The sequence below is a fragment of the Microbacterium sp. SORGH_AS_0505 genome, assembly GCF_030818715.1.
Lineage (GTDB): Bacteria > Actinomycetota > Actinomycetes > Actinomycetales > Microbacteriaceae > Microbacterium.
In genome coordinates this window covers 507,555-620,821 of sequence record NZ_JAUTAT010000001.1, presented here as the reverse complement: position 1 = coordinate 620,821, position 113,267 = coordinate 507,555, and the positions used below count along the sequence as shown (strand labels likewise).

At 68.4% G+C, this 113,267-nt stretch carries 110 protein-coding genes and 4 pseudogenes (2 of these 114 cut by a window edge); 80 read left to right on the top strand and 34 right to left on the bottom strand.

What is annotated here, in order from left to right; genetic code table 11:
* Both QE428_RS03080 and QE428_RS03075 read right to left on the bottom strand, forming a co-directional pair.
* Positions 1-151, bottom strand: the beginning of a protein-coding gene (locus tag QE428_RS03080) for an ABC transporter permease (protein ID WP_091359750.1). The gene continues 791 nt to the left of window position 1, outside the view; the window shows 151 of its 942 coding nt (coding positions 1-151); its start codon is at positions 149-151; the stop codon falls past the left edge of the window.
* 60 nt (positions 152-211) lie between these two features.
* Positions 212-1,741 carry an ABC transporter substrate-binding protein gene (locus QE428_RS03075; RefSeq protein ID WP_133399392.1) on the bottom strand — a complete coding sequence of 510 codons (1,530 nt, stop codon included), beginning with the start codon at positions 1,739-1,741 and terminating at the stop codon, positions 212-214.
* A gap of 184 nt (positions 1,742-1,925) precedes the next feature.
* Between QE428_RS03075 and QE428_RS03070 the strand changes: the two genes are divergently transcribed.
* A complete protein-coding gene (locus QE428_RS03070; RefSeq protein ID WP_240741300.1) occupies positions 1,926-2,594 on the top strand; it encodes a TetR/AcrR family transcriptional regulator in 669 nt (222 codons plus the stop codon).
* Positions 2,591-5,002, top strand: a complete 2,412-nt coding sequence (locus QE428_RS03065) for a glycoside hydrolase family 2 TIM barrel-domain containing protein (RefSeq protein ID WP_307462895.1) — start codon at positions 2,591-2,593, stop codon at positions 5,000-5,002. Before QE428_RS03070 ends, QE428_RS03065 begins: the two co-directional genes overlap by 4 nt.
* 184 nt (positions 5,003-5,186) lie before the next feature.
* On the opposite strand, the gene QE428_RS03060 is transcribed toward QE428_RS03065, so the two are convergent.
* Together QE428_RS03060 and QE428_RS03055 are read right to left on the bottom strand one after the other, a co-directional pair.
* On the bottom strand, positions 5,187-6,551 hold the full coding sequence (locus QE428_RS03060) for an MFS transporter (protein WP_307462893.1): 1,365 nt from the start codon (positions 6,549-6,551) through the stop codon (positions 5,187-5,189).
* Positions 6,548-6,994 (bottom strand): MarR family winged helix-turn-helix transcriptional regulator, encoded by a 447-nt coding sequence (locus tag QE428_RS03055; RefSeq protein ID WP_133399231.1) that lies wholly within the window; start codon positions 6,992-6,994, stop codon positions 6,548-6,550. The genes QE428_RS03060 and QE428_RS03055 overlap by 4 nt, the downstream gene beginning before the upstream one ends.
* A gap of 83 nt (positions 6,995-7,077) precedes the next feature.
* Between QE428_RS03055 and QE428_RS03050 the strand changes: the two genes are divergently transcribed.
* From QE428_RS03050 to QE428_RS03040, 3 genes and pseudogenes are all read left to right on the top strand, one after another.
* Positions 7,078-7,980 carry an alpha/beta fold hydrolase gene (locus QE428_RS03050; RefSeq protein ID WP_307462888.1) on the top strand — a complete coding sequence of 301 codons (903 nt, stop codon included), beginning with the start codon at positions 7,078-7,080 and terminating at the stop codon, positions 7,978-7,980.
* A 4-nt stretch (positions 7,981-7,984) separates the two neighbouring features.
* Positions 7,985-9,035, top strand: a pseudogene (locus tag QE428_RS03045) (biotin/lipoate A/B protein ligase family protein).
* Positions 9,032-9,979 carry a site-specific DNA-methyltransferase gene (locus QE428_RS03040; RefSeq protein ID WP_307462885.1) on the top strand — a complete coding sequence of 316 codons (948 nt, stop codon included), beginning with the start codon at positions 9,032-9,034 and terminating at the stop codon, positions 9,977-9,979. The pseudogene QE428_RS03045 and the gene QE428_RS03040 overlap by 4 nt, the downstream one beginning before the upstream one ends.
* A 24-nt stretch (positions 9,980-10,003) precedes the next feature.
* Here the strand turns inward: QE428_RS03040 and QE428_RS03035 are convergent, their stop codons facing one another.
* Complete coding sequence (locus QE428_RS03035) at positions 10,004-10,840, bottom strand: alpha/beta fold hydrolase (RefSeq protein ID WP_091356807.1); 837 nt, start codon at positions 10,838-10,840, stop codon at positions 10,004-10,006.
* A 130-nt stretch (positions 10,841-10,970) separates the two neighbouring features.
* Between QE428_RS03035 and QE428_RS03030 the strand changes: the two genes are divergently transcribed.
* The 6 genes from QE428_RS03030 to QE428_RS03005 all read left to right on the top strand — a co-directional run bounded on the left by QE428_RS03030 (position 10,971) and on the right by QE428_RS03005 (position 22,339).
* A complete protein-coding gene (locus QE428_RS03030; protein WP_133399235.1) occupies positions 10,971-11,726 on the top strand; it encodes a LamB/YcsF family protein in 756 nt (251 codons plus the stop codon).
* Positions 11,720-13,264: a 5-oxoprolinase/urea amidolyase family protein gene (locus QE428_RS03025; RefSeq protein ID WP_307462872.1), complete on the top strand. Its 1,545-nt coding sequence runs from the start codon at positions 11,720-11,722 to the stop codon at positions 13,262-13,264. The genes QE428_RS03030 and QE428_RS03025 overlap by 7 nt, the downstream gene beginning before the upstream one ends.
* Positions 13,265-13,290: 26 nt before the next feature.
* A complete protein-coding gene (locus tag QE428_RS03020; protein ID WP_307462869.1) occupies positions 13,291-13,878 on the top strand; it encodes a hypothetical protein in 588 nt (195 codons plus the stop codon).
* Positions 13,879-14,131: 253 nt separating this feature from the next.
* Entirely contained in the window at positions 14,132-17,629 is a 3,498-nt protein-coding gene (locus QE428_RS03015; protein ID WP_091356797.1) for a DNA-directed RNA polymerase subunit beta, read from the top strand.
* Between the two features lie 41 nt (positions 17,630-17,670).
* A complete protein-coding gene (gene rpoC / locus QE428_RS03010) occupies positions 17,671-21,546 on the top strand; it encodes a DNA-directed RNA polymerase subunit beta' (RefSeq protein WP_091356793.1) in 3,876 nt (1,291 codons plus the stop codon).
* 184 nt (positions 21,547-21,730) lie between these two features.
* Entirely contained in the window at positions 21,731-22,339 is a 609-nt protein-coding gene (locus tag QE428_RS03005) for a hypothetical protein (protein WP_307462865.1), read from the top strand.
* A 4-nt stretch (positions 22,340-22,343) separates the two neighbouring features.
* Here QE428_RS03005 and QE428_RS03000 read toward each other — a convergent pair whose 3' ends face one another.
* Positions 22,344-22,949, bottom strand: a complete 606-nt coding sequence (locus QE428_RS03000; RefSeq protein ID WP_307462862.1) for a hypothetical protein — start codon at positions 22,947-22,949, stop codon at positions 22,344-22,346.
* A 131-nt stretch (positions 22,950-23,080) separates the two neighbouring features.
* Here QE428_RS03000 and QE428_RS02995 point away from each other — a divergent pair, with 131 nt between their 5' ends.
* The 33 genes and pseudogenes from QE428_RS02995 (at position 23,081) to QE428_RS02835 (ending at position 45,226) form a co-directional block, all read left to right on the top strand.
* Positions 23,081-24,139: an ABC transporter gene (locus QE428_RS02995; protein WP_133399240.1), complete on the top strand. Its 1,059-nt coding sequence runs from the start codon at positions 23,081-23,083 to the stop codon at positions 24,137-24,139.
* Positions 24,140-24,155: 16 nt separating this feature from the next.
* The gene (locus tag QE428_RS02990) at positions 24,156-24,623 is read left to right on the top strand and encodes a DUF6121 family protein (RefSeq protein WP_307462852.1); all 468 of its coding nucleotides are present in this window, start codon (positions 24,156-24,158) and stop codon (positions 24,621-24,623) included.
* A 66-nt stretch (positions 24,624-24,689) separates the two neighbouring features.
* Entirely contained in the window at positions 24,690-25,349 is a 660-nt protein-coding gene (locus QE428_RS02985; RefSeq protein WP_307462850.1) for a spermidine/putrescine ABC transporter substrate-binding protein, read from the top strand.
* A 42-nt stretch (positions 25,350-25,391) separates the two neighbouring features.
* Entirely contained in the window at positions 25,392-26,690 is a 1,299-nt protein-coding gene (locus QE428_RS02980; protein WP_307462847.1) for a DUF5684 domain-containing protein, read from the top strand.
* Positions 26,691-26,995: 305 nt separating this feature from the next.
* Positions 26,996-27,364: a 30S ribosomal protein S12 gene (gene rpsL / locus QE428_RS02975; protein ID WP_018171438.1), complete on the top strand. Its 369-nt coding sequence runs from the start codon at positions 26,996-26,998 to the stop codon at positions 27,362-27,364.
* A gap of 5 nt (positions 27,365-27,369) precedes the next feature.
* The gene (rpsG, locus tag QE428_RS02970) at positions 27,370-27,840 is read left to right on the top strand and encodes a 30S ribosomal protein S7 (protein ID WP_018187368.1); all 471 of its coding nucleotides are present in this window, start codon (positions 27,370-27,372) and stop codon (positions 27,838-27,840) included.
* A gap of 77 nt (positions 27,841-27,917) precedes the next feature.
* Positions 27,918-30,032 carry an elongation factor G gene (gene fusA / locus QE428_RS02965; protein WP_065570950.1) on the top strand — a complete coding sequence of 705 codons (2,115 nt, stop codon included), beginning with the start codon at positions 27,918-27,920 and terminating at the stop codon, positions 30,030-30,032.
* Between the two features lie 148 nt (positions 30,033-30,180).
* On the top strand, positions 30,181-31,371 hold the full coding sequence (gene tuf, locus QE428_RS02960; protein WP_091356773.1) for an elongation factor Tu: 1,191 nt from the start codon (positions 30,181-30,183) through the stop codon (positions 31,369-31,371).
* 143 nt (positions 31,372-31,514) lie between these two features.
* Complete coding sequence (locus tag QE428_RS02955; RefSeq protein ID WP_091356769.1) at positions 31,515-31,730, top strand: Rv0909 family putative TA system antitoxin; 216 nt, start codon at positions 31,515-31,517, stop codon at positions 31,728-31,730.
* A gap of 411 nt (positions 31,731-32,141) precedes the next feature.
* Positions 32,142-32,450, top strand: coding sequence for a 30S ribosomal protein S10 (gene rpsJ / locus QE428_RS02950; protein WP_018171443.1), 309 nt, complete (start codon positions 32,142-32,144; stop codon positions 32,448-32,450).
* An 11-nt stretch (positions 32,451-32,461) separates the two neighbouring features.
* The gene (rplC, locus tag QE428_RS02945) at positions 32,462-33,121 is read left to right on the top strand and encodes a 50S ribosomal protein L3 (RefSeq protein ID WP_091356766.1); all 660 of its coding nucleotides are present in this window, start codon (positions 32,462-32,464) and stop codon (positions 33,119-33,121) included.
* Between the two features lie 2 nt (positions 33,122-33,123).
* A complete protein-coding gene (rplD, locus tag QE428_RS02940; protein ID WP_018187351.1) occupies positions 33,124-33,786 on the top strand; it encodes a 50S ribosomal protein L4 in 663 nt (220 codons plus the stop codon).
* A complete protein-coding gene (gene rplW / locus QE428_RS02935; RefSeq protein WP_091356764.1) occupies positions 33,783-34,082 on the top strand; it encodes a 50S ribosomal protein L23 in 300 nt (99 codons plus the stop codon). Before rplD ends, rplW begins: the two co-directional genes overlap by 4 nt.
* Positions 34,083-34,106: 24 nt before the next feature.
* Positions 34,107-34,946: a 50S ribosomal protein L2 gene (gene rplB, locus QE428_RS02930; protein WP_036309862.1), complete on the top strand. Its 840-nt coding sequence runs from the start codon at positions 34,107-34,109 to the stop codon at positions 34,944-34,946.
* A gap of 12 nt (positions 34,947-34,958) precedes the next feature.
* Positions 34,959-35,240, top strand: coding sequence for a 30S ribosomal protein S19 (gene rpsS, locus QE428_RS02925; protein ID WP_018187348.1), 282 nt, complete (start codon positions 34,959-34,961; stop codon positions 35,238-35,240).
* Between the two features lie 40 nt (positions 35,241-35,280).
* Positions 35,281-35,677 (top strand): annotated as a pseudogene (gene rplV, locus QE428_RS02920) (50S ribosomal protein L22).
* Complete coding sequence (gene rpsC / locus QE428_RS02915) at positions 35,677-36,432, top strand: 30S ribosomal protein S3 (RefSeq protein ID WP_018187346.1); 756 nt, start codon at positions 35,677-35,679, stop codon at positions 36,430-36,432. Before rplV ends, rpsC begins: the two are co-directional and overlap by 1 nt.
* Positions 36,432-36,851, top strand: coding sequence for a 50S ribosomal protein L16 (gene rplP, locus QE428_RS02910; protein ID WP_065570945.1), 420 nt, complete (start codon positions 36,432-36,434; stop codon positions 36,849-36,851). The genes rpsC and rplP overlap by 1 nt, the downstream gene beginning before the upstream one ends.
* On the top strand, positions 36,851-37,165 hold the full coding sequence (rpmC, locus tag QE428_RS02905) for a 50S ribosomal protein L29 (protein WP_018187344.1): 315 nt from the start codon (positions 36,851-36,853) through the stop codon (positions 37,163-37,165). The genes rplP and rpmC overlap by 1 nt, the downstream gene beginning before the upstream one ends.
* Positions 37,165-37,494 carry a 30S ribosomal protein S17 gene (gene rpsQ, locus QE428_RS02900; protein ID WP_091356761.1) on the top strand — a complete coding sequence of 110 codons (330 nt, stop codon included), beginning with the start codon at positions 37,165-37,167 and terminating at the stop codon, positions 37,492-37,494. The genes rpmC and rpsQ overlap by 1 nt, the downstream gene beginning before the upstream one ends.
* A gap of 3 nt (positions 37,495-37,497) precedes the next feature.
* The gene (gene rplN, locus QE428_RS02895) at positions 37,498-37,866 is read left to right on the top strand and encodes a 50S ribosomal protein L14 (protein WP_091356758.1); all 369 of its coding nucleotides are present in this window, start codon (positions 37,498-37,500) and stop codon (positions 37,864-37,866) included.
* A gap of 2 nt (positions 37,867-37,868) precedes the next feature.
* Complete coding sequence (gene rplX, locus QE428_RS02890; protein ID WP_091356756.1) at positions 37,869-38,228, top strand: 50S ribosomal protein L24; 360 nt, start codon at positions 37,869-37,871, stop codon at positions 38,226-38,228.
* A 2-nt stretch (positions 38,229-38,230) separates the two neighbouring features.
* The gene (gene rplE / locus QE428_RS02885; protein WP_091356753.1) at positions 38,231-38,821 is read left to right on the top strand and encodes a 50S ribosomal protein L5; all 591 of its coding nucleotides are present in this window, start codon (positions 38,231-38,233) and stop codon (positions 38,819-38,821) included.
* 134 nt (positions 38,822-38,955) lie between these two features.
* Positions 38,956-39,354, top strand: coding sequence for a 30S ribosomal protein S8 (gene rpsH, locus QE428_RS02880; RefSeq protein ID WP_018187339.1), 399 nt, complete (start codon positions 38,956-38,958; stop codon positions 39,352-39,354).
* A 6-nt stretch (positions 39,355-39,360) separates the two neighbouring features.
* A complete protein-coding gene (gene rplF / locus QE428_RS02875) occupies positions 39,361-39,897 on the top strand; it encodes a 50S ribosomal protein L6 (protein ID WP_065570943.1) in 537 nt (178 codons plus the stop codon).
* Between the two features lie 2 nt (positions 39,898-39,899).
* Complete coding sequence (gene rplR, locus QE428_RS02870; protein WP_065570942.1) at positions 39,900-40,259, top strand: 50S ribosomal protein L18; 360 nt, start codon at positions 39,900-39,902, stop codon at positions 40,257-40,259.
* Positions 40,256-40,942, top strand: coding sequence for a 30S ribosomal protein S5 (gene rpsE / locus QE428_RS02865; RefSeq protein ID WP_091356750.1), 687 nt, complete (start codon positions 40,256-40,258; stop codon positions 40,940-40,942). Before rplR ends, rpsE begins: the two co-directional genes overlap by 4 nt.
* On the top strand, positions 40,942-41,127 hold the full coding sequence (rpmD, locus tag QE428_RS02860) for a 50S ribosomal protein L30 (protein WP_020098644.1): 186 nt from the start codon (positions 40,942-40,944) through the stop codon (positions 41,125-41,127). Before rpsE ends, rpmD begins: the two co-directional genes overlap by 1 nt.
* A complete protein-coding gene (gene rplO, locus QE428_RS02855) occupies positions 41,127-41,687 on the top strand; it encodes a 50S ribosomal protein L15 (RefSeq protein WP_133399243.1) in 561 nt (186 codons plus the stop codon). The genes rpmD and rplO overlap by 1 nt, the downstream gene beginning before the upstream one ends.
* Positions 41,688-41,787: 100 nt before the next feature.
* Positions 41,788-43,113, top strand: a complete 1,326-nt coding sequence (secY, locus tag QE428_RS02850; RefSeq protein ID WP_091356744.1) for a preprotein translocase subunit SecY — start codon at positions 41,788-41,790, stop codon at positions 43,111-43,113.
* A complete protein-coding gene (locus QE428_RS02845) occupies positions 43,110-43,703 on the top strand; it encodes an adenylate kinase (RefSeq protein WP_307462768.1) in 594 nt (197 codons plus the stop codon). The genes secY and QE428_RS02845 overlap by 4 nt, the downstream gene beginning before the upstream one ends.
* Complete coding sequence (map, locus tag QE428_RS02840; protein WP_133399245.1) at positions 43,703-44,536, top strand: type I methionyl aminopeptidase; 834 nt, start codon at positions 43,703-43,705, stop codon at positions 44,534-44,536. The genes QE428_RS02845 and map overlap by 1 nt, the downstream gene beginning before the upstream one ends.
* Positions 44,537-44,548: 12 nt before the next feature.
* Entirely contained in the window at positions 44,549-45,226 is a 678-nt protein-coding gene (locus tag QE428_RS02835) for a thioredoxin domain-containing protein (RefSeq protein WP_307462764.1), read from the top strand.
* Positions 45,227-45,634: 408 nt separating this feature from the next.
* Here QE428_RS02835 and QE428_RS02830 read toward each other — a convergent pair whose 3' ends face one another.
* Complete coding sequence (locus tag QE428_RS02830) at positions 45,635-46,624, bottom strand: hypothetical protein (RefSeq protein WP_307462762.1); 990 nt, start codon at positions 46,622-46,624, stop codon at positions 45,635-45,637.
* Between the two features lie 373 nt (positions 46,625-46,997).
* Here QE428_RS02830 and infA point away from each other — a divergent pair, with 373 nt between their 5' ends.
* The 6 genes from infA to rplQ all read left to right on the top strand — a co-directional run bounded on the left by infA (position 46,998) and on the right by rplQ (position 50,090).
* Positions 46,998-47,219, top strand: a complete 222-nt coding sequence (infA, locus tag QE428_RS02825; RefSeq protein WP_017201569.1) for a translation initiation factor IF-1 — start codon at positions 46,998-47,000, stop codon at positions 47,217-47,219.
* Positions 47,220-47,282: 63 nt separating this feature from the next.
* Positions 47,283-47,399 (top strand): 50S ribosomal protein L36, encoded by a 117-nt coding sequence (gene rpmJ, locus QE428_RS02820; protein WP_005050492.1) that lies wholly within the window; start codon positions 47,283-47,285, stop codon positions 47,397-47,399.
* 146 nt (positions 47,400-47,545) lie between these two features.
* A complete protein-coding gene (rpsM, locus tag QE428_RS02815) occupies positions 47,546-47,920 on the top strand; it encodes a 30S ribosomal protein S13 (RefSeq protein WP_036309878.1) in 375 nt (124 codons plus the stop codon).
* Between the two features lie 34 nt (positions 47,921-47,954).
* Positions 47,955-48,353: a 30S ribosomal protein S11 gene (gene rpsK, locus QE428_RS02810; RefSeq protein ID WP_018171470.1), complete on the top strand. Its 399-nt coding sequence runs from the start codon at positions 47,955-47,957 to the stop codon at positions 48,351-48,353.
* Between the two features lie 117 nt (positions 48,354-48,470).
* Entirely contained in the window at positions 48,471-49,460 is a 990-nt protein-coding gene (locus QE428_RS02805; RefSeq protein WP_091356724.1) for a DNA-directed RNA polymerase subunit alpha, read from the top strand.
* A 57-nt stretch (positions 49,461-49,517) separates the two neighbouring features.
* Positions 49,518-50,090, top strand: coding sequence for a 50S ribosomal protein L17 (rplQ, locus tag QE428_RS02800; protein ID WP_091356721.1), 573 nt, complete (start codon positions 49,518-49,520; stop codon positions 50,088-50,090).
* Positions 50,091-50,214: 124 nt separating this feature from the next.
* Here the strand turns inward: rplQ and QE428_RS02795 are convergent, their stop codons facing one another.
* Positions 50,215-52,155 (bottom strand): acyltransferase family protein, encoded by a 1,941-nt coding sequence (locus tag QE428_RS02795; RefSeq protein ID WP_307462756.1) that lies wholly within the window; start codon positions 52,153-52,155, stop codon positions 50,215-50,217.
* A 197-nt stretch (positions 52,156-52,352) separates the two neighbouring features.
* Here QE428_RS02795 and QE428_RS02790 point away from each other — a divergent pair, with 197 nt between their 5' ends.
* Genes QE428_RS02790 through truA form a run of 3 tightly spaced genes read left to right on the top strand, consistent with a single transcriptional unit; the run spans position 52,353 to position 55,008 of the window.
* The gene (locus QE428_RS02790) at positions 52,353-53,195 is read left to right on the top strand and encodes a universal stress protein (RefSeq protein ID WP_307462754.1); all 843 of its coding nucleotides are present in this window, start codon (positions 52,353-52,355) and stop codon (positions 53,193-53,195) included.
* 42 nt (positions 53,196-53,237) lie between these two features.
* Positions 53,238-54,143, top strand: coding sequence for a PfkB family carbohydrate kinase (locus QE428_RS02785; protein WP_307462752.1), 906 nt, complete (start codon positions 53,238-53,240; stop codon positions 54,141-54,143).
* A 22-nt stretch (positions 54,144-54,165) separates the two neighbouring features.
* Positions 54,166-55,008, top strand: a complete 843-nt coding sequence (truA, locus tag QE428_RS02780) for a tRNA pseudouridine(38-40) synthase TruA (RefSeq protein ID WP_091356706.1) — start codon at positions 54,166-54,168, stop codon at positions 55,006-55,008.
* A 101-nt stretch (positions 55,009-55,109) separates the two neighbouring features.
* Here truA and QE428_RS02775 read toward each other — a convergent pair whose 3' ends face one another.
* Positions 55,110-55,667, bottom strand: coding sequence for a hypothetical protein (locus tag QE428_RS02775; RefSeq protein ID WP_091356703.1), 558 nt, complete (start codon positions 55,665-55,667; stop codon positions 55,110-55,112).
* Between the two features lie 230 nt (positions 55,668-55,897).
* On the opposite strand from QE428_RS02775, the gene QE428_RS02770 reads away from it, so the two are divergent.
* The 3 genes from QE428_RS02770 (at position 55,898) to QE428_RS02760 (ending at position 59,291) form a co-directional block, all read left to right on the top strand.
* A complete protein-coding gene (locus tag QE428_RS02770; RefSeq protein ID WP_231916476.1) occupies positions 55,898-56,521 on the top strand; it encodes a hypothetical protein in 624 nt (207 codons plus the stop codon).
* Between the two features lie 185 nt (positions 56,522-56,706).
* Positions 56,707-57,540: a fructose 1,6-bisphosphatase gene (locus QE428_RS02765; protein WP_307462747.1), complete on the top strand. Its 834-nt coding sequence runs from the start codon at positions 56,707-56,709 to the stop codon at positions 57,538-57,540.
* A 20-nt stretch (positions 57,541-57,560) separates the two neighbouring features.
* Positions 57,561-59,291, top strand: coding sequence for a glycosyltransferase family 2 protein (locus QE428_RS02760; protein ID WP_307462745.1), 1,731 nt, complete (start codon positions 57,561-57,563; stop codon positions 59,289-59,291).
* A 972-nt stretch (positions 59,292-60,263) separates the two neighbouring features.
* Here the strand turns inward: QE428_RS02760 and QE428_RS02755 are convergent.
* Entirely contained in the window at positions 60,264-61,340 is a 1,077-nt protein-coding gene (locus QE428_RS02755; protein WP_307462743.1) for a response regulator transcription factor, read from the bottom strand.
* A gap of 53 nt (positions 61,341-61,393) precedes the next feature.
* Complete coding sequence (locus QE428_RS02750) at positions 61,394-62,401, bottom strand: glycoside hydrolase family 6 protein (RefSeq protein WP_307462741.1); 1,008 nt, start codon at positions 62,399-62,401, stop codon at positions 61,394-61,396.
* A gap of 30 nt (positions 62,402-62,431) precedes the next feature.
* Here QE428_RS02750 and QE428_RS02745 point away from each other — a divergent pair, with 30 nt between their 5' ends.
* The gene (locus QE428_RS02745) at positions 62,432-63,127 is read left to right on the top strand and encodes an endonuclease/exonuclease/phosphatase family protein (RefSeq protein ID WP_091356690.1); all 696 of its coding nucleotides are present in this window, start codon (positions 62,432-62,434) and stop codon (positions 63,125-63,127) included.
* Positions 63,128-63,169: 42 nt separating this feature from the next.
* Here the strand turns inward: QE428_RS02745 and QE428_RS02740 are convergent, their stop codons facing one another.
* From QE428_RS02740 to QE428_RS02715, 6 genes are all read right to left on the bottom strand, one after another.
* A complete protein-coding gene (locus QE428_RS02740; RefSeq protein ID WP_307462739.1) occupies positions 63,170-63,727 on the bottom strand; it encodes a cell wall protein in 558 nt (185 codons plus the stop codon).
* Between the two features lie 88 nt (positions 63,728-63,815).
* The gene (locus QE428_RS02735; RefSeq protein ID WP_307462737.1) at positions 63,816-65,612 is read right to left on the bottom strand and encodes a DUF4012 domain-containing protein; all 1,797 of its coding nucleotides are present in this window, start codon (positions 65,610-65,612) and stop codon (positions 63,816-63,818) included.
* A gap of 37 nt (positions 65,613-65,649) precedes the next feature.
* On the bottom strand, positions 65,650-66,780 hold the full coding sequence (locus tag QE428_RS02730) for a hypothetical protein (protein WP_307462735.1): 1,131 nt from the start codon (positions 66,778-66,780) through the stop codon (positions 65,650-65,652).
* Complete coding sequence (locus tag QE428_RS02725; protein WP_307462733.1) at positions 66,780-68,429, bottom strand: HAMP domain-containing sensor histidine kinase; 1,650 nt, start codon at positions 68,427-68,429, stop codon at positions 66,780-66,782. Before QE428_RS02725 ends, QE428_RS02730 begins: the two co-directional genes overlap by 1 nt.
* A 44-nt stretch (positions 68,430-68,473) precedes the next feature.
* Positions 68,474-69,985, bottom strand: a complete 1,512-nt coding sequence (locus tag QE428_RS02720; protein ID WP_307462731.1) for a sugar transferase — start codon at positions 69,983-69,985, stop codon at positions 68,474-68,476.
* 82 nt (positions 69,986-70,067) lie between these two features.
* The gene (locus QE428_RS02715; protein ID WP_307462729.1) at positions 70,068-71,711 is read right to left on the bottom strand and encodes an ATP-binding protein; all 1,644 of its coding nucleotides are present in this window, start codon (positions 71,709-71,711) and stop codon (positions 70,068-70,070) included.
* Positions 71,712-71,800: 89 nt separating this feature from the next.
* On the opposite strand from QE428_RS02715, the gene QE428_RS02710 reads away from it, so the two are divergent.
* On the top strand, positions 71,801-72,169 hold the full coding sequence (locus tag QE428_RS02710) for a response regulator transcription factor (protein ID WP_307462728.1): 369 nt from the start codon (positions 71,801-71,803) through the stop codon (positions 72,167-72,169).
* A gap of 1 nt (position 72,170) precedes the next feature.
* Here QE428_RS02710 and QE428_RS02705 read toward each other — a convergent pair whose 3' ends face one another.
* Genes QE428_RS02705 through QE428_RS02695 form a run of 3 tightly spaced genes read right to left on the bottom strand, consistent with a single transcriptional unit; the run spans position 72,171 to position 76,264 of the window.
* Positions 72,171-73,871 (bottom strand): hypothetical protein, encoded by a 1,701-nt coding sequence (locus QE428_RS02705; protein WP_307470604.1) that lies wholly within the window; start codon positions 73,869-73,871, stop codon positions 72,171-72,173.
* A complete protein-coding gene (locus tag QE428_RS02700) occupies positions 73,871-74,761 on the bottom strand; it encodes a hypothetical protein (RefSeq protein ID WP_307462726.1) in 891 nt (296 codons plus the stop codon). The genes QE428_RS02705 and QE428_RS02700 overlap by 1 nt, the downstream gene beginning before the upstream one ends.
* 3 nt (positions 74,762-74,764) lie before the next feature.
* Complete coding sequence (locus tag QE428_RS02695) at positions 74,765-76,264, bottom strand: polysaccharide biosynthesis tyrosine autokinase (protein ID WP_307462725.1); 1,500 nt, start codon at positions 76,262-76,264, stop codon at positions 74,765-74,767.
* A 95-nt stretch (positions 76,265-76,359) separates the two neighbouring features.
* Here QE428_RS02695 and QE428_RS02690 point away from each other — a divergent pair, with 95 nt between their 5' ends.
* On the top strand, positions 76,360-76,839 hold the full coding sequence (locus QE428_RS02690; protein ID WP_307462723.1) for a DUF4916 domain-containing protein: 480 nt from the start codon (positions 76,360-76,362) through the stop codon (positions 76,837-76,839).
* Here QE428_RS02690 and QE428_RS02685 read toward each other — a convergent pair.
* From QE428_RS02685 to QE428_RS02670, 4 genes and pseudogenes are all read right to left on the bottom strand, one after another.
* Positions 76,832-77,059, bottom strand: a complete 228-nt coding sequence (locus tag QE428_RS02685) for a Dabb family protein (protein WP_307470601.1) — start codon at positions 77,057-77,059, stop codon at positions 76,832-76,834. The two genes, QE428_RS02690 and QE428_RS02685, sit on opposite strands and share 8 nt — an antisense overlap.
* 61 nt (positions 77,060-77,120) lie before the next feature.
* Positions 77,121-78,144 (bottom strand): annotated as a pseudogene (locus tag QE428_RS02680) (GDP-L-fucose synthase family protein).
* Positions 78,102-79,130 (bottom strand): GDP-mannose 4,6-dehydratase, encoded by a 1,029-nt coding sequence (gene gmd / locus QE428_RS02675; RefSeq protein WP_307462722.1) that lies wholly within the window; start codon positions 79,128-79,130, stop codon positions 78,102-78,104. The pseudogene QE428_RS02680 and the gene gmd overlap by 43 nt, the downstream one beginning before the upstream one ends.
* A 29-nt stretch (positions 79,131-79,159) precedes the next feature.
* Complete coding sequence (locus QE428_RS02670) at positions 79,160-80,431, bottom strand: glycosyltransferase family 4 protein (protein ID WP_307462721.1); 1,272 nt, start codon at positions 80,429-80,431, stop codon at positions 79,160-79,162.
* Positions 80,432-80,483: 52 nt separating this feature from the next.
* Here QE428_RS02670 and QE428_RS02665 point away from each other — a divergent pair, with 52 nt between their 5' ends.
* From QE428_RS02665 to QE428_RS02625, 9 genes are all read left to right on the top strand, one after another.
* Positions 80,484-81,047 (top strand): acetyltransferase, encoded by a 564-nt coding sequence (locus QE428_RS02665; protein WP_307462719.1) that lies wholly within the window; start codon positions 80,484-80,486, stop codon positions 81,045-81,047.
* Positions 81,048-81,243: 196 nt separating this feature from the next.
* On the top strand, positions 81,244-82,155 hold the full coding sequence (locus QE428_RS14685; RefSeq protein WP_373457712.1) for a glycosyltransferase: 912 nt from the start codon (positions 81,244-81,246) through the stop codon (positions 82,153-82,155).
* 159 nt (positions 82,156-82,314) lie between these two features.
* Positions 82,315-82,719, top strand: a complete 405-nt coding sequence (locus QE428_RS02655; protein WP_307462715.1) for a DapH/DapD/GlmU-related protein — start codon at positions 82,315-82,317, stop codon at positions 82,717-82,719.
* Positions 82,712-83,935, top strand: coding sequence for an oligosaccharide flippase family protein (locus tag QE428_RS02650; protein ID WP_307462714.1), 1,224 nt, complete (start codon positions 82,712-82,714; stop codon positions 83,933-83,935). The genes QE428_RS02655 and QE428_RS02650 overlap by 8 nt, the downstream gene beginning before the upstream one ends.
* 13 nt (positions 83,936-83,948) lie before the next feature.
* Positions 83,949-85,031 (top strand): polysaccharide pyruvyl transferase family protein, encoded by a 1,083-nt coding sequence (locus QE428_RS02645; protein WP_307462712.1) that lies wholly within the window; start codon positions 83,949-83,951, stop codon positions 85,029-85,031.
* A gap of 424 nt (positions 85,032-85,455) precedes the next feature.
* Positions 85,456-85,902 (top strand): 50S ribosomal protein L13, encoded by a 447-nt coding sequence (gene rplM / locus QE428_RS02640; RefSeq protein ID WP_065570908.1) that lies wholly within the window; start codon positions 85,456-85,458, stop codon positions 85,900-85,902.
* Positions 85,903-85,931: 29 nt separating this feature from the next.
* On the top strand, positions 85,932-86,417 hold the full coding sequence (gene rpsI / locus QE428_RS02635) for a 30S ribosomal protein S9 (RefSeq protein ID WP_020098671.1): 486 nt from the start codon (positions 85,932-85,934) through the stop codon (positions 86,415-86,417).
* 7 nt (positions 86,418-86,424) lie between these two features.
* Entirely contained in the window at positions 86,425-87,768 is a 1,344-nt protein-coding gene (gene glmM / locus QE428_RS02630; RefSeq protein ID WP_307462708.1) for a phosphoglucosamine mutase, read from the top strand.
* A gap of 620 nt (positions 87,769-88,388) precedes the next feature.
* Positions 88,389-88,877, top strand: coding sequence for an SGNH/GDSL hydrolase family protein (locus QE428_RS02625; protein WP_307462706.1), 489 nt, complete (start codon positions 88,389-88,391; stop codon positions 88,875-88,877).
* Positions 88,878-88,919: 42 nt separating this feature from the next.
* Here the strand turns inward: QE428_RS02625 and QE428_RS02620 are convergent, their stop codons facing one another.
* Together QE428_RS02620 and QE428_RS02615 are read right to left on the bottom strand one after the other, a co-directional pair.
* On the bottom strand, positions 88,920-90,134 hold the full coding sequence (locus QE428_RS02620) for an O-antigen ligase (protein WP_307462704.1): 1,215 nt from the start codon (positions 90,132-90,134) through the stop codon (positions 88,920-88,922).
* A gap of 66 nt (positions 90,135-90,200) precedes the next feature.
* Positions 90,201-90,977 carry an SGNH/GDSL hydrolase family protein gene (locus QE428_RS02615; protein ID WP_307462702.1) on the bottom strand — a complete coding sequence of 259 codons (777 nt, stop codon included), beginning with the start codon at positions 90,975-90,977 and terminating at the stop codon, positions 90,201-90,203.
* 538 nt (positions 90,978-91,515) lie between these two features.
* Between QE428_RS02615 and QE428_RS02610 the strand changes: the two genes are divergently transcribed.
* Together QE428_RS02610 and QE428_RS02605 are read left to right on the top strand one after the other, a co-directional pair.
* The gene (locus QE428_RS02610) at positions 91,516-92,589 is read left to right on the top strand and encodes an acyltransferase (RefSeq protein ID WP_307462700.1); all 1,074 of its coding nucleotides are present in this window, start codon (positions 91,516-91,518) and stop codon (positions 92,587-92,589) included.
* A 54-nt stretch (positions 92,590-92,643) separates the two neighbouring features.
* Positions 92,644-92,814, top strand: a complete 171-nt coding sequence (locus QE428_RS02605) for a CsbD family protein (protein ID WP_307462699.1) — start codon at positions 92,644-92,646, stop codon at positions 92,812-92,814.
* A gap of 72 nt (positions 92,815-92,886) precedes the next feature.
* On the opposite strand, the gene QE428_RS02600 is transcribed toward QE428_RS02605, so the two are convergent.
* Positions 92,887-94,350, bottom strand: a complete 1,464-nt coding sequence (locus QE428_RS02600; RefSeq protein ID WP_307462697.1) for a glutamate--cysteine ligase — start codon at positions 94,348-94,350, stop codon at positions 92,887-92,889.
* Between the two features lie 160 nt (positions 94,351-94,510).
* Between QE428_RS02600 and QE428_RS02595 the strand changes: the two genes are divergently transcribed.
* Positions 94,511-96,349 carry a hypothetical protein gene (locus QE428_RS02595; RefSeq protein WP_307462694.1) on the top strand — a complete coding sequence of 613 codons (1,839 nt, stop codon included), beginning with the start codon at positions 94,511-94,513 and terminating at the stop codon, positions 96,347-96,349.
* Positions 96,350-96,352: 3 nt separating this feature from the next.
* On the opposite strand, the gene QE428_RS02590 is transcribed toward QE428_RS02595, so the two are convergent.
* From QE428_RS02590 to QE428_RS02580, 3 genes are all read right to left on the bottom strand, one after another.
* Positions 96,353-96,496 (bottom strand): hypothetical protein, encoded by a 144-nt coding sequence (locus QE428_RS02590; protein ID WP_165971335.1) that lies wholly within the window; start codon positions 96,494-96,496, stop codon positions 96,353-96,355.
* 113 nt (positions 96,497-96,609) lie between these two features.
* Positions 96,610-98,160 carry a GMC family oxidoreductase gene (locus QE428_RS02585; protein ID WP_307462692.1) on the bottom strand — a complete coding sequence of 517 codons (1,551 nt, stop codon included), beginning with the start codon at positions 98,158-98,160 and terminating at the stop codon, positions 96,610-96,612.
* Between the two features lie 17 nt (positions 98,161-98,177).
* Positions 98,178-99,554: an alpha/beta fold hydrolase gene (locus tag QE428_RS02580; protein WP_307462690.1), complete on the bottom strand. Its 1,377-nt coding sequence runs from the start codon at positions 99,552-99,554 to the stop codon at positions 98,178-98,180.
* Positions 99,555-99,803: 249 nt separating this feature from the next.
* On the opposite strand from QE428_RS02580, the pseudogene QE428_RS02575 reads away from it, so the two are divergent.
* A pseudogene (locus QE428_RS02575) lies at positions 99,804-100,698 on the top strand (SDR family oxidoreductase).
* Between the two features lie 3 nt (positions 100,699-100,701).
* Here the strand turns inward: QE428_RS02575 and QE428_RS02570 are convergent.
* On the bottom strand, positions 100,702-102,273 hold the full coding sequence (locus tag QE428_RS02570) for a cellulase family glycosylhydrolase (RefSeq protein ID WP_307462688.1): 1,572 nt from the start codon (positions 102,271-102,273) through the stop codon (positions 100,702-100,704).
* A gap of 134 nt (positions 102,274-102,407) precedes the next feature.
* Here QE428_RS02570 and coaA point away from each other — a divergent pair, with 134 nt between their 5' ends.
* The 4 genes from coaA to rfbD all read left to right on the top strand — a co-directional run bounded on the left by coaA (position 102,408) and on the right by rfbD (position 106,706).
* On the top strand, positions 102,408-103,355 hold the full coding sequence (coaA, locus tag QE428_RS02565) for a type I pantothenate kinase (RefSeq protein WP_091356580.1): 948 nt from the start codon (positions 102,408-102,410) through the stop codon (positions 103,353-103,355).
* A gap of 81 nt (positions 103,356-103,436) precedes the next feature.
* Positions 103,437-104,306 (top strand): glucose-1-phosphate thymidylyltransferase RfbA, encoded by an 870-nt coding sequence (gene rfbA, locus QE428_RS02560; protein WP_133399288.1) that lies wholly within the window; start codon positions 103,437-103,439, stop codon positions 104,304-104,306.
* Between the two features lies 1 nt (position 104,307).
* Positions 104,308-105,306, top strand: a complete 999-nt coding sequence (rfbB, locus tag QE428_RS02555; protein WP_307462685.1) for a dTDP-glucose 4,6-dehydratase — start codon at positions 104,308-104,310, stop codon at positions 105,304-105,306.
* Positions 105,303-106,706 carry a dTDP-4-dehydrorhamnose reductase gene (rfbD, locus tag QE428_RS02550; RefSeq protein ID WP_307462683.1) on the top strand — a complete coding sequence of 468 codons (1,404 nt, stop codon included), beginning with the start codon at positions 105,303-105,305 and terminating at the stop codon, positions 106,704-106,706. The genes rfbB and rfbD overlap by 4 nt, the downstream gene beginning before the upstream one ends.
* Here the strand turns inward: rfbD and QE428_RS02545 are convergent.
* Both QE428_RS02545 and QE428_RS02540 read right to left on the bottom strand, forming a co-directional pair.
* Entirely contained in the window at positions 106,694-107,182 is a 489-nt protein-coding gene (locus tag QE428_RS02545) for a VanZ family protein (RefSeq protein WP_307462681.1), read from the bottom strand. The two genes, rfbD and QE428_RS02545, sit on opposite strands and share 13 nt — an antisense overlap.
* 80 nt (positions 107,183-107,262) lie before the next feature.
* The gene (locus QE428_RS02540) at positions 107,263-107,772 is read right to left on the bottom strand and encodes a CAP domain-containing protein (RefSeq protein WP_307462679.1); all 510 of its coding nucleotides are present in this window, start codon (positions 107,770-107,772) and stop codon (positions 107,263-107,265) included.
* A gap of 155 nt (positions 107,773-107,927) precedes the next feature.
* On the opposite strand from QE428_RS02540, the gene glmS reads away from it, so the two are divergent.
* Both glmS and QE428_RS02530 read left to right on the top strand, forming a co-directional pair.
* A complete protein-coding gene (glmS, locus tag QE428_RS02535) occupies positions 107,928-109,778 on the top strand; it encodes a glutamine--fructose-6-phosphate transaminase (isomerizing) (protein WP_307462678.1) in 1,851 nt (616 codons plus the stop codon).
* Between the two features lie 172 nt (positions 109,779-109,950).
* Positions 109,951-111,261: a UDP-glucose/GDP-mannose dehydrogenase family protein gene (locus tag QE428_RS02530; RefSeq protein WP_307462676.1), complete on the top strand. Its 1,311-nt coding sequence runs from the start codon at positions 109,951-109,953 to the stop codon at positions 111,259-111,261.
* Between the two features lie 42 nt (positions 111,262-111,303).
* On the opposite strand, the gene QE428_RS02525 is transcribed toward QE428_RS02530, so the two are convergent.
* Complete coding sequence (locus QE428_RS02525; RefSeq protein ID WP_307462674.1) at positions 111,304-112,104, bottom strand: CPBP family intramembrane glutamic endopeptidase; 801 nt, start codon at positions 112,102-112,104, stop codon at positions 111,304-111,306.
* A 117-nt stretch (positions 112,105-112,221) separates the two neighbouring features.
* Here QE428_RS02525 and QE428_RS02520 point away from each other — a divergent pair, with 117 nt between their 5' ends.
* Positions 112,222-112,809, top strand: coding sequence for a low molecular weight phosphatase family protein (locus tag QE428_RS02520; RefSeq protein ID WP_307462671.1), 588 nt, complete (start codon positions 112,222-112,224; stop codon positions 112,807-112,809).
* Between the two features lie 265 nt (positions 112,810-113,074).
* Positions 113,075-113,267, top strand: the 5' portion of a protein-coding gene (locus QE428_RS02515) for a holo-ACP synthase (RefSeq protein WP_091356546.1). The gene runs 164 nt beyond the window's last position; only the first 193 of its 357 coding nucleotides appear in the window; it begins with the start codon at positions 113,075-113,077; its stop codon lies off the right edge, out of view.

Below are 113,267 nucleotides of genomic sequence, written 5' to 3'. Positions count from 1 at the left end.
TCTTGGCGACCGTCTCGGCGGTGGCGTTCTCACCGAGGATGCGGCGGGCGATGTCGCCGCCGCCGGCGTAGAGGAGGAGGAACGCGACGGCGGAGATCACCGCGACGAGGACGACGCCGGAGACGACGCGTCTGATGATGAATGACAGCATGATGCCTTCCCGGAGGTGGTCGGCGGGTGGCGGGCCGGAGCCCGCCACCCGCCGGATCGGTCAGTTCTTCGGCGAGAAGTCGAAGATCGACGGGTAGGCGTTGGTCGGCCAGAACTCCAGGTTCGTGTTCGCGTCCGTTGCGAACGATCCCTGGACGCGGTAGAACGGTGCGAACCAGGCCTGGTCGACGATGTACTTGTTGAGCTCCTTGGCGGCGGCCGCAGCCTCGTCCTCGGTCCCGCGCTGGATCGTCTCGATGTAGCCGTCGACCGTGTCGTCCTGGTACTTGAACGGGTTGAACGTCGCGTTCGGCGCGATCATGAAGTTGATCAGCTGCCAGTCGGGGTTCTGCTCCAGTGCCATCCACGTCGCGGGGTACTTCGGGGCGAGCATGTCGGTGATGAAGTTGCCCGTTCCCGGGTCCGTGTAGTTGACGGTGACGCCGATGTCCGACAGCTGCTGGGCCACGAGGTCGAACGTCGTCTGGAAGGCGGGCGTCGACATCATGTTCAGCGTGAAGCCGTTCGGGTACCCGGCCTCGGCGAGGAGGGCCTTCGCCGCATCCGGGTCGTACGGGTAGGTGCTGTCGAGCGCCTCGTCGTAGGCCGCGGACGTGGCGGGGAAGACCTGCTCGGTCACGGTGCCGTATCCGCTCTGCAGGGACTGCAGCAGCGCCTCGCGGTCGAACGCCATGTTGAGTGCCTGTCGCACCTTCACATCGGCGAGCTCGGGCGCCATGGTGCCGGCGCGGTCGAGCAGGAGCAGGCCCTGGAAGTCGAGCTCGTTCGACTCGATGGTCCAGCCGGCGCCCTCGACCTCGGAGATCGTGTTGTTGTCGGCGATCTTGGCGCCGTTGGCCTCGCCCGCCTTGATGGCGTTGAGGATGGCGGTGGTGTCCTCCATCACGTTGATGGTGAGGTTCTCGTATTTGACCGCGTCGGCGTTCCAGTAGTCGGGATTCGCCGTGTAGTTGTAGGTGGTGCCGGTGACGCTCGATGCGGAATCGAGGATGTACGGACCCGAGCCGACGGGCGTGGTGGCCGAGTTCTCGTCGTCGAAGCTCGACGGCGCCTGCACGAGTCCGGGCGCGATCGAGAGGAGGTTCTCGAGCGACGGGTCGGGCGCATCCTGCGTGATCGTGACGGTGGTCGCGTCGGGGGCGGCGAACTCCTTGCCCGCGAGGGTGGCGGCCTGGGGGGAGGTTCCGTCGCGGAAGCGCTCGAGGCTGCCCACGACGGCGTCGGCGTCCACCGCCGTGCCGTCGGTGAAGGTCGCATCGTCGCGTAGGGTGAGGGTCAGGACGGTCTTGTCCTCGTTGTACTCCCACGCCGTGGCGAGGTTCGCCTGGATCTCGCCGGAGGAGTCCTTGCGGAGGAGCGTGTCGAAAACGGCCTCGAAGAACTCGCTGCGGTTGCCCCATTCGGCACCGGCGCCGATGTCGTAGCTCGTCGGTGCGGCGATCGAGATCAGGGTCAGCCGGTCGGCCTTCCCTCCTTCACCGGTGCTGCTCGTCGTGTCTCCACCGGCGCAACCGGTCAGTGCGAGAGCGGCGACGACGGCGACGGCTGCTGTGGCCTTCCATCGGAACATCATTGTCCTCATTTCGGGTGGCGATACCCCTGCGGATCGCTCTGCCGACGGACGCTAGCAGCAATTTCTAGTGGGCACTAGGTTTTCGCGACGAAAATCTAGCCATCGCTAGGTTTTCGTTACCAAACCGTGCAGACTGGCCCCGATGACGGCTCACGGGAGCGGTCTCAGAGAATCGATGGTGATGACGAACACGCAGACGGTCGAGCCCGCGAAGGCGCGACGACGAGGCACCTACGCCAAGACCGAGGCGACGCGACAGGCGATCCTGGACGCCGCTCTGGAGGTCTTCTCGGGGTCCGGGTACCGGGCCGGGTCGCTGCGCGAGATCGCGGTCCGCGTCGGCATGAGCGAGGCGGGACTGCTTCATCATTTCCGCAACAAGAGCGCCCTTCTCGAGGCGGTTCTCGCGGAGAAGGACGACCGCGCGCGCGCCATCGTCCCCACACAGTCCGAGGACGGTGCCGCCGTCCTCCGGGGGCTCGTGGAGCTCGCCGAGTACAACGCGTCGATCCCCGGGGTCGTGGAGCTGTTCGCCACGCTCTCCGCAGAGGCCACCGCGCCCGACCATCCCGCTCACGAGTACTTCGTGGGTCGCTACAACTTCACCAGGTCCACGATCGAGCGCGCTCTGGTGAACCTCGAGCGCGACGGACGCCTCCGTCACGGGATGACGCCCCGCCGAGCGGCCATCACGATCATCGCGATGATGGACGGTTTGCAGGTGCAGTGGCTGCTCGACCGCAGCGTCCTCGACATGGCAGAGGAACTGCGCGCCCTGTTCCGTACCTTCGCCGACATCGACTGGTCGGATCCGGCGCCGGAAGCCACCGGCGATGAGGTCGCCCCGTGACGCGCGAGGCGTTGCACGACGGCTGGACCGTCGGGCCGAAGCTGGGCCCGTTCGAGGCGCCCGCCGACGGAGCCGGCCCTCGCCTCGTGGTCCTCCCGCACGACGCGCTCCGTGACCTGCCGCGCTCCGCCGACGAGGTCCAGGGCGTCCATTCCGGGTACACGCCGGGCGGCGCGTTCGAATACTCCCGTGAGCTGGAGGTCCCGCCGTCGTGGCGGGAGAGGACCGTTCGCCTCGAGTTCGAAGGCGTGTACCGCGACGCCGTCGTGTTCCTCAACGGCGAGGTCGTCGTCCATGAATCCAACGGGTACGCCGGCTTCTCCGCCGTCCTCGACCCCTACCTGCGCTTCGGCGAGGTCAACCGCCTCACCGTCGAGGCGCGCGCGCATCGGGACAGTCGCTGGTACAGCGGGGCGGGCATCTACCGGCCCGTCCATCTCGTGGTCACCGACCCGGTCCACATCCCCGTGCACGGCGTGACCGTGACCACCCCCGACATCGACGAAGAGCGTGCCGTCGTGGCCGTCGCGGCCAACGTCCGCAACTCCACGCGTCACACGCGCGAGACACGAGTCGCGTGGACGGTGACGGGACCCACCGGCGAGATCGTGGCATCCGGCGGCTCTCCGGTCACGGTGCTGCCGGGAACGGATGCCGTCGCCCGAGCCCGGCTCATCGTCGACGAGCCGCTCCGGTGGCATCCCGACCATCCGCACCTCTACTCGCTGCAGACGACGGTGACGGATGCCGCAGGTGCGGCGCTCGACGAGGACTCGACGACCTTCGGCATCCGGACCCTTCAGGTGGATCCGCGGAACGGGCTGCGCATCAACGGGCGCCCCCTGAAACTGCGCGGCGCCTGCGTGCATCATGACAACGGACCGCTCGGTGCCGCGACGTTCGACGACGCGGAGGATCGCCGGGTCCGACTCCTCAAGGAGGCGGGGTTCAACGCCCTGCGCAGCGCTCACAACCCGATGTCGCGGGCCATGCTCGATGCGTGCGACCGTCACGGCCTCGTCGTCATGGACGAGCTCGCCGACGCCTGGACGCGGTCGAAGGCGCCGCACGATGCGACCATCACCTTCCCTGAGCGGTGGGAGCGCGACGTGGCCGGCCTCGTCGCGAAGGACCGCAATCATCCGAGCGTGATCATGTATTCGATCGGCAACGAGATCCTCGAGCTCGGCACGCCGATCGGGTCGACCTGGAGTCGCCGGCTCGCCGAACGCGTGCGCGACCTCGACCACACCCGGTTCGTGACCAACGGGATCAACGGCATCATCGCGAACCTGCCCCGCATGGCGGAAGCCCGCGAACAGGTCGAGGATGCGAACACGATGATGGCGAACATGGGCGATCAGATGGGGTTGATGAATGCGTCGCCGCTCGTGAGCGCGTCGATCGAGGAGTCGGCCGCCGTCCTCGACGTCGTCGGGTTCAACTACGCCGACTCCCGATACCGGCAGGATGCCGTCGACCACCCGGATCGCGTCATCGTCGGCTCCGAGACGTTCCCCGCGCGCATCGATGTCATGTGGGGGCTCGTCGAAGAGCTGCCCCACGTCATCGGCGATTTCACCTGGACCGGCTGGGACTACCTCGGTGAGGCGGGCATCGGCCGCGTCGACTACACCGACGAGCCCGGGTACGAGCCCACCGGGACGGCCGGTCCCTACCCCTACCGGCTGGCCGAGTCCGGTGACCTCGACATCACCGGCTACCGCCGGACGATCTCGTACTACCGCGAGATCGTCTACGGACTGCGTGTCGAACCCTACATCGCCGTGCACCGCCCCCAGCATCACGGTCGGCCGACCGCGACGACGCCGTGGTCGTGGACCGACACCGTGTCGACGTGGAGCTGGGATGCCGCGCACGGCGCCCCGGTGACGGTCGACGTGTACGCGGATGCGGACGAGGTCGAGCTGCTCCTCGACGGGGAGAGTCTCGGCGTGGCCCCCGTCGGCGCCGAGAAGGCTTTCCTCGCGCGGTTCGAGACCGAATTCCACCCGGGCGAGCTCATCGCCGTCGCGCGGCGGGCAGGTCACGAGACCGGACGGCACGTCGTCCGCACCGCCGGCACCCCTCGCCTGCAGGCGCACGCCGACCGCGACGAGGTCGCGGTCGGCGGGCTCGCCTTCGTCGCGATCACCCTCGCGGACGACGCCGGCATAACCGTCGCCGACCGCGACGTGCGGGTCGAGGTCCAGGTCTCGGGTCCCGGGGTACTGGCTGGTTTGGGCTCCGGCCGCGCGAGGACCGAGGAATCGTTCGGGGCGTCCGCGTACACGACCTACGACGGCCGGCTGCTGGCCGTGATTCGGGTCGACGGCCCGGGCGAGGTGGTCGTCACGGCGTCGGCCGACGGTTATGAGATCGCGCGGACAGCGGTGCGCGGAATCTGACGCCGGTCAGCAGCGGCGAGCCGCGGCATCCATCGTCCCCGCCCCGGGGCGCCAATGGTCGCCCCGATCCGCTGTGCGCGGCACGTGAGGTCGCTCGAACACGACGGTCACCGCTCCGGGGACGCGACTCGTCGCTCGAACGGATCCCGCGCGGCCGATCGCGTCCCCGACGGAGCCGGCCCGGTCAGCCTCGGCGAGCCGCGGCATCCTTCTCGGCCGCGGGGGTCGCGTCGGGGAGCCGGATCGGCGTCGTCGCGGCGACTTCGTCGCTGAACTCCTCGGGCGCGACGACGCTGATGGGGCGGGTCTCGTCGATCGTCATCGCGAACCGGCGGGTCTCGTGACGGTGGAGGCGGCCGGAGAAGAGCAGCCACCCGCCGCCGACGCAGAACGCGATGAGCGCCGCCGCCGCGCCGAGCAGGATCGCGGCGCGGGGGCCGAATGCGTCGGCTGCCCAGCCCACGATGGGGGCGCCGAACGGCGTCCCGCCCATGAGGATCGCCATGTACAGGGCGAGGACGCGTCCGCGCAGGGCGGGCTCGGTCGTCGTCTGCACGTATCCGTTCGCGGTCGTGAGCGTCGTGACGGTCGCGAAGCCGATGAGCATGAGGGTCGCGGCATAGGCGATGTACACGGGCATCGCGGCCGAAAGGACCGACGCGACCGCGAACAGGCCGAGCCCGCCGATCACGAGCCGCAGGCGCGCACGGTCTCGCCGGGCCGCCAGGAGGGCGCCCGCGAGCGACCCGATCGCGAGGATCGAGCTCAGCACGCCGTACCCATCGGCGTTCTGCCCGAACTCGAGGGCCATGGTCGAGGCGAGGATGGGGAAGTTCATGCCGAAGGCGCCCAAGAGGAACACCATCACGAACGTCACGATGAGGTCGGGCCTGCCCCCCACGTAGCGCAGGCCGTCGGCCATGCGCGCCGCGCTCCGGAGCTTCGGGCGCGGGACGAGCTCGGCGGAGCGGATGAGGCTCAGCGCGATGAGCATCGCGAGGAACGTCAGTGCGTTGACGAGGAACACCCAGCCGGTGCCGACCGCGACGATGACGAGACCCGCGACGGCGGGTCCGATCATGCGGGCGGTGTTGAAGGATGCCGCGTTCAGGGCGACCGCATTCGAGGCGTTCTCGCGGGCGACGAGGTCGGACACGAACGCCTGCCGAGTCGGGTTGTCGAACGCGGCCACGATCCCGAGCGCGAACGCGAAGGCGTACATCGTCCAGAGGTTCATGCTGCCGGTGAGCAGCAGGACGCCGATGATGAGCCCGAGCAGCATGAGCGAGCCCTGGGTGAAGAACAGGAGCTTGCGGCGATCGAAGCGGTCTGCCACCAGGCCGGTGACGCCCACCAGGAGCAGCGGCGGCGCGAACTGCAGCGCCATCGTGACGCCCATGGCGGTCGCGTCGTTGTCGGTGAGCTGCGTCAGGACGACCCAGCTGAGGGCGGTCGCCTGCATCCACGCGCCCACGTTCGAGACGAGCGCGCCGATGAACCAGACCCGGTAGTTGAACACCGAGAACGAGCGGAACATGGCGGAGCTCATCGGCCGGCCACCTCCTGCATGATCGCGGCGGCGTCGGCGAGCGTCTCGCGCTGGGAGGGGCTGAGCTCCTCGAAGGCGTGCTCGAGCCAGGAGTCGCGGCGACGGACCGTCTCGACGACGACGTCGCGGCCGGATTCGGTGAGGTCGATGACGACTTTTCGGCGATCGTTCTCGTCGGGGGTGCGGCTGAGGTAGCCGAGCTCTTCGAGGCAGTTCACCGTGCGATTCATCGACGGGGCGGAGACGCGCTCACGCTCGGCGAGCTCGCCGAGCGTGTGGGGTCCGTGCACCTTGAGGCCGGCCAGGACGGCGAACTGCCCGTCGCTCATGGTATCGACGGCGCGCTGCGACCGGAGGCGACGCGCGAGGCGGAAGGTCGCCATGCGGAAGTCGGATGCCGCGAGCGCGAGGTCCGTGATCGTGGTCTCGGGTGCGCTGCTCATTTTCATTAGCCTAACTCATTAGTCTGGCTAACGGCTTGGTGTCGGGCATCCGTCTCCCCCGTCGTCGTCCTAGGATTCGAGCCATGCCCGAGTTCATCGATGCACACGGCATCGCGATCGTCTACGACGTCCACCCGGCGCAGGGTGACCCGCGCGGCGTCGTCCAACTCCTCCACGGCGTCGGCGAGCACGCCGGCCGCTACGGCGGGGTGATCACCGCCCTGACCGCCGACGGCTTCACCGTCTACGCCGACGACCACCGCGGCCACGGCCGCACGGGCCTGCGTCAGCACGGCGGCGACCATTCCCGCCTCGGACGCCTCGGCCCCGGCGGCCTGCGCGCCACCGTCGCCGGGCTGCAGCAGTTCACGCGGATCATCCGCGACGAGAACCCCGGCCTGCCGCTCGTGCTCCTCGGTCATTCGTGGGGCTCGTTCCTCGCGCAGAAGCTGCTGAACGCCGATCCACGCGCCTACGACGCCGTCATCCTCTCGGGGTCGTCCCTCCTGTGGCCCGGCGACCTCAACGCGGCGCCCCTCAACAAACGGTGGGCGGCGGCGGACGCCACAGGGGTCGAATGGCTGTCCACGGATGCCGCGGTCGGCCGCGCGTTCCTCGACGACCCGCTGACGACCATCGTCCCCCTGCCGAAGCTCTTCGGTCCGCTCGATACCCTGCGGCTGATCGGCAAGCCCGCCCGCGACCTCGGCGTCGACGTGCCGGTGCTCCTCATGGTCGGCCGAGACGATCCGGTCGGCGGTCCCCGGAGCGTCCATCGCCTCGCCGACGCGTACCGCACGCGCTCGGGTCTCACCGACGTGACGACCCTCGTCTATCCCGACGCGCGACACGAGATCTTCAACGAGCACTGCGCCCCGGAGGCGCGCGCCGACCTGCTCGCCTGGCTGGGCGCCCGCATCGCGCGGCGGGATGCGGCATCCGTGTCCGACAGCGCAGCCGCATCGTCCGCGGACACGGGAGAATAGGACCATGCACGGCGAGTACAAGGTCCCTGGCGGCAAGCTGGTCGTCGTCGACCTCGAGGTGGAGGACGGCCGCATCGCGGACTTCCATCTCGCGGGCGACTTCTTCCTCGAACCCGACGACGCGCTCGCCGACATCGACGCGGCGGTGACCGGGCTCCCGACCGAGGCCGACGTCGCGACGATCGCCGCCGCCGTCCGCGGGGCGCTCCCCGAGGGCGCGCAGCTGCTCGGGTTCACGCCCGAGGCCGTCGGGACCGCGGTCCGCCGCGCGCTCATCGTCGCGCCCGGCTGGGCGGAGTTCGAGTGGGAGGTCGTCCACGAGAAGGCCGTCTCGCCCGCGATGAACCTCGCCCTCGACGAGGTGCTGACCACCCGCGTCGGCGACGGGCGACGCAACCCGACCCTGCGCATCTGGGAGTGGAACGAGTCCGCCGTCGTCATCGGCTCGTTCCAGTCCTACCGTAACGAGGTCGACCCCGAGGGTGCCGCGAAGCACGGGTTCCAGGTCGTCCGGCGGATCTCGGGCGGCGGCGCGATGATGATGGCCGCGAACTCGATCGTCACCTATTCGCTGTACGTGCCGGCATCCCTCGTCTCGGGCATGACGTTCGCGGACTCCTACGCCTTCCTCGACGACTGGGTGCTGCATGCGCTGCGCTCGCTCGGCATCGACGCGACCTACCAGCCGCTCAACGACATCGCCTCGTCGAAGGGCAAGATCGGCGGCGCCGCGCAGAAGCGACTCGCCAACGGGGGAGTGCTGCACCACGCGACGCTCAGCTACGACATGGACGGCCAGGTGCTGACCGAAGTCCTGCGCATCGGACGAGAGAAGCTCTCCGACAAGGGGCACGGCGTCTGCCGCGAAGCGCGTCGATCCGCTCCGCAGCCAGACCGGAATGGCCCGCGCCGACATCATCGAACGGTTCATCGAGACGTTCACCTCGCTCTACGGCGCGAAGGCGGGATCGATCTCGGAGGAGGAGTACGCCGAGGCCGAGGCGCTCGTCGAGTCGAAGTTCTCGACGGACGCCTGGCTGCGCCGCGTCCCGTGACCGTCGAGATCCATCTCGGCGACAACCTCGAGGTCGCCCGGCGCCTGCCGGACGCCTCGTTCGCGCTCGTCTACCTCGACCCGCCGTTCAACACCGGCCGGACGCAGGAGCGGGCGATCGAGTCCGCGGTCCGTATTCAGTCCGATGCGGGTGCCACACCGCCCGCATCGGCGGATCCCCGACTTCCCGTCCCGGCGCTTGCAGCGGCGGGACTGAATACCGAACACCTCGTGCCCGATCCCGACGCCCCGACGCCACCGGCCGGCCCGGTGAAGGGCGGGTTCCGCGGCACGTCCTACGCCCGCACGCGCGGCGCGCTGAAGCTGTACGACGACCGGTTCGACGACTACTGGGGCTTCCTCGAGCCTCGGCTGCGCGAGGCGTGGCGGCTGCTACAGGACGACGGCACGCTGTACCTGCATCTCGACTACCGCGAGGCGCACTACGCGAAGGTCATGCTCGACGCCGTCTTCGGCCGCGAGTGCTTCCTCAACGAGCTGATCTGGGCGTACGACTACGGCGCGAAGTCGCGCAAGCGCTGGCCGAGCAAGCACGACACGATCCTCGTCTACGTCAAGGATCCGTCGGCCTACTTCTTCGACTCGGATGCCGTGGACCGAGAGCCGTACATGGCTCCCGGTCTCGTGACGCCCGAGAAGGCGGCGCGCGGCAAGCTGCCGACCGATGTCTGGTGGCACACGATCGTTCCCACTTCCGGGCGGGAGAAGACCGGCTACCCGACGCAGAAGCCCGAGGGGATCCTGCGTCGCATCGTCCAGGCGTCGAGCCGGCCGGGGGACCGGATCCTCGACCTGTTCGCGGGCTCGGGGACGACGGGCGCGGTCGCCGACGCCCTCGGGCGCGACGCCGTGCTCGTCGACCACAGCGCCGACGCGCTCGCCGTCATGCGCGCACGCATCCCCGAGGCGATCGTCGCCGGCTGAACCCCGGCATCCGGTCGACGCGAGTCAGTCCTGCAGGAACCCCAGCAGCGCGTCGTTGACCTCGGCGCCGTGCGTCCAGAGCAGGCCGTGCGGGGCGCCCTCGATCTCGACGTAGGTCGCCTCGGGCAGCAGCTCGCGGAACTTCCGCGCGGTCGCGTCGATCGGCAGGATGTTGTCGGCCGTGCCGTGCACGATGAGCGCCGGCACGGTGACGGCGGGGATGTCGGCGCGGAAGTCGGTCGGCCACGTCAGGGGAGCGGCGGCGATCGCGGCGTTGCCGGCCTGGTTCGCGACGGCGACCGACGCGTCGACAGCCTCCTGCGAGATGCGGTTCCCGAGGTAGTCGTCGAGGTTGTAGAAGTCCTGGAAGAAGCCGGTCAGGAAGGCGTACCGGTCCTCGGCGACGGCCGCCGCCGTGCCGTCGAAGAACGCCTGGTCACCGGCGCCGTCGGGGTTCTCATCGGTCTTCAGCAGCCACGGTTCGAGCGAGCCGAGGAAGGCGACCTTCGCGATCCGGTCGGCGCCGTAGCGGGACAGGTAGCGGGCGATCTCGCCGGTGCCCATCGAGAACCCGACGAGCACGGCGTCGGTCAGCTCGAGCTCCTCGACGAGCGCGTGGAGGTCGGCGGCGAAGGTGTCGTAGTCCGAGCCGGAGGCCGTCTTGGTGGATGCCCCGAATCCCCGCCGGTCGTAGGCGATGACCCGGTAGCCGGCGTCGAGCAGGGCGGCCTGCTGCTTGCCCCAGGACTCGCCGTTCAGCGGGAATCCGTGGATCAGCACGACGGGCTGGCCCGATCCCTGATCGGTGTAGAAGATGTCGACGTCGGCCGAGTTCTCGGTCCCCACGGTGATGTACGCCACAGCGGCTCTCCTTCCGGCCGGACCGGTCGTCCGGCGACATCCCCGACGCTATGGTCCGAGTCCGGAGCCGACCAGCGCTTGACGGATCCTTCCTCCACCGTTCATCATTCCCCGCCGGTACCGTGGCCTCATGGCGTCGATCGACCTGAACGCGGACCTCGGCGAGACGGTCGACGGTGTGCCGACCGCCGACGACGAGGCGATGTTCGCGGTGGTCTCGAGTGCGTCCGTGGCCTGCGGAGGTCATGCGGGTGACGCCGCCTCGATGACGGATGCCGTCCGCCGCGCGACGGCCCAGGGCGTCGCCGTGGGGGCCCACCCCTCCTTCGTGGACCGCGCCGGGTTCGGCCGCGTCGCGCTCGCCGTGGCGCCGACTCTCCTGCGCGACCAGGTGCGGGAGCAGATCGCCGCGCTCCTCCGCGCCGGAGCCGACCTCCGCTACGTGAAGCCGCACGGCGCGCTCTACCACGCCGTCACGGCCGATCCCGAGACCGCGCTCGCCGTCGCGAACGCCGTCGCCGATGTCTCCGCCGATCTCGGCAGACCCGTGCCCCTCCTCGGGATGCCGGGGGAGATCGCCGCGGTCGCGGCGAGTCGCGGCATCCCCTTCTTCGTCGAGGCCTTCCTCGACCGTGGCTACCTCCCTTCGGGTGGGCTCGTCCCGCGGACGGAACCGGGCGCTCTGCTGCACGACCCCGACCTCGTCGCGGAGCGCGCCGTGACCCTCGTCCGGGAGGGGCGGGTCGACGCCGTCGACGGCTCGACGATCCGGGTGGATGCGGCATCCCTGTGCCTTCACGGCGACACCGCCGGCTCGGTCGCCATGACGCGGGCGGTCCGCGCGGCGCTCGACGCGGCGGGGATCGCGGTGCGCGCCCCGTGGTGATCCTGCCGTTCGGCGACAGCGCCCTGCTCGTCGAGGTCGACGCGCTCGCCGACGTCCTGGATCTGCACGCCCGCCTGGCCGGGACGCGCCCCGCGGGGGTCGTCGATCTCGTTCCCGCAGCGCGCACGGTGCTCGTCCACGTCGATCCCGCGGTCCTGCCGCTGACGGCGGCCCGCGCCTGGATCACGGCGGCGGATGCAGCGCCCCGCGTCCCGGCGGAGGCCGCGACCGCACCGGAGGAGGTCGAGGTCCCCGTCGTGTACGACGGCGCGGACCTCGCCGAGACGGCATCCCTCCTCGGCCTGTCGGTGGAGCAGCTCGTCGCGCGACACCTCGCGGCACGCTGGACGGTCGCATTCACGGGCTTCGCCCCGGGGTTCGGCTACCTCGTGAGCGACGACTGGGACCTCGATGTGCCCCGCCGTGCGACGCCGCGGACGCGCGTGCCGCAGGGCGCGGTCGCGCTCGCCGGCCGGTTCTCCGGCGCGTATCCCCGGGAGACCCCGGGCGGGTGGCAGCTCATCGGCACGACGGGCGCGACCCTGTTCGATCCCGCTGCGCGCCGTCCCGTGTTGCTGCGTCCGGGTACGAGGGTGCGGTTCCGCCGGGCTGCCGCGCAGTCGATCGTCCGCGTCCCGTCGTCCGCCGCGCCGGCCGCGTCTGCCGCGTTCACCGTCACCGATCCGGGCGCGCTCGCGACGGTGCAGGATGCCGGCCGCCCGGGACGTCTCGCCGACGGCGTCGCCCGCTCGGGCGCGGCGGACCTGCCCGCGTTCGGCGCGGCGAACCGGCTCGTCGGCAACGCGCCCGGTGCCGCGGGCCTCGAGATCACCCTCGGTGGTTTCCGGGCGACGGCGCGGCGCGACCTGTGGATCGCGGCGACCGGGGCGTGGGCGCCGCTCCACGTGGCGGGACGCGAGGTCGACCCGTACCGCCCGGTCCGGTGGCCCGCCGGCACCGAGCTCGCGATCGGGACCGCTCGCGCCGGCGTCCGCGTCGTCCTCGCCGTTCGTGGCGGTGTCGCCGCACCCGCCGCGCTCGGCTCCGCCGCGACCGACACGCTCGCGGGTATCGGACCGGACCCGCTGCGCGCGGGCGACGACGTCGCGACGGCGGATGCCGCGCGGCATCCCGTTCCGCCCGTCGACTCCTGGCCGTGGACACCGCCGCCCGACGTGCTCGTGGTCGAGGTCGCCGCCGGCCCCCGGGGCGACTGGTTCACGCCCGCCGCGCGGCGGGCGTTCCCGGCCACCCGGTGGGTCGTCGACGCGAGAGCGGATCGCGTCGGCATCCGGCTCGACGGTCCTCCGCTGGAACGGACCACGGATGCCGCGGCCCGAGAGCTCCCGAGCGAGGGGATGCTGCCCGGCGCCGTCCAGGTCCCGCCGGACGGGCGTCCCGTGATCCTCGGGCCGGACGGCCCTGTGACCGGCGGATACCCCGTCATCGCCGTCGTCACCGCTGCGGGTCGGGCGGCGCTCGCGCAGGCGAGACCGGGCTCGCATCTTCTGCTGCGGAGCGCAAGCCCCGGGCCGTGACCGACCGCGCCGCGTACGTTGACGGTATGTCCCGCCGTCGTGCCTCCGTCGTCCTCGTCCTCCTGACCGGGCTGGCCCTGACCGGGTGCGCGGCCCCTGCGCAGGCTCCCGAGACCTCGGCCGTCGAGACGCCGGCGCCCGACACGGGAGCCGAATTCAGCCCGGCCGCCGGCGACACCATCGCGGCAGAGCAGTACACGCTCACCCTCCCCGACGGGTGGGGGTTCCCCGACGGCGCACCGGAAGGCTTCGACGAGACGACCTTCGCCGCCGACCTGACCATCGAGGACGGCTACCGCGACAACGTCAACATCCTGGTCTCCCCCGGGGGAGAGGTGACCTCCGAGCAGGTCGAGGAGGCCGGGGTCGCCCAGCTCGAAGAGGCCGGGGCGTCGGACGTCCAGGCGTTGGACCGCGTCACGGCCGCCGGCTCGGAGTCGGCGCACCTCACCGCACGCGTCGACCAGGGCGGGACCCCCTACGTGATCGACCAGTTCTACCTCGTCAACGCCGGCCAGACCTATATCGTCACGTTCGCCTCGGACGCCGAGAAGCCGCAGGCGGAGCGCGACGCCCTCGCGCAGTCGGTCCTCGTGACCTGGCAGTGGGTCTGAGCGGCAGCGGGTCTGACGGTCGCCCGCGAGTTATACCGCAGCCTGCCGAACTCGTCAACGATCCGACTGGACACGGCGCGTCGCGCGTCCTATAGTGGGTAGTTGCGCTCCCCTCTACTTGCCCTCATATGGTGGTCGGCTTGTGCCTGCGCCCCCGGCGGTCTCCGTCGGCGCGCGCCGCAGGCGTGGACGGGAGTACTCCACCTGACGACAAGGAAAACCAGCCCTCCCCGGGCTCACGGAGGTAATTCCCTTGGCTGCTGCGCGCAACGCAACTTCCACCACCACCATCAAGAACGGCCGCGGAGCATCCCGCCTCTCGTTCGCCAAGATCTCCGACACGCTGGAGGTTCCTGACCTCCTCGCGCTGCAGACCGAGTCGTTCGACTGGCTCGTCGGCAACGAGGCATGGAAGGCACGCGTCGCCGAGGCGCAGGCCGCCGGGCGCACCGATGTCCCCGAGATCAGCGGCCTCGAGGAGATCTTCGAGGAGATCTCGCCGATCGAGGACCTGGGCGAGACGATGCAGCTCTCGTTCACGAACCCCTACCTCGAGCCCGAGAAGTACTCCATCGAGGAGTGCAAGGAGCGCGGCAAGACCTACGCCGCCCCGCTCTACGTCGAGGCCGAGTTCATGAACCACCTCACGGGTGAGATCAAGACGCAGACGGTCTTCATGGGCGACTTCCCGCTCCAGACCGCGCGAGGCACCTTCATCATCAACGGCACCGAGCGCGTCGTCGTCTCGCAGCTCGTCCGTTCGCCCGGTGTCTACTTCGACAAGACCCCCGACAAGACGTCCGACAAGGACATCGTCTCGGCGCGCGTCATCCCCAGCCGCGGTGCGTGGCTCGAGTTCGAGATCGACAAGCGCGACCAGGTGGGCGTGCGCATCGACCGCAAGCGCAAGCAGTCGGTCACCGTCTTCCTCAAGGCTCTCGGCCTGACGACCGAAGACATCATGCAGGAGTTCGCGGGCTTCAGCTCGATCGAGGAGACCCTCGAGAAGGACACGATCCTCACCAAGGAGGACGCGCTCCGCGACATCTACCGCAAGCTCCGTCCGGGCGAGCAGGTCGCCGCCGAGGCCGCCCGCGCGCTGCTCGACAACTTCTACTTCAACCCGAAGCGCTACGACCTGGCCAAGGTCGGTCGGTACAAGATCAACCAGAAGCTCGGCATCGACAAGCAGCTGAGCGACTCGGTCCTGACCGTCGAGGACATCGTCGCGACGATCAAGTACCTCGTGCGCCTCCACCGCGGCGACGTCAGCTACGACGGCACCCGCGGCGGCAAGGCTGCGGAGATCCGCCTGGACGTCGACGACATCGACAACTTCGGCAACCGTCGCATCCGCGCCGTCGGCGAGCTCATCCAGAACCAGGTCCGCACCGGTCTGTCCCGCATGGAGCGCGTCGTCCGCGAGCGCATGACCACGCAGGACATCGAGGCGATCACGCCGCAGACCCTGATCAACGTCCGCCCCGTCGTGGCCGCGATCAAGGAGTTCTTCGGAACCTCGCAGCTGTCGCAGTTCATGGACCAGAACAACCCGCTCGCGGGTCTGACCCACAAGCGTCGCCTCTCGGCGCTCGGCCCCGGTGGTCTCTCGCGTGAGCGTGCCGGCGTCGAGGTCCGTGACGTCCACCCGTCGCACTACGGCCGCATGTGCCCGATCGAGACGCCGGAAGGCCCGAACATCGGTCTGATCGGCTCGCTCGCATCGTTCGCGCGCATCAACGCGTTCGGCTTCATCGAGACGCCGTACCGCCGCGTGGTGGGCAACAAGGTCACCGACCAGATCGACTACCTCACGGCGGCCGAAGAGGCCGACTACGTCGTGGCGCAGGCCGGTGTCGAGCTCAACGCCGACGGCACGTTCGTCAACGACCGCATCCTGGCCCGCCGCGGCCAGGGTGGCGAGGTCGACCTGTTCCCGGTCGACGAGATCGGCTACATGGATGTCTCGCCGCGCCAGATGGTGTCGGTCGCGACCTCGCTCATCCCCTTCCTCGAGCACGACGACGCGAACCGCGCCCTCATGGGTGCGAACATGCAGCGTCAGGCCGTCCCGCTGCTGCGCAGCGAGTCGCCGATCGTCGGTACCGGTATGGAGGGCTACGCCGCCATCGACGCGGGTGACGTCATCACCGCGCAGAAGGCCGGTGTCGTCTCCGAGGTCTCGGCGGACGTCGTCACCGTCCAGCTCGACGAGGGTGGCACGCAGGACTACTTCCTCCGCAAGTTCGACCGCTCCAACCAGGGCACGTCGTACAACCAGCGCGTCGTGGTCTCGGCCGGTGAGCGCGTCGAGGTCGGCGAGGTCATCGCCGACGGTCCCGCCACCGAGGACGGCGAGCTCGCCCTCGGCAAGAACCTCCTCGTCGCGTTCATGACGTGGGAGGGTCACAACTTCGAGGACGCCATCATCCTCAGCCAGGAGCTCGTCAAGAACGACACCCTCTCCTCGATCCACATCGAGGAGTACGAGGTCGACGCTCGCGACACCAAGCTGGGCAAGGAGGAGATCACCCGTGACCTCCCCAACGTCAGCCCCGACCTGCTGAAGGACCTCGACGAGCGCGGCATCATCCGCATCGGTGCCGAGGTCCGCCCCGGCGACATCCTCGTCGGCAAGGTCACGCCCAAGGGTGAGACCGAGCTCTCGGCCGAGGAGCGCCTGCTCCGCGCGATCTTCAACGAGAAGAGCCGCGAAGTCCGCGACACCTCGCTGAAGGTGCCCCACGGTGAGCAGGGCACGATCATCGCCGTCAAGGAGTTCAACGCCGAGGACGGCGACGACGAGCTCGGCTCGGGCGTCAACCGCCGCGTCGTGGTCTACATCGCTCAGAAGCGCAAGATCACCGCGGGTGACAAGCTCGCCGGCCGCCACGGCAACAAGGGTGTCATCGCGAAGATCCTCCCCGTCGAGGACATGCCCTTCCTCGCGGACGGCACCCCGGTCGACGTGGTGCTCAACCCGCTCGGCATCCCCGGTCGAATGAACTTCGGCCAGGTCCTCGAGACCCACCTCGGATGGGTCGCCAAGCAGGGCTGGAAGGTCGACGGTTCGCCGGAGTGGGCTGCCAAGCTCCCCGAGCAGGCTCGCGAGGCCGCTCCCGGCACGAAGGTCGCCACCCCGGTGTTCGACGGCGCATTCGAGGAGGAGATCGCAGGTCTCCTCGACTCGACGAACCTGACCCGCGACGGAGAGCGTCTGATCGACAGCTCCGGCAAGGCGAAGCTGTTCGACGGCCGCTCGGGTGAGCCGTTCCCGGCCGGCATCTCGGTCGGTTACATGTACATCCTGAAGCTGCACCACCTTGTCGACGACAAGATCCACGCACGCTCGACGGGCCCCTACTCGATGATCACCCAGCAGCCGCTCGGCGGTAAGGCCCAGTTCGGTGGCCAGCGCTTCGGTGAGATGGAGGTCTGGGCGCTCGAGGCCTACGGCGCCGCATACGCGCTGCAGGAGCTGCTGACGATCAAGTCCGACGACATCGTGGGCCGCGTCAAGGTCTACGAAGCGATCGTCAAGGGCGAGAACATCCAGGAGCCCGGCATCCCGGAGTCGTTCAAGGTCCTCATGAAGGAGATGCAGTCCCTCTGCCTGAACGTCGAGGTCCTCTCGGCCGACGGCACCGAGGTGAACCTGCGTGACAGTGACGACGAGGCCTTCCGCGCTGCGGAAGAGCTCGGCATCAACATCTCCACCCGGTTCGAGTCGACGTCGATCGACGAGATCTGACCCGTACCGGCAACGAACAGAATTCCGACACAGGAGAATCAGTGCTCGAGTCACACACCTTCGATCAGCTTCGCATCGGTCTCGCCACCGCCGACGACATCCGTCGTTGGTCCTTCGGCGAGGTCAAGAAGCCCGAGACCATCAACTACCGCACGCTGAAGCCCGAGAAGGACGGCCTCTTCGGAGAGCAGATCTTCGGACCTTCGCGCGACTGGGAGTGCGCCTGCGGCAAGTACAAGCGCGTCCGCTTCAAGGGCATCGTCTGCGAGCGCTGCGGCGTGGAGGTCACCAAGTCCTCCGTTCGTCGTGAGCGTATGGGCCACATCGAGCTCGCCGCCCCCGTCACCCACATCTGGTACTTCAAGGGCGTGCCTTCGCGCCTCGGATACCTGCTGGACATGGCGCCGAAGGACCTCGAGAAGGTCATCTACTTCGCCGCCTACATGGTGATCTCGGTCGACGAGGATGCGCGTCACCGCGACCTCCCGACCCACGAGGCGAACCTCCGCCTCGAGATCAAGAACATCGCCGACCGTCGCGACGCCCGCGTCGCCGACCGCCTGCAGAAGCTGGAAGACGAGCTCGCCGCCCTCGAGGCGGAGGGAGCCAAGGCCGACCAGAAGAAGAAGGCCAAGGACGCCGCCGAGAAGGAGATGACCACGATCCGCAAGCGCGGCGACGAGCAGGTCGCCAAGCTCGAGCGGATGTGGGACGAGTTCCGCGGCCTCGAGGTCGGTCAGCTCAAGCAGGAAGACGACATCTTCCAGGAGCTGCAGGACCGCTTCGGCCAGTACTTCGAGGCCTACATGGGCGCCGAGTCGATCAAGCGTCGCCTCGAGGCGTTCGACCTGGCCGCCGAGGCGGACTCGCTGCACCTGCAGATCTCCGAGGGCAAGGGCCAGCGCAAGATCCGTGCGATCAAGCGCCTGAAGGTCGTCAACTCGTTCCTGTCGACGGGCATGAGCCCCGCGTCGATGGTCCTGGACGTCGTCCCGGTCATCCCGCCGGAGCTCCGCCCCATGGTCCAGCTCGACGGTGGCCGTTTCGCCACGTCGGACCTGAACGACCTGTACCGCCGCGTCATCAACCGCAACAACCGTCTTCGTCGTCTGATCGACCTCGGTGCCCCCGAGATCATCGTCAACAACGAGAAGCGGATGCTGCAGGAGGCCGTCGACGCCCTGTTCGACAACGGCCGCCGCGGTCGTCCCGTCACCGGTACCGGCAACCGCGCTCTGAAGTCCCTCAGCGACATGCTGAAGGGCAAGCAGGGTCGCTTCCGCCAGAACCTGCTCGGCAAGCGCGTCGACTACTCGGGCCGTTCGGTCATCATCGTCGGCCCGCAGCTGAAGCTGCACCAGTGCGGTCTGCCCAAGCAGATGGCGCTGGAGCTGTTCAAGCCGTTCGTCATCAAGCGCCTGATCGACCTCGGTCACTCGCAGAACATCAAGGCCGCCAAGCGCGCCGTCGAGCGCACCCGTCCCGAGGTCTGGGACGTGCTCGAGGAGATCATCCGCGAGCGTCCGGTTCTCCTGAACCGTGCGCCCACGCTGCACCGCCTCGGCATCCAGGCGTTCGAGCCGCAGCTCGTCGAGGGCAAGGCCATCCAGCTCCACCCGCTCGTCTGCGCCGCCTTCAACGCGGACTTCGACGGTGACCAGATGGCCGTGCACCTGCCGCTGTCGGTCGAGGCTCAGGCCGAGGCCCGCGTGCTGATGCTCGCCTCGAACAACATCCTGAAGCCGTCGGACGGCCGTCCGGTCACCCTGCCCTCGCAGGACATGATCATCGGTCTGCACCACCTGACGACCCTCAAGGAGGGCGCCGCCGGTGAGGGCCGCGTGTTCGGTTCCGTCGGCGAGGCGATCCTGGCCAAGGACGAGGGCACCCTCGACCTGCAGGCCAAGGTCCGCATCCGCGTCCCCGGCCTGACCTTCCTCGAGGGGGAGGCTCCGGAGGGCTACGAGCGTCACGGTCTGGTGGATGCCTCGCTCGGCCAGGCGATCTTCAACGACACGCTTCCCAAGGGCTACCCGTTCGTTCGCGAGCAGGCCGACAAGGGCAAGCTGTCGCAGATCGTCAACAAGCTGGCCGAGGAGTACCCGAAGACCGAGGTCGCGGCATCCCTCGACCGGATCAAGGACGCCGGCTTCCACTGGGCCACCCGTTCGGGTGTGACCGTCGCCCTCAGCGACGTCCTCACGCCGCCGAACAAGAAGGAGATCGTCGCCGCCTACGAGAAGCAGGCAGCGAAGGTCCAGGGTCAGTTCGAGAAGGGTCTCACGACCGACGCCGAGCGTCGCCAGGAGCTCATCAAGATCTGGACCGAAGCGACCGACGAGGTCCAGAAGGCGATGCGGGACAACTTCCCGTCCGACAACACCATCAACCGCATGGTGAGCTCGGGTGCTCGTGGTAACTGGCTGCAGATCCGCAACATCGCGGGTATGCGAGGCCTGGTGAACAACCCCAAGGGTGAGATCATCCCCCGACCGATCATCTCCTCGTACCGCGAGGGTCTGTCGGTGGCGGAGTACTTCATCGCGACGCACGGTGCCCGTAAGGGTCTGGCCGACACGGCCCTCCGTACGGCCGACTCGGGGTACCTCACGCGTCGTCTCGTCGACGTCTCGCAGGATGTCATCATCCGCGAGGAGGACTGCGGCACGACCAAGGGTCTCGAGTTCACGATCGCCGCTCCCGGCGCCGACGGCGAGCTCGTCCGCGACGCGAACGTCGAGAACTCGGTGTTCGCCCGTACCCTGGCCGCCGCTGTGGTCGACGCTCAGGGCACCGTCCTGGCCGAGGCCGGCGACGACGTGGGCGACGTCCTCATCGACAAGCTGGTCGCCGGTGGTATCGAGAGCATCAAGGTGCGCTCGGTCCTGACCTGCGACTCGGCCGTCGGTGTCTGCGCGAAGTGCTACGGCCGTTCGCTGGCCAGCGGCAAGCTCGTCGACATCGGCGAGGCCGTCGGCATCATCGCCGCTCAGTCGATCGGTGAGCCCGGTACCCAGCTGACGATGCGTACGTTCCACACCGGTGGTTCGGCATCGGCGGATGACATCACCCAGGGTCTGCCCCGCGTCCAGGAGCTGTTCGAGGCCCGTACCCCCAAGGGTGCGTCCCCGATCGCCGAGGCCGACGGTGTCATCAAGATCGATGAGACCGACAAGGCCAAGAAGCTCATCCTGACCCCGGACAACGGCGACGAGCCGCACGTCTACCCGGTCCTCAAGCGCGCCACCCTCCTCGTCGAGGACGGCCAGCGCGTCGTGGTCGGTCAGCCGCTGCAGGTCGGAACGCTCGACCCCAAGGAGGTCATGCGCGTGCAGGGTGCCCGCGAGGTGCAGAAGTACCTCGTCGGCGGCGTGCAGGGCGTGTACCGCTCGCAGGGTGTGCCGATCCACGACAAGCACATCGAGGTCATCGTGCGCCAGATGCTGCGCAAGGTCACGGTCGTCGACCACGGCGAGACGGACCTGCTGCCCGGTGAGCTGGTGGACTTCAAGCGCTACCAGCAGATGAACCGCGAGGCGGTCGCCGCGGGCAAGCGTCCCGCGTCGGGTCGTCCCGAGCTGATGGGTATCACGAAGGCGTCGCTCGCGACGGAGTCGTGGCTCTCGGCCGCATCGTTCCAGGAGACCACCCGCGTCCTCACGCAGGCGGCCATGGAGGGCAAGAGCGACCCGCTCGTCGGCCTCAAGGAGAACGTCATCATCGGAAAGCTCATCCCCGCCGGCACCGGCCTTGCGAAGTACCGCAACGTCGTGGTCGAGGCGACGGAGGAGGCCAAGAGCGAGCGGTACCCCAACCGCATCTTCGCCTCGGACGGCGCCTACAGCGACGCCGACCTGAGCTACGTCGACTTCGACAGCTTCTCGACCGACGACTTCACCCCGGGCAGCTACAACTGATTGAGGTGAGAGACGAGCGAGCTTGCTCGCTCGGCCGAACCGATTGAAGTTGTCGAACGACGAAGTCGTGAGAACAACTGACCCAGCGTGTGAACGTCTGACCGAAGGCCCCCGGGACATGTTCCCGGGGGCCTTCGGCGTTGCCGTAGCAAGACATCGTCTTGGCGCCGCTACCGTGGGACGCATGGCACGGGTCGCAGGGCGGAACGCGGTTTTCGCATGGTTCGTCGGGGTGGTCAGTGCGGCGGTCGTCGTGACGCTGCTGGTCCTCGCCTTCCCCCTGTTCCCCGCGGCGACGCAGTGGATCGCCCAGGCAGGCGGTGCACAGCCCACGGGGGAGCCCGCGCCGGCGGCGTCCGGCGCAGCGAGCGATGGCCCGCGTACATGCCGCGATCTTTACAACGAGGCATCCTGGGCAGGACTGCGCTGGACGGACGGCGCCGAGCTCGCCGAATCGACCGACCCGCCCGTCTCGACGGCGGAGGAACTCGTGGCAGCCCTCGAGCCGGCGGTCGTCGTGACGTGCCGGTGGACCTCGGACGAGGGAGAGATCTCCACGACGGTCGCGACCGTGCCGACGGATGCCGGGGCTGTCGCAGCGGCTGCGCTGCCCGCCAAGAAGTACACGTGCGGCGACGCCGACGGCCGGGTCCGCTGCACGCGCACCGACGGCGACCTCATCGAGACGATCGAGGCCGGTGGCGACCGGTGGGTGTCGACCTCGCAGCGGGCATGGCACCCGGCGGGCTATGCCGACGGTGTCGCCGAGGCCGTCTGGCCGGCGGCGGGCTGAGGCCTCAGCCCCAGATCGCCTTCACGATCCCGTCGGTGTACCCCTGCGGGGCGAGGTTCCGGTACTGGGTGTCGATGGCGACGCCGTCGCGCCAGAACACGGTGCGTCCCTCCGACAGTCCGAGATCGTCCGTCCCGCTCTTCTCGCACCGGAGTCCCTCGTCGGGCTCGTAGCAGAGGTAGCCGTCATCGACGCCGAGCAGATAGAGGGCGTCGCGTGCGTCGCGCTCGGGGGAGTAGCCGACGACGGTGACGAGGCTCGTGCGGCTCGCCCCGGGGTCCGCCCATACGCATACGCGGCTGCTGTCGGGACGGATGCCGCCGCCCATCCCGGGGGCGTTCAGCGGAATGCCGTCGAGCGACGCGCGGATGTCGGGCGTCAGGATGCTCTCGCAGTCGGACGGCAGCGGGGTCGTGGACGACGAGGGACCGAACGGGAAGTCGGCGATGGCGACGGAGGTGACCGTGGGAGCGGGGGCCCCGGATGCCGCGCCCGTGGGCGCCGGAGGTGCGGCATCCGGTTCGGGTGCACAGGCCGTGACGGTCAGCGCCAGGAGGACGGCTGCCGTGGTGGCGAGAGTCCGCCCGATCGTCGCCTGCCGCCTCGCCATGGCTCCACGATACGCACCACGGCGGGCACCGCCTCCGAGACACGTCGGGGCGCCTCCGCGGCGCCTGTGAGGCGCGGGGATACGCTCGCTTCAGCGGCGGCGCACGCCCCTGCGTGAGGAGTGACACGGCAATGAGCGACCCCCAGTTCGGCGAGCGCAACGACAAGACGACCGAGCCGGCCTTCGGCGAGCCCGTGGCGGAGCCCACGTCCGCGGATGGATCGCGTGGCGTGGACGATGTCGTCGGCAGCGCCAACGACAGCCTCGCCGACGCTGAGGCGGCGTCGCGCACGGCTGACGACCGCCCCCGCGGAGACCGGTCCTTCGACGCGACCGACCGCGGGTCGGATCTGTCCGTCGACTACAGCAAGTACAGCGAGCCCGACGCCCCCGTGACCGCGAGCGCGGTCAGCAGCGAGCCGCTGTATCGCCCGGCCACGCCCGAGGCCGAGTCCGCTCCCGCTGAATCCACCGAGGCGACCCGTGCGAACGACACCGTGACGAAGGATGCCGCGGCCCCGGCCGTCGCGACCGAGGCGTACGCGCACGCCGATCACACGCCGACGACCGTCACCGCGAGCGAGCCGGCGGCGGCCGCCGCGCCGACCGCCGTGTACTCGCAGCAGCCGATCTTCGTGCAGGCGCCCGAGGCACCGCGGCCGCGCGGCAACCGCGGCGCGGCGGGAGCGATCGGTCTCCTCGCGGCGCTCCTGTTCGCGGTGCTGTACCTGGCTGCGACCCTCGGCCTCATCGCCCTCACGGACGGCCTCGCCGTCAACACGCTCGGCCAGACGGTCGTCGACATCGTCACCACGTGGAGCTTCTGGGTTCCGGTCGTGGTCTTCTTCCTCGGATTCTGGATCCTGGGCGCCTTCATCAACCGCGGCCGCTGGGGACGCTGGGTCGTCTTCGGGCTGATCGTCGGCGCCGTCGCGTACGGGGGACACCTGCTCGGTCAGCTGTTCCAGGCTCCGTTCTGGTCCATCCCCCCGTCGCAGGCCGCTCAGATCGTCGGCGATCAGCTGCTCGCTCCGCTCGCGGTCATTGCCTTCATCCTCGGTCGCGAGATCACCATCTGGTTCGGCGCGTGGGTCGCTGCGCGTGGGCGTCGGGTGACCGAGCTCAACGACGAGGCGCAGCGCGAGTACGAGCGCACGCTCGAAGCCGGTCCGCAGCTGCACCAGTACTGATGTCCGACCGCGGCTGATGACGCAGCCGTCCGGTGTCGCAGCCCCCATCGCCGCGTTCTTCGCGACGGTGGGGTTCGCGGCGCTCGCGATCTGCGGGTTCGGCTTCACGAGCCTGCTCACCGACACCGACGTCCTCTCGGCGCCCGGCCTCGGGCAGGGATCGGGCATCGCGGCCATGCTGCTGTGCGCCGTCGCCTTCGCCGGGACGGAGTACGGAGCGGTGCGCCGCCGTCGGTACACGGCAGCTATGTGGGTGACGCTCGCCACGCTCGCCGCGTACCTTCTGGGAGTCGTCCTCGGCGGCGTCCTGAGCGGCGCCGACGCCGCGGCGGCGATCGGTGTCGCGGGGAAGTTCGCGCTGTCCTGGTACGCGCTCGTCCTGGCCGTCACATCTGTAGCGGCTGCGTGGGCGGGCATCGCGCTCCACCGCACGCGCGCCCGCCGTCCGGAGTGGCCGTGGGAGCGCGACGAGGACGACGAGTGACGGGCCGCGGCATCCTGCAGCCCTGAAATACCCCCGATCGGGCTGTGTCTCCGCGACAATGGACGCGTGGAGCGCTCGCTCGAGACGCAGGTCAGCCAGGCCGTCGAGGCCTGGCTGCGCTGGTTGCCGCGCTGGGAGCCTGCCACCCACCGCGGCCGGGTGGCCCCGTGTCGGCGCTGTCTGGGCTCGCCTGTCCTCTCGGCGGCCGGGCTCGGCTCGGATGTGCCGCACGGTGTGCAGCACGGGCTGTCGACCCGGATCAAGACGATCGTCGACAACGCCGTCGCCCTGTACACAGCGCGGAACCTGCCCATGCTCCAGGCCGAGCTCGACCAGCAGGCCGACCGCAACCGCTCCCGCACCTACCGGCCGTCGGAGGGGCTCGAGCCGGAGTTCGACGGCCTCCCGATGGATCCCGACCCGGTTCCCGGTGCTCCGTTCCTGTTCACGATCGCCGGGATGGCCGACGAGGCGGATGCCGCTGTGCCGGCCCTCCCGCCGCTGTCCGATGATGCGAAGGCGGCGCTTCGGCAGGAGGTCCGCCTCGCGGACGAGTACGCGAGCATGGTCGGCCGCGAGGTGTGCACGCTCCTCCTCCGGCACCGGTTGAGGATACAGACGGCGATCGGGCAGTACGTCGAGCCCCAGATCGCCGCCATGCTCGATGAACTGACACGCTCGCTCGATGCGCCGTTCGACACCGGCGAAGGCCTTCCGGGCGTCTGACCTCCGCCCCGCCGCAGCGGCCCGCGCACGTAGGGTGGAGGGATGAACGGAGTCGACGTCGGTGCGGCGGTCGTCCTGAGCCTGCTGACCGGCATCCTCGGCGTCGCGGTCTACATCTGGGTCGCTCTGGCCCTCGCGGCTGCGTTCCGCAAGATGGGCGAAGACGCGTGGCGTGCGTGGGCGCCGATCGTCAACATCGCCGTCCTCCTGCGTTGGGGCGGCTTCTCGCCGTGGCTGGCGCTCCTGGTCCTCATCCCGGGCCTGGGAACCCTCGCGGTCTGGATCCTCGTCGTCGTCGCGGTACATCGACTCAACCCCGGCTTCGGGTACGGCGCGGGGATGACGGTGGTGGCGGCGCTGCTGTTCCCGGTGTGGGCCACCATCGTCGGTTTCGGCCCTGCGGAGTGGCGGGGCGCGCGGCCCGCGCGCGTGCGCGCGCAGCCCGCGGCGCAGCCGGACGACCCCTATCCGCCGATCGGGACGCCGATGCCGGAGTTCGGTGCGCCGCTGCCGCCGCCGCCTTTCCCGGCGACGTCCGAGCCTGCGCCCCCGACCCCCCGGACGGGCGTCCCGGCGATGCTGGCGCCCGCTCCGGCATCCGTCGCCCCGCAGCCGTGGTCGCCCGGATCGGACGTTGCGCCGGCGTCGCTCGAAGAGTCGGCGCCCGAAGCCCCCGACCCCACGGCGCCCACGCCGACCGTCCGCTCCGAGGTCAGTCCGCCGGTGCGGGCGAGCGGCCCGGAGATCATCTCGTCGGTGCCCGGTCGCGACGACGCCCCGGTCACACGCCTGCGTCGCTCGGCCGCGCGCACCGACCGCGACGAGCGGGACGTGTTCCCGGAGCTCACGGGGGAGGTCTCCGCCGTCTCGGGGTCGCCCGCCGCCGGGGCGCCCGTATCGGCGGCCGCATCGGTCTCGGCGCAGGAGCGCCGGCGCGACGAGGCCGCGGCGCCCTCCTTCGAGGCCGACCTCGAGCGCACCGTCGTCGTGCGGCGCGGCCACCCCCGGTGGGAGCTCGCCCTCCCCGATGCATCGACGGTCACCCTGTCCGCGGACGTCGTCGTGCTCGGGCGCAACCCGGTCTCCGACCCCTCGCACCCCCGCGCGCAGCTGGTCGCCGTCGTCGACGCGACTCGCACGGTCTCGAAGACCCACGCCCGCCTCGAGCGTCGCGGGGACACCTGGCGGATCACGGATCTGGGATCGACCAACGGCATCCTGATCCCCAGTCCGCTCGGGGCGGACGTCGAGCTCCAGCCGGGGGAGGACGTCGAGGTCACGGGCAGGTTCCTGCTCGGCGACGCCGCCCTCCGACTGCACCGGATGGATGCCGGTTCCTGACCGGCGGCGATCGTCACCTGAGCCTTCTCGGTGAACACCGGCCCCGTTTGACCCGGGTTCGCGATCCCGCGTATCATTGAGCGGGTGTGCGCACACGCGCGCCATGCGACGTGCCTCGGTTCGGAGCAGGCGAGGCGAACGCACACAGGGACAGGGCCTGCGAACAGGTCACCCCCACGGCATATCCATCACCCCGTTCGCCGCAGTCGCGGCAAGCCGATGGATCTGTGGTGAAACCACGAACGCTGTCACCGTGCAGCACCTGTGCGAGGCGAGAGCCGCGCGCAGATCGACAAGGAGAGAACGTGCCAACCATTCAGCAGTTGGTTCGCAAGGGTCGCTCGCCGAAGGTCTCGAAGACCAAGGCGCCCGCCCTGAAGGCGAACCCGCAGCAGGCGGGTGTCTGCACCCGCGTGTACACGACCACGCCCAAGAAGCCGAACTCGGCGATGCGCAAGGTCGCTCGTGTGAAGCTCCGCAACGGGACCGAGGTCACCGCCTACATCCCCGGTGAGGGTCACAACCTGCAGGAGCACTCGCTCGTGCTCGTCCGCGGTGGTCGTGTGAAGGACCTCCCCGGTGTGCGTTACAAGATCGTCCGCGGCGCCCTGGACACCCAGGCCGTCAAGAACCGTAAGCAGGCTCGCAGCCGCTACGGCGCCAAGAAGGGTTGAGTTAGATGCCTCGCAAGGGACCCGCACCCCGCCGCGTCGTCGTCAACGACCCGGTCTACGGTGCTCCGATCGTCACCCAGCTGGTGAACAAGATCCTCGTCGATGGCAAGAAGTCCATCGCCGAGGCCATCGTCTACAACGCCCTCAAGGGTGTCGAGGCGAAGAACGGCCAGGACGCCGTCGCGACGCTCAAGAAGGCGCTCGACAACGTCCGCCCCACCCTCGAGGTCAAGAGCCGCCGTGTCGGTGGCTCGACCTACCAGGTTCCCGTCGAGGTCAAGCCGCACCGCGCGAACACGCTCGCGCTGCGCTGGCTCGTCTCGTACGCGAAGGGTCGCCGTGAGAAGACCATGACCGAGCGCCTCCAGAACGAGATCCTGGATGCCTCGAACGGCCTCGGTGCCGCGGTGAAGCGCCGCGAGGACACCCACAAGATGGCCGAGTCGAACCGCGCCTTCGCGCACTACCGCTGGTAATCAGCACCTCGGTGACCGGCCGGGCAACCCCCGGCCGGTCACCCCGCGACATCCGTCACTACACGTAAGGACACCCCGTGGCACAAGAAGTGCTCACCGACCTCAACAAGGTCCGCAACATCGGCATCATGGCGCACATCGATGCCGGCAAGACGACGACGACCGAGCGCATCCTCTTCTACACGGGTGTCAACCACAAGCTGGGCGAGACCCACGACGGCGCCTCGACCACCGACTGGATGGAGCAGGAGAAGGAGCGCGGCATCACGATCACGTCTGCCGCCGTGACCTGCTTCTGGAACAAGAACCAGATCAACATCATCGACACCCCCGGTCACGTCGACTTCACCGTCGAGGTGGAGCGCTCGCTCCGCGTCCTCGACGGCGCCGTCGCCGTCTTCGACGGCAAGGAGGGCGTCGAGCCCCAGTCCGAGACCGTGTGGCGTCAGGCCGACAAGTACGACGTCCCCCGCATCTGCTTCGTCAACAAGATGGACAAGCTCGGCGCGGACTTCTACTTCACCGTCGACACCATCATCAAGCGCCTCGGTGCCAAGCCGCTCGTGCTGCAGCTCCCGATCGGTGCCGAGAACGACTTCGTCGGCGTCATCGACCTCGTCGAGATGCGCGCACTGGTGTGGCCCGGTGACTCCAAGGGTGACGTCACCATGGGCGCCAAGTACGAGGTCCAGGAGATCCCCGCGGACCTCAAGGACCGCGCTGACGAGTACCGTCAGAAGCTCCTCGAGACCGTCGCCGAGTCCGACGACGAGCTGCTCGAGAAGTTCTTCGGCGGCGAAGAGCTGACCCTGGCCGAGATCAAGGGCGCCATCCGCAAGATGACCGTCGCCGGCGAGCTCTACCCCGTGCTCTGCGGCTCGGCGTTCAAGAACCGCGGCGTCCAGCCGATGCTCGACGCGGTCGTCGACTACCTCCCGTCGCCCCTCGACGTGCCCGCCATCGAGGCGCACGACCCGAAGGATGAGGAGAAGGTCATCGAGCGTCACCCCGACGCCAACGACCCGTTCGCCGCGCTGGCCTTCAAGGTCGCCGTGCACCCGTTCTTCGGTCGCCTGACCTACATCCGCGTCTACTCGGGTCAGCTCGACTCGGGTGCGCAGGTCATCAACTCGACCAAGGGCAAGAAGGAGCGCATCGGGAAGATCTTCCAGATGCACGCCAACAAGGAGAACCCGGTCGACGCGGTCACCGCGGGCAACATCTACGCCGTCATCGGCCTGAAGGACACCACCACCGGTGACACCCTGGCAGACCCGGCCGAGCCCGTCGTCCTCGAGTCGATGACGTTCCCCGAGCCCGTCATCGAGGTCGCGATCGAGCCGAAGACCAAGGCCGACCAGGAGAAGCTGGGCATCGCGATCCAGAAGCTCGCCGAAGAGGACCCGACGTTCCGCACGGAGCTCAACCCCGAGACGGGTCAGACCGTCATCAAGGGCATGGGCGAGCTGCACCTCGACATCCTCGTGGACCGCATGAAGCGCGAGTTCCGCGTCGAGGCCAACGTCGGCAAGCCGCAGGTCGCGTACCGCGAGACGATCAAGAAGACCGTCGAGCGTCACGACTACACGCACAAGAAGCAGACCGGTGGTTCGGGTCAGTTCGCGAAGATCCAGTTCGCCCTCGAGCCCCTCGAGGTCACGCCGGACAAGATCTACGAGTTCGAGAACAAGGTCACCGGTGGCCGCATCCCGCGCGAGTACATCGAGCCCACCAACCAGGGCTTCCAGGACGCCATGCAGGTCGGCGTGCTCGCCGGCTTCCCCATGGTGGGTGTCAAGGCGATCCTGACCGATGGCGCGTCGCACGACGTCGACTCGTCCGAGATGGCGTTCAAGATCGCCGGCTCGATGGGCTTCAAGGAGGCCGTCCGCAAGGCGAACCCCGTTCTCCTCGAGCCGCTCATGGCGGTCGAGGTCCGTACTCCCGAGGAGTACATGGGCGACGTCATCGGCGACCTGAACTCGCGTCGTGGCCAGATCCAGTCCATGGAGGACGGTGCGGGCATCAAGATCGTCCGCGCCCTCGTCCCCCTGTCGGAGATGTTCGGCTACATCGGTGACCTGCGCTCGAAGACCTCGGGTCGCGCGGTCTACGCGATGGAGTTCGACAGCTACTCCGAGGTCCCCCGCGCGGTGGCCGACGAGATCGTCCAGAAGACCAAGGGCGAGTAACACCCGCTCTTCGGATGCCGGGGGCCCCGGCCCTCGGCATCCGCCCAAACTGAATATCGTCACGTCAACTACACTGACAACATCCCCGTAGAAACCCGGTCGCAATCCAGCGCCCGGATGACTACACGACAGTCCTGAGGAGGACCCAGTGGCCAAGGCCAAGTTCGAGCGGACCAAGCCGCACGTCAACATCGGAACGATCGGTCACGTCGACCACGGCAAGACCACGCTCACCGCTGCCATCTCGAAGGTGCTCGCCGACAAGTTCCCGTCGGCCACCAACGTGCAGCGTGACTTCGCGTCGATCGACTCCGCTCCCGAAGAGCGCCAGCGTGGTATCACGATCAACATCTCGCACGTCGAGTACGAGACCCCGAAGCGTCACTACGCACACGTCGACGCCCCGGGTCACGCTGACTACATCAAGAACATGATCACCGGTGCTGCGCAGATGGACGGCGCGATCCTCGTGGTCGCCGCCACCGACGGCCCGATGGCCCAGACGCGTGAGCACGTCCTGCTCGCCAAGCAGGTCGGCGTTCCCTACCTGATGGTCGCCCTCAACAAGGCCGACATGGTCGACGACGAGGAGATCCTGGAGCTCGTCGAGCTCGAGGTCTCCGAGCTCCTCGCCTCGCAGGGCTTCGCTGAGGACGCTCCCGTCGTCCGCGTCTCGGGCCTCAAGGCTCTCGAGGGCGACGAGAAGTGGGTCCAGTCGATCCTCGACCTCATGGACGCCGCTGACGAGAACATCCCCGACCCCGTGCGTGACAAGGACAAGCCGTTCCTCATGCCGATCGAGGACGTCTTCACGATCACCGGTCGTGGAACGGTCGTCACCGGTCGCGCCGAGCGTGGCACCCTCGCCATCAACTCCGAGGTCGAGATCGTCGGCATCCGCCCGACGCAGAAGACCACGGTCACGGGTATCGAGATGTTCCACAAGCAGCTCGACGAGGCCTGGGCCGGCGAGAACTGTGGTCTGCTCCTCCGTGGTCTCAAGCGCGACGACGTCGAGCGTGGCCAGGTCGTCGTGAAGCCGGGTTCGGTTACGCCGCACACCAACTTCGAGGGCACTGCCTACATCCTCTCGAAGGAGGAGGGTGGCCGTCACAACCCCTTCTACACGAACTACCGCCCGCAGTTCTACTTCCGTACCACGGACGTGACCGGCGTCATCTCGCTGCCCGAGGGCACCGAGATGGTCATGCCCGGTGACACCACGGACATGACGGTGGAGCTCATCCAGCCCATCGCCATGGAAGATGGACTCGGCTTCGCGATCCGTGAGGGTGGCCGCACCGTCGGCGCCGGCACGGTGACCAAGATCATCAAGTAAGTCCTCGGACTTCACCGACAGGGGTCGGGCCTTCGGGCCCGGCCCCTTCGTCGTTCCCGCAAGGGGTGCCGCGTCGATGGTGGGCGATCTAGACTGACCGCGCCGCGGCACCTGCGCGAGCATCGACGGAGATGAGGAAGAGCATGGGAATCGACGACATCGTGGGCAAGGGGAAGCAGTTCCTCGAGCAGCACAAGGACGAGATCGAGAAGAACTTGAAGTCCGAGAAGGCCGAAGACGTGAGCGACAAGGTCCTCGATGCCGCGGCCGACTTCGTCAAGAAGGTCGCACCCGACTCCGTCGACGCGAAGGTCGACGGAGTCCGTGACAACGTGGATCGGCGTATCGGCAACGAGTGATCTCGAACCCGGACGAGGGGTCGGATGCCGCGGCATCCGGCCCCTTCTTCGTGGCGGCGGGCAGGTGCCCTCGACGCGCGACACGCCCGGGTTTGCGACACGCCCGAACGGCACGTAGACTGTACAGGTTCCACATTCCTGCGCTCTGCGCGGGATCACTGCCAGGGCAGTGCATAGGCGTCACAGCCTAGGCCGCGGGCAGCAGAACATCACATCCCACACCCCGCTCCGGAAACGGATTCGTTCGCATGCGTGCGAGGGGGACGGAATGCCGCGGGTAGCCCCGCGGAATGACATCAGAACAGCGGTGCCGATCACCTCGCCTCCGGGCGAGGAGAAGTGCCCGGCGCGTAAGCGCCCCGTGCGTCCAATGCCCCCGAGGTACGACGCGAGAAAGAGAGTGAGCAGACAATGGCGGGACAGAAGATCCGCATTCGCCTGAAGTCGTATGACCACGAGGTCATCGACTCGTCGGCACGCAAAATCGTCGACACCGTGACCCGTGCGGGCGCGACGGTCGTGGGCCCCGTGCCCCTTCCGACCGAGAAGAACGTGATCGCCGTGATCCGTTCGCCGCACAAGTACAAGGACAGCCGCGAGCACTTCGAGATGCGCACCCACAAGCGCCTCATCGACATCATCGACCCGACGCCCAAGGCCGTCGACTCGCTGATGCGTCTCGACCTCCCGGCCGACGTCAACATCGAGATCAAGCTCTGAGGTCGATCATCATGGCTGACATCAACTCCAAGGTTTCCAAGGGCCTGCTGGGTACCAAGCTCGGCATGACCCAGGTCTGGGACGAGAACGGCAAGGTCGTTCCCGTCACCGTCATCGAAGTCGCCCCCAACGTGGTGACCCAGGTGCGCACGCCCGAGCGCGACGGCTACAACGCCGTTCAGATCGCTTACGGCCAGATCGACCCCCGCAAGGTCAACAAGCCCCAGTCGGCTCACTTCGAGGCTGCTGGTGTGACCCCGCGTCGTCACCTCACCGAGGTGCGCACGGCGGATGCCGCTGACTACTCACTCGGTCAGGAGCTCACCGTCGACGCCACCTTCGAGGCCGGCCAGCTGGTCGACGTCGTCGGCACCAGCAAGGGCAAGGGCTTCGCCGGTGTCATGAAGCGTCACAACTTCAAGGGCGTCTCGGCTTCGCACGGTGCGCACCGCAACCACCGCAAGCCCGGCTCGATCGGCGCATCGTCGACCCCGAGCCGCGTCTTCAAGGGCATGCGCATGGCCGGCCGTATGGGTGGCGAGCGCGTGACCGTCCTCAACCTCACGGTGCACGCCGTCGACGCCGAGAAGGGTCTGCTGCTCGTCAAGGGCGCCGTCCCCGGAGCTCGTGGCCGCATCGTCTACGTCCGCAACGCAGTGAAGGGTGCCTGATCATGGCTGACTCGACTCTCGCGCTCGACGTCGTGAAGGCAGACGGCAAGAAGGCCGGCTCCGTGGAGCTGCCCGCCGCACTGTTCGACGTCAAGACGAACATCCCCCTCATCCACCAGGTCGTCGTCGCGCAGCTCGCGGCGGCTCGCCAGGGAACCCACTCGACCAAGCGTCGCGGTGAGGTCTCGGGTGCCGGCCGCAAGCCCTTCAAGCAGAAGGGCACGGGTAACGCCCGTCAGGGCTCGATCCGCGCGCCGCACATGACCGGTGGTGGCATCGTCCACGGACCGAAGCCGCGCAACTACTCGCAGCGCACCCCCAAGAAGATGGTCGCTGCCGCCCTGCTGGGCGCGCTCAGCGACCGGGCACGCGGTGGACGTCTGCACGTTGTCGACTCGTTCGGCATCGAAGGTGCGCCCTCGACGAAGGCCGCTGTCGCGGTCCTCGGCCAGCTCGCGCCGACCAAGAACGTCATGGTCGTCATCACCCGTGATGACGAGCTGACCGTCAAGAGCGTCCGCAACCTCGCGTACGTCCACGTTCTGACGTTCGACCAGCTCAACGCCTACGACGTGCTCGTCTCCGACGACATCGTCTTCACCAAGGCCGCCTACGACGCGTTCGTCGCTGCGAAGGCCGGCGCCACCGAGGAGGTCTCGGCATGACCGCCGTCAACAAGGACCCGCGCGACATCATCCTGAAGCCGGTCGTCTCCGAGAAGAGCTACGGGCTCATCGACGAGGGCAAGTACACGTTCCTCGTGGACCCCCGCGCCACCAAGACCGAGATCAAGCTCGCCATCGAGAAGATCTTCTCCGTCAAGGTCGCGTCGGTGAACACGCTCAACCGCCCGGGCAAGTCCCGCCGCACCCGTTTCGGCACCGGTAAGCGCAAGGACACCAAGCGCGCCATCGTGAGCCTGAAGTCGGGCACCATCGACATCTTCACGGCCGTCGGCTGACAGCTGGGATAGAGGACTAGAGACATGGCTATTCGCAAGTACAAGCCCACGACCCCCGGTCGTCGCGGTTCGTCGGTCGCCGACTTCGCTGAGATCACGCGATCGACGCCCGAGAAGTCGCTTCTTCGCCCGCTGGCGAAGACCGGTGGTCGCAACAACCAGGGCCGCATCACGACCCGTCACATCGGTGGTGGCCACAAGCGCCAGTACCGCGTCATCGACTTCCGTCGTAACGACAAGGACGGCATCAACGCCAAGGTCGCTCACATCGAGTACGACCCCAACCGCACCGCACGCATCGCGCTGCTGCACTACTTCGACGGTGAGAAGCGTTACATCCTCGCCCCGAACAAGCTGTCGCAGGGTGACATCGTCGAGTCGGGTGCCGGCGCTGACATCAAGCCCGGCAACAACCTGCCGCTGCGCAACATCCCCACCGGTACCGTGATCCACGCGATCGAGCTCCGCCCCGGCGGCGGCGCGAAGATGGCGCGCTCGGCTGGTGCGTCCGTCCGCCTCGTGGCGAAGGACGGCCCCTACGCGCAGCTTCGTCTGCCCTCGGGTGAGATCCGCAACGTCGACGCACGTTGCCGCGCCACCATCGGTGAGGTCGGCAACGCCGAGCAGTCCAACATCAACTGGGGCAAGGCCGGCCGTAACCGCTGGAAGGGCATCCGCCCGACCGTGCGTGGTGTCGCCATGAACCCGGTCGACCACCCGCACGGTGGTGGTGAGGGTAAGACCTCCGGTGGACGTCACCCCGTCACTCCTTGGGGCCAGGCCGAGGGTCGTACCCGGCACCCCAACAAGGAAAGCGACAAGTTGATCGTTCGCCGTCGCAACGCCGGCAAGAAGCGGAAGTAGGAGTAGAGGAAGATGCCTCGCAGCCTTAAGAAGGGCCCCTTCGTCGACGAGCACCTGCTTCGCAAGGTCGTCTCGCAGAACGAAGCCGGTACCAAGAACGTCATCAAGACCTGGTCGCGCCGTTCGATGATCATCCCGGCAATGCTGGGTCACACCATCGCCGTGCACGACGGACGCAAGCACATCCCCGTGTTCGTGTCCGAGACCATGGTCGGTCACAAGCTGGGCGAGTTCGCGCCCACCCGCACCTTCCGCGGCCACGAGAAGGACGACAAGAAGGGTCGTCGCCGCTAAGGCGGTGGCGCTCTCAGAGAGAGGAAGAGGAGGAGTAGTAATGGTGGAATCCATCGCACGCGTGAAGCACATCCGCGTGACCCCTCAGAAAGGCTCGTCGTGTCGTCGCGCTCATCAAGGGCAAGCAGGCTCAGGAGGCTCTCGCCATCCTGAAGTTCGCTCCCCAGGGTGCCAGCGAGCCCATCTACAAGCTCGTGGCCTCCGCGGTCGCGAATGCTCGTGTGAAGGCCGACAAGGACAACGAGTTCCTGGACGACCAGGATCTGTACGTGAAGAACGCCTACGTGGACGAGGGCACGACGCTCAAGCGTTTCCAGCCCCGCGCCCAGGGTCGCGCGTTCCAGATCAAGAAGCGCACCAGCCACATCACCGTGGTGCTCTCGACCCCCGAGGTCGCGGACACTGCAGCGGCTGACACCAAGAAGGCGAGCAAGTAATGGGACAGAAGGTCAACCCGTACGGCTTCCGCCTCGGCATCACCACCGACCACGTGTCGCGTTGGTTCTCCGACTCCACCAAGCCGGGACAGCGTTACGCCGACTACGTGGCCGAGGACGTCAAGATCCGTCGTCTCCTGACGACGTCGCTCGACCGTGCCGGCGTGAGCAACATCGAGATCGAGCGCACGCGTGACCGCGTCCGCGTCGACATCCACACCGCCCGTCCGGGCATCGTGATCGGCCGCCGCGGCGCCGAGGCCGAGCGCATCCGCGCCGACCTCGAGAAGCTCACCGGCAAGCAGATCCAGCTGAACATCCTCGAGGTCAAGAACCCCGAGGCCGACGCTCAGCTGGTCGCCCAGGGCATCGCCGAGCAGCTCTCCGCTCGTGTGGCTTTCCGCCGCGCGATGCGCAAGGGTCTGCAGGGCGCGCAGCGCGCCGGCGCCAAGGGTGTCCGCATCCAGGTCTCCGGCCGTCTCGGCGGCGCTGAGATGAGCCGGTCGGAGTTCTACCGCGAAGGCCGTGTGCCCCTGCACACGCTCCGCGCGAACATCGACTACGGCTTCTACGAGGCCAAGACCACCTTCGGCCGCATCGGCGTGAAGGTCTGGATCTACAAGGGCGACCTCACCAACAAGGAGCTCGCTCGCGAGCAGGCCAACGCACCGAAGTCCCGTCGTGACGACCGTGGTGGCGACCGCCGCCGTGGCCCGCGCAACGAGGCCCCTGTCGCAGAAGGAGCGTCAGCCTGATGCTTATTCCCCGCAAGGTCAAGTACCGCAAGCAGCACCACCCGAAGCGCGACGGCGCCGCCACCGGCGGCACGACGGTCAGCTTCGGTGAGTTCGGCATCCAGGCGCTGACCCCCGCTTACGTGACGAACCGTCAGATCGAGTCCGCTCGTATCGCCATGACGCGTCACATCAAGCGTGGTGGAAAGGTGTGGATCAACATCTACCCCGACCGTCCGCTCACGAAGAAGCCGGCCGAAACCCGCATGGGTTCCGGTAAGGGTTCGCCGGAGTGGTGGGTCGCCAACGTCAAGCCGGGTCGCGTCCTCTTCGAGGTCGCGGGCGTCAACGAGGAACTCGCTCGTGAGGCCCTGACCCGTGCCATCCACAAGCTGCCGCTCAAGGCACGCATCATCAAGCGCGAGGAGGGCGACGCGTAATGGCTGTCGGCACCAAGACGCTCGCCCCGAGCGAGCTGGACACGTTCGAAGACCAGCGCCTCGTGGAGGAGCTGCGCAAGGCCAAGGAAGAGCTGTTCAACCTGCGCTTCCAGTCGGCCACCGGCCAGCTGGAGAGCCACGGCCGCATCCGTGCGGTCAAGCGCGACATCGCGCGGCTCTATACCGTCATCCGCGAGCGGGAGCTCGGCATCCGTGCCACCCCCGCCCCGGTCGAGACGGCCACCAAGGCGAAGAAGAGCAAGGCCAAGAAGGCGGACGAGTCCGCTGAGGCCGCGAAGGAAGAGGCCGAGTGATGGCTAAGAAGGATGCCGCCGAGGCGACCGTGGCCGCTGGTCACGAGTCGTCCGAGCACGACGTCCGCGACGTCAACGCCCGTGGGTACCGCAAGTCCCGCCGTGGCTACGTCGTCAGCGACAAGATGGACAAGACGATCGTCGTCGAGGTCGAGGACCGCGTGAAGCACCCCCTCTACGGCAAGGTCATCCGCCGCACGTCCAAGGTGAAGGCTCACGACGAGCAGAACTCCGCGGGCATCGGCGACCTCGTCCTCATCAACGAGACCCGTCCGCTCAGCGCCACGAAGCGCTGGCGCCTGGTCGAGATTCTCGAGAAGGCGAAGTAACCCATGATCCAGAACGAGTCCCGCCTCAAGGTCGCCGACAACACCGGCGCCAAGGAACTCCTCACGATCCGCGTGCTCGGTGGCTCGAACCGCCGTTACGCCGGCGTGGGCGATGTCATCGTGGCGACCGTCAAGGACGCGATCCCGGGCGGCAACGTCAAGAAGGGCGACGTGGTCAAGGCCGTCGTCGTCCGCACCGTCAAGTCGACCCGTCGTCCCGACGGTTCGTACATCAAGTTCGACGAGAACGCCGCCGTCATCCTGAAGAACGACGGGGAGCCCCGCGGCACCCGTATCTTCGGCCCGGTCGGCCGTGAGCTTCGCGACAAGAAGTTCATGAAGATCGTCTCGCTGGCACCGGAGGTCATCTGATCATGGCGCACATCAAGAAGGGTGACCTGGTTCAGGTCATCAGCGGCCGCAAGCAGGACAAGGGCGGCGACCGCGGCAAGCAGGGCGAGGTCCTCGAGGTCCTCGTCGAGCAGAACCGCGTAGTCGTGCAGGGCGTGAACTACGTCACCAAGCACAGCCGTGTCGGCCAGTCGCAGCGCGGCACCAAGACGGGCGGCATCGAGACGATGGAAGCCCCGATCCACATCTCCAACGTGGCGCTGGTCGACCCGTCGACCAAGAAGCCGACCCGTGTCGGCCACCGCGTCGAGGAGCAGACCAAGGACGGCGTCAAGCGCACCGTCCGCGTCCGCTACGCCAAGAAGAGCGGCAAGGACCTCTGAACATGAGCAACGCAACTGCCGCGGCGGCTGGCAAGATCCAGCCCCGCCTGAAGCAGAAGTACCAGAGCGAGATCAAGAAGGCTCTGCAGGAAGAGTTCGGCTACGCGAACGTCATGCAGATCCCCGGTCTCGTCAAGGTCGTCGTCAACACCGGTGTCGGTGAGGCTGCGCGCGACAGCAAGGTGATCGATGGTGCGGTCGACGACCTCACCAAGATCACCGGCCAGAAGCCGGTCGTCACCAAGGCCCGCAAGTCCATCGCGCAGTTCAAGCTGCGCGAGGGCCAGCCGATCGGTGCCCACGTCACCCTCCGCGGTGACCGCGCGTGGGAGTTCGTCGACCGCCTCGTCAACCTGGCGCTGCCCCGCATCCGCGACTTCCGCGGACTGTCGGCTGCGCAGTTCGACGGCAACGGCAACTACACCTTCGGTCTCCAGGAGCAGTCCGTGTTCCACGAGATCAACCAGGACAAGATCGACCGCGTCCGCGGTTTCGACATCACGATCGTGACGACGGCCAAGACGGATGACGAGGGCCGGGCGCTTCTGAAGCACCTCGGCTTCCCGTTCAAGTCGGCCGACGCTCAGGCGTGATCCGATAAGATCGATCGTTCGGCCTCGGGGCGTGCTCCGGGGCCGAACGACTGCACAACTGAATATCGCTCATTCATAGAAGGTCGCCTGTCGTGTAACGGCAGTCGAAACCTCATGACTAAAGGAACACACTTATGACGATGACAGACCCGGTCGCAGACATGCTGACCCGTCTGCGCAACGCGAACTCCGCGCACCACGACTCCGTCGCGCTGCCGAGCTCGAAGCTCAAGACGCACATCGCCGAGATCCTCCAGCAGGAGGGCTACATCTCCGGCTGGGAGGTCTCCGACGCTCGTGTCGGCCAGACCCTCACCCTCACCCTCAAGTACGGCCCGAACCGCGAGCGGTCGATCGCCGGAATCAAGCGCGTCTCGAAGCCCGGCCTCCGCGTGTACGCGAAGTCGAACGAGCTTCCCAAGGTCCTCGGTGGCCTCGGTGTCGCGATCCTGTCCACCTCCTCTGGCCTCCTCACGGACCGCCAGGCCGAGCAGAAGGGCGTCGGCGGGGAAGTCCTCGCCTACGTGTGGTGATCTGACATGTCGCGTATTGGACGTCTTCCCATCGACATCCCCGCCGGCGTGACCGTTTCGGTCTCCGGTCAGGACGTCGCCGTCAAGGGCCCCAAGGGTGAGCTGAACCTCACCGTTGCACAGCCCATCGAGGTCAAGGTCGAGGAGAACCAGGTTCTGGTCTCGCGCCCCGACGACGAGCGCGAGTCGCGCGCTCTCCACGGGCTCACCCGCACCCTCATCAACAACAACATCATCGGCGTGACCCAGGGCTACACCAAGGGCCTCGAGGTCGTCGGCACCGGTTACCGCGTCGCTCAGAAGGGCACGGCGGTCGAGTTCGCTCTCGGCTTCTCGCACCCCGTCCTGGTCGAGGCTCCCGCGGGCATCACGCTCACCGTCGAGGGCAACAACAAGGTGACCGTCGCCGGTATCTCGAAGCAGGCCGTCGGCGAGGCAGCTGCCAACATCCGCAAGATCCGCAAGCCCGAGCCGTACAAGGGCAAGGGTGTGCGGTACGCGGGCGAGGTCGTTCGCCGCAAGGCCGGAAAGAGTGGTAAGTAACCATGGCTCTCAAGTCGAAGTCCGACGCACGTTCGCGTCGTCACGCCCGTCTTCGCAAGAAGATCGTGGGCACCGAGGTGCGTCCGCGTCTCGTTGTGACCCGCTCCGCCCGCCACGTCTTCGTTCAGCTCGTCGACGACAGCAAGGGCACCACGCTGGCTTCCGCCTCGACCCTCGAGTCGGGCCTGCGCACGTTCGAGGGTGACAAGACCGCCAAGGCCCGCAAGGTCGGCGAGCTCGTCGCTGAGCGTGCCAAGGCGGCCGGCATCGAGACGGTCGTGTTCGACCGCGGCGGCAACCGCTACGCGGGCCGCGTCGCTGCGATCGCCGATGGCGCTCGCGAAGGAGGTCTGAACCTGTGACCGAGAACAAGGAGAACGAAGTGACCGCGACCGAGCAGCCCGCTGCGGCTGCGGCTACGGCCGAGGCGCCCGCCGAGCGTGAGCGCGAGCCGCGCCGCGGTGGCCGCGAGCGCAGCCAGACCCGCGACCGCAACTCGCGCGACCGCGGCGACAACCAGTTCCTGGAGCGCGTCGTCACGATCAACCGCGTGTCGAAGGTCGTCAAGGGTGGTCGTCGCTTCAGCTTCACGGCGCTCGTCGTCGTCGGCGATGGCAACGGCCTCGTGGGCGTCGGCTACGGCAAGGCGCGTGAGGTCCCCCTCGCCATCTCCAAGGGTGTCGAAGAGGCCAAGCGCAACTTCTTCCGCGTGCCCCGCGTCGGCTCGAGCATCCCGCACCCCGTCCAGGGTGAGGCTGCTGCAGGTGTCGTGCTGCTCCGTCCGGCTGCTGCCGGTACCGGTGTCATCGCCGGTGGCCCGGTCCGCGCCGTCCTCGAGTGCGCCGGCATCCACGACGTGCTCTCGAAGTCGCTCGGTTCGTCGAACACGATCAACATCGTGCACGCGACCGTCGCGGCGCTGAAGGCCCTCGAGGAGCCGCGCGCCGTCGCCGCTCGTCGTGGTCTCGACTTCGACCAGGTCGCGCCCGCGCGTCTGGTCCGTGCCGAGGCTGAGGCAACGAAGGCTGCAAAGGTGGGTGCATGATGGCTGCTCGTCTGAAGGTGACCCAGGTCAAGTCCAAGGTGAGCGAGAAGCAGAACCAGCGCGACACGCTGCGTTCGCTCGGTCTGAAGCGGATCAACGACTCCGTCGTTCGTCCGGATGACGCGCAGACGCGCGGCTACATCAAGACCGTCGCGCACCTCGTGAAGGTTGAGGAGATCGACTGATGGCTGAGAACAAGGACGAGACGGTCGAGACCGTCGAGCCCAAGGCCAAGAAGCCGGCAACCCGGAAGGCTGCGGCCAAGCCCGCCGCCGACAAGGCTGCCCCGAAGAAGGATGCGGCACGCCCCGGCGTGCTGAAGGTCCACCACCTGCGTCCGGTCCCCGGATCCAACGTCGCGAAGACCCGTGTCGGTCGCGGTGAGGGATCGAAGGGTAAGACGTCGGGCCGCGGTACCAAGGGTACGAAGGCTCGGTACCAGGTCAAGGTGGGCTTCGAGGGTGGGCAGATGCCCCTCCACATGCGTACGCCGAAGCTGCGCGGGTTCAAGAACCCGTTCCGCGTCGAGTACCAGGTGGTCAACCTCGACAAGCTCGCGGAGCTGTACCCCAATGGTGGCGACGTCACCATCACGGATCTGGTCGCCAAGGGCGCCGTCCGCAAGAACGAGAAGGTCAAGGTGCTCGGCACCGGCGACATCTCGGTCGCGCTGACGGTCTCCGTCGACAAGGTCTCGGGATCGGCCGAGCAGAAGATCGTCGCCGCTGGCGGTTCGATCAAGTAATCACGTGCCAGGGGCCGGAGGGTAACCTCCGGCCCCTGTTGCCGTATGTTGGAATGCGGCGCGCCCCGACGCGCCCGGCATCCCACTGGAGGAAATCCCTTTGTTCAGCGCTATTGCGCGGGTCTTCCGCACTCCGGATCTGCGTCGGAAGATCGGCTTCACGCTCGGCATCATCGCCATCTACCGATTCGGTGCGCACATTCCGGCTCCGTTCGTCGACTTCCCGAACGTGAAGACCTGCCTGGACCAGTCCGGGTCCACCGAGGGGCTCCTCTCGCTCGTCAACCTGTTCTCGGGTGGCGCGCTGTTGCAGCTGTCGATCTTCGCCCTCGGCGTCATGCCGTACATCACGGGCACGATCATCGTCCAGCTCCTGCGCGTCGTGATCCCTCACTTCGAGACGCTGTACAAGGAGGGCCAGGCCGGCCAGGCCAAGCTCACCCAGTACACCCGCTACCTGACGATCGCCCTGGCGCTGCTGCAGTCGACCACGCTCGTCACGGTGGCCCGGTCGGGTCAGCTGTTCGGTATCACGGGCGTCCCCGAGTGCCAGCAGCTCCTCACCGATGAGGCGTGGTGGGCGCAGCTGCTCATGATCGTCACGCTGACCGCCGGTACCGGCCTCATCATGTGGATGGCCGAGCTCGTCACCGAGCGCGGCATCGGCAACGGCATGTCGCTCCTGATCTTCACCTCGATCGCCGCGACGTTCCCCTCCGCCCTGTGGAGCATCGCCGTCGCCCGCAGCTTCGAGATCTTCCTCCTCGTCCTCGCCGTCGGCATCGCGACCGTCGCGCTCGTCGTCTTCGTCGAGCAGTCGCAGCGCCGTGTCCCGGTCCAGTACGCCAAGCGGATGGTCGGCCGGCGCACGCTCGGCGGCAGCAACACCTACATCCCGATCAAGGTGAACATGGCCGGTGTCGTGCCCGTCATCTTCGCGTCGTCGCTCCTGTACATCCCGGCTCTCATCGCGCAGTTCAACGCGAACCCCGCGGCGGACGGCAGCGTTCCCGGCTGGGTCTCGTGGATCCAGGCCAACTTCGTGAACGGCGACCACCCGCTGTACATGGCGGTGTACTTCCTGCTCATCATCGGGTTCACCTACTTCTACGTCGCGATCACGTTCAACCCGGTCGAAGTCGCCGACAACATGAAGAAGTACGGCGGCTTCATCCCCGGCATCCGTGCGGGTCGTCCGACCGCCGAGTACCTCGACTACGTGCTCACCCGCATCACCCTGCCGGGCTCCATCTACCTGGGCCTCATCGCCCTGCTTCCGCTCCTCGCTCTCGCGACGGTCGGCGCGAACCAGAACTTCCCGTTCGGCGGCGCCTCGATCCTGATCATCGTCGGTGTGGGTCTCGAGACCGTGAAGCAGATCGACGCCCAGCTCCAGCAGCGCCACTACGAAGGACTCCTCCGATGACGCAGACCCCCGCCCGCCTCCTGATCATCGGCCCGCAAGGTTCGGGCAAGGGGACGCAGGGGGCTCGGATCGCCGATCATCTCGGCATCCCGACCATCTCCACCGGAGACGTCTTCCGCGCGAACGTGAAGGACGGCACCGATCTGGGGCTGAAGGTGAAGGCGCTCATCGACGCCGGTGACCTCGTCCCCGACGACCTGACCAGCGAGATCGTCCGCGACCGGCTGTCGCAGGAGGATGCCGCGCACGGCTTCTTGCTCGACGGTTACCCGCGCAACCTCGGCCAGGTGGGCGACCTCGACGCGTTCCTCGACGGACGCGGCGAGCCGCTCACTGCGGTCATCGAGCTCTCTGTCCCGCGTGACGAATCGATCGCCCGCCTCTCGCGGCGCGCTGCCGAACAGGGCCGCGCCGACGACAACGAGGAATCGATCGCGAAGCGTCTGTCGATCTACGAGTCGGAGACCGCGCCGATCCTCGACGTCTACCGCGAACGCGGCATCGTCGACGAGGTCGACGGCTTCGGCTCGCTCGACGAGATCACCGAGCGGATCACCGTGGCTCTCGCGGCTCGCGGCATCACCGCCTGATGGTCTTCCGTCGCTCGATCTACAAGACCCCCGCGCAGCTGCGCGCCATGGTGGAGCCGGGGCTGATCACGGCCGCCGCGCTCGACGCCGTGCGTCCGGCTGTCCGAGCCGGGGTGACGACAGCCGAGCTCGACGCCATCGCGGAGGCGACGATCCGCGCCCGCGGTGCGGAGTCGAACTTCCAGCTCGTCCGCGGCTACCGGCATACCACGTGCATCTCGGTCAACCAGGAGGTCGTGCACGGCATCCCGGGTGATCGGGTCCTTGAGCCGGGCGACATCGTCTCCATCGACTGCGGCGCGCAGTTCGACGGGTGGAACGGCGACTCGGCGATCACCATCGTCATCCCCGACCCCGACCGTCCCGAGCTCGTCGAGCGTCGCCAGCGGCTGTCGGATGTGACCGAAGGGTCACTGTGGGCGGGCATCGCCGCGCTCGCCTCCGCCGCGCGGGTCGGCGAGATCGGCGACGCCGTGCAGACCTACGTCGAAGCGTCGGGGGAGGGCTACGGCATCCTCCGCGACTACGTCGGCCACGGGATCGGCCGCAAGATGCACGAGGGCCCGACGGTCTTCAACTACCGCGTCGAGGACCTCGGTCCCGACGTGCGTCCCGGGCTCTGCGTCGCGATCGAGCCGATGATCGTCGGTGGCGACGAGGCGACCCTCGTCGAGGACGACGACTGGACCGTCAGCACGGTCGACGGCGAGGACGGCTCCCATTGGGAACATAGCGTCGCGGTGCACGATGGAGGTATCTGGGTGCTGACCGCTCCCGACGGCGGCGCCGCGGGACTTGCGCAGTTCGGCGTCACCCCGACCCCCATCTCCTGAGAGGACACGCACATGGCGACGGCCGCGCGTAAGACGAACTGGTTCGCGATCTGGGTCAGTGCGGGGGTGGTCGCCGTCCTCGTCGGCGTCATCGCCGTCGTCGCGGTCCTGAACACGCGCGCGACCGACCCCGGCCCCGTGCCGCAGGCCGGGGGCATCAATCGTGAGACCGGGGCCATCACCTTCGGCGACGGCCCCGACAAGGTCGCGACCTACGTCGACTTCATGTGCCCGTACTGCGGACAGTTCGAGGAGACCGAGGGCAAGACGATCTCGGGCCTCGTCGACGACGGCAGCATCACCCTCGAGGTCCACCCCGTCACGATCCTCGATCGCCTGTCGCAGGGCACCGAGTACTCGAGCCGTGCGGCATCCGCCATGTACGCGGTCGCCGAGGCGGACCCCGACAATGCCTACGCCTTCTTCCGTGCGCTCTGGGACAAGCGGCCGGAGGAGCAGACGCCGGGACTGACCGACGACGAGCTCATCCAGCTCGCCAAGGACTCGGGCGTGAATGTGACCGCCGCTCTCGAGAAGTCGATCACGGACGGCGAGTACAAGACCTTCGCGCAGCAGCAGCAGCTGCCTGAGGGCGCCACCGGCACCCCGACGTTGATGGTCAACGACACACTCGTCCCCGTGACCTACGACCCCGAGACCGACATCGTCGCGAACCTGACGTCGCGCTGACCCGCGCGGGGCGCGGGGCGGGCTCAGTCTTCGGCTGGGTCCGCACGCCGCCCCCGATTCCAGACCTGACGCCGAATCACCATCCGGCTGCCGAATCACCACCCGCATGCACGTCGGCGGGTGGTGATTCGGCGTTTCGGTGGTGATTCGGCGGAGTCGGGACGGGGCCACCGCGGGGTGGTGCGGGCGCGCGGGGCGATAGGGGAGCGCGGCGTGCGGGGGTCGTAAGGCGCGCGGCTGGCGCGGCGTGCGGGGTCGTGAGGCGCGCGGTGGCGGGAGCGGGGCGCGCGGCGGGCGCGCGGGGCGCGCGGCGGCGGATGCCGGGGGTAGGGGCATCCGCTCGCCGAATCACCACCGGGGTGCCGAGTCAACGCTCAGGTGCAGGGTTTTGGACGGTGATCCGGCAGTTCAGCGGTGACTCGGCCCGCGAGAGGGTGTGGGGAAGACTCGGAAGTGGGCGAGTTTCGTGCGCAGCGCGGCGGTGGTGCGGATGTCGGCGGTCGACCACCGGACGAGGCGACGGCCCGTGACACCCCTGATCCAATCCTCGCGTGCCTTCTCGGCGCTGATCAGCTCGTCGAGGGCAGCCCCGCGGCGCATCTCCTCGACGCGGTACTTCACCTCACCGTCGTACTCGCCCCACACGTCGGCGTCGTCGAGCCCGAAGTCGACGAAGTACGCGCCGGGGCCCGGCCCGGGGATCCGCACCTGCAACCGCGGCGGCGCGAAGCCGAGCTCGTGCAGTCGCCACCGGCTCACGCTCTCGCCCGGACTCTCGGAGCGCCCGTCGGCCAGATCGAGCACCTCGCGCGCCTGGCAGACACCGCGCGCGCCCGGCCGGAGCCGCCGAGCCACCGCGCCTCGCAGCGCGTCCGCCGCGTCTGAGTCGTACGCGCGCCGGCTGTCGTCCCCTGCCACTCGTCGCATCGCGGCATCCGCCATCACGATCGCTGTCGCCACCGGCGCCGTGCGCAGCACGTCGGCGAGTGTGCGCGCGAGGCTCGTCGCCGTGAGTCGTCCGACCGCGGCGATGTCTGCGTCGGGGATGGCGCAGCGATGCCGCGACACCAACGGTGCACCCCGCGTGACTGCGCCGTTGTGGTGGGAGCCGGAGAGATGCACCCGAGCGGGCGCCGCACCCCACAGCGGGAGTCCATGGAGGATCGCCGCCGTCAGATTCGAGTAGACGACCGGTCCACCTCGGCGGCGCTCCTCGAACGCCGCCACCTGGAGGAGGTGTCGCTCGTTGGGCCACGCCTCAGCCCAGGCCTCGTGCGGCACGAATCCGCCTCGCGCGATCCGATGGACGCCGCCGGTGGAGATGTCGCGACGGGTGACGCCGTTGCGCAGGAGCGCCGCACGCGATTCGATCCGGGATGCCGCGTCCTCGAAGTCCATGCCGCCCACCCTGGCCGCATGTGCCGTGGCGCGGGACGGCGCGCTCGCGATAGGGGGAGGGCCGCGGCATCCGTCCCGCTGTGAAGGACGCCCCGGCGTCGCGAATCACCACCCGGATGCCGGATCACCAGCGAAACGCGCGCCCCTGGGTGGTGACTCGGCACGCGGGTGGTGATTCGGCGCCAAGGGCGGCGCCACGGGCCGGGCGGGGGCGGGGCCGGCGCAGGGGGAAGCCCGAGACGCGACGCGCCCGAGTGGCGGGGTGCTCCGATATCACGTACACTAAATCTTTGGTGCGTTGCGCCTGTTTCGGCGTGTCACCACAAACCCCACTCACCGCAGACCGACCGGTCTGCCAACTGTAAGCGAGCGTATGGCCAAGAAAGACGGTGTCATCGAGATCGAAGGCGTGATCTCCGAGGCTTTGCCGAACGCGATGTTCCGCGTCGAGCTCAGCAACGGTCACAAGGTCCTGGCCACGATTTCCGGAAAGATGCGGCAGAACTACATCCGCATCATCCCCGAGGACCGTGTGGTCGTGGAGCTGTCGCCCTACGACCTGACCCGCGGCCGCATCGTCTACCGCTACCGCTAGACCGGTCGAGAAGTAACGCCCCGCTCGCCAGAGCGTCGGCGAAGACAGCGAATCAGGAACATCATGAAGGTCAACCCCTCCGTCAAGCCCATCTGCGACCACTGCAAGGTCATCCGCCGCCACGGTCGCGTCATGGTCATCTGCAAGTCGAACCCGCGTCACAAGCAGCGCCAGGGCTGATGGGATGCCGCGCCTCGCGCGGCTCGCAGGCTCACAACTGAACACATCTCGGCAGGATCAGAACCCGCTCAGCGGGGGACACCTCGGGTCGGAGGCCCGGGCACCGATCCTGCTCCACACCTCCACTGACTCCTAGGAGACATCGCATGGCACGTCTTGCCGGCGTTGACATCCCGCGCGACAAGCGCGTGGTGATCGCCCTCACCTACATCTACGGCATCGGCCGTACCCGCTCCGTCGAGATCCTCAGCTCGACCGGTATCGACGAGTCGATCCGCGTCAAGGACCTCAGCGACGAGCAGCTGGTTGCGCTCCGCGACCACATCGAAGGCACCTACAAGGTGGAAGGTGACCTCCGCCGCGAGGTCGCCGCTGACATCCGCCGCAAGGTCGAGATCGGCTCGTACGAGGGCATCCGCCACCGTCGCGGCCTGCCTGTGCGCGGCCAGCGCACGAAGACCAACGCGCGTACCCGCAAGGGTCCCAAGCGCACCGTCGCCGGCAAGAAGAAGGCGCGCTAAAGCGCCGCCGCCACAGGTTTAGGAGAACACTCACATGGCACAGGCCAAGTCCGCTGCGCGCAAGCCGCGCCGCAAGGAGAAGAAGAACATCGCGCTGGGCCAGGCCCACATCAAGTCGACGTTCAACAACACGATCGTTTCGATCACCGACCCCTCGGGTGCGGTCATCAGCTGGGCCTCCTCGGGTGGCGTCGGCTTCAAGGGCTCGCGCAAGTCGACCCCGTACGCCGCCGGCATGGCCGCCGAGTCTGCTGCGCGTCAGGCGCAGGAGCACGGCGTCAAGAAGGTCGACGTCTTCGTCAAGGGCCCCGGCTCGGGCCGCGAGACCGCGATCCGTTCGCTGACCGCTGCCGGCCTCGAGGTCGGTTCGATCCAGGACGTCACGCCGCAGGCCCACAACGGCTGCCGTCCCCCGAAGCGCCGCCGCGTCTGATCCTCGACGGATGCCGGGGGCTGCGACGCGTGTCGCGCCCCGGCATCCCGGACACAACTCAACACTTCACCAATTGCACGTGTCATATAGCGGTCACGTGATTGAAAGGAACACATAGTGCTCATTGCACAGCGTCCCACTCTGACCGAGGAGAAGGTCGGCGACTTCCGTAGCCGGTTCGTCATCGAGCCCCTGGAGCCCGGCTTCGGCTACACGATCGGCAACGCGCTGCGTCGCAGCCTGCTGTCGTCGATCCCCGGCGCCGCGGTCACCAGCATCCGCATCGACGGCGTGCTGCACGAGTTCAGCACGGTCCCGGGTGTGAAGGAGGATGTCACCGAGATCATCCTGAACATCAAGCAGCTCGTGGTGTCGAGCGAGCGCGACGAGCCCATCACCGCGTACCTGCGCAAGACGGGTGCCGGCGAGGTCACGGCCGCAGACATCTCCGCTCCGGCGGGTGTCGAGGTCCACAACCCCGAGCTGGTCATCGCGACGCTCAACGACTCGGCGAAGTTCGAGCTCGAGCTGACGATCGAGCGCGGCCGCGGCTACGTCTCGGCCACGCAGAACCGCAACGAGTACGCCGAGGCCGGTCAGATCCCGATCGACTCGATCTACTCGCCCGTCCTCAAGGTCAGCTACCGCGTCGACGCCACCCGTGCCGGTGAGCGCACCGACTTCGACAAGCTGGTCCTGGACGTCGAGACCAAGTCGTCGATCAGCCCCCGCGACGCCGTCGCATCGGCCGGTCGCACGCTGGTGGAGCTGTTCGGTCTCGCTCGCGAGCTGAACGTCGAGGCTGAGGGCATCGAGATCGGCCCGGCGCCGGTCGCCGAGGTCCTGACCAACGAGCTCTCGATGCCGATCGAGGACCTCGACCTGTCGGTTCGGTCGTACAACTGCCTCAAGCGCGAAGGCATCAACACGGTGTCCGAGCTGGTCGCCCTCTCGGAGACGCAGCTCATGAACATCCGCAACTTCGGTCAGAAGTCGGTCGACGAGGTCAAGGACAAGCTTGTCTCGCTCGGTCTGTCGCTGAAGGACTCGGTTCCCGGGTTCGACGGCTCGCACTTCTACGGCGGCTACGACGACGAGACCGTCTGATCGGATCTCGGTTCGCCGGGTCCTTTTGACTGACTTTCATTTCCAGGAGTAATTGACATGCCCAAGCCCACGAAGGGTGCCCGCCTCGGAGGCGGCCCCGCACACGAGCGTCTGATGCTGGCGAACCTCGCCGCTTCGCTGTTCACGCACAAGTCGATCACCACGACCGAGACCAAGGCCAAGCGCCTGCGTCCGTTCGCCGAGCGCCTGGTGACGTTCGCCAAGCGCGGCGACCTGCACGCCCGCCGCCGCGTCCTCTCGGTCATCGGCGACAAGAGCGTCGTGCACGAGCTGTTCGCCGAGATCGCCCCGCTGGTCGCCGAGCGTGAGGGTGGCTACACCCGCATCACGAAGGTCGGCAACCGCAAGGGTGACAACGCCCCCATGGCCGTGATCGAGCTCGTCCTCGAGCCGGTCACCCCCAAGGCGAAGTCCACCAAGAAGGCTGCTCCGGCCGCTGCCGCTCCGGCTGCTGCCGAGGAGCCCGCGGTCGAGGAGACCGAGGTCGAGACGCCCGCTGAGGACGCCGCCGACGCCGGTGCCGAGTCGCCCGAAGAGGGTGCCGCTGCTGAAGCCACCGCCGAGGACGCCGTCGCGTCCGAGGACGGAAAGGCCGACGAGGCCAAGTAAGGCTCCCTCTCCGGAGGGAATCCGAGGGCCCGCCCCCGTTTCGGGGCGGGCCCTTTCTCGTACCCCGGCGCCGGGCGTGCAGCGTGCGACTCGCGTGTCCGATGTCGACACTCCCGAACCGGGGTCAGCGGGCGCGGTGGAAGGTGTCGCCGACGGCCCACTGGGCGAGTTCGACGCGGTACTCGAGCTGGGCTCGGCTGTTCTCGACCTCGTCGATCGCGTCGCCGACGGCATCCGCGTACCGCTTGCCTCCGGCTGCGCCGGGGTGGATGCCGTCGCCCGCCAGCAGGTCTTCGTGACCCGATATCGCACTCGACCAGTCGGCGAGCGTCACGCCGGGCGCGCGGTCGGCGAAGGTGCGCAGCTCGTCGTTCACGCCGGGGATCCAGTCGCGCGGCGCGTGAGCGGTGACGAGCACGAGAGTCCGGGCCGGCCCGACGTCCTTCTTGAGCCGAGCGAGGTCGGCGGGATCGATCGGCCCGTTGGTGCCGAGGCCGACGACGACGTAATCGCGCAACTGTCCTCGTGCGGCCAGCCCGTCGACGATGTCGAGGCCGGCACTCATCGAGCGCGACACCTTCGCGTCGATCTGGGCACCCGGCATCCGGTCGATCAGGCCGCCTGCGGACGCGAGCATGACGGAGTCGCCCACGGCGGTCACGCGGGCGCCGGCGACGCGTGCCGGGGCCGGGGGAGCGGGACGTCCGTCCGGAGCGGTGCAGAGGCCACCGTCGTCGGTGAGGTTCGCGCTCGGGCACTCGGGAAGCAGGAGAGGGTCGTCGCTGCGCAGCGCGGCGCCCGGCAGGGTCGCGTGATCGGAACGGGAGGATCCTGCGCTGAGTGCCGCGGCGCCGTTCTCGACGACGGCTTCACTCGAGGCGACCGTCGGCGCGTCGGCGACGGCGGCTGTCGTCCCCGCGACGACCAGCGCACCGGCGGCGACGGCGGCCGTTGCGGCGAGGCGGCGGACGGGGCCGCCGCGGAATGCCCGGCCGATGGCGCGGACGGACGCGCGGAAGCCGAGCCGTCGCACGGGCTGCTCGACGAAGCGGTACGACACCTCGGCGGCCAGCAGCGTCAGAACGAGCGTGGCCGCGGCGACCTCGAGCGGCACGGCGACGTCCGGGGAGGTCCGCGTCGTCGCGACCGTGAGCAGGACGACGAGCGGCCAGTGCCACAGGTAGATGCCGAACGAGCGTTCGCCGACCCAGCGCAGCGGTGCGACGTCGAGGACGCGTCCGAGCCAGGACCCGGGGCGGACGGCCGCGGCGATGGCGGCGACGGTGAGGACGGATGCCGCGAGCAGCAGCCCCGGGAAGGTCTCCGCACCGGGCCCCGGCGTGACGAAGGCGAGCGCGATGATCGCTGCGATCGCGAGCCCGCCGAGCGCGGCGGGCACTCCGCGTTCGCGCGCGGCGGGACGGACGAAGGCGAGCGCGACGCCCAGGAGCAGTCCGAAGGCGTGCGTGTCGGTCCCGTAGTAGACGCGCGTCGGGTCGGCGCCGACGAGGAGGACGGCGGCGAGGGCGGATGCCGCGGCCAGCGCGACGGCGACCATCACCCGCCCGCGGCGCAGCCGCAGGACGAGGGGGAGCAGGAGCGGCCAGAGCAGATAGAACTGCTCTTCGACGGCGAGGGACCAGAGGTTCCGGAGCAGCTCCGGCGCGGAGGAGTCGAGCCCCCCGAAGTACGACGACCCGGCCGCGACCGCGACCCAGTTGTAGGCGAAGGTCGCAGCTCCGGCGAGCTGTGACCCGAGGCCCACGAGGACATCGCCGCCGATCGTCCACGCGAGCGACGCGCTGACGAGGACCACCACCCCGATCGCGGGCAGCAGGCGCCGCGCGCGGCGGCGCCAGAACTCGAGCAGCCGGATGCGCCCGTGCTCCTCGTGCTCGCGCATCAGCAGGGTGGTGATCAGGAACCCCGAGATCACGAAGAAGACGTCGACCCCGAGGAATCCCGCCGGCAGCGCCGGGAACAGGTGGTACACGACGACGAGCAGGACCGCGACGGCGCGGAGTCCGTCGAGGCCTGGCAGGCGCGCAGGAGCGGGTCGGGGCATGGCGGGGGCAGTCGTCGAGGGGGGTCGAGGGCTGAGGGGGCGAAAGTCGGCATCCAGTCTACGAAGCGATCCTGAGCGCCGTCCGTCTCTTCCGGCGCGCTCGCGAGCGGGATAGGTTGGCATCACCGAGTCACGCACGAGCGCCGCAGACGTCACCGTGATCGGGTCGGCGCGTCGTCCCAGGAAGGGCTGGCATCATGGCGGGCACCATCATCGTCGGAGTCACCGGAGCGCGCGTGTCGCGGCGGGCAGTCGACTGGGCGATCGCCCGTGCGACGACGCGGCGGCAGTCGATCGAGCTGATCTCGGTCGTGGGCGGCGCGATCGGCGCGATCGGCGAGGCGGAGGTCCTCGGGGCGGCGCAGACCGCGACCCAGCAGCTGCTCGACGGCGAAGCGAAGCGGGTGTCGGATGCCGGCGTCCCCGTGTCCACGCGGGTCGAGTCGGGCAACCCCGTCACGAAGCTCGTCGAGGCGTCCAAAGACGCCGCGATCCTCGTGCTCGGCAGCGACTACCGGGGTCCGGGCACCGGGCCCGCGCGCGGGGTCCACGGCATCCGGATCGCCGCGGGGGCGACGTGCCCTGTCGTCGTGATGCCGGACCGCGACCTGGGTGAGGGGATGGGCGTGGTCGTCGGCATCGACGGGTCGGAGGTGTCGGAGCACGCGATCGAGTTCGCGGCATCCGAAGCCGACCGTCTCGGCGAACCGCTCATCGCGGTCAGCGTGTGGACTCCCGTGCACACGCCCCGGAACGCGATGGAGGTCTACCCCGACCTGTACCTCGCGAACATGCAGGCGACGACGGAAGAGGTCTTGGCGCTCTCCCTCGCCGGGCTGTCGGCCCGCTACCCCGATCTGCGTGTCGTCCGGCGGGTCGAGCGCGGTCACCCCTCGCACGTGCTGGCCGGGATCGCCGGAGACGCTCGTATGGTCGTCGTCGGTACGCATGGTCGCGGCGCGCTCGCGCGCTTCCTGCTCGGGTCGATCAGTCAGGAGCTCCTGTCGCACCTCCCGACGGTCACCGCCGTCGTCCGCTGACACGGACGTGCGCGGCGTCCTGCGTCGTGCGAAAGTGAGGGCATGACCCACACGGACACCGTCCTCGTCGTCGGCGAGGCGCTGATCGACATCGTCGAGCGCGATGGCGCGGACGCGGAGCACGTCGGCGGCAGCCCCGCGAATGTCGCCGTCGGCATCGCCCGGCAGGGGGTGTCCGCCTCGCTCCTCACGCGGCTCGGCCGGGATGATCGCGGCCGCCGCATCGCGGACCAGATGACGGCGTCCGGCGCGGGGATCCACGCGTCGTCGTGGACGGATGCCGCGACCTCCACCGCGCGCGCCCTGCTGCGCGTCGACGGCTCGGCCGAGTACGACTTCGACATCGAGTGGGAACTCGACGCTGCGGCGGCCGAGGCTGCGGCAGGGGCGGCATCCGTCGTCCACTCCGGGTCGATCGCCCTGTTCCTGCAACCCGGGGGAGAGGTCGCGCTCGCGACCCTCGAACGCGCCCGCGACGCGGGCCGGGTGGTCACGGTCGACCCCAACGTACGTCCGGCCCTCGTCGGCGACGACCCGCGACCGGTCGCCGAGCGAGCGTTCGCGGCGGCGACACTCGTCAAGCTGAGCGATGAGGATGCCGAGGCGCTCTACCCCGGTGTGCCCGCCGCGCAGGTGCTCGAGACCATCGCGGCGCTCGGGCCGCAGATCGTCGTCATGACGCGCGGCGGCGAGGGCGCACTGGCGCTCGGAGCGTCGGGACACGTCGAGGTCGCACCGCTGCGCGTCGACGTGGCCGACACGATCGGTGCGGGCGATGCGTTCATGGCGAGCCTCATCACGAGCCTCGTCGACGACGCACGGCTCCTGACCGGCGACGCCGATGCCCTGCACCGGGCGCTCCGCCGCGCGGTCGTGACGGCGGGCATCACCGTCTCGCGTCCCGGCGCGAACCCGCCCACGCGGGCCGAGGTCGACGCGGCGCTCTGACGGCCGCGGATAGGCTGGCATCGTGCGCCTGCGGATCGACCTCGCCTATGACGGCACCGACTTCCGGGGTTGGGCGCGGCAGCCGGGCCTTCGGACCGTGCAGGGCACGCTCGAAGCGGCGATCGCCCGCATCCTCGGCGGGGATCCGCGGCTGGTCGTCGCAGGACGGACGGATGCCGGTGTGCACGCATCCGCGCAGGTCGCCCACCTCGACCTCACCGAGGGTCAGGAGCGTCGCCTCCTGTCGGGCCGTCGCCCCGAGCCGGCGGCGCTCGCCGCGCGCCTGAACGGTGTGCTCGGGCCGTACCCGGACGTGTTCGTGCACCGCGTCGACGTCGCCCCCGAGGGGTTCGATGCGCGGTTCTCGGCGGTCTGGCGTCGCTACGCCTACCGGGTCGCCGACCGCGTGACGGGCTACGATCCGCTGGAGCGCGGGCGGACGACCTGGGTCCCGGCATCCCTCGACGTCGCAGCGATGGATGCCGCAGCCCGGAGCCTCCGCGGACTCCACGACTTCGCCGCTTACTGCAAGCCGCGCGAGGAGGCCACGACGATCCGGACCCTGCTCGAGTACGGCTGGCACCGCGACGATTCCGGCGCGCTGATCGCGTCGGTGAAGGCGGATGCGTTCTGCCACAGCATGGTGCGAGCGCTCGTGGGCGCGTGTGTTGCGGCGGGAGAGGGGCGGATCGAGGTGAGCCGCGTCGCCGAGATCCGCGACGAGCTCACCCGGACGAACGAGATCAAGGTCCTCGCGGCGCGCGGCCTGACGCTGACCGCGGTCGGCTACCCGGCGGACGATCTGCTCGCGACGCGCGCCGAGCAGACGCGCGCCCGGCGCGAGCTCGACCCGTCGACCGACTGAGCGCGCATCGCACGGCCTGTACCGTGCGGCGCGCCCCACACGAAGAAACTCCCCCAGGCCGTGGCCCGGGGGAGTTTCTTCTGCGATGGTTCGCGAGTGCCTTATGCCCGACGTGCGCGGCGCACCGAGGTCGCAACCGCGATGCTCGCACCGGCGAGGACGAGGACGCCGCCGCCGACCCAGAGGCCGAGGAGTGCGTCACCGTCGAAACCGGCGTTCGGAAGTGCAGTGCCGCCGTCGCCACCAGCGCCAGCGCCCGTCGCGGTGACCGCGATGGTCGTGGATGCCGAGGTGCCGCTGTCCTGGCCGACAGCAGCGAGGGTGTAGGTGCCGCGGGCGTTGGAGGGAAGGGTGACCGTGACGGCCGCCTCGCCCTGAGCGTTGGCTTCCTTGGTGATCGTCTGCGAGTCCTGAGCGGAGAACGCGACGAGAGCCAGGGTGGCGCCCGAGGCGTTGAAGCCGGTCAGGGTGAAGTCGACGGTCTCGCCTGCGGCGAAGTCGTCGAACGTCACAGTGCCGGCCTCGCCGGGAGCCAGGGCGCTCGGCGAGTCGACGACTACGGGGTCTGCGGGGTAGGCGCTCGCGACGGCCGGCGCCGCGAAGACCGCCGCGATGGCGACAGCGAGAGCCGCCGTTGCCTTGCTGATCTTGTGCTTCATGGTGACTGCTTTCGGTCGTCGTGAGTTCGAGGCGTGGACGGCAACAAAAAATCCAACCGACCGCCCCTCGTTGGTTGGACATAGCCAGTATTCAGGTTTTGCTCAGTATCGGCAACTAATCAGGGTTTCGATCAGGTAAACAACGACTCACTCCGACACATCCCCGGCGATCGGCACCCGGCATCCGCCCTTGTAGACTGTCGGCACCGCGGGGAGGGGTCATGATGCGGATGAGAACCGTGCGTCTGGCCGCAGTCGCCGTCGTGCTGAGCAGTGCCGTCGCCCTGTCGGGATGCGGACCCGCGCCGTGGGCGAGCGAGAGCCCGTCGGCCTCGGCTCCGGCCGTGTCGTCGTCTCCGCCGCCCGTCGTCGCACCTCCGGTCGAGAACGACCTGTCGAGCGGGTCGACGCAGCGCGACCTGACCGCCGGTGCGGTGAGCGTCGCAGTCAACTACTGGTCCGAGCTGCGCATGGATCGCTGGACCCCCACGGCTGTCAAGCCGGTCAGCCTGTCCCTCGTGACGACCGTGACCCCCAATGACGGGCAGAAGGTCTACCTGCAGAAGGCGACGATGCTGGCGATCCCCGCCAACGCTGAAGAGACGTTCCCCGCCCTCGACCCGCAGGTCGACCAGGCGAGCGTCAAGAACGGCTACCTCGTGCTCAAGCCGTACAGCTACTCGCAGACCTTCAACGTCGGCCAGGTGCCCGAGAACGCGACCTACGTGACGCTCCAGTTCACGTACGACTTCCTCGTGCAGACCAAGCCCCGAGCCGACGAGTACGCGAAGCAGACCGCGACCGACACGGTGACCGTGGCGATCGCGCAGCAGCCGGCATCCGGCTCGGACTAACGGTTCTGCGGGCGCGGTTCCGCAACCTCAAGAACCTCAAGATCCGGTAAAGGCCGTCGCGAGGGTTCCCGAAGTCCCGGTTTCTGGGCGGCGCGCGCCCCTACCGTGAAGACGTGGCACCGGCGGCGGCGACCCGAACCCCGCCGCCGGTGCCCTCCACCCTTCAGACCGAACGAGGTTCGCGCATGTCCATCCGTCCCCACGCCCGCCGCCGGCTCGCCGTCATCGCCCTGGCAGCCGCGGCCGCACTCTCGTTGTCGGGATGCTCGCAGATCGTCGAGGCGTTCAACGGGATCTCCGGCACACAGGACGACGCTCAGGCGGTGCCCGCGCCGAACGCGACGCCCGCCGCGGGCACGGCCGAGATGCCGTTCGACTCGCAGTTCACCTACGACGGCTCCGTGCAGATGACCTACGAGGTCGCCGATGGTCTGCAGATCATCCTCGACATGTGGGCGGTCGATTCGAAGCGCACGCGCGAGTGGTACGCCGACAACCCGAAGACCTTCGGGTTCGCGGTCAACGTCAAGGACACGCGCGTCGACGAGAAGGCCGTCCTTAAGCAGAAGCGACGCGTCTACCTGTCGAACGTGACGATCAGCTCGCAGACCGCGCAGACCTCCAACCAGGTCAGCTCGCCGTTCCAGTTCAGTGCCGACCCGCGCACGCTCGTGCCGACCGACACGATCCGCTCGAACCGCGGACTGCTCATCAACAGCTTCCAGGGCGGTCTGCTCGTCCCCGAGACGACGATCAACCAGCTGCCGCAGGACACCTACGGCGTCACCCTGCAGTTCGCGCTCGACATCTGGGTCGAGGGGACGGCGAACGACGACAAGTCCTTCGCGCAGCAGACGGTCTACCCCGTTGTCCCGATTGCGATCTATCCTCGGGTTACAGAGACCGACGAGTCCACGGGGGGAACAACCGGCGGCACGTCGGGAGGAGACTCCCAGGGCACCACGGGGACTGACGGTTGGACTTCGACCGGCGGTACCGGCGGTCCCACCACACCGTGAATCCAGTTCGAGGAACCGACGTGACAAGTCCGTACATCCCCGGCCCGCAGGGTTGGCAGCCCGCACAGCCCCAGGCTGGGGCGTGGCAGGATCCGAACGCGGCGCAGTGGCAGCAGGGGTGGCCCGCGGTGCAGCAGCCCGCGGCGCAGCAGCCTGCGCAGCCGCAGCCCGTCCAGCCGCAGCCCGTCCAGCCGCAGCCCGTTCAGCCGCAGCCCGTTCCGCCGCAGTGGCAGCAGCCCGCCGGTGCGTGGACCGAGCCCGCCGGCACGTGGCAGGATGCCGCGCCGCAGGGGTCGTGGCAGGGTGCGCCCGCGCAGGGCGGCTTCGGCGCCGGTCCTGGCGAGATCGTCCCCGTCGACGAGTTCGCCGACGACTTCGCTTCGGTGCTCGAGAACTCGTCGGTGCACCGGTCGACGATCGGGTGCATCGTCCCGGCGTACAACGAGGCCGAGTCGATCGCCGACGTCATCCAGTCGCTGCTCGCACAGAGCCGCGTGCCCGACGTGATCCACATCGTGGTCAACAACACGTCGGATGACACGGTGAAGATCGCGTCGGAGTTCTCGGGCCCGCACGAGGTCGAGACCGAGCTCGGTCTGCAGTTCACCGAGGTGTTCGTCCACGACATCGGCAAGAACCCCGACAAGAAGGTCGGCGCCCTGAACTACGGGTACGCGCTCGTCGAGGGCTACGACTACCTGCTGGGCGTCGACGGCGACACGACCGCCGACCGGCGTGCGGTCGAGTACCTCGAGAACGAGGCCGTCGCCGACTCGCGTATCGGCGGCATCTCCGCGATCTACACGATCGACGACCGGCCCATCAAGGGCTTCATCGCCAAGTGGCTGATCGCCGGTCAGCGCACTCAGTTCGCCGCGTTCAACATGCAGAACCTGCTACGCGGCCGCAACATGGCCGTGCTCGGCGGCCAGTTCTCGATCTTCTCGACGACCGCCCTGCGCGACATCATGAAGGAGAACCACCAGAACTCCCCGTGGGTGAAGGACTCCGAGGTCGAGGACTCACTGCTGTCGCTGCAGATCAAGTCGGCCGGGTACCTCACGAAGATCAGCCCGTTCGCGCGGGCGGATGTCGGCGGCATGACCACCTTGAAGGGCTACGACGCACAGCAGGTCAAGTGGACCTACGGCGCCATCGAGCTCATGTGGCCCGGTCAGCGCGGTGACACGAAGGGGCAGCCCTTCCACCCGAACCTGCGTCTGCGGTGGTTCGAGCAGTTCTCGATGCTCACGAACTTCTTCGTCCGCGTGGCCTTCATCACGCTGCTCATCGCGTCGCTGTCGATCAACGCGTTCGTCTTCTCGCCGTGGTGGCTGATCCCGCCGCTGGTGGCCGCAGGCCTGAACTTCCGCATGGCGCGGGCGATGGAGAAGTCCAACGGACGCGACCTCGCGTTCGCGATGCTCATGTTCCCGGCAGAGATCTTCATGTGGATCCGGATCAGTCACTTCATCAGATCGTGGACCCGCTTCCTCTCGAAGAAGAAGGTCGACAACTGGGCCCTGCAGGCGAGAGCCGAGAAGGGCGGCGTTAGTTTCGGCCACTGGACGCCCTTCATCATCCTCGCCATCGTCGCGATCGCGATCGCCGTCATCTGGAACCTGCTCGACCCGGTGACCCAGTCCGCGATCCTCTGGGTCGGCTGGCCGATCGTCGGTGTCGTCACGGTGCTGCAGACCCTCACGATGGCGATCAAGCTCTTCCAGCGTCACCAGGGCTACAAGGTCTGATTCGCGCCGGGCGCGGGGGCGTCTGCGGATGCAGGAGTTTCGCCCCAACACGCCGCGTTCTGAGCCGTGGATGCCGGGTGTCGCGCGGCATCCATTGCATCCGTCGTCGGTGCGGGGCCGTCTGAGCTCCGGCCTGCCACGCCGGACTCGTGCGGGCTTGCCCGTGTGCCGAGTCACCACTCGGGTGCCCGCGCCGGACTCGTGCGGGCTTGCCCGTGCGCCGAGTCACCACTCGGGTGCCCGCGCCGGACTCGTGCGGGCTTGCCCGTGTGCCGAGTCACCACTCGGGTGCCGCGCCGGACTCGTGCGGGCTTGCCCGTGTGCCGAGTCACCACTCGGGTGCCGAGTCACCAGCCGAATGCGGGCCGATGGGTGGTGATTCGGCCCGCGGGTGTTGATTCGGCGATGACCTATGCGTGGGTGCTGCTCGCTCGGGGCGCAGATGTACGCGGATGCAGGAGTTTCGCCGCGACACGCCGCGTTCTGAGCCGTGGATGCCGGGTGTCGCGCGGCATCCATTGCATCCGTCGTCGGTGCGGGGCCGTCTGAGCTCCGGCCTGCCACGCCGGTCTCGTGAGGGCTTGCCCGTGCGCCGAGTCACCACTCGGGTGCCGCGCCGGACTCGTGCGGGCTTGCCCGTGCGCCGAGTCACCACTCGGGTGCCGAGTCACCAGCCGAATGCGGGCCGATGGGTGATGATTCGGCGCTGGGGTGTTGATTCGGCGAGGGGGTGCGGACCGTGCGCGCTCGGATGCGCGCGCGGGCGTCCCGGCCCGGGTGCGCGGGCAGGCGTGCGCGGATGCAACAGTTTCGACGCGACACGCCGCGTTCAGCGGTGTGGATGCCGGGTGTCGCGCGGCATCTATTGCATCCGCGAACGCGCGCACGGCGGACACCCCCGCGAACGCACGGACGGCTCGCACCCCCGCAGCCGGCGCGCGCACGCCCCCGGGCGCACGCCTCCGGCAAGCCTCAGGCGCTGGCGACGGTTTCGGAGGTGAGGCGGTAGCCCACGCCGCGGACGGTCTCGATGTACCGCGGGTTGTTGGGGTTGTCGCCGAGCTTGCGGCGCAGGTTGGTCATGTGCGCCTCGATGGCCCGCTTGTCGGCCTCGCCGACGAAGTAGCTCGTGACGTACGACTCTCCGCGCAGCACGAGCGTGAGGTCGGCCTTGCTGCGCACGCGTCGCTTGGATTCCATGAGCGTCGACAGCAGGTCGAACTCGGTGCGCGTGAGGGTCAGCTCGCGCCCGGCGACGAGGACGACGCGGTGCTCGGCGTGCACGGCCAGGTCGCGGTGGACGGTCCATCCCGGACCGCCGACGGGCGGGGTGGCGGATGCCGGGGCCACAGCGTTCCCCGGGTGCTCACCCTGCGACGGCACCCCCTGCGGCACGAGACCCTGACCGGGAGCACCCTGCCCAGGCGCACCCTGACCGGGCGCCACCTGACCGGCGCCGCCGAACTGCGGCCCGCCGTACTGTCCGGGCGGCACAATGACCGCACCGCCCTGCTGCGGGTCGGGGTACACGGGCGTCATGACGCGCTCGTCGAACACGGGGCTCGTCGGCGCGGGGTCGTACTGCGGCTGCGCGGCGGTGCGGGCTCCGGGGAAGGAGGGGCCGGCGGCATCCTGTCGCGGAGCGGCTGCGACGGTCGTACCCGTCGCCCGCGGACGCCGCAGGAGCGACTCGACGCGGGCGCGGAGCTCGCGCGGACGGAAGGGCTTGACGACGTACTCGTCGGCACCGGCGCCGAGGCCGAGGACGACGTCGGCCTCCTCTTCGAGACCGGTGATCATGATGATGTAGGTGTCGCTCTGCGCGCGGATGCGGCGAGCCGCTTCGAACCCGTCGATGCCGGGCATGTTCACGTCGAGCGTCGTGATGAGCGGCTGGTACGAGAGCACGGCGCGCACGCCGTCGATGCCGTTGCCGACGGAGACCGTCGAGAATCCTGCCGCTTCGAGCACCTCGACGATGAGGTGGCGGATGTCCGGATCGTCCTCGACGATGACCGCTGTCTTATGCATCGACATCGAATCACTCATCGCCGATTGCCCCCCGATCCAGTATGAAAGTCGGTCCTCATGCTACACACGCCTCAGCGCACGCCCTGCGTCAGTTCGACGCCGGCCTGCGGCCAGTACACGCCCGCTGCGGGCCCGCCGCTGCAGGTGCCGTCGCTCTCTCCGGGAGGTTTGATCCACAGGTTGGTGTCGACGACGTCGTCGTGGAACGTGCCGCCGGGCTCGCCGACCGTCTGGCCGGGAGGGTTGCACCACTCGCCGCCCGACGACGCGGTCCCGTTGCGCGACGTGTCGACGATCGCGTGGGCACCGCCGAGCAGCTGTGACAGCGCGGCGGCGTAGGCGAACTCGTCGGCGGATGCCTGATAGTTCGAGACGTTCGTCGCGAACCCGCGGACCCGGTCGATGACGCCGGTCTGCCGGATGAAGTCCGCCATCTTCTCGGCGGGCAGCCAGTTGCTGTGTCCGCCGTCGATGTAGATCCAGGTGTTCGCGGTGGTCAGCCCGTCGACCGCGGTGCTCAGCTGGCGGGCGCGCTCGCCGATGTTGCCGCACTCCTCCGACAGCGCGATGCTGTCGGGCTCGAGGATGACGATCTTCTGCACCTCGGGGGCGGTGTCGAGCGCCTTGCCGATCTCGCCGACCCAGACGGGGTAGTCCTGCTCCGACAGGCCTCCCGCGGAGTGGTTGCCGCAGTCGCGCCCGGGAAGGCCGTAGACGACGAACGCGGCGGCACGCCCCTGATCGCGTGCCTGCGAGATGAGGTCGAGGACCGTGCCGCCGGCTGTGCCGATGGGGTCCTGCTCGGGGGTGAGCCAGTACGCGGTGGGTTGGGCGGCGAGGTAGGCGGCGGCATCCTTCTCATCACCGGACAGGTCGCGGGATGCCGCGGCGACCTTCGCCTGGTCCGGCGCGATGATCGTCGTCGCCACGTGAGGGGGCTGCGCGGTGAGCGCGTGGAACCCGCGGGTCACGGCGCTGCCGATGACGCCGACGAGCACGAGGACGAGAGCGAGCGCCACGATGATCGCCACGGGGACGAGTACGCGGGCCGGAGGCATCCGCAGCTTCCTGGGAGCCACTCTTGAACTCTAGCCATAGGCTGATGCTCGATGATCACCGTCGTCTCGTACAACCTGCGCAAGCACGCCGCAGCGGGCGAACTCACCGAGCTGGTGGGCCGCTACGACGTCGACGTGCTGTGCCTGCAAGAGGTCGACACGACCGACATGCCCGAGCGCATCGGCGGACTCGTGCTGGCCGACGCGACGCGCTCGAATCGGCTGGGGCTCGCGATCTATTACCGCGAGAACGGCTTCCGCGCCGGCGCGAGCAAGACCTTCTCGCTCAAGAAGTCGTTGCACGACATCGTTCTGAAGCCGGCAGACGAACGGATGCTGGGGCTCAGCCTTCGCGACATCGACTCGGGCATGGACTTCATCGTCTCGTCGTTCCACGCTGCTCCGCTGACAGCCCTGAACTCGCTCCGGCGACACCAGATCCGCGCCGCGCTGCGCGAGCTGTCGACGCTCGGCAAGGGAGCGCCGATCCTCATGGTCGGCGACTTCAACTACCCCGTCTTCAAAGAGAACCTGAGCCAGGTGATCCGCGAGAGCGGCTACGAGCTGAGCCTCAGCGACGCGCGCACGTACACGCGCTACAAGTTCTTCAAGGGGTACTACGACTTCGCCACGTCGAGCGGGTTCGAGATCGTCCAGGTCAAGACGCTCCCGAAGGGTGCGAGTGACCACCTTCCGATCCTGGTGACGGCGAAGCCGATCCAGCGGAAGTCGTCGAGCGTCGCCTGAGCCGGGCGAGCTGCCTCAGTCGCCCGGGCCCCGAGGGCTTCCTCAGTCGTCGGTGCGGTCGCGGCGGCGGCGCACCGCCGAGGCGATCACGATGACGGCACCGGCGGCGAGGAGCGCTCCGGCTCCGATCCACAGGCCCATCAGCTGGTTGCCGTCGAACCCGGCCCGCACGAGCGGGTCGCTGCTCTGCGAGGCGTCGATGACGGCGCTGGAGGTACCGCCGGTCGAGGTCGCCGAGATGGCGGCGATGTTGTAGACGCCGCGCGCGTCCGACGGGAGGACGATGCGGATCGCGGGCAGGGCGCCCGACGCGTCGGACTCGAAGACGGCGCTCGCCGTCGAGATCGCCGTGCGGACCATGGCGAAGCGCGCCCCGGCGCCGTTCTCACCCGTGACGGTGACCGTGACGGTCTCGTTGGGCGCAAAGGTGCGGGAGTCGCACGAGAAGCTGATGGTGTCGCCCGGGCCGGCACCCGCGGCATCCGACGTGCAGGCGTCGACCGGCGGGTAGATCGTCGATGCGCTCGCGACTGCGGGCGCACCGAACGTCAGAGCGGTGAGAAGAAGGATCGTGACGAGGGCGCGGGGGGAGCGGCGCATGAGTGCTGCTTTCAGGGGAGGTACGTACCCGAGTGTAATCGAGGGCTTCCGATCTGGGGTTTCTCGCAGATGACGGTTGCGCAACGCGTCACTCGAGTGCGAGGCCGGTGCCCGCGGGCGCGCAGGACGCCCGCACGACCGGTGACAGCGAGGCATCCGCGGTGGGGGTGACCCAGGCTTCGGCGTCACGGACGTCGGTGTCGGCAGTCAGGTCCACCGACACGGTGGCGGTCTCGCCGGGCTTCAGGTCGGCCGAGTACGACAGCACCTGGCGTCCGTCGACGATGGCGCCGCCGAAGGCGCGGTCGCCCGGGGGAGTGGCCGCGCTGATCGTGAAGCCCTCCGGCAGGTAGATCTCGCCGACGGTGCGGGCGGTTCCGACCGGCACCCCGTAGACGCCGCCGCCGGTGATGTACTCGGGCAGCGACGCGGCGTCTGCGGGTGCGTTGTTCGTGAGGCTGACCTCTAGCGACAGCGTGCGGGGAGTGGCGCCGGTACCGCACCCCGACCAGCCGAGCTGGACGGCGGGCGTCATGTAGTAGTCCATCTTCGAGCCCGTGCCGTCGTTGAAGTAGACGCCGAATCGCGCGGTGTCGGCATCGCTCGCGGGCGGGGCGCCGGCCAGTGTCGTGTCGGCGAGGATCTTCTCGTCGTCCTCGTCCGCGCTCCAGAGGTACAGACGGTGCTCCGCGCCGGCTCGGCCGAGAGCGCTGACGAGCGCGCCCGGGTCGACCTGTCCGCTCGTCATCGCGGTGAAGACCGCCGCCGCCGCCGAGGCGAAGAACGCATCCTGCTGCCGCGGATCCTCGTAGCGCAGGTAAACGTCGTTGAGCAGGAGTTGGACGGCGTTCTCGCTCGTCAGCTCGTCGCCGGTGGGGAGCCGGACCGGCCCGGTGGCCTGCAGTAGGTACGACAGGGCGACCGGATCGATCGACATGACGCTGCTGACGTCGCGCCCCTCGCGTTTCGCGAACTCCTGCGCCAGACGGGCGGTCAGCGAGAAGTCCGGAACCTGCGTGATGTTCTGAATGTAGCGACCCGGCTTCGCGTCGTAGAGCGAGGCGTACTCGCCGAGGTCGAGCACCGCGTCGTCGTACCGGTCGAAGTCTGCGGACGACAGCTGGCCGTCGAGCTCGATCGCGCCCTCGTCGGCGCGGAGGAGCGTCGACGCGCCGACGATCCCGCCCTGGGTGCGCCACTCGGCGTTGTTCTGCACGAGCAGCAGGTGGTTTCGGGGGCCGTCGGCACCGAGCATCGACGGGAGCAGCCGGCTGGCACGCGAGAGGGCGTCGGTTCCCGATGCGACTTCCGACAGCAGGCCGTCCAGCGAGCCGATGGCGTCGGCGAGGGGCGGGAGGAGGGGAGCGCGGTCGATCGCCTCGACATCGTCCCGAGCGGATGCCGCGGCCCGGGCGCCATCCTCGGCGGGGCCCGCGAGCGCCGTGAAGACCGAGGTGTCGATGCGTCCGTCGACGGGCACGAACGCCTCGACGCCGAAGCCGTCGGCGACCGCGGCGATGGGCTCCGCCGTGCCGGTGACGACGTCGTCGACCGCGGCGGCGGCATCCGCGACGGCCGCCAGTTGGGGGCCCACCCACGGCACACCTTCGACGCCGCGCCACAGCGGATCCGAGGTCAGCTCACGGGCCGCCGAGGTGTCACGAGCCACGCGGTCGAGCGCCGCGGTCGCCGCGGAGAGATCGCCGATGTTCTGGGCGATCGCCGGGGCCTGCCGCTGCGCTGACGCAAGGTGGTCGTAGGCGAGGTAGCCTCGCACGCCGATCCACCCGACGACGAAGAGTACGAAGAGCAGGGCGAGCCCGAGCGCCCATACGACCACGCGGCCCACGGTGCGGGCGGCGGGAGGCAGGAAGGTCTCGGGCATCGGCACGATCCTACGGTGGTGCCCCGTCGATGACGTATCAGGGCGCGAAGACCGCGCGCTCCCACCGGTCGCCGCCCGAGATCTGGGCGTGCGCGGCCGCCTCGCCCGCGGCTGCCGTGAGGCGGTCAAGGTCGTAGTCGGCCAAGGGGGCAGCAGCCACGCCGATGCTCGCCGACAGGCGGATCGGGACGGCGGGCTGGTCGGTCAGTGTGCCGATGCGGTCGAGCAGTCGCGACAGCAGCCCGCGCACGGCGGTGTCGGGTCGGGGGAGCAGGACGAGCACCTGCGTCGGCGAGACGGCGTAGATGTCGGCCTCGGGGGGCATGACGGTGCGGATGTCCTCGGCGAAGCGGGCCGTGATGCGTTGGAACGCCCGTCCGCTCGATGCGTCGAGCAGCTCGCCGGCGTCGTCGAGGCGCACGTCGATCAGCGACCACCAGCGGTCGCCGGCCTCGCGGGCACGGGCCAGGCGATCGCGGGCCACGCCGAAGAACTCGACGGTCTGCTGCTGCTCGGGTGTCTGCGCCCCGCGCCGTACGAGGTAGAGCAGCGTCACGAGGGCGCAGATGAGATACAGCAGCGCCACGACCTCGTTGAGGTCGTACAGGTCCTGCAGGTCCGCCTCGGTCTCGCCGATCGTGCCGTCTGCCAGGCGGATGAGCCCGTCGATCGCGACGAGGACGGCCAGGCCGACGAACCCGCACGCGACGACGATGAGCGGCAGTGACATTTCGCGTTCGGCTTTGCGCAGACGCAGCAACTCCCACGCGGCGAGACCGGCGGTCGCGGCGGCGAGGGCGAACGACACCCGGAACACGGCGCCGTAGGTGAGGGTCTCGGCGGTGAGGCCGAGGACGACGGTGGCCGCGCTGAACACGACGATGGTCGGGAGCAGCATGATCGGCTCCCGGCCCCGCCGGGCGCGCAGGCCAATCCAGACGAAGGCGACGGCGCACAGGATGGGGCCGTGGGCGGCTCCGCGCAGGTGGTGGGAACCGATCTGATCGGCCGCGACGAGCAGATAGCAGCTCAGCATCGCGAGGGCGAAGCCGGAGGACCAGATGGATGCCGCGCGCCCCGGATGCGGCAAGAACCCGAGCCCGATCATGATGATCGTGCAGGTCGTCGCGACCGCGACGAGCACGATCGTCACGTCGATGTGCTCCATCAGTACGCCCCCTCGCTGCGGCCTGCGGCGGGCAGACGAACCGTGACGGTCGTCCCGCGTCCGAGAGCGCTCTCCACGGTGATGCTACCCCCGTGGCTCTCGACGATATCGCGCGCGATCCCCATGCCGAGGCCGGTGCCGGGCACGCCGCCCTCTTGCGCGGTCTGAGCGCGGAAGTAGGGCGTGAAGACGCGCTCGACGTCGTCGGTGGACATGCCGATCCCCTCGTCGGCGATGGTCACGGCGACCCAGCCGTCGTCGTCGACCGCCGCGGCTACACGGAGCGTTCCGCGGTCGCTGTACTTGATGGCGTTGCTCAGGACGTTGTCGACGACCTGGCGCAGGCGGAACTCGTCTCCCTCGACGACGAGCGGGCCGGCGACGACGGCGTCCACCACCAATTCCGACGCGGATGCCGCGGGTGTGAACGCCTCGATCGCCGAGGTGACGAGGGCGGCGGCGTCGAAGCGCGCGCGGTGGACGTCGGCATCCGTTGCCGGAGCGAGGATCCCCTGAATGAGGGTGAGCATGCGCTCGCTCGCGGATTCGATGACGTTCACGTGGTCGCGCTGCGCCGGCGTGAGGGGGGAGCCTTCGAGGAGCAGATCGGCGTGGCCGAGGATCGCGGTGAGGGGGTTCCGCAGCTCATGGGCGATCACCCGCGAGACGTGCGGACGTTCTTGCTGGGCTTCGGCCACGGCGGTGAGGTCCTCGAGTTCTACGACGAAGGTGTCCTCGCCGATCGAGTTCGCGCCTGCCGGGCGGATGGAGAGCCCGAGGGCGCGCCAGGTTCCGCTGCGGTCGAAGAGCCATAGGCGCTCGTGTTCGACGACCTCGCCTCGGCCCGCGCGTGCGAGCACGGTCTCGGCCGGAGTCAGGGCGCGGCCACGGAAGCCGGAGTACTCGACCGCGCCGCCGACGGGGAAGCGCAGGTCTTGCGCGTCGAGCGAATACAGCTCGCGGTAGGCGGCGTTCGCCGAAACGATCTCGCCACCGCGGGCGACCCGGGCGAGGGCGACGCTGATCGAGTCGAGGACGGTATTGACCCGTTGCTCGGCCGACTGCACGCGTTCGAGCGTGTTCGCCAGCCTGCCGGCCTGGTTGCGAGCGAGGTAGCGGAAGGCGCGGATGCGGCGGGAGCCCACCGAGATCGTGATGGCGAGGAAGGCGAGAGCCAGCATGACGATCAGCAGCTCCACGACCACGTCGGGCGAGAGGTTCCAGTGATCGGGGTCGGCGAGGTTCATGAGCGCGACGGCGGCCAGCGACGCCACGATCTCGAGGGTGCCGTAGTAGGTCGCGATCCAGGCGATGGGGAAGACCCATAAGAAGCCGAGGCTCGGCTGGCTGAGGGTCAGCAGCCCGATCGCGACGATGTCGACGAGGGGCAGGACGAAAGCCGCGTGCTTGGGGATCCGCGCCCACGGTGTGACGAGGGTCGCGATCGACGCGATGACGATGACGAGGATGCCGAAGAGGAAGCCCGGGGTGGCGAGCAGACCGACGTCGAGGACGCCGACGGCGACCGTGATCGCCACGACGCTGAAGGTGAAGATCAGCTGCCATTGCCACACCGACCGGACGCGTGTGCCGATCAGTTGGCTATCCGCCCAGCGGCTCTCCACAGCGTGGCGTTCGGTTGTCGGCATCAGGTTGGCTCCGCCGCCAGTGTGGCACGGATCGATGGGGGCCGTCAGAACGCGGTCTCTCCCGGGACCAGAGCGGCGCGGAGGGTCTTCACGAGGATGACGAAGTCACCCACGAGCGTCCAGTTCTCGACGTACGACAGGTCGAGGCGCACCGACTCCTCCCATGACAGAGACGACCGGCCGCTGACCTGCCAGAGCCCCGTGATGCCGGGCTTGACGAGGAACCGTCGGTGAACGTGGTCGGCGTAGAGCTCCACCTCGCGGGGGAGCGGAGGGCGCGGGCCGACGAGGGACATCGACCCACCGATGACGTTGAACAGCTGGGGCAGCTCGTCGAGGCTGAGCCGACGCATGATGCGGCCGATGGGCGTCACTCGGGGGTCGTTCTTCATCTTGAAGAGAACCGCGTTGCCGGCGTCGCGGTCCTGTTCCATGAGCGCTGCGAGGCGGTCTTCGGCGTCGGTCACCATGGAGCGGAACTTCAGCATCGTGAACTCGCGGCCGCCGTGGCCGATCCGCTTCTGTCGGAACAGCACCGGGCCGGGGCTCGAGAGCCGGATCGAGATGGCGAGGAAGGCGAGAATCGGGCTGATCAGAGCGACGCCGAGGGATGCCGCGGTGACGTCCATGACTCGCTTGGCGACGCGCTGGCCGCCGCTGAAGCGCGGTGTTTCTACGTGAAGGAGGGGAAGACCGGCGACGGGACGGCTGCTGATGCGGGGGCCGGCGATGTCGGCGATGCCCGGCGCGAGCACGAGGTGCTGACGCCCGGCCTCGAGGCCCCAAGAGATCTGTTTCACTTTGTCGGCGGGGAGCTCGTCGGTGCTGGTGACGACGACGGTGTCGGCAGCGGACTCATCGAGCGCAGCAGACAGCGCCGACAGGGAGCCCATGATCGGGATGTCGGTGCCCTCGATCGTGTCGGCGGTCGCGCCGCCGGGCACACAGGCGCCGACGACGTAGTAGCCGGCGCTGGGGGTACGCAAGAGCTCGTGGGCGATGTCGACCACGGACCGCCGGGACCCGACCAACAGGACTCGAGCCGAATACGCGCCCGATCGGCGCTGCGCGATGAGCCACTGACGCCACAGCCACCGTTCGAACAGCAGGACGAGAATACCCAGCGGGAGGCTGAGCAGGAGGAAGCCGCGCGCCACCTCGATCTGGGTGAGGAAGGCGACGATCGCGATGATGCCGAACAGGGTGACGCTGGATCGAGTGAGACGCGCGTACTCCGCGCTCCCCGCGCCGATGACGCGATGATCGCGGGTATCGGCGAGGCTGAGGGTCAGCATCCACACCAGGATGAGAGCCGTCGAGAATCCCCAGTACGACACCTCGCCGTCGACGCGCCCCGTCTGTATCGCGAGGTCCGCGGCACCGAGGCCGAACCAGGCGATCTGCGTGCCGTAAACGACCCAGATGAGGACGAGCAGATCGCTGAACCACAGACGGCGGGCGTAGGTGCGGCGCCAGTTCCCTACCGGTTCGTCCCGGCGGACGCGCACGACGGTCGCGTCGCTCTCTTCCGAATCCGTCGTCATGGTGTTTGCCATGCTCTCGCCACTCCCCCCGGAGAGTCCACTCCTTGGGCGCACGCTAGCAGGGCGGTGTAACGGTGGTGTGACGAATGTGACCTCATGCGTCGCCGTCGGTGAGAGCGGGAAGGCGGAGCACGGCCTTCACACCGTGCCCCGCGGTGGAGGTCACGGTGACGTCGCCGCCGTTGCGGCGCGCGAGATCGCGCGCGCTGCCGAGGCCCAGGCCGATGCCCGACGACCCGCGGCCCTCGGCTTCCGGGCCGCGGTAGAACCGGTCGAAGGCGTGGTGCAGGGTGGACGACGACATGCCGGGGCCGTCGTCGGTCACCGAGATGAGCACGTCGTCGTCGACACGGGTGGCCTCCAGCGCGACGGTGCCGTTCTCGGCGAACGTGATGGCGTTCGAGACCAGGTTCGAAAGAGCTCGCTCGGCGTCGCCGTCGCTCGCGCGGACGACGAGACCGCACGGAATAGTGATGATCGAGGCGCGTCGCGTCGAGGCTTCCGCGGCGTAGGCGCTCTGCACGCGCGAGAGGAGGGAGTCGACGGCGACGGCATCGCGGCTCTGGGACTCTCGGGCATCGATCATCGTGTCGATGAGGCCGCGCAGTCGCTCAGCACCGCGCCGCGTGGCGCCGAGCCACGAGCGTTGCTGGTCGTCGAGCCGGGTGTCGAGCAGCAGATCGGTGTACCCGAGCATGTTCGTCAGGGGCGTGCGTAGTTCGTGGCTCGTCGCCACCGCGAAGTCCTCGCGCTGGCGCTGCAGCTCGAGCTGTTCGGCGAGGGCGGCGACGCGAGCGCGTTCGGCTCGAGCGATATCCTCAGCCGCGGTGAGGGCGATCGCGGCGTTGACACGCCCTTCGTAGCGCGCTGCCGAAACGAGCAGGCTGAACACCCCGACGGTGCTCATGAAGACCACGAGCGTCACCGGTGAGGTGCGCGACGCCGCCAGGTCGAAGCCGAAGGAGCCGCCGGCGGTGAGGGTCAGAAGCAGAGCGGCAACGCAGATGAGCAGGGACTGCACGATCGCGATTCGGATCGGGAAGCGAAGGCACGCCGCGGCCAGGACCGCGAACACCAGAAAGGTCACCTCCGTGGCGCCGCCGGGGCCGAAGGTGAGGAACAGGGTGGCCGCAGCAACCACAGCGTGGACGGCGACCTCGATCGGATTCGCCCGTTGCCGCTCCCGGGCGGGGAGGGCGGCGAGTACCCCGATCAGCATCACCGCCGAACTGTGCGAGGCGAAGGCGACGATCGCCACTGAGGCGAACGAGGCGCCGGCGAGCAGCGCCCCCGCGCCGCCGATCGTGAGCCCCAGCACCAGCGCGCCCAGCAGGGCCGCACTGACGAAGCGGACGGCGTTCCCGAGCGTGTCGAGCCGGAAGGCGTCCCGCTGCCTGCCGAGCGCTGCGAGGAAGACGACGATCTCGACCGTATTGCACAACCCGTAGACCAGGCCGAGATACCAGGGGCGGCCGACGAGGATGTTCGTCGTGACGGTGGCGAGGGGGATGGCCAGCATCAGCCACGTGCGGTCGGCCCGCGGCGCGCGCAGGGCGAACCAGGCGGCGGCGCCCGCGGCGGGCCACCACCACGCGATGGGAAGCCCCGGCGACTGGAGCGTGAGACCGGCCAGGCTCGCCACGACGATGCACGCGAGGGCGGTCAACCAGTAGCCCCAGCGGCGCCCGCGTGACAACCGGGTGGAAGGCGCCTTCCCTGCGGCGGTGGCGGTCGTCACGCGTACACCGTACATCGCGGTCATCCCGCGTGTAGTCTCATGCCATCGCCGATGTCTCGATCGGCTAGTGAACCCCGAGGTGAGCCGCGATGGCATCTGTCCTGGTCGTCGAAGACGACATCGACGTGGCCTTGCTGCTCAGTCATGTGCTGCAAGGTGTCGGGCACGATGTCGAGGTCGCGCACGACGGCGGCGCGGGGCTCAAGCGGGCTTTCGAGCGGCATCCCGACATGGTCATCCTCGACTGGATGATGCCGATCAAGACGGGGATCGAAGTGTGTTCCACGCTGCGCGCCGACCCCGGGTTCTCGTCGACGCGCATCCTCATGCTCACCGCCCGCTCGTCGCCGCAGGACGTCGCTCAGGCGCACGCCGCGGGCATCGACGACTACGTCGTGAAGCCGTTCACGCCGCGTCAGTTGCGCGAGCGCGTCGCGGCTCTGCTCGAGACCGCCTGACTCAGATCGGGGCGCTGGTCCTCGACGGCAGCGGGAACAGCCCCTCGAGGACGACGCGGTCGCCCGCCTGACGCAGGACCGTGCGCGCACCGCGCGTTCCGATGCCGGTGACGCGTTCGCCCGTCGACGGGGTCGCTGCGGCGAGGATGCCGGGACTCGAGACGCGAGCGGCGATCGCGTCGCCGTCGCGGTCGATCTTGATGTCGGCCCACCGGGCGCCGGAGTGCTTGACCGCGTTCACGAGTGCTTCGTTGACGAGACCGTAGACGCCGTCGGCGATGGCCGCGGCCGACAGCCCTTCGCGTGCGTCATCGTCGATGGAGAGCGTCACGTCCATCACGACCGACCAAGCGCGCACGAGGTCGTCGATGTCCTCGCCGTCTCCGCTCGTCGGGGCATCATCGGTGCGGACCTCGTCGAGGATGTCGTCGGTCTGCGCTCGGAACGTCTCGAGGGTGTCGATGTCGGGGACGTTCTCATCGACGTGCGCCGCGAGGATCACGCACCGCCCCTGCAACCGCCCGTGCAGCACGTCGATCGCTCGCTGCAAGGGGGCCGCGGTCGTGTCGACCTCGGCGGCGAGCCGGCGGGCTGACGCGAGCAGCACCGTCGTGGCGCGTTGTTCTTCGATGCGGGCTCGTCGGTAGGCGTCGACAGACAGGCTGATGACGGCGGCCACGAGCGGCACACCGACGAGAGGAACGAGACCGAGGGAGCCGACGGTCGGGATGAGGGTGAAGGTGAGCGCCATGACGGCGGCGCCGGCGGCCAGCCACACGGCCAGGAAAACCATGCCGCGCAGTCGGGGTTGCAGACGACGAGCGGCTCGGAGCAGGGCGAAGGCGACGAGATCGATCGCGACGCACGCCACGATCGCGGTCGCCGCAACCGACGGTCCGCCGTGTGCCAGGCCGAAGGGCAGCGTCGCGGCGACGTAGGTCAGCCCGACGGCGAACGGAGGTGTCGCACCGAGCCTGCCCAGAACGGGAAGGCGCCGGCGCTCGCCGAGATCGCCATCGAGGGCGCCCGGCGCGGGTGCGGTGGGAAGCGAGTCGAGGTGGTGGGATGCCGCGCGCACGCTGTTCGAGTAATCGCGCACCCGCTCGTAGGTCACGGCGGCCGCGAGCAGGTCGTCGCGCGCTGTCCGCAGCTCGTCGACGAGACGGTGGCGTGCGGCAGTGGCCGCGTCGTGCAGGCGACGGACCTCGGCGATGCCGGCGCGCATCTGCACTCCCGCGAGCTGGAGGCGTACCGTTGTGGCGCGAAGGCGGCGGTGATAGGTGATGGCGACGGCGCAGACGGTGAACAGCGCGACGCAGGTGACCAGGTTCGTGGTGATGCGCGTCGCCCAGTTGCCGCCGGTGGAGGTCGCGAACACGAGGGTGCTGATCGCGTCGTTGACGAACGGGCGGCTGCCGGAGATCGCCACGATCGCGCCGGCGACCACGAGCGCCCGAGCAATGCGGTGCGTGACGCGCCGTTCGCCCCATGCGGCGGCGAGGCCGATGGCGACCAGCAGGGGAGACCCGAGGGCGGCTACCGCCACGCCTCGGAGGTAGCCGCCGAAGGACGGTGATCCGACGCTCGGGACGCTGAGCAGCACGCCGACGGCGAGGGCGAGGATCAACGACCAGCGCGTGAAGTACTCACCGCTGACGAACGTCGCCCCCAGTGCCCGCCCGACGCGTCCTGCGCTGCGCATCACCGCGGCGTGCTGACGAGGTCGTCCCCCGCCCAGACTCGGATCGCGTCGGCGGTGACCGCGAGAGCGACGGGACCGTCGGCATCCACATCGAGGCACTCGAGAGGGGCGGCGTCGGGGGCGAGGGATGACACCTGCAGCCCGTTGCAGTCCGAGCGCACGAGGGCCCCGATGATCTGCCCGTCGCGCACGTCGAGGGCGGCGACTCCGTCGCCGATCTCGGTCGTCTCGCCGTCGGTGATCTCGTACGCGGTGCCGTCGCAGATGAACGCGGCGGTCTCGCCCGAGGCGCGAAGGCCCCAGGGCTGCTCGCACGGTGCGTCGAGGCGGGTGCCGTCGATGATGACGGTCGATCCGTCGAGGTAGGTGGACTGCGGGAGGAGGTCGTCGTAGGGCGACCAGAACCGCCCCGCAGTGAAGGTGCGCAGGGCCTGCGTCTCGCAGTCCGCTCCGACGTCGGCGACGATGTCGGCTTCGGTCTCGGCGAAGGGGGTGAGATCGCGCAGCTGCGCGATGTCGCGATAGGTGGGGGTGACGTCGGACCAGGTGTCGCCGTCGTCGTCAGAGCGCTCGATGATTGGGGCAGCGTCGCCGCATTGTCCGGCTGTTGCGCGCCACATGGCGCCGGCGCCGACCGCGAGGAAGCGCTCGGCATCATCGGGCGCGGTCGGTTCTTCGACGGTCGCGGTCGGGGCGGGCGTCGGTGACGGGGTCGAAGAGAGGGAAGAACTGACCGACGGCGCGGGCTGTGCGACCGTGTCGGTGCCGGCCGAGCGTCCGCGGTCCAGCGCGAGAACGACGAGGGCGCCGACGGCGACGGTGAGCGCGACCACGAGGATCGAGATCACCGCCGCGGGCAGTCCGCGGCGGACCGGCGAGCGGCGTGCCATGCGTCAGCGAGTGCCGACGTCGCCTGCGCTTCGCGCGTCGCGTCGCGAGTCGAAGCCGGTGTCGCCGATCAACGATGCCGTGTCGGGAACGACTGCGACCGGCGTCTTGCGCGTGCGCCCGCGGGCGGCTTTGGGCTGCTCCTGCGTGTAGCCGTAGCCATACCCGTAGCCGTACCCGTTGTAATAGGAGTCCGGTCCGCGGGTGGGGACCATCGACATCACGAAGCCGGCCACCTTCGCGCCGACCGTGTGCAGTGCCTCGACGGCTCCTTCGAGCTGGTGCCGGGTGACGCGACCGGCCGAGGCGATGAGGATCGCACCGCTCGTCCCACGGGCGAGGATCGCGGCGTCGGTGACGGGCAGCAGCGGGGGAGCGTCGCACAGCACGACGTCGAAGTCGCGCTCGAGAACCTCGAGAAGTGTTGCCATCTGCTTCGACCCGAGCAGTTCGCTCGGGTTGGGCGGGATCTTGCCCGCGGGCAGGACGAACAGGCTGCGGCCACCCCACGGGAGCATGACGTCGCCGACGCGCACACGGCCGATGAGCACGTCGGTCAGACCGACGCCGCCTTCAATGCCGAGGTATTCGGCGACTTTCGGCTTGCGCAGGTCCGTGTCGAGCAGCGCGACCTTCTTGCCGGCGTCGGCGAGGGCGATGGCGAGGTTGATCGTCGTGGTCGACTTGCCCTCGCTGGGCACTGAACTCGTCACGACGAAGCTCGAACGGCCGCCCATGTCGAGGAACTGCAGGTTGGTGCGGAGCGCGCGGAACGACTCTGCGCGCGGGCTGAGCGGGTCAGCGTGGACGATGAGCGGACGCTCTTTCGCTTTCGCGTCGTACGCGATCGCACCGAGCGACGGGGCGGACGTGATGCCCTCCGCGTCACGCGGGGTGCGGACCTTGTTGTCGAGGACGGTGCGCAGAACCGCGACGCCGATGCCGAGAGCCAGACCGACCAGCGCGCCGAGGGCGAGGTTCAGTGGGACGTTCGGGCTTGCCGGCGCCAAGGCGGGCTGCGCATCGCTGACGCGAGTGAGACGCACGGGGCTGCCGCCCTCGGCGATCTCGGGTTCGATCTCGGGAACGACGGTCGAGAGGCTAGCCGCAGCCTGGTTCGCGAGGTTCGCCGCGACGACCGGGTCAGGATCAGTCGCCGTGATCGTGATGATCGTCGTGTTGAGGGCCGACGATGCCGTGATCTGCTTCTCGAGGGTGTCTGCGGTCACGCCGAGGTCGAGGTCCGCAATGACCGGGTTGAGCACGATCGGTGTCGTCACCAGCCCTACATAAGTATTGATGCGGGTCTGCGCGAAGTTGGCGCCCTGTTGAATGTCGGATGCCGTTCCGCCGGTCTGCGTCGAGACGGCGACGCTGCTCGACGACTCGTACACGGGCGTGCGGGTCAGGGAGTATGCCGCTGCCGCGCCCAGGCCGACCAGCGTCAACACGACGATGATCAGCCAGTTCTTGCGGAGGACGCGGATGTAGTCGCTGAGCTCCATGGTGCCTCTCGTGCTGACGCCCGACGGGCGTAGGGTCAATGCCGCTCAGTCTGCCATAGGGGTGTGTCGGGGAAATGTCGCGAGAGGATCGCATAGTGACCTATCTCCCCGATGACGTCTACGCCCTCGTTGAGGAATCCGTGCCACTGCTGTGCGTCGACTTCGTGCCAGCGCGCTGGGGCGCGCGTGGCCGTGAGGTCGGTCTCATTCTGCGCGATTCCCCCTTCGGAGCCGTGTGGTGTCACCTTGGCGGGCGTGTCATGCGCGGGGAGACGCTCGTGAACGCGCTGCGACGCCATGCGTCCGACACTCTCGGTGTAGACATCGACGTCGAGGCGAACGCGCAGCCCCGTCACGTCTACGAATGGTTCCCGGTCGAGCTCGCTCCGGCCGACGGTACAGAGCATGGACAAGACCCGCGGAAGCACTCCGTCGGGTTGTCCTACGTCGTGGAGATCATCGGCGAGCCAGCGCCCCGAAACGAGGCGATGGAGTTCGGCTACTTCCCCGTCGACGACCTCCCCGAACCGATGTGGCCGGGATCGGAAGCGCTGGTGCGACACCTGCTCAGCTGAGCCGGTCGCCGATCCACCAATCCGAGATCCTCGCCATCTCCGCGGCGATCGATTGGTGCCGGGGATGTGACCGAAACGCCGCGAACGCGTCGGCGTCTGAGAACTCGGCTTCCTCGATCACGATGCGTCCCTTGCGCTCGTCGAGAGATCGCGCGATGTGCCAGCTCACTATCCCTGGCAGGTCCGCAAGTGAGGTCAGCTGCCCGATGGCGTGCGCCACATCGTGCTCGTCGACATCGTCGTGGAGACGGAAGAGCACGATGTGGCGGTACACCATGGACTTACTCGCGAATGGAGTCGACGTGGTCGCGGTACCACGCGACCGTGCGCTCGAGTCCCTCTTGCAGACTGATCCTGGCGGTCCAGCCGGCCTGGGCGAGCTTGGAGACGTCGAGCAGCTTCTGCGGGGTGCCGTCGGGCTTGGTGGTGTCCCATTCGGTGTCGCCGCCGAACCCGGTCACGTCTGCGATCGTCTCCGCGATCTCGCGCGATGGTGACGTCGCTGCCGGTGCCGACGTTGACCTGGTCGGGGCCGTCATAGTGCTCCATGAGGTGCAGAACGGCGTCGGCCATATCGTCGGAGTGCAGGAATTCGCGTCGTGGCGTTCCCGTTCCCCAGTTCGTGACGGCGGGAGCTCCCGCTTTCGCCGCCTCGTCGTAGCGGCGGATGAGCGCGGGGAGGACGTGCGACCCCTTCGGTGAGAAGTTGTCGTTCGGGCCGTACAGGTTTGTCGGCATGGCGCTGATCCACGGCAGCCCGTACTGGCGGCGCACGGCCTGCGTGTGGAGGATGCCGGCGATCTTGGCGATCGCGTACGCATCGTTCGTGGGCTCGAGGTGTCCTGTGAGCAGCGAATCCTCGCGGATGGGCTGCTCGGCGAGCTTCGGATAGATGCACGACGACCCGAGGAAGGCGACTCGTTCGACGTCACTGGCGAGCGCCGCGTCGAGCACGTTCGTCTGGATCCGCATGTTGTCGGAGAGGAAGTCGACCGGATAGGTGCTGTTGGCGAGAATGCCGCCGACCTTAGCTGCCGCGAGGACGAGGTACCGCGGCTTGATGTCGGCCATGTAAGCGAAGACGTCGTCGCGGCTCTTCAGATCGAGTTCCGCGGAAGTCTTTCCGACGACATGGGTGAAACCCTCCGCCTCGAGTTTGCGAACGATCGCCGACCCGACGAGCCCGCGGTGACCGGCGACGTAGAACGTCGCATCGCGATCGAGCTCGCTCGGCGTATAGGTGACTCCGTCGATGGCGGTACTCACGCGGTTCCCCACGAGGCCAGCTTCACGGTGTCGATCCATTCCGGACCCTTTTCAAGTGCTTCCACGTCAGCGTCAACCATGAGCTCGGCCAGTTGCTTCCCATCGATCGTCGGGACCCAGCCGAGTTTGTCCGCTGCCTTCGACGGGTCGCCGATGAGGGCGTCCACCTCGGTGGGCCGCAGGTAGCGCTCGTCGAACTTCACGAACTCCTGCCAGTCCAGCCCGACGCGACCGAACGACGTCTCGAGGAAGTCCTTGATCGTGTACCCGACGCCGGTGCCGAGGACGAAGTCTTCGGGCTCGTCGGCCTGCAGCATGCGCCACATGCCCTCGACGTATTCGGCGGCGTAGCCCCAGTCGCGGATGGACTCGAGGTTACCGAGATAGAGATCCTTCTGGACGCCGGCCTTGATGCGGGCGACGGCCCGCGTGATCTTTCGGGTGACGAACGTCTCGCCGCGGCGAGGCGACTCGTGGTTGAAGAGGATGCCGTTGACGGCGAACATGTCGTACGCCTCGCGGTAGTTCTTCACGATCCAGTACGAGTAGAGCTTCGCGACGCCGTAGGGCGAGCGCGGGTAGAACGGCGTGTTCTCACCCTGCGGCGGGGGAGTAGCTCCGAAGAGCTCTGAGGTGGATGCCTGATAGAACCGCGTCTTGATGCCGGAGAGGCGGACAGCCTCGAGCAGTCGGACCGTGCCGGTGCCCGTCGTATCGGCCGTGTGCTCGGGCTCGTCAAAGGACACGCGCACGTGCGACTGCGCGGCAAGGTTGTAGACCTCGTCGGGGTTGATCTCGCTCATGAGAGTGACCATGCGGGCGCCGTCGCTCAGATCGCCGTAGTGGAGGAAGAGCCTCGCTGTCGGTTCGTGCGGGTCGACGTAAAGGTGGTCGATACGGTGGGTGTTGAAGGTCGACGCGCGGCGGATGAGTCCGTGCACCTCGTACCCCTTCGCGAGCAGCAATTCGGCAAGGTACGAGCCGTCCTGACCGGTAATGCCGGTGATGAGTGCGCGCTTGGTCACGTGGAGTCCCCCTGGGCTAGACGAGCTGGTCAGCTCCCCGACGCGACGGTACGCGGAGGCCGCGCACGGTCTCCGTCGATGAGCGTTTCGAGAAGAGTAGCGAACGATTCGATCGCGAATGTTTCGTCGAGAACCGTCTCGCGATACCGCTTGCCGCTCGCGCCGAGCTCGTCAGCACGAGCGTGATTGCGGCCGAGACTCAGGCTCGCGTCGAGCAGAGCCTTAGGGCTGGCTGCAGGGACGATGACACCGGCACCGGCCGCACGCACTTCGTCCGCGGTGATGCCCTTCGCGTCCGTGGCGGCTATGACGGGGCGTCCGCTCGAGAAGTAGGACGTCAGCTTGCTGGGCACGGCCATCTCACTGACGCCTGGGTACTCGTTGACGAGCAGGATGTCGGCGGCCGCTAGTGCTGCCGAGAATTCGGCGTCGGGGAGAGGATCGATGAACTGCAGAGTCGAGACCCCCTCGCCGAGGGCTCTGAGGCGTTCGCGCTCGCCGCCCCCGCCCATGAGGACGAACCGCACGTCGTCGCCCCGTTCGGCGGCGAGCTTGGCCGCATCGACCACGTTGCCGAGGCCCTGCTTGATCCCCATGTTGCCAGCGTGCAGCACCACGACCTCGTCACCCCAGCCGCGCGCCGCGCGGGCTGCGGCGCGGTCGATGGGGGGAGTAGGGGTGAGGTGGGTCCAGTTGCGAAGGACGTGGATGCGTTCGCGTGGGATGTCGAAGTCGACGCTGACGCGATCGGCGAAGCGGTCGTGGATGACGACGACGCGGTCAGCGTTCGAGAGCAACCATTTCTCAGTGAGCTGGATGACGCGGCTGCTGATCCCGCCTGCCTGACCCGTCTCACGAAGACCCAGCCAATAGAGGTCTTGCACCCAGACGACGAGCGGCGTCTGGCGGTGAAAGATCTTCAGTCGCAGTGCCGCCGCAGCGGACGAGAACAGCGCCGGCGAAACGGCGACGACCGCATCGGGCCGCCGAAGCGGGGCCGTGAGGAGCCGCATTCCAAAGCTCAGTTCGGAAAAAAGACGACGGATGCCGCTGGGTCTGCTCGGCACGTAATGGCGGAGTCGGAGGGTGTCGACACCGTCGAGATGTTCCCTCCGTGACCACTGTCCGTAACCTGGCGATACACGCCACTCCGGATAATGAGGATGCGTCGTGACCACGTGCGTCCGGTATCCCCGCCTCATCAAGCCACGCGTCATCGCGCCGGTGTAGGGGGAGATGCCGGTCGGCTCTGGGGGGTAGTTGACTCCCAGTACAGTGACTGCGGGGGCGGGACGCGACATGCTCTCGACCTTAGCCGCGCGTCGGTTTCGGTCTGGTTTCGGAAGGTGGACGATGTCTGACATCCCGGTGATTGATCTCTCGAAGGCCCCCGGTGAGCGTGCGGCCTGGGATCGTCCGGCATGGGTCGTCTACCTCTGGGCTGTGTGCGAGCTGTTATTTGTGACCAACCCGTGGCAAATCAGCTCTGGGCTCCGCGTGCGCGTCTTAAAGGCGTTCGGCGCGCAAATCGGAAGCGGAGTCGTCTTTCGTCCACGTACGCGGGTCAAGTTCCCCTGGAAGTTGACCATTGGTGACAGATCTTGGATTGGCGAAGGCGTTTGGTTCCACAATCAGGATCGCATCAGCGTAGGCAGCGACGTCGTCATTTCTCAGGAAACCTTCCTGACGACGGGGAGTCACGCGCACAGGCTCGACATGCGATTGATAACCCGCCCAATCGAGATCCAGGACGGTGCTTGGGTCACCTCGAGGTGTGTCGTGCTCGGTGGCACGAACATGGGACGGAACGCACTCGCCAAGCCCCTGACTGTCCTCTCCGGCTCGATCAGCGCCGGCGTAATTGTCGCAGGTCCGGATTGTGAAACTGTCGGAAGGCGAACCATTGAAGAGCGCTGATGATGGAAAGAGGTTTGTGCTCTACCTTGCGGTTCTGCCCGGATACCGTACTGCTTGTATAGAGCTGCTCCGCGAGAAGTTAGGGACAGATCTTGGCGTCTTCTCGGGACCCTACCAACTCGACAGATCGGTGAAGACGGGGATTCCCAATTCGCTGTACACGTCGGTGCGAGATCGCTCAATCTTAGGTCGCGTGATGATCCAAACCGGTCACTTCAGATCCGTCTTTCACGCTGACACGGCAATACTCGACCTCAATCCGCGAAGCCTAACCGCGTGGGCCCTGCTATTGGCTCGACGCGGTCGGCGTCGCCGGACTCTCCTTTGGGGGCATCTCCATCCGCGCGCGGGACGCCAGTCCAGTACGGCGCGAGTTCGGCGTTGGATGAGATCGCTTGCAGACGGCACTGTCCTTTACGGTTACGACAGCGTTACGCCCGCGGGCGAAGAAGTCCCGGGACAACCGGTATGGGTTGCGCCGAACTCTCTGTACCGGCGTGATGACATGGGATCCGTTGGACTCGATCAAGTAGATGCTGGAGCGCCACGAGCGATCTATGTCGGTCGTCTTGTAGCAAGCAAGAAAGTTGACCTTGCGATCAAGGCGCTCGCGGATCCCGTGCTCAGCGAGACTGGATTGTGTCTGGACATCGTGGGCGACGGTGTCGACTCGGATCGCCTTCGGCGGCTGGCAGGCGAACTTGGCGTCCAGGATCGAGTGTCGTTCCACGGGGGCGTCACGAACCCCGATGATCTTAAGAAGCTCTATTCCCGCGCTGTATGCTCGCTGTCCCCGGGATATGCGGGCCTCAGCCTCACCCAGAGTCTCGGATTTGGGGTTCCTGTTGTGGTGGCGGACGACGAGCCGCACGCACCGGAGATCGAACTCGTGACGCTCGGTGGAGTTCATTTTTTTCCCGCGAATTCAGCGACAGGGATGGCGTCCGTCATGGCACAACTCGCCCAAGACGTATTGCGGCAGCCCCGGGATGAGATCGCGACAAAAGTGATGAATGCATACTCCGCAGAGGCGATGGCAGGTGGCCTCGCGGACGCCTTCCTGGGAAGAAGTCAGTCTTTGAATGCGGATGGGTGGCCGATCGGATGACCGGGACGATACCGAACAATCGCAGCAGGCTTCCAAGGTTTGTCGAGAAGATTGCCCGGCGTTTGGTTGCAAGGCTGCAGATATCTGGTCGAGTAAAAGTCGGTCGCAACCCGCGCTTGGGCCAAGGAGCATCGATCCGCTCAATGCACGGTCTCTCGATTGGCAATCACGCCCGCCATCGGTCGCCGGGTAGTCATCGAAGTGGATGGTTCCATCGGCGACTTCTGTCTGATCGCTGCCGGAGTTCAGATAGTCGGACGGCGAGATCATGACATCGATGTCGTGGGAACCCCGATCGCATTCACAACCTGGGTTGGTGATCGTGGTCCGCTGCCCGAAGATCGCGTGGAAATCGGGAACGACGTCTGGATCGGCGCGAACGCGTTAGTACTCGGTGGGGTCAGGATTGGCAGCGGGGCGGTCATCGCTGCTGGTGCCGTAGTTACCCGGGATGTCGACGAGTTCTCTGTGGTAGGCGGAAATCCGGCAAGGCAGATCAGCGAAAGGCTCCCGAACGGCGGCGACCGAGCCCGGCACCTCAAGATGCTCGAACAGTATGAGTGACGACTTGCCCGGATCTGATCGGTTGGCGGGACAATTTGTTTGGATTGCTGCAGGACGGGTCGCGTCCGCGATTTTGCAGGCCGTCGCTCTTCTGCTTCTCGTGAGGTCGATGGGCCCTTCAGACTTCGGTTTAGTGGCAGCGGTCCTCGGGCTGGTGACCGTCGCGCAAGCCGCCTTCGATCTCGGTCTCCCTACGCTGGCCGCTCGTGAGCGCGCACGTGATTCGGTGGCGGGACTTGTCGGGTCTGCTTTAGCCATTAATACGGTGACTTCCTTAGCAGTGCTTGCGATCCTGGCATGTCTCGGCCTGCTCCTCTCCATGCACGATGAACGGTTCCTTTTGCTTCTTCCGCTCGCAGTGTCCGCAGCATTCGAGCGAATTTCGGATGCCAGGCTCGGCGTAGCAGTCGCAGATGGCGATGCTCGGCACAATTTTGTGGGAATGGTTGGGCGGCGAGCTGTCACCGTGGGAGTGCTCGTCGCTGTACTAGCTCTGACTTCTCTGAATCCCCTGTTTGCATTTGCGGTCTCGTCCGCACTGGGTGCAACGGCGAGCGCTGTGTACGCGAGGCTCGTTGTGAGGGTCCATCGTGATGCACGAGCACCGGCGGCCGCGCACGTCATCCGGGCGGGTCGCTCGTTCTGGCTCAACTCCCTTGGGCTGCAGGCGCGCAATCTAGACGCGACGATCGTCACTGCGCTCGCTGGCGGGGTGCAGGGCGGCTACTACGGCCTGGCTTCGCGGCTTGCGGTGCCTCTCAGGCTCCCGGCAACGTCGATGGGTGCCGCGCTCCTTCCCGTGGCCACCCGATCTGAAGGGCGAGGAAGGCGGATCTCCAACCTCAAAATCGCAGTGGCGATGTGGCTGGCGTGCGCTACCGCCTACGCGATCGCTGTACCGCTTACGCCATCGTTGCTTCCCGCCGTGACGGGTCCGGGATACGGCGGGGCGGTTGGGACTCTACAGATCACCCTCCTCGGACTCTGTGCCGCAGCCCTGTGTTCTCTTCTCACGCCGGTACTGCAAGGCTGGGGCAAGCAGCGTGAGGTTGCGGTCATCTCAGTTTCGTGCTCTGTTCTGTGTCTCGCGTCCGTTGCCGTTTGCGCGATCATCGGGGGATCGATTGGGGCTGCGCTGGCTCTCGCCTCGTCATACTTCGTACAAGCCATTGCGCTTGGCGTCATCACTTTCAGCACTCTTCAGCGGTCTCGATAGGACGAACGATTTCATGCCCCGCGAACTGCACGCCTTCCTCAGCCTGGTCGCACAAGATGACAATCTCGGCGATCTCGTGATCCGCCGCCGTGTGTTCGATCTGGCGGACGCATCTGTCCATCGACTTCACGTGCTGATCGACGACATGCCGCGCGATTTCCTCGAGCCTTTCCGGCTCGACTCCCGTCAAAACGTGAGCGTTTACACAAATCCCAGAGGTTTTTCCCGAGCAATGCTCGCTCAGGCCATCCGTCAGCGCGCAATCCTCGTGCTTTCTCCTGGTCCCGAGCACATCCGCCGTGGCGTGCTTGGCGGAGTTCAACTTGTCGCGCAGATTGGCAGGACGCTCGTCCTTCGGAGCCTGGGCGCCAGAGTGGTGGCAATCGGACGCTCGGTCTTAGGTAGGAAACGTTCCGGGGTACTCGCTGCCGCGTCCAGGCTGAGCGCTGCGCTGAGTAACGTCTACTTCGCGCGCGATCACTTCTCCGTGAACCTTCTCGCATCGAAATCTGTGCGTTACGCCCCCGATGTGGCCTTCAGCGAAGGGACCTCGTCGGAGTTGTTGATCGATTCGAAGGACATCGCCGCATTCTCGTTCCGGGCGGAAGGTATGCCTACCGACGATCAGTTCCGAATCATGGCCGCATCGGTTCGTGAGCACGGCCTGAAACCTGTACTGGTGTCCCAGGTTCGTCGTGACGATGAGGTCCACCGGCAGCTTTCAACTGCGGCATCCTGCGACGCTTTACTGTGGGGTGAGCGGTCGCACGCTGAGCAGTTAGACGCCGTCATGAAGACCTACGACACCAGTCGTCTGGTCATCAGTAATCGCCTGCACGCGTTGATTCTCGGAGCTGTGCAAAGGGCAATCCCGGTCCCGTTCAGTAGGCAGAACGGCGCAAAGACGGTTGAGACGCTTTCGCCTGTATTGGTCGTAGACCGCCTCGAACCAGACCTCTCCAATATCGAGGACGTCATAGCAAAAGCCCTCGCGGAGGACAAGGTCGAAAGCACCATGCAGGGGGTGCGAATCGCAGCAGGCTCTGTGGCGACTGCCGCCGCAGAGCTGTTTGTCTATCGAGCGGCAAGCCGATAACGATAGTTCCTGCGATCACCACCCTTCTCGGGCTGATCGCCTTCCTGCCGGTGACAAAATTCGATCGAGGACGACTCCTGACGCCAATATCGGTGGCGTTGCTGATGATGATCTCGATTTTCGGCGTGAGGCCCTTGCTACTCATGAACCGTGGTGAGTACGGGTTCACGGCGCGGACAGCGAGCTGGGCTTCCGCGTGGCGGCGACTGTGGGGTTGTTCGCACTGTTTGGTCTTCTCTGCGGGTACATGCTCGCCTCCACGCCAGAGTGTCGTGCTATCCTCGGCCATTGGTGCCTGCGCCCTGCTGGCCTCGCACCGCGAACGTGAGCCCTCCACTGGCGTGTTCGACCGGCATCCCGAGCGAACCACCCCGGAGTGGGATTCACGAACTCCTCCGTTCGAATCTATGAAAGCAGCACTACTGTGACGCGCACTTACACGCCCAAGGCTGGTGAGATCACCCGCGAGTGGGTGGTCATCGACGCATCCGACGTCGTCCTCGGCCGCCTCGCCTCGCACGCTGCCACGCTCCTGCGCGGCAAGCACAAGCCCACGTTCGCGAACCACGTCGACACCGGCGACTTCGTGATCATCATCAACGCCGACAAGGTGGCCCTCACCGGCCAGAAGCTCGAGCAGAAGAAGGCCTACCGCCACTCGGGTTACCCGGGCGGCCTCAAGTCGGTCACCTACTCCGAGCTCCTCGAGAAGAACTCGGTTCGCGCTGTTGAGAAGGCCGTCCGCGGCATGCTCCCCAAGAACAGCCTGGGTCGTCAGCAGCTGACGAAGCTGAAGGTCTACCGCGGTGCTGAGCACCCCCACGCTGCCCAGCAGCCCACCACGTACACCTTCGACCAGGTCGCCCAGTAAGCGCCGCCGAGAAGAACAAGGATTATCTGATGGCGAAGATCGCTGACTCCCTCGACCAGACCCCTGAGAACTACTCGACCGAGACCCCGGCCGCCGCTGAGGCTGCCCCGGTCCGTCCCGTGCTCTCCGTCCCCGGTGCCGCCGTCGGCCGCCGCAAGCAGGCCATCGCCCGCGTGCGCCTGGTCCCCGGCTCGGGCACCATCACGGTGAACGGCCGCACGATCGAGGACTACTTCCCCAACAAGCTGCACCAGCAGCTGATCAACGACCCGTTCACGGTCCTCGGCCTCGCCGGTGGCTACGACGTGATCGCCCGCATCTCGGGTGGTGGCCCCTCGGGCCAGGCCGGCGCACTGCGCCTCGGCATCGCACGGTCGCTGAACCAGATCGACGAAGAGAACAACCGCCCGACCCTCAAGAAGGCCGGCTTCCTCTCCCGTGACGCTCGCGTCAAGGAGCGCAAGAAGGCTGGTCTCAAGAAGGCGCGTAAGGCTCCTCAGTACTCGAAGCGTTAATCCTTCGATGGCACTGTTCGGGACGGACGGTGTGCGGGGCCTCGCGAACGGCCCCCTCACCGCCGATCTCGCGCTCACCCTGGCCCAGGCGACCGCTGTCGTCCTGGGCCAGGGTCGTATCGCGAACGCACGCAAAGCCGCCGGCAAGCGGCTCACCGCCGTCGTCGCCCGCGACCCCCGCGTCTCCGGACACTTCCTCAGCGCCGCCGTCGCTGCAGGGCTCGCCTCGTCGGGCGTAGATGTGCTCGATGCCGGTGTCTTGCCGACGCCTGCTGCCGCCTTCCTCGTCGGCGACATCGACGCCGACTTCGGCGTCATGATCTCGGCCTCGCACAACCCGGCACCCGACAACGGCATCAAGATCTTCGCGCGCGGCGGCGTCAAACTGCCCGATGTCGTCGAACGGCGCATCGAAGAAGCGATGACCGGCCCGAAGCTCGCCCCCACCGGGGGAGCGGTCGGCCGCATCAGCCGGTTCGCCGATGCCGAAGACCGCTACGTCGTGCACCTCCTCGCGTCGCTTCGCACCAGCCTGCGCGGCCTGCACGTCGTGCTCGACTGCGCGCACGGCGCCGCATCCGGCGTCTCGCCCGAGACCTTCCGGGACGCGGGAGCCAAGGTCACCGTCATCGGCGCCGACCCCAACGGCCTCAACATCAACGAAGGCGTCGGCTCGACCCACCTCGACGTACTCGTCGCCGAAGTGCTCCGCACCGGCGCCGATCTCGGCATCGCCCACGACGGCGACGCCGACCGCTGCCTTGCCGTCGACGCCGACGGCCGCATCATCGACGGCGACCAGATCATGGCGATCCTCGCGGTGTCGATGAAAGAGCGCGGGCTGCTCAAAGACGACACGCTTGTTGCCACTGTCATGAGCAACCTCGGCCTGCACCGCGCGATGGCTGACAACGGCATCCACCTCGAAACCACGGGCGTCGGTGACCGCTACGTTCTCGAGCGGATGAATGAGGGCGGGTTCTCGCTCGGCGGTGAGCAGAGCGGCCACGTCATCATGAGCGAGTACGCGACGACAGGCGACGGCGTGCTCACGGGGCTTCACCTCGCTGCGGAGGTCGCGCGTCAGCGCAAGCCGCTGTCGGAACTCGCGAAGGTCATGACCGTCTTCCCGCAGGTGCTGATCAACGTCAAGGGCGTCGAGCGGTCGCGCGCCACCGATGCCGACGTGCTCGCCGCGGTCGAGGCGGTCGAAGCGGAACTCCAAGACACGGGTCGAGTGTTGCTGCGTCCGTCCGGCACCGAGCAACTCGTTCGGGTCATGGTTGAAGCGGCGTCCGAAGAAGACGCGAAGCGGGTTGCGGAGCAGCTTGCGGAGGTCGTGCGCGGCTGAGGTCACGTCCGTACTACCGGCCAAGATCGGACAGGTTGTCAGCCCGCTCGAGGCCATCCTCGCGGCGATGCGTAAAGAGGCGATCGCCTTCGCGCCGTTCTGGAACGCACTCACCTCGTGCGACACCATCCCGGTCGAGATCGTCACGGGGTGGCGACTCGATGATGGAAGGCTCCGGAGCCTCGGCCGTAGACAAGCGTGCCGTGAGCCTGCTCACCGCGGCTCTTCGCGCCCGATACCAGAGCACGGCGGGCGGCCGGATTACGTGCCGGCGTACTACGTGGCGCCCGGTCTGGCTGGCTTCGCGCGCGGCGAAGAGGCCGCCACGAGTGTCGCGGGCGGGCTCGGACTGCGGCGCGTCTCGCTGTCCGCCGCTGGACATCAGTCGTCGATCACGCAGAAGTCCACGTCGTTCGTCATTCATGCAGCGAACCCCACCGTGGAGCTCAAGTTCGGCGTCACGATCGACGGGGGCGCGCGCACGGTCGTCACGCAGCCCGCGTCGCCCGCCGGCCACGGCGTCCCTGTCTCCACGTCTGACGCGCTCACCTCGGCGAATCACACGATCGTCATGGGACTACGAGGCGACATCGTCCGGCCCCGCCCAGATCGAAGGAGCGATGGTCTACGACGGCGACGAGACCAGCAGCATCCGACTTGGGATGCGAGTCATCACGGGTTCACATCGGAAACTTCTCCGGCGACGTCAACTGGCGCGGCCCTCCGCCTGCAAGACCGGTTCCCGGTCACCCGGTCTTTTCGCCCTCCGGCTCGGCTACAACGACGAGACCACGGACGTCCCGGTCGCGACCTACAAGACGAACATGCTCTGCATCATCAGCACGTTCCGGAGCGTCGACCCGCGCAAGCCCGTCCTGCTCATCGCGTTCCCCGACCGCGGGCTGACCGGTCGAGCCGCCCCGTGGTCGGCCTACGTCAACGCGATGAAGGGGATCGTTGACGCGGACCGCGCCGCGCTGCTCCTCGACCTCCGCACGTGGGCACCGGGCCGTCTGGATCGCGAATCCACAACCGACAACGTCCACCCGAACGATGCCGGACAGGTGATCGTCGAGAACGGGCTCGCGTCATTGGCCTACGCTCGCTGATCCAGCCTGCTTGCAGGCGTATGTGAAGGTGATCCCGACGCGCTAGAGCGCTGGCCGTGCTACCTGCGAGCGCCGGTAGATGCGGGGGTGCGTGGGTCTCTGCACTCCACGCACCTTCATGGCCGCAGACGCCGCTGCGGCCACCACGATCAACCAGAAGTAAGGCTGCTGGAGCGTGGCGCTTGTGAGGGCGAACATGAGCATGGTCGCGAGGATCGCCGCTTCGCCTGCGGCCAGCCTTCGACGAACCGCCGAAGCTATGAGGGCGAAGGAGAGCGCATAGATCAGAATGACCGCGATGAGGAGCACGATGCCGCCCTGGAACCACGCTCGCAGGACGATGTTGTGTGTCACAACCTCGCCGTCGAGGATGAGGTTCGTCACGCCAGACTCATCGTCTAGTCCGACGCCCAGGAGAGGATCGCGGACGATCCCCCTCCATGCCGCATCGAAGGTTTCCGATCGGGTGGAGGCGGTCGAGATGTATCCAGTCTGGCCGGTGACCTGTAGCACGCGCTCCCAGGGTGTCCGAAGCGACCCATCACGCGAAGCCACCACGACGAAGATCGCCCCCACCAAGGAGAGACCGACCCCCGACCAGAACACAACGCGAAGCCGAACTCTGTAGACGAGGATCACTACCAAGATCCCCACGAGTAGCGCGAGCGTGGCCGTCAGGCTACCCGTGGCCAACACGCCGGCCAGATTCAACGCGGCGGCGAGTACCTTCCAGGGCTTCCCAGCACCCCTCATGTGTGTAATGACCATGAGGAGCACGACGGCTCCCATGATCCCCAGGATGTTGGGGTGCCCCGAGAGTCCCGAAGCACGGCCATACTCCGTGGCTATACCGAGCACTGTGCCGCCTCCGAGTGCCTGCGCAGCGGCAACTGCAGCCGAGAGCGATTGCCCGGCGATTACCCCGATCGCAGCGCTCCGGAGGATATCCGACCGTTCCGAAGCCAGCCAACGGAAGGCGGGTGGGGCAAGGCCCCAGAGAACGATCAAATAAACACCGTTCTGAATGTGGGCTCCGAGGTTGTCGGCCTGGAACCCCGCTATCAGCGTCGAAACCCCTGCGAGGTAGGCCGCCGCGATCCACGTGCCGCCGTCCGGTCGCATCCTCGCGCGCCCCGCCAGGAGAAGCACGGTGAGCACCCCGAACACCAAAACAGTCCAGGCCGCGCGCAGGTTGGACGGAAGCCCCCACGAAAGCGGCAAAACGGCGCCTATCACGAAAGCGAAGGCTCTGGGCATGCTCCTGATCTAACCACGACCGCGCCCGAGCTAGACTCTCACTCACGGCTGTGTGCGCCGGACGCTTCAATCGCCGTCGAAGAATTCGTCTGAGGCGTCGTAGTACTCGCCTGAAAGAGGCGCTGTCTCGACCCAACGCTCGGGGCCGCGCGGGAGGCCGTCGTCGACGAGCACACGGGCGAGATCGCGTCCAATATTGATGTAGCCGGCCGAGTTCGGATGCCAACCATCAGCGCTCGTCATGGTCGCGACCGTGTCTGGCGTCACGCCCCACAGTTGAGTGCGGGAGTCCACGAAGATGGCCCCGACAGACTGGGCCGTGTCTCGAAGGTCTTCTGTGATCTCTTCGATCGCAGGCTGAGCTTCGTGATCTTCAGGGATGTCCCAGATCCACGGGCTGACGGCGACAATCGTCGCGTTGGGCAGGCCCTTGCGAAGATCTTTGAAGAAGGACTGCATGCGCGACTTGACCACTTCGAGGTCTTCGCCGCGATCATTACGACCTGCTGCCACGATGACTACGTCGGGCTTACTCTTGAGAACGTCATCTAGCCGCGTGCCCAGCGAGCGATCGACCTCCACGCCTGGATTGAGCTGTCGCCCGAACGCCACAAACCCGCTGCCACCGATCCCGTCGTTCTTGACTGACCAATTGAGGATCGACCCCATTCTCGCGCCGGGGGTCACTGGGTTGCCACCAGTGCCCGCGCCGCCGACGATGGAGTCTCCGATCACGTATGCCGTCACGCGATCGCGCGTTGCGGGAGGAGGTTCAGAGGCTACGTAGGTGTATGCCTGCGCTTTCGCGGCCGCCGCCGCAAGCGCTTGTTCGTGCTGGCTCATCGCCGTGATCGACGCGCCCGTTACAATGAGCAGGACAGCAGACGCTGCTGCGAGAGGCACCCAGCGCGGAAGCAGTCCCGAGCTGCGACGTCTCATGTTCATTCGCCGATCTCGTATCCGAAACCCATCCTTCGATAATACGGTGCTGGTGTTTCCGGCTATCGAACGCGATTGCGCGAGGGGCACGGGTCGCCGCCGTCCCCACGGAGCGGCGACCTCATCCGGGGACCAACGGCGACGGTGACGGTGGCTTGCGGAGCCTCCCCTCCAACGCGGACCGAACTCCTGTCTCGAGCCCCGCGGTAGAGGGTCGACTCCACGCTCACTTGAACACGTATGTACAGGATTGCTCGGAGCCCTGTGAGCTTGGAGACTGAGGCAGATGTGTGGGGCGCGCGGGAGGTCTTCTACCCTCCGAGTCGCCCGATTGGCTCGTCGTCCAAGGGGGCGCGGAATGGGTTGCCGCGCCGACCGATCCGCGACAGCGCCGACGTGCCGCTACTCTCTGATCGGCAGTGACCGATCGGGAGGAGACCGGATGCCCTCCACGGCCGTGAGCCCACATCGCATCCGAGGACTCGACCTCCTGCGCGGGTTCGCGATCCTGCTGGTGCTCCTGCGGCATTCCTGGCCGCAGGTGTTCGGCGGTGCGGGCATCGTCGGGGTCGTCGTGTTCTTCACCCTCAGCGGGTATCTGATCACCGGCATCCTCGTCTCCGACGTTCGACAGCACGGGCGGGTGCGGTACGGGCGGTTCTACCGCAACCGCGCGATCCGGCTAGTTCCCGCTCTGGCGTTCCTGCTCGTCGGGTTCGTCATCGTCGAAGGCGTCGTCGACCTCATCGACACGCGCGACGCGGTGTGGCGCACGGTGGTGCTCGCCGCGACCTACACGACGAACATTCCCGGCCTCGAGCCCACCAGCCGCTCGATGACCCACCTGTGGACGCTCGCGAACGAAGAGCAGTTCTACCTGGTCTGGCCGCTCCTGCTGGTGCTCGGCATCCGCTTCCGACGGCTCCGTGCCGTCGTGCTCGGAGCGGCAGTCGTCATCCTGGCCGCCCTCGCGGTCACGATCGTCGTCCACCGCGACGACCTCACCTTCCTCTACACGCTGCCGACCACGTGGACCATCGCCATGATCATCGGCGCCGCGGCCAACCTGGCGCAGGCGAGGGTCAACCGGGTCATCACGGAACGCCGACGACCCTGGGTGGCCGGAGGAGCGGGTGCAGGCCTCATCGTGCTCGCGTTCTTCCCTGATGCGAAGAGCTCGCTCATCGTCTACGCCGTCGGCGGTGTGCTCATCGGTGTGCTGACTGTCGCGCTCATCTGGTACCTGCGGACGGTCCCCATCGTCCCGTCGATCGCGAAGCCCCTCCTGGGCCTCGGCGTCATCTCGTACGCCGCCTACCTGTGGAACTACCCCGTCACGTTCTGGGTGCGCGACCTGGCGCCGAATAGCTGGCCCTGGATCGCCCCGATCATCACCGTCGCACTGGCGACCGTCAGCTGGTTCCTCGTCGAGCGGCCGTTCAACAGGTTCAAGGCCCGGCTAACTCATCCGACGGTAAAACACCAGGGCCTCGCAGCATCCCCCTCCCGTTCGTAGCGTTGGTTGTCCCGGAACGCTCCGCTCCCGGGACATCGACGAAAGGACCAGATCATGGGACTCGACGACAAGATCAAGAACGCCGCCCAGGACCTCACCGGCAAGGGCAAGGAAGCGGCCGGTAAGGCCACCGACAACGAGCGCCTCGAGGCTGAAGGTCACAAGGACCAGACCGAGGCGAACGTCAAGCAGGCCGGCGAGAACGTGAAGGACGCGTTCAAGTAAGCCACTGATGCTGACGCGAACGCCCTGGCCCTCGGGCCAGGGCGTTCTGCATGTGCATCGGGAGGTGCGGTCTCAGCTCCAGGTGTGCACCGGCTCGTTCGTGTGCATCGCTTCGCGGTACTCGAGCAGCGTGGCGCGAAGGGCGTCGGCACGCTCCATCCCCGAGCGTGCCCGCATGCGACGGGCGAACCATTCGGCGCCGTTCGTCCTCGTCACGCAGCGGCCCTCGATGATCCCGAGGTACCGGTCGCGCTCGTCGGGCGAAACGCCCCACGCATCGAGGCCCTCCGCGGCGAGGGGCAGCAGGGTGTCGAGGATGAGGCCCGTCGCGGGCACCTGACCGGTACCCGGCCACGACAGCTGCGCGTCGACGCCCACGCGCGCAGCCGACTGGAAGTTCTCCTGCGCGGCGGCGAACGGCATCCGCGACCACACCGGGCGCTCATCCTCCGCGAGGGAGCGCACCAGGCCGAAGTAGAACGCGGCGTTCGCGACCGTGTCGACCACCGTCGGACCCGCCGCGAGGATGCGGTTCTCCACACGCAGGTGCGGCATCCCGTCGGCGATGTCATACACCGGGCGGTTCCACCGGTACACCGTGCCGTTGTGCAGCTTCAGTTCCGCCAGCGACGGCACGCCGCCCGACTCGAGCACCTCCAGCGGATCCTCGTCGTCGATGATCGGCAGCAGCGCCGGGAAATAACGCACGTTCTCTTCGAACAGGTCGAACACCGACGTGATCCAGCGTTCGCCGAACCACACGCGAGGGCGCACGCCCTGCGCCTTCAACTCCTCGCTACGCGTGTCGGTCGCCTGCTCGAACAGCGGAATCCGCGACTCGCGCCACAGCTCCCGGCCCAGCAGGTACGGCGAGTTCGCCGCCACCGCGAGCTGCGCACCCGCGATCGCCTGCGACGCGTTCCAGTACGACGCGAACTGCGCGGGCGAGGTCTGCACGTGGAACTGCGTGCTCGTGCACGCCGCCTCGGGCACGATCGAGTCGGCCGTCGTCTCGAGCCGCTCCGGGCCGGCGATCGAGATCGCGATGTCCTCACCGCGCGCGTCGAGGACCTGCTCGTTCAGCAGGTCGTATCGCGAGTCCGGGCTGAGCGTGTCACGGCTCAGATGACGCTCCGCCAGGGTGGGCAGGATGCCGATCATCACCAGGTGCGCGCCGAGATCGGCGGACCGCACCTCGGCATCGTTCAGCCGCTGCCGCATGCCGCTCTCGAAGGTCGAGAGACCGCCCTCGCGCAGCTTCGCGGGCGGCACGTTGATCTCGACGTTGAAGCGACCCAACTCCGACACGAACGCGGGGTCGGCGATCGCCCTCAGGACCTGCTCGTTCCGCATCGCGGGGTCCCCGACGGCGTCCACGAGGTTCAGCTCGAGTTCGAGCCCCGTCATCGGGTCATCGGTGTCGAACCGGGCTTCGCGCAGCATCCGTTCGAAGACGTCGAGGTTCCGACGGATCTTCTCGCGATGAAGGGTGCGGTCGGCACCCGTGATCTCCTGCTTCTCGACTTCTTCTCCCACCCCGCCACGATAGGTCGGGCCGTCGCGAGCGCCGGGGCCGTTGACAAGCGTCGCGCTCGTCCCGCGTTCGTCATGTTCTCCGCAGACACTCTCGCCGAGGGGCCTCCGCCGCTAGACTGACGCCGGGCCGACAGGCCTCTTTCTGGGGAAAGAACGACGAATGGCTGGGCGGGCACCCGAACTCGCTGCGCAGCGGCGCATCATCCTCGGCGTCCACGTGTGGTGGGATGCCGTTACCAGTCGCGCCTTCTTCACGCGAACGGCGCTGTGGATCAGCCTGATCGTCTCGCTCACGGTCATGGCGCCGTTCCAGCACTTCTCCGGTCCCTCCGGCTATCTGCAGGTCGTGGTCATCGCGGTCGTCGGCTGGGCGACCCTCGTCGCCGCGCTCATCCCCGTGGCCCGCGCGGAGAGACGGATGCGGCGGGCGCCGGCGCGCGGCATCCTCGTCCTCGCGGCCGTCGTCATCGCCGCGATCCTGCGCCCTTTCGTCAACGAAGGCGTGTACGTCCTCGTGTACGCGGGGACGCCCGATTTCAGCGGTCTCACCGCCCGCATCACCTCGAACATCGTCGTGTGGGTGGCGGGGCTGTCGATCATTGCGATGACCGTGCGGTCGATCGAGCTCACCCGCGGCAGCCGCGCCCGCCTCAGCGCGGCCATCGTCGCGCTGACCGACGGTCGGCGCCGCCTGGCCCGATTCGAATCCGAGAACCGCGAGGTGCTGAGCCCCCTCATCTCGCGGCTTCGTCGCTGGCGTGAAGAGATGCTCGCGGGCACGATCGACTTCGCCGCGGTCCGCGACTACTCCGAGGAAGTCCGCACCGCCAGCCACCAGCTCGAGGAGCGCGCGGGGCTCGACCTGCGCGTCATCGCCGCTACGGGGGAGGAACAGCAGGTCGACGCGCCGCCGCGTTCCGCCATGACGATGCTGCGCCCGGCCCCCTTTGCGTTGACCGGTCTCGTCTTCTTCCTCGGCGCGGTCCCGCACGTGTACCACCTCTCAGGCCCGTGGGTCGCCGCGGGCGCGGTCCTGCTCGGCATGCCGGTCACCCTGGCCGCCGACCTGGCCGTCCGACTCCTCACTCGAGAGGCGTCGCCGTCACGCCGCGGGGGCATCATCGCCGGCACGTGGATCGCCGCCGGCGTCGTGATGACCCTGTTCGCGCACCTCTTCATCGCTCCGGACGACCCCACGCGCCTCGTTCCGCTCGCGTCGCTGCCGCTCGTCGCCCTCGCGCTCGCCGCCTGCGCCGACGCGATGGCCCGCGCGTCCGACAGCGCCCACCGGCGCGAGGTCGTGCTCGCCCTCGTCGCCCGGACCCTGACCGCGAAGACCGCCTCGGCGCGTCGGCCCCTGCGCAACGCCGCGCACGTCCTGCACGGGCGGGTGCAGGGACGCTGCGTCCTGCTCGCCGCCGCGGCTGACGAGTGGGAGCTCACTCCGGACGACGTCGCGACGTTCCGCCGAGAGACGGATGCCGCCTTCGATTCGATCCTCGCGTTCATCGCCGAGGTCGACTCCGCCGCGCTCGAGGGGACGGTGCAGAGCGCCCACGAGGATCTGTCCGAACTCGTCGCCACCTGGCGATCCGTCGTCGGGGTCGACAGCACCATCTCGCGTGCCGCGACGGATGCGCTCACCGACCCCGCGCTCTCCCGCCGCGTCGCCACCATTGTCAACGAGGGCTTCGTCAACGCGATCAAGCACTCCATCGCCAAGCAGGTCTGGGTCGACATCGACGTCACGGGCGATGCGCTGCTCGTGCGGACCTGGTCGACCGGCATCCTCGACAAGGCCCCCGTCGTCGCCCCTCGGCTGCGCGGCATCAGCGTGCTCGGCGTCGGCGCCCGCATCTATCAGCGGGGCGACGCGGTCGTGCTCGAAGTCCCCGTGCCGCTGAACCCCGAACGCGACCAGGTGCCGGCACCTATCGCGGTCCTGCCGCGCCGCGCGTGGTGGTCGCGACGCCCCGCGGGGGCGTCCCGGGTCGGCTGACTCTCAGTACTCCAGCAGAGCGGCGACCACGAGGGCGATCACGCCCAGCGCGACGACGATCACGGCGGCATACGCCCACCACCGCAGACCGGGCGGCTTCGGAGCGGAACGCTGACGCGAACGGCGGTGCGACGAACGACCGGACATCGGTGACCTCCTCAGACGGCAGCGCGGATGCGCTCAGACTCGAGTGATCGGCACCGTTGGCGAAGACGTGCCGCTCACCGTAGCGGACCGACGTGTCCGGAGGATGACGAACGTCAGCGACCGGCGAGCATGAGGTCAGCTGTACGCAAGGCGAGCGCCATCTGCGTCAACGCGGGGTTCGCCGTCAGAGCACTCGGGAACGTCGAGTTGTCGCAGATCCAGAGGTTCTCGACCTCGTGCGACCGACCGGATGCGTCCACGACGCTGTCGGTCGGATCGTCACCCATCCGCGCCGTCCCGAGTGTGTGGCACGAGCGCTGCAGGACCCGCGTGCTGCGGGCACCCGCGGCCCGCAGGATCCGCTCCATCACCGCGACGCCGTGCCGGTCGATGGCCCGCTCGTTGTCTCCCTGCGAGAACGTGATCTCGGCCCGCGGCATCCCGTCTTCGGCAATCTCGTCGCTGAGGGTCAGCGCGTTGCGGTCGTCGGGCAGGCACTCGCCGTTCATGCCGACCCCGGCGCTGAATGGATAGGTGCTCATGGCCGACATGAGGTCGTCGCCCCAGAGCCCCGCCCCGCGGACGAGTTGCGTACCGAAGTTCAGCGGCATCACGCCGAGGCTCTGCAGCAGGTAGCCGCCCACGAAGTCTGCGTCATCCGGACGCACGAAGTCCTCGCTGATGATCGACGACGGGTACCCGCGGTAGCCGCGGATCGGCTCGTCGAACGTGCCCCACACCTGCACGCCGCCGTGCGCCATGAACCCACGGCCCACGACACCGTTCGCATTGCCGACTCCCGTGTGCAGCAGCAGCCGCGGCGTCTCGACGCCTCCGGCCGCGAGCACGAGAGCGGCGCAGCGCTGCCGGTGATTGGCACCGCCCGAGCGGTACACGACGGCCGTGACGGTGCCCGCGGCATCTCGTTCGATCCCGTGGACGAAGGCGTCGGGGCGTACCTCGGCACCGGCGGTCACGGCGGCCGGGAGGTACGTGTTCGCGGTCGTCGCCTTCGCGCCGAAGCGGTCGCCCTGATGGATGTCGCCGTTGTCGAGCGTCGCCGAGCGCACGCCGTAGTGCGGCTGGTCGCGGTCGCGCGTGAGGATCGCCGCCGGTCCGTCGGTCGCCGTGATGCCGAGGGCCTCGCACCCGCGGATCATCACGTCGGACGAGCCGTTGCGCCGCACCGGCGGGTAGGCGTACGAGCGCGAGGGGTCCCACGGGTAGTGCGCCGGTCCGCTGACGCCGATGTCGGATTCGACCCGCTCGATGTAGCGGATCAGTTCGGCGTGATCGATCGGCCAGTCGCGCCCCTCGCCCGTGTCGGTGCGCAGGCGCAGGTCGCGCGCATCCGGTCGTGGGGTGAACGCGCCCCAGTGCAGCGTGCTTCCGCCGACGCCGTAGCCGCTGTTGTTCGGCCCGAACGCCGTCGGATCGTCGCCGCCGCTGAGGCGCTCCGACATCCAGTTGATCTTCGTGGACTCGAGCTCGTCGGGGGTGAACTCGCTGGGCGAGAAGTCCGGGCCCGCCTCGAGCGCCACGACCCGCAGGCCCGCCGCGGCGAGCCGCGCGAGCAGGGGAGCGCCGCCGGCACCCGTCCCGACGACGACGACGTCGACGACCTCGTTCAGATCGAACCTCTGCATGCCCGGGTGATCCGTCACCCGGCGATGATCGCCGGTCACGCGGCTCCCTCCACCACTGTCTCGCCGAGCTCGCTCGGCTCCCATGTCTCTCGTTCGCCCGCCGAGATGGCCGACCATCCCGCCGGACGCGGGCCGGTACCGCCGACCGCGAAACCGTCGAACCCGATGCGCGCGAGCGACGCCGGGTGGGCCAGCCACATGCGCAGCAGATCGTTGCGCGCATCTTCGAACCATGAGCGGATGCCGTCTGCCCCGAGGCCCGCCGCGTCGATCCCGTCGGTGATGAGCCGCACGATCAGGCTGCGCTGCTCGGCGACCTCGCCGGGCCACACGGCGGCGATCGCGTCGAGGCCACGGGCGTACGCGATCGGATCGGCGGGGGAGCCGAGCGGACGCCAGCCGTCGGTGCCGCCCTCGGCGAGCATGTCGTCGATGCGCGTCGCCAGGTCGATGGACGGTCCGTCGCCCTGCGGCACGAGCAGCGCCGCGAGCGCGCGGAGCGTCTCGACCTGCGCACGGTTCAGCGTGCGGGGCGCGCGGCCCCGGTCATCCGCGATCGCGCGGTGGGCGAGCGCCCGCCGCACGGCGACGTCGACGCGCGACGACGCGATCACGCGCCCCCACTCCGCCGGCACCACCGGAGCCGCCGCGCGGATCGCATCCCACGTCTCGGCGAGCACCGCGGCGACCCGCTCGGGAGCCTCGTACGGCAGCAGGTGGCCGACGCCCGGCATCCGCTCGACGCGGGCGCGGGGGTAGACCTCGGCGATCAGATCGGGCTGCGCATCGGCGCCGAGCGCCTCGTCGTCCTCGCCCGCCAGTACGACGACGGGCAGGTCGAGCGCGCCCACGAGCGACGTCGCGTCCTCGAGGCTGCCCGCGGTGAGCCAGTCGCGCCACGCGGATGCCGGTTGCCGCACGACGGCATCGATCGCCGCGTCGTTCACCTCGGCGGACAGGGGGGTGGCGACGTTCGCAGAGACGAAGGCCGCGGCATCCTCTCGCGACAGGTGGTCGCCCTGCGCGGTAGCGAGCATCTCGGCGCGCTTGTCGTCGGGCATCGGCTCGGGGGTCGGGGGAGAGGGAGCGAGGAGCACGGCGCCCGCGAGCCCGAAGACCTGCTCGGTGCCGGCCAGCACGCGCGCCATGACGCGAGCGGCGACTTTGCCGCCGAGGCTGTGTCCGCAGACGAGGAACGGGCCGCCGTCGACCTCCGCCGTGATCCGCTCGAGCGCGGTGTCGGCGAGGTCGTCGACGGATGCCGCGCGCCCCCGATCGAGCAGATCGATGCCGACGACGCGGAGCCGCGGATCGGCCGAGGCCGCGATGGCGCCGGCAGAGGCGGCATCCAGTCCCAATCCCGGCAAGAAGAAGACGGTGCACTCGTGAGGGTGGTTCGCAGCGCTCGGCACGGCTCAACTGTAGGAACGCGGATCATCTCGTCGGAACGCTTGCGCCCGGGATGAGCACCTGCGATCATCCCGGCGTCGGCGGCCCGATTCCGGGCGCCGGATTCGGACATCGAGCTCAGATTTCGATGGGATACCGATTCCCGATCCGAATCCGACGCCACCATCCGAATCCGGCACGCGCCCTGCCTCGCCTCCCGGACGGGCGCAAGGGGGTGAACCGATGCCCCGCCCCGACCTAACGTGTCGGGCATGACCGACCAGTACACGTTCGACAAACCCCGTCACCCGCTACGCCCGCGTCGAGCCGCCCGTGCAGCACCAGCCCGAGCCGGGCGTGCAGGCGCGGATGACGCCGGTCCCCGACCTGGGCGAGCACACGTACCGGGGGTCGGACCGCCTGCGCGGACGCAAGGCGCTCGTCACGGGCGGCGACTCGGGCATCGGGGCGGCCGCGGCCATCGCTTTCGCGCGGGAGGGAGCCGACGTCGTCATCGTGCATCTGCCCGACGAGAGCGAGGATGCCGACCACGTCCTGCAGGTCATCGCCGAGGCCGGCGTGCGCGGCCACGCCATCGCCGCCGACATCACCGACCCAGCGCGCTGCCGCGACCTCGTCGCCGAGGCGGCGGAGTTCCTCGGCGGCATCGACATCCTCGTCAGCAACGCCGGAAAGCAGGTCGCCGTCGAGCGCGTCGAAGACCTCTCCGACGACCAGTTCCGCACCACGTTCGAGACCAACGTCTTCGCGTTCTTCTGGATCGTGAAGGCCGCGCTCGCCCACATGCCGGCCGGGGCATCCATCATCAGCACCGCCTCGCTCGAGGCGTACAAGCCCGCCCCCGACCGCCTCGACTACGCCGCGACGAAGGCGGCGGTCAACAACCTGTCGAAGGGTCTCGCACAGCAGCTGGCTCCCCGCGGCATCCGGGTCAACGTCGTCGCGCCGGGCCCGGTCTGGTCGGCGCTGCAGGTCAGCGACGGCGTCTCGGACGAGCAGATGAAGGCCTTCGACGAGGAGAACGAGTACAAGCGGGCCGGGCAGCCCGCCGAGATCGCACCCGCGTTCGTCTTCCTCGCCTCGGCGGAGTCGAGCTACGTCTCGGGCGAAACCCTGAACGTCAACGGCGGGATGGTCACGCCCTAGTGGTCAGCGCGTCACCGACAGAGTCAGGGGAGGGGATGCCGGTGCCTTCGGCGCGGTGAAGATCGCGCCGACGTCGACCCGGGACCCCTGCGTGAGGTTCGCGAGCCCCCACTCCGTGCCCGAGCAGCTGATACGGGCACTCGCCGTGCCGGGACTCGCGACACGGCACGACATGCCCCACGCGCTGTCGACGGCGGTCGCACCGGGCGACGCCCACGACGCCGTCCACGCGCGCACCTTGACACCCGACGAGGCCGTGAGAGCGAGGGCGATCTGGTACTTCGACGGCCACGAGCTCGTCACGGTCAGGGTCGCCGAGACGCCATTCGAGGACGCGCTCGTCGACTTTCCGACCGAGGCGTCGGGCGTCGAGCCGGGCGCGGGCTGCTGCGGGGACGGCCGCGGCGCGGGTGTCGGAGCCGGGGCGGCGGGATAGCGCACGTTCCTCGGCGTCAGGATCGGCTTCAGCGCGGCGAGCTTGGTCTTCTCGCGCGTGTACCAATCGTCCTTCAGCAGGCCGCCGGTGTCGCCGCTGTTCGGGTTGAACGACCAGTACGCCCAGCTCATGCGCCGGTCCTTCAGATACTGGACGAGCTTCGACAGCCACCTCTTGTCGGACGACGACTGCAGCTTCGTGCCGAACTCCCCGACGAACACCGGGGCGATGTTCTTCGTGACGATGTAGCCCCACTGCTTGTCCCACAGCGCGCGGAGGTTCTCGGGGTACCGCTTGTCGCGGAACCACGGCTGGTCGAACACCGACGACGGGTACTCGTGCGGCGAGTAGACGACCCGGTTCTTCACCTTCAGGGTGACCGGCTTCGACTTCACACCCGTGAGGTTGCCGCCCCACCACGTGCCCTTGCCGTCGGAGCCGTACTGCACGCCCTCGACGATGATGAGCAGCCTCGAGTTGACGGTGTGGATCGCATTGCCGGCGCGCATCGCCGCGGCGCGCCAGTCGCGGGAGCTCACCCCGCACCCCCAGCACGCCTTGCCGCGCGGCTCGTTGTGCAGGTCGAAGCCGATCACCGTCGGCTGGTTCTTGTACCGCTTCGCGAGCATCTTCCAGTCCGAGATCCACCGGGACTCCGAGTACTTCTTCGTGTACCAGAGCTCGGACTGGGCGTCGGAACCCGGCCGGTGCCGGTCGAGGATCACGCGCAGGTTGTACTTGCGGGCGCTCGCGATCACGGCATCCATCACAGACAGCGCCGAGGCTTTCGCGAGCGTCGGGTTGAGCGCGGTGTTGACGGAGCCGACCGACCTCTTCGCCAGGCATTCGTTCGAGAACGGTAGGCGCACGGTGTTGAAGCCCATGCCCGCGATCTGCGCCATGCCCTGGTCGAGCGTGATCGACCACAGCCCGTGCGGAGCGCACGTGTCGGTCTCCATGCCGAACCACGACGTGGCCTTGAGGGTCACGGTCTTGCCGCTCGAGGCGTCCACGATCTTCGACCCCTGCGTCCTCAGCCAGGGGAGCGTGGCGGCATCGGCCGTGTCCGGGGCCGAGGCGACGCCGAGGGATGCCGTCAGCACCACTGCGGCCAGGACCGCGAGCACGCGTCGCAGCATCGGAAAAACCCCCGTCGAGAGCGGCAGAACGGCCGCGATGGAACACCGAGTTCCCAGAGTACGGGACACCCCGCCTCTCGCGCGCGTGCGTCCCGCGCGTGAGGGGCCGTCGGCGTCGGACTAGAGTTGCCGCAATGTCCCCCGATGAGACGCCGACGACCATCGATTCGTTGTACCGCGAGATCCCCCGGGCCGAGTGGGCTCGCATGGCGGCCGGCGTGGAACAGCCCCTCACCGAGAACGAGGTCGTCCAGCTGCGCGGCATCGGCGACCGCCTCGACATCACCGAGGTGCGCGAGGTCTACCTGCCCCTCAGCCGTCTGCTCTCGCTCTACGCCTCGGCCACCAAGCGGCTCGGTTCCGACACGGCGGACTTCGTCGGCGAAGCGGATGCCACGACCCCGTTCATCGTCGCCGTCGCGGGGTCCGTGGCGGTCGGCAAGTCGACGGTCGCCCGTCTGCTGCGCGAGCTGATGAGCCGGTGGCCCGGCACGCCGCGCGTCGAACTCGTGACGACCGACGGCTTCCTCTACCCGAACGCCGAGCTCGAACGCCGCGGGATCATGGACCGCAAGGGCTTCCCCGAGTCGTATGACCGCCGCGCGCTCGTCGAGTTCCTCGTCGCCGTGAAGTCGGGGGAGCCGGAGGTGCGAGCGCCGTACTACTCGCACATGCGGTACGACATCATCCCCGATGCGCAGGTGACGGTGCGTCGCCCCGACGTCATCATCGTCGAGGGACTGAACGTCCTCGCGTCCGCGCCGAACCCCCACGACATCGCCGTCAGCGAGCTGTTCGACTTCTCCATCTACGTCGACGCCGATCACGACCACATCGCTCAGTGGTACGTGAACCGGTTCCTCGCGCTTCGCGAAGCCGCCTTCTCGAACCCGAACTCGTTCTTCAAGGTCTTCGCCGACATCTCCGACGACGAAGCCGTCTCACGGGCGCTGGGGTACTGGAACGACATCAACCTGCCGAACCTGCTCGAGAACGTCGAGCCGACCCGGCACCGCGCAAAGCTCGTACTCCGCAAGGCCGCCGACCACACCGTCGAGACGGTGCGCCTGCGCAAGCTCTGACTTTCATCGCCCATAACACCGGGACGATAGGATCGCCGAGGCTCTGTCTTCACGCTGGGCCGCGACATGACAGGGGGAGCCATGAAGGGCATCATTCTCGCCGGGGGGTCGGGCACGCGACTGCACCCGATCACGCTCGGCGTCTCGAAGCAGCTCATCCCGGTGTACGACAAGCCGATGATCTACTACCCGCTCACCACCCTGATGCTGGCGGGGATCCGCGACATCCTCATCATCACGACGCCGCACGACGCCGAGCACTTCGAACGGCTCCTCGGTGACGGGTCGCAGTTCGGCATCTCGCTGACGTTCGCCCAGCAGCCCTCGCCCGACGGTCTCGCTCAGGCCTTCACGATCGGCGCCGACCACATCGGCGACGACTCCGTCGCCCTCGTGCTCGGCGACAACCTCCTCTACGGCCCGGGTCTCGGCTCACAGCTGCAGCAGTACCGGAACGTCGACGGCGGCGCGGTCTTCGCCTACTACGTCGCGGAGCCCAGCGCCTACGGCGTGGTCGAGTTCGACGGCGACGGCAAGGCCATCTCGCTCGAAGAGAAGCCCGCCCAGCCCAAGAGCAACTACGCCGTCCCCGGGCTGTACTTCTACGACAACGACGTCGTCGAGATCGCTCGCGGGCTGAGCCCGTCGCCCCGCGGCGAGTACGAGATCACCGATATCAACAGCGCTTACCTCGCGGCGGGCAAGCTGCAGGTCGAGGTCCTCCCGCGCGGCACCGCGTGGCTCGACACCGGCACCTTCGACCAGATGCTCGACGCCGGCGAGTACGTCCGCACGATCGAACGGCGCACCGGACTCAAGATCGGCGTTCCGGAGGAGGTCGCCTGGCGGCAGGGCTTCCTCAGCGAGGATGAGCTCCGCGAGCGCGCCGAGAAGCTGATCAAGTCCGGATACGGCACGTATCTGCTCGACATCCTGAACAGGGGCGAATGAAATGACACACCTCCTCGTTACCGGCGGCGCCGGCTTCATCGGCTCGAACTTCGTCCACCACGTCGTCGCACACACCGACCACACCGTCACGGTGCTCGACAAGCTCACGTACGCGGGCAACGAGTCCTCGCTTTCCGGCCTCCCCGAGGACCGCGTGAACCTCGTCGTGGGCGACATCGCCGACGCCGAGCTCGTGGACGGCCTCTTCGAGAAGGCGGATGCCGTCGTGCACTACGCGGCGGAGTCGCACAACGACAACTCGCTCCACGACCCCCGGCCGTTCCTCGACACGAACATCATCGGGACGTACACGCTGCTCGAAGCAGCACGCCGCCACGACACCCGGCTGCACCACATCTCGACCGACGAGGTCTACGGAGACCTCGAGCTCGACGACCCGGCGCGGTTCACGGAGCAGACCCCGTACAACCCGTCGTCCCCGTACTCCTCGACCAAGGCGGGCAGCGACCTGCTCGTCCGAGCGTGGGTGCGCTCGTTCGGCGTCCGCGCGACGATCAGCAACTGCTCGAACAACTACGGGCCGTACCAGCACGTCGAGAAGTTCATCCCGCGACAGATCACGAACGTGCTGCGCGGCATCCGTCCCAAGCTCTACGGCAAGGGCGAGAACGTGCGGGACTGGATCCACGCCGACGACCACTCGTCCGCCGTGCTGACCATCCTCGACAAGGGCGAGATCGGCGAGACCTACCTGATCGGCGCCGACGGCGAGAAGGACAACAAAACCGTCGTCGAGCTGATCCTGCAGCTCATGGGCGAGTCGCCCGACGGCTACGACCACGTCACCGACCGCGCCGGTCACGACCTGCGCTACGCGATCGACTCCACCAAGCTCCGCACCGAGCTCGGCTGGACCCCCACCTACCGCGACTTCGAGGCGGGTCTCGCCGCGACGATCGACTGGTACCGCGAGAACGAGGCGTGGTGGGCTCCCGCGAAGGACGGCGTCGAGGCGTTCTACGCCAGCAAGGGACAGTGACCGTGACCGATTTCGGTAAAGCCCTCCGCTCCACCGAAACCGGCATCCCCGGCCTCGTCCTCTGGGACCTCCCCGTCCACGGCGACAGCCGCGGCTGGTTCAAGGAGAACTGGCAGCGCGAGAAGATGACGGCCGCGGGTCTCGCCGACTTCGGGCCCGTCCAGAACAACATCTCGTTCAACGATGCCGCGGGGACGACCCGCGGCATCCACGCCGAGCCTTGGGACAAGTGGGTCTCGGTCGCCAGCGGCCGCATCTTCGGCGCGTGGGTCGATCTGCGCGAGGGGCCGACCTTCGGCGCCGTGTTCACGGCCGAGCTCGACCCGTCGCGCGCGATCTTCATCCCGCGCGGCGTGGGCAACTCGTACCAGACGCTCGAGCCCGACACCTCGTACACGTACCTCGTCAACGACCACTGGTCGCCCGACGCGTCGTACTCGTTCCTCAACCTGGCCGACGAGACCGCCGCGATCGACTGGCCGATCCCGCTCGCAGACGTCGAGATCTCGGCGAAGGACCGCGCCCACCCGCGGCTCGCCGACGTCGTGCCGATCCCCGCGAAGAAGACCCTCGTGGTAGGTGCCGGCGGACAGCTCGGACGCGCGCTGCAGGCGGCGTACGCGGGCGACGCGAGCGTCGAGTTCGCCGCCCGTGCGGACCTCGACCTGACGGGCGATCTGTCGGGCGCTCGCCGCTGGCGCGACTACAGCACGATTATCAACGCGGCCGCCTACACGGCCGTCGACGGCGCCGAGACCGACCGTGCGGGGGCATGGGCGGGGAATGTGACGGCCGTCGCCCAGCTCGCCAGGATCGCCGCCGAGAACGGCATCACCCTCGTCCACGTCTCGAGTGACTACGTGTTCGACGGCACCGCCGACGCTCCCTACAGCGAGGCTGAGCCGGTCGCGCCGCTCGGCGTGTACGGCCAGACCAAAGCCGCCGCCGACGCGATCGTCGCCGCCGTTCCCCGCCATTACGTCGTCCGGACCTCGTGGGTCATCGGCGAGGGCAAGAACTTCGTCCGGACGATGGCCTCCCTCGCCGAACGCGGCATCGCGCCGTCCGTCGTCGACGATCAGATCGGGCGTCTCACCTTCACTGACGACCTGGCGGCCGGCATCCGGCACCTGCTTTCGACGGGCGCGGCGTACGGCACCTACAACCTCACCGGGTCGGGGGATCACGCCTCGTGGGCTGACATCGCCGCCGAGGTGTACGAGCTGGGCGGCCACGACCGTGCTGCGGTCACCGGGGTCTCCACGGCCGACTACTTCGCCTCGGCGGCGGATCCCGTCGCGCCGCGACCGCGCTGGTCGGTCCTCGACCTCGGCAAGATCGAGGCGGCCGGCTTCGCACCGCGCGACTGGCGGGACGCCCTCCGCAGCTACCTGAGCTGACGGCGTCCGGACCGGCGGACACGACGCCACACGGCCAGCGCGAGCATGCCGACCGCTGCACCGGTGAGGTTGGCGACGATGTCGAGCACGCTCGGCACACGCGCCGCGAGCACGAGAGCCTGAGCGGACTCGATCGTCACGGTCGCCACGAGCGCGATCGGCAGCACCAGTTCGCGCGCCCGGCGCAGGATCAGCGGCAGGAGCACCCCGAACGGCACGAACAGCGCGATGTTGGCGGCGAACTCGACCCGCGGGCCGGTGATCGCCGGCACCCGGCGCGACAGTGCGTCGATCAGCGGCGCGACGCCCGCGTCGACGGGCGTCGGCCAGAACGCGATGAGCGCCAGGGTCACCAGATAGCCGGCGAGAGCGAGGACGGGGACGGATGCGCGCCGCACCCGACGTGGCGGGACGGTCGCCGGCAGCGGCGGCCGCTGCGGGATCGATCGCGGGGGAATCGGCGGGGCGTCGGGCATCGGTCCTCCTCGAGGGGCTGACGCGACGCTGCGGTGTGAGCGACGAGTCTACGACCGCCGGCCCGACGCTCCGCCGGATGTCACTTCGAGTAGTTGCCGAACACCTGCGTGTAGAACGGCAGGCCCTTCGAGGAGCAGGCGACGCCGATCCCGATCCGGTTGTACGAGCCGAGGATGTTCGCCCGGTGGCCCGATGACGTCATCCACGCGGCGTTGACCTTCTGCGGGGAGTAACCGAACGCCACGTTCTCGCCGGCGCGCGTCCAGCCCGACGGGATCTGCGAGGAGTACCTCGGGTTGTGGCTCATCCGGTTCGCGGCAGCCTGCTTGCTCGACCAGTTCACGGCGACCGTCGACATCGCCGAGTTCAGCGTCAACGCCTTCTTGCCGTTCGCCTTCCGGGCGGCGTTCACGTCGGCGAGGATCCGCTTCTGCACCGCGGACTGCGTCGTGCCGGTGCACGACGTCGACACGGCAGCGGATGCCGCCGTCGCAGGCACGACGGCGAAGGTGAGGGCCAGCGCCGCCGTCAGGACAAGGGCGGAACGGCGATGACTGAGGGGTCTGCGGGCAAGGGGGGATGAGGACATGGGGGGACTCCGTCGTGTGCGGCACGGCCGTGCGGGGGACACGGCCCCTCATACGTACCAAAAGGGATGCCGCCTCGCCAGGCCTTGCCGGGCCGACGCGCCCGATGGTCGGGCCCACGTCGGAGTCCCAGCCGGCCGCGCCTAGCATGGAGCCCATGTGTGGAATCGTCGGATACGTGGGGCCTCGTGACAGTCAGGCCATCCTCCTCTCGGGCCTCGCCCGCCTCGAGTACCGCGGTTACGACTCCGCCGGTATCGCCGTCATCGACGGCGACGGCGACCTCGAGATGCGCAAGCGCGCCGGCAAGCTCCAGATCCTCCGCGACGACCTCGCCGCCCACCCCATGTCCGACGGCACGACCGGTATCGGTCACACCCGCTGGGCGACCCATGGCGGACCGACCGACGTCAACGCGCACCCCCATCTCGCCGACGACGGCAAGCTCGCCGTCATCCACAACGGCATCATCGAGAACTTCGCCGAGCTGAAGGACGAGCTGCTCGCGCAGGGCTACGCGTTCGAGAGCGAGACCGACACCGAGGTCGCCGCGGTCCTGCTCGGCCGCGAGTTCGCGGCATCCCACGACCTCGTCGCCGCTTTCCGCGCCGTCGTCGCCCGCCTCGAGGGTGCGTTCACGCTGCTCGCGATGCACCAGGACCACCCCGGCCTCGTCGTCGGCGCTCGCCGCAACTCCCCGCTCGTGATCGGCCTGGGCGAGGGTGAGAACTTCCTCGGCTCCGACGTCGCCGCCTTCGTCGAGCACACCCGCAACGCGCTCGCGATCGGGCAGGACCAGATCGTCGCGATCACGCCGCAGGGCGTCGAGGTCACCGACTTCGCCGGCGGCGCCGTCGACGTCGAGCCGTTCGAGGTCGTCTGGGACGCCTCGGCCGCCGAGAAGGGCGGCTGGTCGTCGTTCATGGCGAAGGAGGTCTCGGAGGAGCCCGAAGCCGTCGCCAACACGCTGCGCGGCCGCCTCCAGGACGGCGCCGTCGTGATCCCCGAGCTCGACGGGCTCGACGACCTGTTCACCGGCATCCACCGCGTCATCGTCATCGCGTGCGGCACCGCCGCCTACGCGGGCATGGTCGGCAAGTACGCGCTCGAGCAGTGGACGCGGGTCCCCGTCGACGTCGAACTCGCGCACGAGTTCCGCTACCGCGACCCGGTGATCGGCCCCGACACCCTCGTCGTGTCGATCTCGCAGTCCGGCGAGACGATGGACACGCTCATGGCCGTCAAGTACGCCCGCGAGCAGGGCGCGAAGACCCTGTCGATCTGCAACACGCAGGGCGCGACGATCCCGCGCGAATCCGACGCGATCGTCTACACCCACGCAGGCCCCGAGGTCGCCGTCGCGTCGACGAAGGCCTTCGTCGCGCAAATCACGGCGCTGTACCTGCTGGCGCTGCACATCGGTCGCGTGCGCGGCTCGCTCTCGTCCGAGACCTCGCACGACGCGGTGGCCCAGCTCGAGGCCATCCCCGCCGGGATCGCCCGCGTGCTCGAGACCGAGCAGGAGCACATCGAGCAGTTCGCCCGCTGGATGGGCGACACTCAATCGGTGCTGTTCCTCGGCCGCCACGTCGGGTACCCGATCGCCCTCGAGGGCGCCCTGAAGCTCAAGGAGCTCGCCTACATCCATGCCGAGGGTTTCGCCGCCGGCGAGCTCAAGCACGGACCCATCGCGCTCATCGAGCCGGGCCAGGCCGTGTTCGTCATCGTCCCGTCGCCGCGCGCGTCGAGCGAGCTGCACAAGAAGGTCGTCTCGAACATCCAGGAGATCCGTGCCCGCGGTGCACGTGTCATCGCCGTCGCCGAGGAGGGGGATGCCGCCGTCCTCCCGTTCGCCGACGAGGTGCTGCGCATCCCGCTCGCGGGTCCGCTGTTCGAGCCGCTGCTGGCGGTCGTGCCGCTCCACATCTTCGCGATGGGTCTCGCCACGGCGAAGGGCCTCGACGTGGATCAGCCGCGCAACCTCGCGAAGTCCGTCACCGTCGAGTGAGTCAGCCCGTGCCCGTGCCTGTGCCTGTGCCCGACCCGAAGGGATCCGGGGCACTCCCGTGCATCCGCCTCGACACCTCGCAGACACACCGCCGAGAAAAGATCGACCCGGGAATCTGGTAGAAACGACCGGGGTGTCGAGGACTCGGCGCCATCATGGAGGGACTCTCACGATGCGACTTTCTGTCATCGGATGCGGCTACCTGGGTGCCGTCCACGCCGCCGCGATGGCCTCGATCGGCCACGAAGTGGTCGGAATCGACGTCGACGAGCGCAAGATCGCGACCCTCGCCTCGGGCAAGGCGCCGTTCTTCGAGCCCGGTCTCGCCGAGATCCTCGCCGACGGCATCGCCTCGGGCCGGCTCTCGTTCACGACCGACTTCGCCGCCGCCGCGGGGGCGAAGGTCCACTTCGTGGGTGTCGGTACGCCGCAGGTCAAGGGCGGCTACGCGGCCGACCTCACTTACGTCAACGCCGCCGTCGACGCCCTCCTGCCCCACCTCTCCGAGGGCGACATCGTCGCCGGCAAGTCGACCGTTCCGGTCGGGACCGCGGCATCCCTCGCCCCCCGCGTCAGCGAGGCGGGCGCAACGCTCGTCTGGAACCCCGAGTTCCTGCGCGAAGGCTTCGCCGTCCAGGACACGGTCGACCCCGACCGTCTCGTCGCCGGCGTCCCCGCCGGTGAGGAGGGCGAGCGGGTCACGCAGGTCCTCCGCGAGGTGTACCACCCCTCGATCGCCAAGGGCACGCCCTTCATCGTCACCGACTACGCCACCGCCGAGCTCGTCAAGGTATCGGCGAATGCGTTCCTCGCCACCAAGATCAGCTTCATCAACGCCATGGCCGAGATCGCCGAGGTCGCCGGTGCCGACGTCACGATGCTCGCCGACGCGATCGGCCACGACGCGCGCATCGGCCGCCGCTTCCTCGGCGCCGGCATCGGTTTCGGCGGCGGCTGCCTGCCCAAGGACATCCGCGCTTTCTCGGCCCGTGCCGAGGAGCTCGGCCGCGGCGAGTCCGTCGCCTTCCTGCGCGAAGTCGACGAGATCAACATGCGCCGTCGGGACCGCGCCGTCGACCTCGTCGTCCAGGGGCTCGGCGGCAGCGCCTACGGCAAGAAGGTCACCGTCCTCGGCGCGGCGTTCAAGCCGCACTCCGACGACATCCGCGACTCTCCCGGTCTCGACGTCGCCGTCCGCCTGCACGGCCTGGGCGCCATCGTCTCCGTCACCGACCCCGAGGCGATCGAGAACGCCCGCCGTCAGCACCCGCAGCTGTCGTACGTCGCCGACCGCGACGAGGCGCTCACCGGCGCCGACGCCGTCGTCCTCGTCACCGAGTGGGACGAGTACCGTCGCGAGCTCGACCCCGAGCACGCCGCGCAGCTCGCCGCCGGACGCATCGTCGTCGACGGACGCAACGCCCTCGACCCCGCCGCCTGGCGCGCCGCCGGGTGGACGTACTACGGCATGGGTCGCCCCTGACCGTTCACCCCTGATCGGGGGTCCGCGCTCCGGCGGGTGGTGTCACTGCCCGCCGGAGATCACGCCGCCCGCGGCGAGAAGGAGCAGCATCGTCGCGTTGTAGACGATGTGCACCAGCACGGCGCCCCAGATGCGACCCGTGAGGATCACGAGCGTCGCGCACACGAGCCCGACGGCGCCCACCGAGATCGACTCCGCGACCGGCAGCGACCCGTCCACCACGTGGATGAGGATGAACGTCGCCGTCGACACGAGAACGGCAGCGACCGCCGCAGCCAGCCGTCCGGCGGGGCGACGGAGCAGCGAGTAGACGGCCACCAGGATCACGGTGCGGAAGAAGAACTCCTCGACCGCCGGGCCGATGAGTCCCGCGGGGAGAGCCTCCGTCAGCAGCCATGAGGGGGTCGGGTCCGCCGTCGGGAAGGGGCGGGATGCGGCATCCGTCACCCATCCGTCGAGAAGCCGGAGCGCGAGGCCCAGCGCGAGCGCGTAGACGAGGTCAGCTGCGCGGAATCGCAGCAGGCCCGCGGGCCGGCCCCGGCGGAAGGCCACCGCGACGGGGACGAGCATGCCGATCCACAGGACCACGGTCGACGCGAGGGGCGCCCACGGGTTCGTCCACAGCAGCTGGACGAGCGACCCGGCGAAGATCGCCGCACCGAGGCTGAGGAGGGCCACGACGAGGAGGCCGCCGTTCCAGGAGCGGACCGCCGTCCCACCCAGGCGCCAGTCGGAGCGTCGCTGCCGCCGCCCTCGACGGCGTGGCGCGTCGACCCCCGTCTCGGAGGGCGGCTCCGAGACGGAATCGGCGGTCGTCTGGCCGTCGCTAAGCTGATCCTGCACGGGCCTACCGTATCGGGTGCCCGTCCGCGTCCCGCCGCAGCGCCGTCGTTCCGCCGAGCACCGAGGTGGGCCGTCGGCGAGGGGCGAGCCGCGGCATCCGTTCCGAAGGGGTACCGCGTGATCCACATCCTGACCGTCTGCACGGGCAACATCTGCCGCTCGCCGCTGGCAGCGCTCGTTCTGCAGCACCGTCTCGGGGACCTCGGGGTGACCGCGACGAGCGCCGGTGTGCGCGCCCGCGGCGGTGACCGGATGCCGGTCGAAGCCGCCGAGCTGGCGGCAGGGTACGGCGTGCCCGCCGATCGCATCCAAGCCCACGGCTCGCGCTATCTGACGGAGGGCCTCCTTCAGGAGCCCGACCTCGTGCTCGCGATGGACCGAGAGCACCGGCGCGGGATCGTTGAGCTCGCCCCGTCGAAGCTCCGGTCGGCCTTCACCATCCGCGAGTTCGAACGACTCGCCGCCGCGACCTCCGACGACGCGCTCCGGGCCGGTGCGACGGGCAGCGATCCCCGCGAGCGGCTGCGTGGTGCGCTCGCCGTCCTCGCCGGGCAGCGGGGCCTCGTCCTGCCGCCCGGCGAGCCCCTCGATGACGACGTCGTCGACCCCTACGGACGTTCCCGCGAGACGTATGCGCGCTCGAACGCGCAGCTCGCGCCGGGCCTCGACGCCGTCGAACGCGTCGTGCGCCTCGCCGTCGCCTGAGCCGCGCCCGCGCGCGCCCCGCGCACCCCCGCCGCGCGCGCCGCCGCGAACCCTGAGGCCGAATCACCAGCGACGCGCCGAATCACCACCCGAATGCGTGCCAGCGCCTGGTGACTCGGCACGCGGGTGGTGATTCGCCGCGCCGCCGCAGGCGCGCTCGTCTCGAACGCGGCGTGTGCTCTGCAACGCCGCCCCGCCTCGCCGTCGACTGAGCCGCGCCCGATATCCTCATCTGATGCCGTAGAGCGCGGCGACAGGAGGCGGGATGATCATCGGAATCGGTGTCGACCTCGTCGACATCCCGCGGTTCGAGCGCTCGATCGAGCGCACCCCGAAGCTCATGACCCGGCTGTTCACGGCCTCCGAGCAGACCCTGAAGCCCCATTCCCTGGCGGCCCGCTACGCCGCGAAGGAAGCGCTCATCAAGGCGCTCGGCGGTTCCGAGGGTGTGCACTGGA

Bases quoted from the DNA above. Each gene is read 5' to 3' on its own strand.
- QE428_RS03075 (WP_133399392.1), bottom strand. From the start codon at position 1,741: ATGTTCCGATGGAAGGCCACAGCAGCCGTCGCCGTCGTCGCCGCTCTC.
- QE428_RS03070 (WP_240741300.1), top strand. From the start codon at position 1,926: ATGACGAACACGCAGACGGTCGAGCCCGCGAAGGCGCGACGACGAGGC.
- QE428_RS03060 (WP_307462893.1), bottom strand. From the start codon at position 6,551: ATGAGCTCCGCCATGTTCCGCTCGTTCTCGGTGTTCAACTACCGGGTC.
- QE428_RS03055 (WP_133399231.1), bottom strand. From the start codon at position 6,994: ATGAGCAGCGCACCCGAGACCACGATCACGGACCTCGCGCTCGCGGCA.
- QE428_RS03050 (WP_307462888.1), top strand. From the start codon at position 7,078: ATGCCCGAGTTCATCGATGCACACGGCATCGCGATCGTCTACGACGTC.
- QE428_RS03030 (WP_133399235.1), top strand. From the start codon at position 10,971: ATGGCGTCGATCGACCTGAACGCGGACCTCGGCGAGACGGTCGACGGT.
- QE428_RS03020 (WP_307462869.1), top strand. From the start codon at position 13,291: ATGTCCCGCCGTCGTGCCTCCGTCGTCCTCGTCCTCCTGACCGGGCTG.
- QE428_RS03005 (WP_307462865.1), top strand. From the start codon at position 21,731: ATGGCACGGGTCGCAGGGCGGAACGCGGTTTTCGCATGGTTCGTCGGG.
- QE428_RS03000 (WP_307462862.1), bottom strand. From the start codon at position 22,949: ATGGCGAGGCGGCAGGCGACGATCGGGCGGACTCTCGCCACCACGGCA.
- QE428_RS02995 (WP_133399240.1), top strand. From the start codon at position 23,081: ATGAGCGACCCCCAGTTCGGCGAGCGCAACGACAAGACGACCGAGCCG.
- QE428_RS02990 (WP_307462852.1), top strand. From the start codon at position 24,156: ATGACGCAGCCGTCCGGTGTCGCAGCCCCCATCGCCGCGTTCTTCGCG.
- QE428_RS02980 (WP_307462847.1), top strand. From the start codon at position 25,392: ATGAACGGAGTCGACGTCGGTGCGGCGGTCGTCCTGAGCCTGCTGACC.
- rpsG (WP_018187368.1), top strand. From the start codon at position 27,370: ATGCCTCGCAAGGGACCCGCACCCCGCCGCGTCGTCGTCAACGACCCG.
- QE428_RS02955 (WP_091356769.1), top strand. From the start codon at position 31,515: ATGGGAATCGACGACATCGTGGGCAAGGGGAAGCAGTTCCTCGAGCAG.
- rpsJ (WP_018171443.1), top strand. From the start codon at position 32,142: ATGGCGGGACAGAAGATCCGCATTCGCCTGAAGTCGTATGACCACGAG.
- rplC (WP_091356766.1), top strand. From the start codon at position 32,462: ATGGCTGACATCAACTCCAAGGTTTCCAAGGGCCTGCTGGGTACCAAG.
- rplD (WP_018187351.1), top strand. From the start codon at position 33,124: ATGGCTGACTCGACTCTCGCGCTCGACGTCGTGAAGGCAGACGGCAAG.
- rplW (WP_091356764.1), top strand. From the start codon at position 33,783: ATGACCGCCGTCAACAAGGACCCGCGCGACATCATCCTGAAGCCGGTC.
- rplB (WP_036309862.1), top strand. From the start codon at position 34,107: ATGGCTATTCGCAAGTACAAGCCCACGACCCCCGGTCGTCGCGGTTCG.
- rpsS (WP_018187348.1), top strand. From the start codon at position 34,959: ATGCCTCGCAGCCTTAAGAAGGGCCCCTTCGTCGACGAGCACCTGCTT.
- rpsC (WP_018187346.1), top strand. From the start codon at position 35,677: ATGGGACAGAAGGTCAACCCGTACGGCTTCCGCCTCGGCATCACCACC.
- rplP (WP_065570945.1), top strand. From the start codon at position 36,432: ATGCTTATTCCCCGCAAGGTCAAGTACCGCAAGCAGCACCACCCGAAG.
- rpmC (WP_018187344.1), top strand. From the start codon at position 36,851: ATGGCTGTCGGCACCAAGACGCTCGCCCCGAGCGAGCTGGACACGTTC.
- rpsQ (WP_091356761.1), top strand. From the start codon at position 37,165: ATGGCTAAGAAGGATGCCGCCGAGGCGACCGTGGCCGCTGGTCACGAG.
- rplN (WP_091356758.1), top strand. From the start codon at position 37,498: ATGATCCAGAACGAGTCCCGCCTCAAGGTCGCCGACAACACCGGCGCC.
- rplX (WP_091356756.1), top strand. From the start codon at position 37,869: ATGGCGCACATCAAGAAGGGTGACCTGGTTCAGGTCATCAGCGGCCGC.
- rplE (WP_091356753.1), top strand. From the start codon at position 38,231: ATGAGCAACGCAACTGCCGCGGCGGCTGGCAAGATCCAGCCCCGCCTG.
- rpsH (WP_018187339.1), top strand. From the start codon at position 38,956: ATGACGATGACAGACCCGGTCGCAGACATGCTGACCCGTCTGCGCAAC.
- rplF (WP_065570943.1), top strand. From the start codon at position 39,361: ATGTCGCGTATTGGACGTCTTCCCATCGACATCCCCGCCGGCGTGACC.
- rplR (WP_065570942.1), top strand. From the start codon at position 39,900: ATGGCTCTCAAGTCGAAGTCCGACGCACGTTCGCGTCGTCACGCCCGT.
- rpmD (WP_020098644.1), top strand. From the start codon at position 40,942: ATGGCTGCTCGTCTGAAGGTGACCCAGGTCAAGTCCAAGGTGAGCGAG.
- rplO (WP_133399243.1), top strand. From the start codon at position 41,127: ATGGCTGAGAACAAGGACGAGACGGTCGAGACCGTCGAGCCCAAGGCC.
- QE428_RS02845 (WP_307462768.1), top strand. From the start codon at position 43,110: ATGACGCAGACCCCCGCCCGCCTCCTGATCATCGGCCCGCAAGGTTCG.
- map (WP_133399245.1), top strand. From the start codon at position 43,703: ATGGTCTTCCGTCGCTCGATCTACAAGACCCCCGCGCAGCTGCGCGCC.
- QE428_RS02835 (WP_307462764.1), top strand. From the start codon at position 44,549: ATGGCGACGGCCGCGCGTAAGACGAACTGGTTCGCGATCTGGGTCAGT.
- QE428_RS02830 (WP_307462762.1), bottom strand. From the start codon at position 46,624: ATGGACTTCGAGGACGCGGCATCCCGGATCGAATCGCGTGCGGCGCTC.
- infA (WP_017201569.1), top strand. From the start codon at position 46,998: ATGGCCAAGAAAGACGGTGTCATCGAGATCGAAGGCGTGATCTCCGAG.
- rpmJ (WP_005050492.1), top strand. From the start codon at position 47,283: ATGAAGGTCAACCCCTCCGTCAAGCCCATCTGCGACCACTGCAAGGTC.
- rpsM (WP_036309878.1), top strand. From the start codon at position 47,546: ATGGCACGTCTTGCCGGCGTTGACATCCCGCGCGACAAGCGCGTGGTG.
- rpsK (WP_018171470.1), top strand. From the start codon at position 47,955: ATGGCACAGGCCAAGTCCGCTGCGCGCAAGCCGCGCCGCAAGGAGAAG.
- rplQ (WP_091356721.1), top strand. From the start codon at position 49,518: ATGCCCAAGCCCACGAAGGGTGCCCGCCTCGGAGGCGGCCCCGCACAC.
- QE428_RS02795 (WP_307462756.1), bottom strand. From the start codon at position 52,155: ATGCCCCGACCCGCTCCTGCGCGCCTGCCAGGCCTCGACGGACTCCGC.
- QE428_RS02790 (WP_307462754.1), top strand. From the start codon at position 52,353: ATGGCGGGCACCATCATCGTCGGAGTCACCGGAGCGCGCGTGTCGCGG.
- QE428_RS02785 (WP_307462752.1), top strand. From the start codon at position 53,238: ATGACCCACACGGACACCGTCCTCGTCGTCGGCGAGGCGCTGATCGAC.
- QE428_RS02775 (WP_091356703.1), bottom strand. From the start codon at position 55,667: ATGAAGCACAAGATCAGCAAGGCAACGGCGGCTCTCGCTGTCGCCATC.
- QE428_RS02770 (WP_231916476.1), top strand. From the start codon at position 55,898: ATGAGAACCGTGCGTCTGGCCGCAGTCGCCGTCGTGCTGAGCAGTGCC.
- QE428_RS02765 (WP_307462747.1), top strand. From the start codon at position 56,707: ATGTCCATCCGTCCCCACGCCCGCCGCCGGCTCGCCGTCATCGCCCTG.
- QE428_RS02755 (WP_307462743.1), bottom strand. From the start codon at position 61,340: ATGAGTGATTCGATGTCGATGCATAAGACAGCGGTCATCGTCGAGGAC.
- QE428_RS02745 (WP_091356690.1), top strand. From the start codon at position 62,432: ATGATCACCGTCGTCTCGTACAACCTGCGCAAGCACGCCGCAGCGGGC.
- QE428_RS02740 (WP_307462739.1), bottom strand. From the start codon at position 63,727: ATGCGCCGCTCCCCCCGCGCCCTCGTCACGATCCTTCTTCTCACCGCT.
- QE428_RS02735 (WP_307462737.1), bottom strand. From the start codon at position 65,612: ATGCCCGAGACCTTCCTGCCTCCCGCCGCCCGCACCGTGGGCCGCGTG.
- QE428_RS02730 (WP_307462735.1), bottom strand. From the start codon at position 66,780: ATGGAGCACATCGACGTGACGATCGTGCTCGTCGCGGTCGCGACGACC.
- QE428_RS02725 (WP_307462733.1), bottom strand. From the start codon at position 68,429: ATGCCGACAACCGAACGCCACGCTGTGGAGAGCCGCTGGGCGGATAGC.
- QE428_RS02720 (WP_307462731.1), bottom strand. From the start codon at position 69,985: ATGGCAAACACCATGACGACGGATTCGGAAGAGAGCGACGCGACCGTC.
- QE428_RS02710 (WP_307462728.1), top strand. From the start codon at position 71,801: ATGGCATCTGTCCTGGTCGTCGAAGACGACATCGACGTGGCCTTGCTG.
- QE428_RS02705 (WP_307470604.1), bottom strand. From the start codon at position 73,871: ATGCGCAGCGCAGGACGCGTCGGGCGGGCACTGGGGGCGACGTTCGTC.
- QE428_RS02700 (WP_307462726.1), bottom strand. From the start codon at position 74,761: ATGGCACGCCGCTCGCCGGTCCGCCGCGGACTGCCCGCGGCGGTGATC.
- QE428_RS02695 (WP_307462725.1), bottom strand. From the start codon at position 76,264: ATGGAGCTCAGCGACTACATCCGCGTCCTCCGCAAGAACTGGCTGATC.
- QE428_RS02670 (WP_307462721.1), bottom strand. From the start codon at position 80,431: ATGTCGCGTCCCGCCCCCGCAGTCACTGTACTGGGAGTCAACTACCCC.
- QE428_RS02665 (WP_307462719.1), top strand. From the start codon at position 80,484: ATGTCTGACATCCCGGTGATTGATCTCTCGAAGGCCCCCGGTGAGCGT.
- QE428_RS14685 (WP_373457712.1), top strand. From the start codon at position 81,244: ATGATCCAAACCGGTCACTTCAGATCCGTCTTTCACGCTGACACGGCA.
- QE428_RS02650 (WP_307462714.1), top strand. From the start codon at position 82,712: ATGAGTGACGACTTGCCCGGATCTGATCGGTTGGCGGGACAATTTGTT.
- QE428_RS02645 (WP_307462712.1), top strand. From the start codon at position 83,949: ATGCCCCGCGAACTGCACGCCTTCCTCAGCCTGGTCGCACAAGATGAC.
- rpsI (WP_020098671.1), top strand. From the start codon at position 85,932: ATGGCGAAGATCGCTGACTCCCTCGACCAGACCCCTGAGAACTACTCG.
- glmM (WP_307462708.1), top strand. From the start codon at position 86,425: ATGGCACTGTTCGGGACGGACGGTGTGCGGGGCCTCGCGAACGGCCCC.
- QE428_RS02625 (WP_307462706.1), top strand. From the start codon at position 88,389: ATGGTCTACGACGGCGACGAGACCAGCAGCATCCGACTTGGGATGCGA.
- QE428_RS02620 (WP_307462704.1), bottom strand. From the start codon at position 90,134: ATGCCCAGAGCCTTCGCTTTCGTGATAGGCGCCGTTTTGCCGCTTTCG.
- QE428_RS02615 (WP_307462702.1), bottom strand. From the start codon at position 90,977: ATGAGCCAGCACGAACAAGCGCTTGCGGCGGCGGCCGCGAAAGCGCAG.
- QE428_RS02610 (WP_307462700.1), top strand. From the start codon at position 91,516: ATGCCCTCCACGGCCGTGAGCCCACATCGCATCCGAGGACTCGACCTC.
- QE428_RS02605 (WP_307462699.1), top strand. From the start codon at position 92,644: ATGGGACTCGACGACAAGATCAAGAACGCCGCCCAGGACCTCACCGGC.
- QE428_RS02595 (WP_307462694.1), top strand. From the start codon at position 94,511: ATGGCTGGGCGGGCACCCGAACTCGCTGCGCAGCGGCGCATCATCCTC.
- QE428_RS02590 (WP_165971335.1), bottom strand. From the start codon at position 96,496: ATGTCCGGTCGTTCGTCGCACCGCCGTTCGCGTCAGCGTTCCGCTCCG.
- QE428_RS02570 (WP_307462688.1), bottom strand. From the start codon at position 102,273: ATGCTGCGACGCGTGCTCGCGGTCCTGGCCGCAGTGGTGCTGACGGCA.
- coaA (WP_091356580.1), top strand. From the start codon at position 102,408: ATGTCCCCCGATGAGACGCCGACGACCATCGATTCGTTGTACCGCGAG.
- rfbA (WP_133399288.1), top strand. From the start codon at position 103,437: ATGAAGGGCATCATTCTCGCCGGGGGGTCGGGCACGCGACTGCACCCG.
- rfbB (WP_307462685.1), top strand. From the start codon at position 104,308: ATGACACACCTCCTCGTTACCGGCGGCGCCGGCTTCATCGGCTCGAAC.
- QE428_RS02545 (WP_307462681.1), bottom strand. From the start codon at position 107,182: ATGCCCGACGCCCCGCCGATTCCCCCGCGATCGATCCCGCAGCGGCCG.
- QE428_RS02540 (WP_307462679.1), bottom strand. From the start codon at position 107,772: ATGTCCTCATCCCCCCTTGCCCGCAGACCCCTCAGTCATCGCCGTTCC.
- glmS (WP_307462678.1), top strand. From the start codon at position 107,928: ATGTGTGGAATCGTCGGATACGTGGGGCCTCGTGACAGTCAGGCCATC.
- QE428_RS02530 (WP_307462676.1), top strand. From the start codon at position 109,951: ATGCGACTTTCTGTCATCGGATGCGGCTACCTGGGTGCCGTCCACGCC.